Source organism: Chitinophaga skermanii, assembly GCF_003259335.1.
Lineage (GTDB): Bacteria > Bacteroidota > Bacteroidia > Chitinophagales > Chitinophagaceae > Chitinophaga > Chitinophaga skermanii.
Genome location: NZ_QLLL01000008.1, coordinates 1 through 115343, shown reverse-complemented (window position 1 = coordinate 115343; position 115343 = coordinate 1). Strand labels below are relative to the sequence as shown.

The window sequence follows — 115343 nt, the reverse complement described above, 5'->3', positions numbered from 1 at the left end:
GTTAGCGGGTTTTTATCGAGAATGATGAGATCTGCGAGTTTACCGTTTTCTATACTGCCTTTGGTTTTCTCTTCTTTGATTTGATAGGCTGCGTTGATGGTCACTGCTTTTAATGCGTCATTTGTTTTTAAACGTAATTCGGGACCTAATACAAAACCGCTTCTTGTGGCGCGGGTTACAGATGTGGCGAATAATGTAATAATATCTGGCGGTGTAATAGGTGCGTCGTGTGAAAGTGTGAATATAAGGCCCGAATCGAGCGCTTGTTTACAAGGACTGATAATAGCTGCACGATCTTGGCCGAGGGTTACTTTGCGGTGCCAATCGCCCCAGAAATAGGTGTGGCTAACGTAGTAGGATGGGATCAAGCCGGCGGCTTTGATTTTAGCTACGTGATCGGGGCGGGAAACTTGCACGTGAATGAGTGCGCCACGCATACTATCGTTGTATACGCCTTCTTGTTTTAACCGTTGTACCGTGCTAATCATTTGATCGATAGCAGCATCGCCATTGTCGTGGCATTGAAAAGTCATGCCATGTTGTAATACACTTTTTACGTATTTGTAAAGCGAGTCGCTATTGTAAATATTAACGCCTTTGTAGCTTGTATCGTGGCCGGGACCAACATTGTAGTAATGTTGTGTTAGCCATGCAGTTCTGCCTTGCGGAGAACCATCTACTGAGAACTTCATACCGCCAATTCTAAAGCGGTTGTGATAGGCTTTTTGTTTACTGAGGTTTTCAATGTTGACTGCATTAGAATCGTAATCAGGCCAAGCAATTACATCTACTTTCAACAGCTTCATATCTGCTAATGCATGTAGGATTTTTAAATCACTAGGCATAGAACGCCCATCACAAATAGTGGTTTGGCCATATTTGAGATATTCTTTTTGCATCGCCATCATGGAATCGATAAGCGGTTCAATTTTAGGTGGACGTACTAAGGAAGTGAGGGCGTAAATGTTTTCATTCTCTTGTAGCAATCCTGTTGGCGTACCTTCGGGATTTTTAACGATAACGCCACCGGGCTTATTGGGTGTATTTTTATTGATCCCCAATGCTGCCAATGCCTTCGAGTTAGCAACACCCATATGACCGGAAGTATGCCAAATGTAGATCACATGTTTATCCGACACAGAATCTAATGTTTCTTTTGTAGGCTGCAATTGTTCCGTCATAATTGCATCGTCGTATCCATTGCCGATGATGGTATCACCTTCTGGGATGTGGTTTTCATCGATATAATCTCTTAACCGTTTCTTCAAAGAAGCGAAATCGTTTACTGTACCATATGGGCTGGGTTGTAATGGTACGTAAAACTTGGAGGTACCTCCCATTGTAAAATGACTATGTACATCAATCAATCCCGGCATAAGTGTACGCCCATTGAGGTCGACCATTTCGGTTTGATCGCCTTTGAATGTCATCGCTGAATCGATGGTACCGGCGTAGATGATTTTACCATCTTTTACGGCTACTGCATCAACACTGGGTTGGGCATCATTCATTGTTAGGATGGTGCCGTTACTGAATATGGTATCAGCGAATTGGGATTTGGGAGCACAAGCTACGAGGTAGCATGAGATTAACGTCACTAGGATACAGACTTTCATCATTATATTATTTGGTTTTGGCTTGATGGTGAACGTGGTTGGGGGTATTTGCGTAGATAGAAAGGAGGATAACGTTTTTTGGGAGGGAATTGTTTTTGGGAGACATGCATTAGACTTCCGTAGAGGAAAGATCAAACGAATAAGTGTGCAACACTGTTCCATCCACCATTCCAACGTTCAGCCAACTACAAACAAAAAGAGCCGCACATAAGTGCAGCTCTCAAATAATATATCAACTAAATGATTATTTGTATTTCGGATTGTACAAAGTACTTTCTGGGATAGCCACTTCTGGTTTTCCTTTATAACGGTGTTTGTACAAGTTATAGCAACCACCTAAAACGAAGGCGATGATGCAAGTGATTTTCACATAAAACAAAAAGCGGGAAGATGAAACCCTGCTTTGGGCGATGTCTTTCGTATTTTCTACTTGATTCTCCATATGTAATTTTTTCGCATTGCAAACTTACAAAGGAAATTGTAAAATCCCCAATATGCAGAAGATTATTTTTTTGTTCGCTGTGGCGCATGCCCGCCTTTACCCTCCAATAACGAGAATTTCTTCCGTTGTAAAAAGTAATACCGCCAGATCATGATCCCATGAAAAACCCCTTCCAAAGCGAATAAACGTACTTGTGGCAACGTATCCTTCGGTAAGGTATGCCTAATTTTCTTCCACCTAAAATAATCGCGGTACGCTTTAAAAATAGCTACCATATCTTTCGGTTTGCCCGATGCCAGGCTCTTTGCGGCCGCCAACAGGTCTAAAAATACGCGCTGCGAGAACACGATCCATTGCTCAGATGGATGCAAGTTCTTTTTCAGCATGATGAGGTTATTGCGGAAGTTGAGGTACAATTTGCGTGGGTTCCCTTGGGGCAAGCTACCGCCGCCCACATGGTATACTACCGATCCTGGGCAATAAGCTACCCGTAAGCCTTTCCGCTGCAAGCGCCAGCAAAGATCCACTTCTTCCATATGCGCGAAAAAGTAAGGATCGAAGCCATTTACACCATGAAAAGCCTCGGAACGGATGAATAACGCCGCACCTGTAGCCCAAAATATATACTGGGCATCGTTGTACTGGCCGTGATCTACCTCTGTAGTGTGCAAAATGCGGCCACGACAAAAGGTATAGCCCAAAATATCCATCCAGCCACCGGCTGCACCGGCATATTCAAAGCTTTTACGATCGTGGTAAGCGCGGAGTTTGGGCTGACAAGCAGCGATAGATGTATCGGCTGCCATAAGTTCAATAACAGGTTCAATCCACCCCGGTTCTACCTCTACATCTTGGTTGAGCAACACGTAAATATCGGCCTTCACGTGCTGTAGCGCCTCGTTATAACCACCCGCAAAACCATTATTGCTAGGGTTGCGGATAATAGAAATCTGTGGGTAATGAGCTGCAGTATAGGCAACACTATCGTCGGATGACGCGTTATCGGCTAAAATAATTTGTAAATTTTGATAGGTCGACGCACAAACTGAGGGTAAAAAGCGTTCTAAGAACGATTTACCATTCCAATTGAGAATAACTACGGCTACCGATGGCAATTGTGTCAAATGATCCAGTTTTTGCGCTTTACGAATTACTTTTTGCGTTGCAAATATGCAACAAAGCGCGCGAATATTCTCTATCAATACGTAATTTTAGCAATATCTTGAAGCAAGCGAAGGGCAAGGAATCAATAAATAACAATTTGCATGGTTAGGCAATATATCGGCTGGAAGTTTATTTTGATTGCAGTGGCGATTGTCATTGTAGTGATCACTATTTGGTTCGTGAATAACCTTTCTGAGAAGATACAAGCGGAAGAAACGAAGAAGGTGGCCACGTGGGTATCGGCTTATAAAGAGTTGTTACAAACGAATGATGATGTAAATAACCTAGCCGTAGATATTATTACCACGAATACGACGATCCCGATGATTCTTACAGATGAAAGTGGGAATGTAGTGGATCACCGCAACTTAGATACGAATAAGATTGCTCGTAATAAGTTGTATGTAGAAGAACAGCTCGTACGCTTTAAGAAGCAGCACCCGCCTTTCGTGATGAACATCACCCAGAAACCGCGTATCAACAATTACATCTATTACGGCGACTCCCTCATTTTGAAGCAAATTCGATACTACCCATATGTACAATTAATCGTGGTGGCCCTGTTTATATGTATCGTATTATTTGCACTATCGACGACCAACCGTGCCACGCAAAACCAAGTATGGGTGGGCATGGCCAAGGAAACAGCGCACCAATTAGGTACTCCTTTATCGTCGATTGAGGCTTGGTTAGAGATATTGAAAGAGCAGCCTAGTAGCGAAAGCATCGCCTTAGAATTACAGAAAGATGTAGACCGCTTGAAATTGATTACAGATCGATTTTCGAAGATTGGTAGTGTGCCGGTTCTTGAAGAAAAAGAAGTGGTGCAACAAGTGGAAAATATGATTGCCTATATCAGGAAACGAGCGCCACAGAAAGTGGTATTAGGCTTTACGAGTTCCGAACCACATATCAACGCTATGATTTCGGGGCCGCTCTTCGATTGGGTGATTGAGAACCTGTTGAAGAATGCTTTGGATGCCATGGAAGGAAAAGGCGCTATCCAAGTAAAAATAGAGAACCATCCTGCGCATATTACAATCGATATAACCGATACAGGGAAAGGCATACCGAAGCCTTTACACGAGAAAGTTTTCCAACCCGGTTTTAGCACTAAAAAGAGAGGATGGGGCTTGGGACTGAGTTTAGCGAAGCGGATTATAGAGGAATATCACCAAGGAAGATTGTATATAAAATCGTCTGAAATAGGCAAGGGAACTACCTTTAGAATATGGTTAAGAAAATAAATGTCAACATTTTAAAAAAAAATTGCATCAAAATTTTTCTTTTATCAAAAGAATTCTATTTTTGCACTCCCTTAAACACGCGGAGGTGGCGAAATTGGTAGACGCGCTACTTTGAGGTGGTAGTGCCTTCACGGGCTTGGGAGTTCGAATCTCCTCTTCCGCACTTGAATCTGAACCCTGTAAATCGACGATTTACAGGGTTTTTCTTTTTAGCCATCCACGTATCAAAGTACACATTTCATTCACCTTGCACTTGCCTACCCCAGCTATATGTTGTACCTTAAATCATCATGTCACTTTCCGCGTTAACACTTATTATTATAGCTGCCATTGTGCATGCCTTTTGGAATTTTACTACGAAAAAGGTAAACGGTAAACTGCCGTTTTATTGGTGTACTTCTTTGTTTGCTGTAGGGATGTTTGTGCCGTATGTTGTATACCAATTGTTCCAGCACGACTTACCTTTTGATCAAATCACGTTAGGCTTTTCAGCATTGAGTGCTGTATTACATTTACTCTATTTTGTGGCATTGCAAACGGGGTACCGTAAAGCGGATTTATCTGTAGTTTATCCCATTGCTCGGGGTTCCGGCCCCTTGTGTTCTGTTACCGGCGCTATTTTGTTATTCCATGAAAAACCCGGCACGCTGGCTATCCTTGGTATTGTACTGATTATACTGGGCGTGGTAATGATGACACTCACCGGCTGGAAGCATGATAAGAGAATTGTAACAGGATTGGGATACGGCGCATTAACCGGGCTATTTATTGCCAGCTACACCATTGCTGATAAGATCGCTGTAGTGGATTACCATGTATCGGTTGTATTCATCACTTTAGCCTCGATGATCTTGCCTTTTGTATTGCTTTTTCCATACACAGCAGCTAAGCGTAGCGAATATGCGATTGAACTCAAAACCCATTGGAAGCCAGCATTTATTGTGGCTGCTTGCCAGCCGTTATCGTATATTCTTGTGTTAATTGCCATGAAAACAACACCCGTTTCCTATGTGGCCCCGGCGAGGGAATTAAGTATTGTATTTGGTGTATTTTTTGGGGTACATAGCTTAAAAGAAAAGGACCGTGTGAAAAGGATATTGGGAGCGCTTGTGATATTAGCCGGCATCGTGTTATTAGCGATTGATTAGGATGAATTGCCGGATATTACTATTTTCAGCACATGAAAAAATTGGCACTCAAAATATCCTTCCTCATGCTCCCATTTGCAACCATGAGCCAGGCAAAGAATACCATCCCAATGCTCGTAGGATCATATACCGATAATGATTCCCAAGGCATTTCATTATACAACTTCAACACCCAAACCGGCGAAGCCACCCATGTAAAAACATTCCCGGCCTCCAACCCATCGTTCGTTGTTGCCACGAAGAATAAAGCATTCTTCTACGCAGTAAATGAAAATGGCGACGGCAAAGGTGCCGTAAGCGCATTCACCAAAGAAGGTAAACTTATCAATCAACAACCTAGCCACGGCGATCACCCCTGCCATGTAAACATCGATAAAACGCAAAACTGGGTAGTAGTATCCAACTACAGCGGCGGTAACTTCTCCATCTACAAAAGAGAAGCCAACGGTGCCCTCAGCGTAGCCCTACAAACCATTCAACACAATGGTAAAGGCACCAATACCCAACGCCAAGAAAAAGCCCACGTACACAGCACCACCTTCAACGCTGAAAACAATATGCTTTTCGTTGTAGACCTAGGCACCGACCAAATCGTAGCCTACAACTTCGACGAAAAAACCGGCCACGTCACTCAAAACGACAAAGCCTCTATCCAAACTGCCCCCGGCCACGGCCCCCGCATCCTTCAATTCTATAAAAACTTCGCCTACATCATCGAAGAAATGAGCGGCACCGTATCTGTATACGCATTCAACCAACAAACTACCTCGTTCAAACATATTCAAACGATTAGCTCTTTACCCAAAGACTACACCATTCAAAACAACGACGCCGGCAGCGCCCACATCCACATCACCCAAGACGGCAAAAACGTCTACGCCACCAACCGCAGCACCAGCAACACAATTGCCACCTTCAAAAGAAACTCCAGCACCGGCCAACTCACCCTCCTCAACACCCTCCCGGTTGAAGGCAAAGGCCCCCGCCACTTCACCCTCACCCCCAACGAAAAATTCCTACTAGTGGCCAACCAAAACACCAACAACATCACCCTCTTCCAAAGAACTCCCCAAACCGGCCAACTAAAAGCCACAAAGAAAACCATTAACACCCCCAAACCAGTTTGCCTCACCTGGTTCTAAAAAATACTACTACGGCCAGCAAAACTGGCCGTAGCACTTTAATGCCCCCTACCATGTCCTCCCATAAATCTATCCCTCAACGCACCCCAAATTCCCCATCAAAAAAGCCCGCATTGTCCCCTACAGTATCATACTGAGAAAACTTGGTTGTGCGGAACACACGACAACCGAAAGCCCCATCAATGCCCCTCTCCCCTACACGCCCCACCCCTCCAAATAGCAGCAATCCAGCCCGCAGAACCATATTTCGAAGTATGATACGGGGCCCCGTCGCGGCCCTGGAGCGACACGACAAAACACAATCAACCGCAGCAAGCAACACCCCCACAATCAGCAATAGCCAATAACCCGCCGCCAGCAAGCAAGCCCAGCGCAGCGACAATTAACATAAACATAAAATTCCCTTTACAATCCCCTAACACACGCCAACTAAATTGCTATTAAAACCCAACGCAATGCAAAAGATCATTACTGTTACCATCAACTTGGAAAAGTTACAAACCATGAGTCGCAGTGAAAATAATGCCAGCGCGTACTTTGTTAATGAAATTGAAGAAGTTAACCACTTATTACAAGAAGGTTGGGCCATAGAAGAATGGGAAAATATTAATACCGATACTTCTAATGGCGCCACTACCTTGCTTTTCATCCTTACCGACGAACTAGTGGAGTTAACCGATGAATATGTGTACGACGAAGAACACGACGGACATTAAGTCGAAAAGAGCCTTACCATATCAACCCTTCCAGTTGTTTTAGCCCAGGATGATGCGACCGTCATCCTGGAATTTTCTCTTCCTCCAAGGCCAAGATTTTTTGGCTACCTTTACGCTACGCATGTACAATGCGGACTGCCCTTTTATTATTGTCCAGAATAACATTATGTGAATATGGGAACAGCTATAACTTGCCCGAATTGTAAACATCAATTCGTTATGGAAGATGCATTTGCCGCGGATATCGAAAAAGAGATGCGTGGTAAAATGGAAACGGAATGGCGCAAAAGAACGGAGCAATTGGCGAAAGAGAAGAATGAATTATTGCAAGTTCGTTCCCAATTAGAAGGCCAAAAGCAACAAATGGATGCCGAATTGCAAAAGAGGCTAGAGGTAGAGAAAATGCGCCTGCAAGAGATGATGCAAGAAGAAATTCGCAAACGCGTAACCAGCGATTTCGAGCACCAAGTACGATTGTTGAAACAAGCCAATGAAGAAAATGAAGAGAAGCTTAGGCTTGCGAGGGAACAACAAGTAGAATTCATCAAACGCGAACAAGCACTTAAAAATAAGGAACAAGAATTGGAATTATCGTTGCAAAAACGGTTGTTAGAAGAACGCGCTAACATGGTGGAGCAAGTAAGGCAAGAAGAGTTCCAACGCAATAGCTTGAAAGAAACTGAATTTACCTTCAAGATTAAGGAATTAGAGAAGCAGGTTGACGATCAACGTAAGTTGGCCGAGGAAATGAAGCGTAAAGCAGAACAAGGTTCTATGCAGTTGCAAGGCGAAGTGATGGAATTAGCATTGGAAGAATTACTCCGCAGTACTTTCCCCTTCGATTCGGTAGAAGAAGTGGCGAAGGGTATTAAAGGAGCGGATTGTATTCAGTTTGTTCGCAACCAATTTGGGCAAGAGTGTGGTAAAATTATTTATGAAAGTAAACGCACCAAAGAGTTCTCGAGGGAATGGATTGAAAAGCTAAAAACAGACATGCGTTCACAAGGAGCGGATGTTGCGATTTTAGTTACCCAAACTATGCCGAAAGACATGGAACGCTTCGGGGCTAAAGAAGGTATTTATATCTGCACATTTGCAGAAGTAAAAAGCCTTAGCTATGTACTCCGCGAGGCTATAATGAGCGTATACAAAGCCTCAAAAAGCCAAGAGAACCGCGGCGATAAAATGCAGCTACTTTATTCTTACCTCACAGGCAGCGAATTCGCCGAGCAATGGAAAGCTATCCGCGAAGGATTCAGGGACATGAAAATGTCGATCCAAAAAGAGCGTGAAACCATGGAAAAACTATGGAAAGTACGCGAAAAACAATTGGAAAAAGTATTGCTGAACGCCGTGCATATCCAAGGTTCAATTGAAGGCATTGCCGGTAGCGACTCGGTAGATTTACATTTATTAGAGGATGCGGCCGATGCCTATTTATCAGAATAATTGACATATCAATAAAATAATCGAAACCCGGGATGTTAGCATCCCGGGTTTTGTTTTTTATAGGATTAAAAAATTCTAATCTCAACACGTTTACTACTCATCTAAAAGTACCTGTTCAAACTTAGCAAATTACGTTTCGATTGTTCGGCAGCCACCATGCAAACTCTTCCATAAACATCACATACGTCTTCTTCCACATATACCACTTTATACATATACAAACCTACTACCATAGCCAATCTTCTTAACATTTCATTAGAAATACTTTAACAATTTACCAGTAAACGAAAAGTAACATCCATACATCTAACACGTTGAATAAGAAAGGAAGTTCATAACGATCGTTGAATTCTTTAGATTACACGCAACCATATATTGTTTGCGAATTACACACCCGAAATTTTATACACGATGAAAAGATTATGGATATTGATGGGCTTTTCACTGGTTACGGCCGCTTTACTCAGCAGCTGCCGCAAAGAACCGCTCAACAATCTGACACAGGAAGAATCTAGAATTTACATCACGAATTACGACAAGAACGCGAATTTCACTACCTACAAAACATTTAGTATCGTTGATTCGGTGGCAGTTATTACCAACCGCGGCGATCATCAAAAGGCGCTTACGTCGTACGATCAAAAGTTAATCGCCACTGTAACCAAATCTTTCCAAGACAGGGGCTATACGCTGGTGGCCAAAACCGCGTCACCGGATCTTGCGGTAAACCTTAGCAGGATTGATAATACGTATAGTTCCGTGATCATTGGCGGCCCCGGGTATTGGGCTGGTTATCCTGGTTATTGGGACCTTGGCTACTGGGGTTATCCAGGTTGGGGTTACTATTTTCCTCCTTATTATGGCGTATTCTCGTATAACGAGCGCGCTGTTTCTATCGATTTACTCGACTTGAAAAATGCAACGCCGAAAGCCGGTGGTCAAAACCAAATTACCACTATATGGAACGCCATGTTACGTGGCTCGGGCGTATGGACAGGTGCAAACATTGATAGCATGATAGCTGCCGTGTTTACACAATCGCCTTACTTGAGCGCAACGGGAACGAAATAGATTTCTTGGAAGATTAAAATGAATCGAAGATGAAAAGTATTAAAATATATGTATTGTTATTAGCCGGCGTACTGGGTATTACCGGTGCAGCAAAAGCACAAAGTCGCCCGCCCCTTAGCTTACAGTTAAACTATTCCATCGCGCAGCCATTAGGTAGCTTGAAGGATTACGCCAATAAAACAAGTTTCCGCGGTTGGAAAGCGGGCTTCTTGTACAACTTCAACGACCAGTTCAGTGCAGGTTTGAACGTAGGTTATCAAGACTTTTATGAGAAAGTGCCTCGTGCCATTTACCCTGGTAAAGACGGTGCTATTTCGGCTGTACAACAGCGCACCTTGCAAACCATTCCGATTATGTTAGCTGCGCAATACGCTTTCACAAAACCCGAATCAAAAGTGATTCCATATGTAGGTTTGAATGCCGGTATTGCCGCCATGCGATACGAAAAATACTGGGGTGAATTTGTAGAGGGAGATGATAGTTGGCAGTTTATGGCTACGCCGGAATTGGGTATTAACGTACCCTTTGGTAAATACTCACCTGTGATGTTCAACGCAAACGTTCAATATAATTACTCCCCTTATAAAATGGGTGATATCACGAATTTCAACACCGTTCAAGCAAACATCGGTGTGAAAATTCACGTGAGATAAAACGACTTATACGTAACCATGATTTTGTGAGAAAGGAAAAAGCCCCCGTTCTGATAGATGGCGGGGGCTTTTGTTATTTTACGAAGTACTGGGCAAATCCTTCGCTGTACTTTTCTTCAATGTTACCGTCACTGTTTTTATAGATGTAATAGGCATGTAATTGCAAATGGGGATGTTTTTTCACGAAGTCTAATCCCTTCTCTACCCCTAGTAAAATCAATACATTATCATAAGCATCGGCAGTGATACAATCGTTCGCAATAACTGTAACACTTACGATATTATTATGTAAGGCTTCGCCTGTTTTGGGATTGATAGTATGCGCGAACCGCGTATGACCTTCATCAAAAAAACGACGATAGTTTCCACTGGTAGCAATGGCTTTGTTATGGAGTGAAACGAGGGCTGTAGATGGAATAACATCATCGCCATCACTAGTGGGCCGTTCAATGCCTACAGTCCATATTTTGTTTTGGCTATTATTGCCGGCAGCACGTAGTTCACCGCCTACATCTACTAAGTAACGTTCAATATTTTTTGATACTAAATAATCGGCAATAACATCGGTGGTATAACCTTGCGCAATGCCGTTACAATCTATTTCAACATTATTTTTTCGTTTGAAGAGTTGATGTTTTTTGATTGATAAATACTTCGTACTTACCAATGGCAACAGTGCAGCAATGGAGTCTTTAGCAGGCACGCCTTGTTTCCTTTTCACCCCGAAGCCCCATATATCTACTAAAGGTTTTACAGTTATATCGAATAAGCCATTAGTGCGTTGGTAGGTATCCATCGCTTTGCGCACAACTGTTTCCATGTATGCATCCATTTCAACCGATTTGTGTGCATTGAAATAATTGATACGAGAATAACCTTTATACAAGGATAATGATGAATCCATTTTGCTAAAGAGTGCTTCCACTTCCGCTTGTGTAACGCGCTGGCTATCTGCTACGTACTTAACGATGTAATAAGTTCCTTGTGCTTTCCCTTGGAGGGTGAATAATTGTTGCGCATAGGAATTTGTAGCGCATAAGATGCCTACAAAAAGTAAAAAACGTTTCATGCTGTATGTATAGAAATGCGCTTTATTTGAAGGCATTGAATCCTGTGATATCCATGCCGGTAATCAGTAAATGTACTTCGTGGGTGCCTTCGTAAGTAATCACACTTTCGAGGTTCATCATATGTCGCATAATGGAGTAATCGCCGGAAATACCCATCGCGCCGAGTACTTGCCTAGCATCGCGGGCAATTTGCGAGGCTACCGCACAGCTATTGCGCTTGGCCATGGAGATTTGTTCTGGCCGGGCTTTGCCTTCGTTCTTCAGTACGCCTAGTCGCCAGTTCATCAACTGTGCTTTCGTGATTTCTGTAATCATTTCTGCTAGCTTTTTTTGGATGAGTTGGAAACCACCAATCGGGCGATCGAACTGTACGCGTTCTTTGGCGTAGCGGAGGGCTGTATCGTAGCAATCCATGGCGGCGCCTATGGCACCCCAAGCGATGCCGTAACGGGCGGAATCCAGGCAACTAAGTGGCGCTTTCAATCCGAGTGCACCTGGTAAAATATGCGATTTGGGCACTTTCACGTTATCCAATACTAACTCGCCCGTTGCACTGGCTCGTAAACTCCATTTGTGCTTAGTTTCCGGGGTAAAAAATCCTTCCATCCCACGCTCTACGATAACGCCTTGGATTTTATTGTTGGCATTCTTTGCCCATACTACGGCAATATCTGCAAAAGGTGCATTGGAAATCCACATCTTAGCACCGTTCAGGCGGATATAGCCTGCATCGTCTTCATCATCTTCAAAGTAAGTTAACATCCCCGCTGGGTTCGATCCAAAATCGGGTTCGGTAAGTCCGAAACAACCCATCATTTGCCCGGTAGCCAGTTTAGGTAAGTATTTTTGCTTTTGTTCCTCACTGCCGTAAGTAAAGATGGGGTGCATTACCAGCGAACCTTGCACGGATGCCGTAGAACGAACACCGCTATCGCCTCGCTCCAATTCTTGCATCATAAGACCGTAGGAAATATAATCCAAGCCGCCACCACCATAATTAACGGGCAAAGTAGGCCCAAAACATCCTAAGTTGCCAAGCCCTTCAATGATATGTTCCGGGAAGGCAGCACGCTGACAATAGTCGTCGATAACGGGCGAAATACCTGTTTTTACATATTGCCGAACGCTTTCCCTCGTCATTTTATGTTCTTCGGTGAGTAGATCGTCGATGTTGAAATAGTCCGGTGATTGAAATAAGTCCTGGTGCATGGATTAGCGGGTTTTATGTGAATGAAAGTGGAATTTAAACCTTGTATAACCTCTTCATGGCAAGATACTAAATATCATAGCAAGATAAACTGATCTTTGTTACCTTGCATCCCAAACCACCATATAAAAGATGTTCAAACTTATCCCTACTATTGTACTCTTTACTGCCTTGTTGGCAATCATTTCCATCTACCCGCCTATTAAGGCGGTAGCCACTAAGCTGAAGCACAATGCTTGGCTGGATACTTCGGGTAACGACCCAGTGATGAAACAATACTGGTTAGTGCTATTAAAGAAAGGTCCGCACCGCGACCAACCCGATGAAGTTATTGCCGACATTCAAGCTAAGCACTTAGCCAATGTTGATCGCCTGCATGCAGAAGGTAAAATTGTTGTAGCCGGCCCTATGGGCGACAACGGTGATCTCCGTGGTATTTTCATCCTGGATTGTGCCGACAGCCTAGAAGCTGCCACCCTTGTGAAACAAGATGAAGCCGTAAAAACAGGCCGTATCATCTTCGAAATCAAACCGTGGTGGACTGCTAAAAACTGTGTGTTCAAATAAGTTCCTAAGCATACACACAAAAAGCGTGTATTGCTAAGCAATGCACGCTTTTTTAATGAATGTAAATTGACTGGTATTATTTTCAACCTTTATTCACCCTTAGTAAAAATCATCTAAAACAATATCTAAGAAAAAGCCATCAACATCCTTTCGATGTAAGATAAATTTAAGTCCCTTTTTAAGCGCTTTACATGATTATTTCTATTCAACCCACCACTCATATCAACCGATTTAAATTACGCCCCAAACAAGCCTATTTTCAACCAAATCACTTCACATACAACCCCAACGCAGCAAGTAAGCCTAAACTCTCATCCAACAAGGATTTAGAAGGGAAAATAGGGTAACGAAGATTAAAATACATCACAAATACTTGTCAAAAACATCCAAAATATATCTGAACCATTGGGAGAATATTGGAAGAATATTGGAAATACATTGAAACAACATTAAAACATATTACAAACCACACTGCGAAAAATAATCAAAAGGCTCGAAAAATGGGAAAACGACACCCATAACACCCTAATTTGCGACAAAAACGGCGCAAATGCAGTCTTTAAAAAATAGTCAATAAATCCACTGTTTAATCCAGGCTAAAATAACATCACTTCCTATCTAAAAATAGGCATTAAGATTACTTTCTTCAAGTGCTGTGTATACGCTATTGGTTAAATAAAAAAGGGCTCCTTAAAAGGAACCCTTTAAAAAAGTATGTAAAATAGCTTATTGAATAACGCCGTTTAGGTACAATCCCATTTCAGCTTGGTATTGCAAAGCTACTGCCCTAGCATCTTCTGCAAAACGTTCATCGCTCCCGGCAAAAATAATAGCTCGGCTAGCGTTTACTAGTAAGCCGCCATCTTTATTCAAGCCTTTTTCTGAAATCTCTTTTAAGCTACCACCTTGTGCACCCACACCAGGCACTAGGAAGAAGTGGTCTGGCAAGAGTTTGCGGATATTCGCGATTGATTCGCCTTGTGTGGCGCCTACCACAAACATCATATTATCTGGCGTTCCCCAGCTAGCACATTTCTTCATCACTTGTTCGTATAACAAACCGTCGCCGGCTGGTTGCAATTGGAAATCATTGCTGCCTTCGTTCGATGTTAAACCTAGTACGATGGCCCATTTCTCGCTGAAAGCTAAGAATGGTTGTACACTGTCGCTACCCATGTAAGGTGCAACCGTTACAGAGTCGAATGCGTATGTTTCGAAGAAAGTTTTCGCGTAATAGGTGGAAGTGTTCCCGATATCGCCACGTTTTGCATCGGCAATGGTGAATACATTTTTAGGGATGTATTCGATTGTACGTTGCAAGCTTTCCCATCCACGGATACCCAAGCATTCGTAAAACGCAGTGTTGATCTTGTATGCTACGGCAATATCTTTCGTAGCATCGATGATCGCTTTGTTAAACGCAAATACCGGGTCGGCATGCGAAAGCAGGTGCTTCGGAATCTTATTAATATCTGTATCCAATCCAACACAGAGGTAAGATTTCCTTTCTTTGATGAGGTTCACCAGTTCCTGTCTATTCATAATACTCTTATTAGGGGCGCAAATTTACGTAAATCACGGCAAAGCCCACCGTCGAATTACAACGCTGTGCGAATTTCGGGGATTATGCCTGTTTAAAATATTTTTTATTGCGATTTTTTAGTTAACGTCGTACTTCCCTTAATGGGTGGGTTTTTCACGCTTTTCCATCTCGTTGGCTATGAATGCTGCTTGCTCATCGCCCTGTTCTTTTAAATGATCTATCACGTGTTGGTAATCAGCACGATGCCGATTTTGGCTGAGTTTAAAACGGGTATGTACACCGGTGATACTCAATTCAAAGCCTACAATTGCTTTCTTCATCGATGCCATTTCGCCCGCGTCTATGTCTTGCACATGTACCCTATTCGGGCGGCCATGCTCGTACCTGTTGACTAGGTTTTCTAATAACGCATCCATTTCATCATTGTTCAAAACCCGGATTTTCCCGTAAACATGTACCGCCATGTAATTCCAAGTAGGTACACGATCTTCTTCATACCAGGAGCCGGAAATATAGGCATGTGGTGACGTAAAGATCGCTAAAAAAGTTTGATCCGAAGTAAATGATTGCCATTGTAGGTTGGCCTTGGAAATATGTCCTGTTATTACAAACTCACCCGGTGCCTTTTCTTCTAATTCCATGGGAATATGCGTGCCTTCGGGTACGCCATCGCGGGTACTAATTAGCAAACCGAAACTATGTTCACGGATAAAAGCGGCGACGTTTTGCCAGTCTTTCTCTTGGTTGTATTTAGGTGCGTACATGGTTAGGAGCGATTTTAGTTGGCGGATGTTGGGGTGTTCAGATAAAGAAGATCGCCGTACAGGGGCGTACGGCGATCGAATATGCTTTACGCGATAATTTCTACAATTTTAGTCGCCTCGAAGTTGGCGTTACGCATCGCAATACTGCGGGCTGCGTTACCGGCAAATTCTAAGAAAGCGTTTTTCGTAACCGGGTCGTTACCAGTCATAGCCGGTTCGCCGTAGTCACCGCCTTCACGGATACTTTGTACTAAAGGAATTTGACCGAGGAACGGGATATCCAATTCATCAGCCAAGCGTTTACCACCTTCTTTACCGAAGATAAAGTACTTGTTATTAGGCAATTCTGCCGGGGTGAAGTAGGCCATGTTTTCTACCAAGCCAATGATAGGTACTTTGATTTGCGGGTTGGCAAACATCGCGATACCTTTTTTTGCGTCGGCCAAAGCTACTTCTTGTGGTGTAGTAACAATTACAGCACCAGTAACCGGTACTGTTTGCACCAAGGTAATAGGAATATCACCCGTACCTGGCGGCATATCAATCACCAAGTAATCCAATTCGCCCCAATTTACATCAGACACGAACTGGCGTAAGGCGCTGGTAGCCATTGGGCCACGCCAAATAATTGCTTGTTTCTCATCGATTAACAAACCGATAGACATGAACTTGATACCATATTTCTCCATCGGTAAGATCACGTCTTTGCCATTGATGGTTTGCATCATTGGGCGTTCGCCGCGTACACCGAACATGATAGGTACAGAAGGACCGTATATATCCGCATCCAACAAACCTACTTGTGCGCCATCGGCTGCTAAAGCCAAAGCTAAGTTGGCTGCCACGGTAGATTTGCCTACCCCACCTTTACCGGAAGCAACCATGATGATGTTTTTCACACCGGGGAGCATGGACTTTCCATCTTTACGGTTGGTGCTTACGTTGGCAGTCATATTTACTTCAACTTCCGCTTCCTTACTTACAAATATGTGGATCGCATTAATACAGGCGGTTTTAATCATCTCTTTCATCGGGCAAGCCGGGGTAGTTAATACTACTGTAAAAGAGACTTTATTGCCGTCGACAGCTACGTCTTTCACCATGTTCAGCGTCACCAAATCCTTCCCCAAATCTGGTTCTTCTACGTTGCCCAGGGCCTCTAAAATCTGCTCTTTTGTTATCATAAATTACTGTTAAAATTAATCTTAGAGCTACAAAGTTAGCTCAATTGCATTTTAATTTGAACATTGCCTGCTGTTGATAGCAAAACATTTGGCTTTGAAGTATTGACTATCGTAGTAAAGTGCGCATGTATAAAAGATTTTATCATTTGTCATTGCCACGTTAAATCCTTGTATACCTGTTGAATGGCCTCCATTTTCGGCCATATGTACTAAAAAATTTGAAGTAACTTAGGAGCCGAATGAATAAAAGAATCTACATACTGTTCGCTATTTTCTTGTTGCCACTGTTCGCAAAATCGCAAATCACGCAGTTCCAAGATAGTGTCATCCAGATTTCCGGTATTACCATGACTGCCGATAGTTTACGTGCCATCCCGGCCGTGAGCATTATCGTAAAAGGGCAATCTCGTGGTACAATTTCCAACCCGGCAGGTGTTTTCTCCATAGTAGCGTTCAAAGGCGATACGTTAACCTTTTCCGCTGTAGGTTTCCATAAGAAAAGCTATACCATTCCTAAAAGTTTAACCGGAAATAACTTCTCCATGATTCAATTAATGGTGGAGGATACGATGCATTTACCGGTAACCATTATACGTCCTTTCCCAACAAGGCGACAAGTAGAGGCTATTATGACGAGCATGGACATTCCAGACGATGCTTACGAGATTGCCCGTAAAAACACCAACATTGCAAAAATCCGTGCATTAGCACGTTATACCCCTATTGATGGGCGTGAGGGTGTAAATAGTTACATGCAAAAACAAGCACAATCGTTGTATTATGCCGGTCAAGCGCCGCCACAAAACATCTTCAATCCTTTAGCTTGGGCACAATTCATTGATGCTTGGAAGCGGGGCGACTTTAAGCGTCAAGACTAAGCTTTTCCTTTCATAGAAATTCGTGGCATCCTCTTTTGGAGTGGTGAAAAAATGTTATGTTGCATTCCATCATACAACAAAATCATTTCTTAATCATCATTAATAACCATCAAAACAATGCAAAAAGTATCGGTAATTGGTGCAGGCACAATGGGTAATGGTATTGCCCATGTATTTGCCCAAAACGGTTTCCACGTAAATTTAATTGATGTTGCAGCCCCTGCATTAGAGAAAGCATTAGCAACGATCGGTAAAAACCTCGATCGCCAAGTAGCAAAAGAAACGATCACCGAGGCCGACAAAACGGCTACACTTGGAAGGATTACCACCTACACCGATATGGCCAGCGGCGTAAAAGACGCTGAATTAGTGGTAGAAGCCGCTACCGAGAATATCGACCTAAAACTGAACATCTTCAAGCAACTGGATCAACATGCCGCACCCGGCGCGATCCTTGCCACCAATACATCCTCTATATCCATTACAAAAATTGCTGCAGTTACCAAGCGTCCTACACAAGTAATTGGCATGCACTTCATGAACCCGGTACCGGTTATGAAGCTCGTGGAAATTATTAATGGCTATGCGACAGACAAAGAAGTAACGAAGAAAATTGAGGCTTTGTCGGTACAGTTGGGTAAAGTGCCTTGCGTGGTAAACGATTACCCTGGCTTTATTGCGAACCGAATTTTGATGCCGATGATCAACGAAGCCATCTACTCTTTATTTGAAGGCGTAGCCGGTGTGAATGAAATTGATACTGTCATGAAACTAGGCATGGCGCACCCGATGGGACCATTACAATTAGCGGATTTCATTGGATTAGACGTATGTTTATCGATCTTGCATGTATTACACCAAGGCTTCGGTAACCCGAAATATGCCCCTTGTCCATTACTCGTAAACATGGTAACCGCGGGTTACTTGGGTGCGAAAAGTGGCGAAGGATTTTATAAATACACCCCGGGCAGCAAAGAGCTCGTGGTGAGTAGCATTTTTGCCAAATAATTTGCAACATTGCGCAATGTGTACTAGCATATTGCGCAATGCTTATTTTTGTAGCGATTAAATACGATCCTATTGTTACGAAAACTTCTAGCCATATCTTTTTCCACGCTCTTGCTGTATGCCTGCAAGAACGCTCCTTCTTCCCATCAACACCACCATACTACCACCACTAAAGATGCCATCAACGAAGATCAACCGTATAAAGCGGCGATGCAATTCGTGGGTAAATACACGAAAGCTATCCAATTAAAAGATAGTACAAGTCCTGCTGTATTAACGATTACGCCTGCATGGCAAGGCCGCATAATTAGTAGTGCCGTTGAAGTGAATGGTGATAATTTTGGCTGGTTGAATTATGATTTAATAGCTGGGCAAAAATCGGTATCGCAAGTAAATCTCCGCGGTGGAGAAGACCGTATCGATATAGCCCCCGACTCGTTTTACTTTGCCCCACACGATACTATCGACGCTACGCATTGGCACACGCCACCAAGTTTTGATACAGAACCATTCCAGGTTACCTATCAAGGCAGGGGCGTTGTAACTGTAGAGAAAGACATGCACTTATTGCACCACAATGGGCAAACTTTTGATATAAACGTGCAAAGGAAATTAACACTGATAGCCCGGAAAGATATTCCTAATTACCTGGATCAAGATGTACCCCGGGCCATCAAAGCCGTGGCGCATGAGAGTGAGAATGTGTTTGTGAATACCGGTCGTATAAAGTGGGATGGCACTACGGGTCAGCCTGCTATACGGGTAACAGGCATGTTCCCGGCAGGAGAGCAGGTTTGGTTATTGGTACCTTTCAATGAAGAAAAGATGCCCACTTCACAGCTCGATCAATACATGAAAGAAGTTGACTACGATGTGCGCAGTAACACCATTTTAGTAAGATTGAAAGGTGCAAACCCTATAGCAGTAGGAATTCCACAGGCTTTTGGCAAAAACTATATAGGCGTTTACGACGCTGAATCTCAACAACTCACAATTGTGCAATTTACCCTTTCGCGTAGTAAACAATTCTTTAAGAACAACCGCTGGCCTATGCAAAGCCTTTCTGATGGCTTTGCAGCAACGGTTTATTATGCGGGTGAAAAGAATGATACGGCTATTAATAGCGGGTATTATTACAGCATTGCCAGCTATTCCCCTCTTTCGAAAGTAAATACCGGCGGTAGATTACTGCATTACCATCGTACATTCCATTTAGTGGGTACCGATAAGCAATTGTCGGGGATTACGAAAAAGCTCTTCGGTGTAACGGTGCAGGAGATCAAGCAATCTAACTAGTTATTTAGCTGGTCGGATTTCCAAGCCGTGAATATCGTTCAAACGGAGCAAGCATAACTCTTGGTTCGCTTTCGGGATACCGATTTCCATTACGCAGAACAGTTGTAGTTCTTGCGAAATAATGGTGCAGTTATTTTGCTTTACGACGGTCATAATTTCATTTAAAATCGTGTAGTCGAATGTGAGTGTGTAGTTAACTTCTACGTTCTTTTGCACAGCGGGCACTAGTTGTAAAACAAGGGCGGCGCTCATTTTATAGGCATTGATTAAACCGGGTACCCCCAGTAAAGTGCCACCGAAATAACGCACTACGACTACGAGTACATCGGTCAATTGTTTGCTATCAATTTGGCCTAAGATAGGCTTGCCGGCGGTGCCTGAAGGCTCGCCATCGTCGTTTGCGCGGTATTGGGTACCGCTGGTACCGAGGCGATAGGCGTAACAATGGTGCGTTGCTTTGGGGTGTTCCTTTTTCACTTCAGCCAAGCATTCTTTTACTTGTTCCGGTGTTTTCACCGGGTACGTATATGCAATAAACTTGCTGCCTTTATCTTTAAACTCTGCATTTGCTGCTTTCTCGATTGTAAAAAATACTTCCATGATTAAAAATAAGGGGCTAATGTATTAAGTCGATGATAATAAATTGTGTCTGTTGCGAGGTGCGTTATACCTGTTGCAGGGGAGAAATTCCAGCTTGGTGCAGAAACGCCTGTACCTAAAGGTTTTTCATTGACGATGATCCTAGCCTCATCCCAGAGTTCAAGTGCAATAAATTCTTGCAGGGTGAAGGCACCGCCTTCTATTAAGATACTTTGCACATGGTGGATGTGCAAGGCACTAAGCATTTGTTGAAGGACATTTCCATTGCGCTCAACTGTAATAGCAGTAGCACCACATGGCACTGTACCGTGGGTGGTAACGATGAATGTTTTCACCGAGCCATCGTAGATATGGTGCGTAGGGGGAATGCGCAGGTCGAGGTCTATAACAACGCGGGCAGGGTTATTGCCGGGCCATAGTCGTGTATTTAACCTTGGATTATCATTCACGGCGGTATTTGTACCAACGAGAATAGCCGCTTCTTCGCTACGCCATTTGTGCACGAGGCGATCGGTGTATTCGTTTGAAATCTTTACCGGTTGGCGATCGGTGGTACCTATGAAGCCATCTACAGATTGCGACCATTTGAGAACAATGTAGGGTCGTTTCTGCTCGTGGAAGGTAAAGAAGCGTTTATTCAGTTCCCGGCAAGCATTTTCCAGGATACCTGTAGTTACTTGAATACCGGCGTTTTTAAGTATTTCGATGCCTTTGCCACTAACCTTCGAAAAGGTATCTACGCAACCGATAACAACATGCGGGATTTGTTCGCGAACAATGAGATGGGCGCATGGTGGGGTTTTCCCATGATGCGCACATGGCTCGAGGCTTACGTACATGGTAGAAGACTTGATCAATGGGCGATCGATGTCGGCCACGTTATTTACGCAGTTTACTTCTGCATGGGCTTGCCCATATTGTTGGTGATACCCTTCCCCGATGATCCTTCCATTATACACCAACACGGCACCTACCATAGGATTAGGCATCACATGCCCTGCGCCCATGGTGGCCAGTTCAATGCACCGTTGCATAAATATTTCGTGATTCAAAGCCGCTGTCATGCCGAATGTTTATGTTTGCAAAAATATTGTTTCACCAGGAGTTTTCCGTTACCATGACCGTACAAGAAGCTTTTTCTCACAGTATGCACCAAGTGCAGAGTTTATATGATAGCCGCGAAGCCGCTGCCATAGCGAATTTGCTAATTGAACACATTACAGGATTATCTCGCATCGACCGGGTGATTTATAATAATAAACCATTGGAGGCCGACCAACAAGCGCGGTTGGAGAGCTGTATACAACAGTTATTGGCTCACCGTCCTTTACAATACGTAATAGAGGAGAGTTGGTTTTACGGGATGCAATTTTATGTGAATGAGCATGTGTTGATTCCCCGTCCAGAAACGGAGGAATTGGTGCAATGGGTATTAGAAGAGCAACCGGTTACACCTCATGCCACCATCATCGATATTGGTACGGGAAGCGGTTGTATACCTATTTCCATTCAGAAGAACTGGCCAGCGGCCAAGGTATACGCGATTGATGTAAGTGAAGATGCTTTAGCAGTAGCCCAGAGGAACGCCGACAAACTCCAAGCCAGCGTACAATTCATTGGCCAGGATATATTGCAACCGGGTGCCATGGATCAATTACCCCAATTCGACATCATCGTTAGCAATCCCCCCTATATAAAAGAGCAAGAAAGTGCCGACATGCAAGCCCACGTATTGCAGTACGAGCCGGCCCTCGCGTTGTTTGTACCCGATACAGATCCTTTATTATTTTACAGGACCATTGCCGAATTGGGTAAAGAAAAGTTGCAACCCAATGGGAAATTATTCTTTGAAATTAACGAAGCACATGGAGAAGACACCATGCAACTAATGCGTTCGTTAGGATATAAGAACGTGATCTTGCGCCAGGATATATTTGGCAAAGACAGGATGGTTTGTGGTATGTTGTAAGGAAAATTGGCTTGAATTTACTTGCTGCCTGTACCCGGGTTAGCGGTGGCCAATACTACTTTGGCGCCTAGTTCGCGGGCAAGTTCCATTAGGCTTACTACATCTTCAACAGGAACAGATTTTTCGGCATTAATTACGATAGAAGCCTCTACATCGCCAGCTAATTTAGGAGCAAGCGTGGCTTTTAGATCGTTGAAAGGCACTTTGGTGGTACCTACGAAGAATTCGCGTTTAGCATCGATACTTACTACCACCGTTTGTTTAGCCTTGGTGTTACTTTTCGCTTTGGGCAGCGTTAATTTAATAACATTGGGATTGGCCAACGTAGACACAATGAGGAAGAACAACAGCAAGATGAACAAGATATCGTTCAATGCCGAGTTGTGCATTTCCGCACCTGCTTTTTTTCGTCTACGAATATTCATTGAGTAGTAATATTTTATAATTCGAGGAAGAAAACGATGCCGCTGGTTACAACAGCATCGTTTCTATATAGTTGTTTGAAAATCTATCTGAATGATAGGATCAGCTTGGTTCTTGCAAGATATCGATGAATTCAGCAGAAGCACCTTCCATTTTATTCACCACTTTATCGATTTGTGCATTCAAGAAGCTATAACCAATGAAAGCAATGATACCGATAATAAGACCGGTAGCGGAGGTCACCATCTTTACATAAATACCACCTGCGATGGCATTCAATGTAATATCACCTGTAACGGAGATATTGAAGAAAGTTTGGATCATACCGGCGATGGTACCCAAGAAACCGAACATTGGGGCCACACCTGCCACGATAGAGAGGATCACAAGGTTTTTCTCCATTTTGTAGATCTCCAACTTCGCTACGTTCTCCATAGAACGTTCGATGGCTTCGATTTTCTTGCCGATTCTTTGTACACCTTTATCGATCACGCGTGCAATAGGACTGTTGGTATTCTTGGTTAAAGAACGGGCAGCCGTGATATTGCCAGCAGTAATTTGATCGCGCAACATGGCCATGAAATTATCATCGAGCTTGCTGGCTTTCTTAATGTATAAGAATCTTTCAATAAAAACGTACACAGCTACGAGCGACAAAACACCCAAAGGGATCATAATGGGACCACCTTTGTATAACATATCCCACACGTTCATTTGTTGCGATGCGGCCGCGGCCGGTGAAACACCTTGGGCAACCGTGTCGGCCTTCACGCCACGGAGCAAAGAATCTTGTAATAATGTAATGACTCCTAATACCATGTATATTTATTTAACCTTGCAAAAGTATATAATCCACTTGCAATAAGCGATTAAAGTACTACTAAAATAATTAATCTAAAAACGGTAAGGCGCGGAAATTATTTTAACGCGACCCCAACATTCCTACAGGTAAGTTATAAATGCTTGCTAGCAAAGGATTTAGCGAGATTAGCTTCTCTCTTCCCACACCTGTACTAAATGAACAATGGTATCTACTGCTTTCTGCATATCTTGGATACTTACGTATTCGTGTTTGCTATGGAAGCTCATTTCGCCCGTAAAGATATTCGGACAAGGTAAGCCCATAAAGCTTAAACGAGAACCATCGGTACCACCACGGATACTCATTTTCAACGGCTCGATACCTGCTCTTTTAATTGCTTCTTCTGCGAAAGCTACTACTTGCGGATGTTGATCCAATACTTCTTTCATGTTGCGGTATTGTTCCGTTACTTTGAAAGTAGCAGTAGCACCTTCGTGGCGTGACATCACGCTATCCATTACTTTGCGCAAATAGAACTCGTGTGCTTCTAATTCGCGGGTAGTAAAATCGCGGATAATGAAATCTATTTCTGCAGTTTCTACTACACCGTGCATACGTACGGGGTGAATGAAACCTTGACGATCTTCTGTTGTTTCTGGTGAAAGAATATCTTTCGGTAACGCATCAACGATTTCAGACGCAATTTTAATAGCGCTGATTAACTTACCTTTTGCCATACCCGGGTGCGCACTAACACCATTGATAACGATTTTCACAGCATCTGCAGAAAAGGTTTCATCTTCCAATGAGCCTAATTCGCCGCCGTCCATCGTATAACCAAAATCTGCGCCGAGTTTTTGCATATCAACATATTTTACACCTTGACCAATTTCTTCATCGGGTGTAAAAAGGATGCGAATAGCGCCGTGTTTCACATCGGGGTGTTGCATTAAGAAAGCAGCAGCATCCATGATTTCGGCTACACCGGCTTTATTATCGGCGCCCAGTAAAGTAGTACCACTAGCCGTGATAATATCGTCGCCAATTTTTTCTTTTAGGTAAGGGTGATCGGCTGCGCGGATGATTTGCGTGGTATCATCGGGCAATATCATGTCGGCACCTGTATAGGCTTTATGCACAATGGGTTTTACCCCTGTGCCGCTGCTGTCACTTGAAGTATCCATGTGAGAGCAAAGACATATAACAGGCACTTTTTTATCGGTAGTTGCAGGAATGGTAGCGTAAACGTAGCCGTATTCATCCATATGTGCATCGCTAATGCCCATATCTAGTAACTCGCTCACGAGGATGCGTGCGAGATCTTTTTGTTTTTCTGTAGAAGGAAAGGAATCACTTAAGGGATCAGATTGCGTATCCACTTGCACATATTGCATAAAACGGTCGGCCACCGTGTATTTGTAATCTTTCATCATAATAACAAACCTATGTAATTAATATAGAACAGAAAAAAAAAGACCGCATGTTTTAATAACACCCGGTCTTTTTTAAGATCGTATTTGTAAGTCGTGAATTATACAATTTCAACGAGCTCAATGTCGAATACTAAATCTTCACCAGCCAAAGGATGGTTTGCATCAAGTGTGATGAATTCGTCGCTAACAGCAGCAACTTTTACTGGAAACACTTGACCTTGAGGATTGCTCATTTGCAATTCCATACCCACTTCTGGTTTAAGATCTTCCGGCAAATTGCTTTTAGGGAAATCCATGATCATTTCCTCGCTTTTAGGACCGTATGCTTCAGCCACTGGAATATGCACAGTTTTTTTATCGCCCACTTTCATGTCCAAAACACCGTTATCGAAACCTTTGATAACCATGCCGGCACCCACTTTGAATTCGAGTGGTTGTCTGCCTTCTGATGAATCGAAAGTAGTACCATTGGTTAAGCGACCGTGATAATGTACACGTACGGTATCTCCGCCTTTTACTGCTTGCATAAATAGAATTTAAAAAAGTAAATAATACGCAAGGTAAGGAAAAAATATTATCGGCAGCCCCACCCCTATAATTTCCCCTCTTTTTCCGCCATCATGGCTAATTAAGCCCCAATTTGCAGTATTTCATTTTACGCTTCCATATACTTCCTTATTTTTACATGTATCAATCAGTTCTATCCAACATGAAGAAGTTAATTGTTTTATTGGTTTTGATGTCACACATCATGATCGCACAAGCGCAGCCACGTGGTAAACGCAGGGAAGTACAAGTAGGCGCCGCGCGGCTACAAGCGTACCTTCCTTTGTTAAAAGGGAAACGTGTAGCCCTATTGGTGAATTATACCGCCACTGTAGGTGAAACCCACCTTGTAGACACCCTCTTGAAACGCGGTGTGAATATTAAGAAAATCTTCAGTCCCGAGCATGGTTTCCGTGGTACGGCCGATGCAGGCGAAAAGGTAGATAATACAAAGGATGCTGCTACAGGTTTGCCTATTGTAAGTTTATACGGCAAGCACCGCAAGGCCGATGCGAATGATTTGAAAGATGTAGATATCATCATTTTCGATATTCAAGATGTAGGCGTACGCTTCTTCACTTATATCAGCAGCTTGCAAGAGCTCATGGAATCTGCAGCACAATATAAGAAGCAAGTGATTGTGTTGGACCGTCCTAACCCGAACGGTATGATTATCGACGGGCCTATTTTAGATACGGCATTTCGTAGTTTTATTGGTATGCAGCCTATTCCTGTGTCGCACGGTATGACGGTAGGTGAATATGCGCGTATGCTGAATGGTGAGAAGATGTTGGCTAAGAAGGCGAAATGTAAATTAACGGTGATTCCTATGCAGTATTACTCGCACGATTACCCGTATTATTTACCATTGAAACCTTCACCAAACTTGCCGAACCAACGTTCAGTAGAGCTATATGCGTCTATTTGCTTCTTTGAAGGAACAGTGTTTAGCTTAGGTCGTGGTACCGATAAGCCCTTCCAAGTATTCGGCCATCCTGCGTTACCGAAGAATCTCTTCTCCTTTACCCCTCGCAGTGTGCCGGGAGCTAAAAACCCGCCATTGTTAGATCAAACTTGTTATGGATTTGATCTTTCAGCCGATACACTCGACATCCGTAAGGAACTAAATGGTAAATTGCGCCTCGAATGGCTCATCACAGCATATAAAATGTACCCGGAGAAAGACAAATTTTTCATACCGTTTTTCAGCAAGTTAGCCGGTAACAACATTTTACAGCAACAAATTGAAAAGGGTATGACGGAAGATGAGATCCGTGCTACCTGGGAACCGGGCTTGAAGAAGTTTAAAGCGATCCGCAAGAAATACGTGTTGTATGCCGACAATATTCTACCTGCGGGCGCCATTTAAGTTGTATTTATCCTTGGTTGTAACACAATAATGAAGAACATGAGAATAGTTTTTATGGGAACACCGGAATTTTCGGTGGCCTCATTAGATGCCTTGGTAAAAAATGGCTATAACGTAGTGGGAGTAGTAACGGCACCGGATAAGCCGGCTGGTCGTGGTTTACAACTGCAACAAAGCGCGGTAAAGGAATATGCCTTGGCCAATAACCTGCATATATTACAACCCGTAAAGCTGAAAGACCCTGCATTTATTGAAGAATTACAGGCGCTGAAAGCTGATTTACAAGTAGTAGTAGCCTTTAGGATGTTGCCAGAAATGGTGTGGAGTATGCCCCCTTTGGGTACTATTAACGTACATGCTTCCTTGTTACCGAATTACCGGGGTGCTGCGCCTATCAACTGGGCCATTATCAATGGTGAAAAAGAATCGGGTGTTACTACCTTTAAACTGCAACATGCTATCGATACCGGGAATATCTTGTTCTCCGATAAAACCGCTATCCGTGATGATGAAACGGCCGGTGAATTGTACGACGATCTCATGCACCGTGGCGCTCAATTATTAATTAAAACGGTAGCAGCATTAGCAGCTGGCAATGTTGAAGAAACACCCCAGTCGCATATTCCCGAGGATCAAATCAAACATGCACCCAAGTTATCCAAAGAAACCGGTCATATCGACTGGGCACAACCCTTGGACAATGTATATAACTTAGTACGTGGATTGAATCCTTACCCTACAGCTTGGACAACCTTGCAAGGCAAAGGTTTGAAAATTTTCAAAGCCACGAAAGAGTTAGCGCCACCAAGCGTGCAGCCCGGTGAATATGTAACCGATGGAAAAACGTTCTTAAAGATGGCGGCAGCAGATGGCTACCTTGTGTTGCAGGAAATTCAATTAGAAGGTAAAAAGAAAATGGATGTAGAAAGCTTCTTACGCGGTATGCGTTTGGCGTAAACTATATGGCAGATACTTGAAAAGGCCGTTTCTACTAGTAGAGGCGGCCTTTTTTATGCATATGGTATAATGAAAATAGGCTGCTACCAGTAAAGGAAGCAGCCTATTGACAATGATATAAAAAAGAAATTAGTTCTGGTCTTCGTAGCTTAACTCGCAGTAGAAGCGTGTTTCATTAGTACCCAATGCCGACATAGCACCATCACTTAATTTAACGATGAGGTTTGCATTTGGTTTCAAAGAAGGAATAACATCTAATACTTTCGCATAGATAAATTTACCGTTCAATGGGTTCGTTACTTTGATAATGGTACCACGAGGAGCGGAATTATGCAACGCGTAATATTTACCGGAATTAGCAACAGCATTGCTTCTGAACCAAGAGCCAGGGCCTTTTTCAGTAGCAGCATTTTTACCTTTAGCCGTTTGCGTTAAGTAAACTTGTTCGAATGTTTCGTTTTCGCCGAGGGCAGTAGCATTTACTTTTTCTACCGTAGTAGTAACTTCTTTCTTCACCGGTTCAGCAGCTTTCGTAGCATCTGCTTTTACCGCTTCTTCTTTCTTCGCTACTTCAGTTTTTGTTTTCTCAACCGCTTTATCAGTAGTAGTGGTAGCCGCTGTTGTTACCTCTTTGGTGGCTTCTTGTGCCGCTTGCTTCGTATCTTGTACCGCTTGTTTTGCAGCCGCAGGAACAGCACCGCCCGGAACTTTCAACCAACCTACAATAAGATAGCTATCGGATTTTACGCCGTCGCCTGAGAAGTTGTTCCAAGTACGAATATTTTCGATAGGCACTTTGCGGTTGTTCACGCTAATGCGGTATAATGTTTCTTTTTCAGCCACGTGGTGGTATACAGGTTTATAACCCGATGCGGCCGTGGTTTTAGCAGTTTGAAGGAAATTGGTCGTGTTTAACGGGATGTTTACATTTTGACCGAGGTTCAAACCTTTATCTAGGGTGATTTTATTGAACGTAGCAATTTCTTTGGGAGAAATACCATAAGCGCGGCCTAGGCTAGACAAAGATTCTCCTTTTTTCACGGTGTGCACCAAGTGAAGATCAGCAGCACTGCCTTGTACGACCAGCGAGTCTTGTGCGGTCGCGGCTGTTGAAAAACAGGCAAACAAAGCAACAAACATTAATGGTTTAAACATAATTTCTACTTCTTTAAAAGACGAATATATGCGTAAATAATGAATTTTTATTTGAAATGGAAGAGCCGCTGTATGCAACAAGCTTATTGACAACCAGGCTGCGTATTGGTTCGGTTTCCTTTCCACTTAAATATTTTCTTTCAAAATCCGCAATTCCTTCGGGTAATAATTATTGATACGGTTCGGTAAAATTTTTGCCCATCCTAAGTTCAGTTCTTCGTATTGCATAAGCGCCCATCCTTTGAGATTGGATTGTACTTGTAGATCGTCTCTCCGCAAATACTTGAGTGCATCCTCTTTACTCAACTGAACAGATGGAATATTGTTGGCTAAGCAGTTGGCCAACGCTAATTGATGCGATGGGATTAGCTCCTTCGCTGTTAACTGTCCTGCGTTGATCCCTGCTTTTTTCAAATATAGATTTTTCTGGATGATCGCAAACTCGTTTGTTAAACTTTGTGGAAAAATAATTACATCCGATTGGTGTTGAATGAAACTCATTTCCGCCCCAGGTTGTAACCATGCTTCCATGCGAGCTGTATCTTGTTTAGAAACGTATGTAAGCGCCGGTTTATTTTTCGCATAATAATCTCCCCCACTTTTTTTACGCAAGCAAGCCATGAATAAGCCTTCGCCTTTCACTTTACCTGGATAGAAACGGTATGCTGCTGCACCTTGTTTTGGGGTAGATGAATGTACAATTCCCCATGCATCTTCGATGGGCACCGGCAAACTTTCCATGTCGAATTCTTCTATCAACCAATCAACAATCGCTTCATCTTCTGCAAAAGAATAAGAACAGGTAGCATAAATTAATACCCCATTCTCTTTTAATGCAGGCAATGCATCGGCTAAAATCCTCTGCTGGCGTTGACTACATAGTACCACGTTATCTTCACTCCACTCTTGAATAGCATTGGGATCTCTTCTGAATAATCCCGAGCCGCTGCAAGGTGCATCTACGACCATTACATCAAAAAAGCCGTCTAACTTGGCGAAATCGCGCGGATCGTTGTTCGTTACCATGGTATTAGCGGTTCCCCACTTGGTGAGGTTATCGGCTAATAGGGCAGCGCGGGTTTTGATCACCTCGTTGGCGACTAATAAGCTTTCTTTATTGATGCAAGATTGTAGTACAGTAGATTTACCTCCCGGGGCAGCACATAAGTCGAGCACCATCAAGCGTTGACTGGTATCTACGGTATGATTAAATGCATGGGCCAAGAACATAGAAGAGGCTTCTTGTACGTAATAAGCACCTGCGTGAAAGTTAGGATCGAATGTGAAGGAAGGGCGTTCCGACAAGTAAAAGGCACCTGGGCACCAAGGAATTGAAGTAGCCTCAATCGGCGCAAACTGGCCTAATACGCGGTTTTGCGCCGATGAGTTTGATATTTTAAAAGGATTGAGTCGAATGGAAGTCACTCTTTCCGGGGAGTTATGCACCGCTATAAACGAGGTTGCATCGTAGCCGGGAAGATTTTGTAAAGAATCGAGTAAAGCAATTGGTAAATCCGCCACTAGTGTCAAAATTTATGGCAAAGTACGAAAAAACCATTTTTCACCTGGTTAAACTTGCTTAATTTCTGTAGCTAGCTGTTGCAATACTTGCTTTGCATCGCCGAATAACATAGATGTTTTGGGTTGAAAGAAAAGTTCGTTTTCGATACCTGCGTAACCGGGTTTCATGCTTCGCTTATTCACAATTACAGCTTTCGCCTTTTCTACTTCTAAGATGGGCATACCGTAAATGGGGCTGCCTGGATCGGTTTTCGCAGCTGGGTTTACTACGTCGTTGGCCCCGAGAATCAGTACCGCATCTGTTGTAGCGAACTCGCTATTAGCTTGTTCCATCTCTAACAATTTATCGTACGATACATCTGCTTCAGCCAGTAATACGTTCATATGGCCGGGCATACGACCAGCTACTGGGTGAATGGCGTATTTCACTTCTACTCCACGTTCTTCTAATAAGCTTTCTAACTCGTGGCATACGTGTTGTGCTTGCGCTACGGCCAATCCATATCCCGGTACAATCATTACTTTATTAGCGTAAGCTAACAATACAGCAGTGTCGTTAATACTAATTTCTTTGTAATTTCCTTGTTGTTGTGCTCCACCTCCAGCACTGCTTCCACTTCCTCCGCCAAATGAACCGATTAATACGTTCTTCAAAGAACGGTTCATGGCTTTACACATAAGTATAGTAAGAATGGTACCGGCAGAGCCCACAAGTATACCACCGGTAAGCATTACCGGGTTATTGTACAAGAAGCCACCACAAGCCGCCGCCACGCCTGTAAAAGAGTTGAGTAACGAAATCACAACGGGCATATCTGCCCCTCCAATCGGTAATACGAACAATATGCCGTACACCAAGGCTAATGCGGTTAACACGTAGAAAAGCGTTGTTTGCAAATTGGGTACAAACTGCCCTACCAATACCGCCGCTATTACTACAATTACGCCTAGTATGAGTAGGTTAAAAATATGCTGACCACTAAAAGATTTGTCTTTGATTTTACCATTTAGTTTTCCCCAAGCGATTATACTACCGGCAAAGGAAACACTCCCAATGATTAGCCCTAACACAATAGTTAACAACATACCTACGGACGCTGCGCCTCCAGCATGCTGCATATGATTAAACTCGATGATAGAAATTAAGCCTGCACATGCACCACCCATACCGTTGAACATGCTCACCATTTCGGGCATGGCGGTCATCTTTACTTTCTTTGCGGCCAGTACACCTACCACGCTGCCTATCACAAGCGCGCTAAAAATCCAGCCGTAATTGTGCAACCTAGTGTCGCCTTCCCTGTATAAAAAGATCGTTCCGAAAACAGCCAAAGCCATACCAGCTGCGGCAACAAGGTTACCTTTGCGAGCTGTGGTAGGTGCACTAAGCATTTTCAAACCGATAATGAATGTAACGGAACCAACAAGGTAAATGATGGATAAAAGGCTGTCTTGCATAAGTTGATTTTAAGTCTAAAATGAATGCCAAGCGATTTACTTCTTCTTTTGTTTGAACATCTCTAACATCCGGTCGGTTACCACGAAACCTCCTACAACATTCAATGTTCCGAGAATAACAGCGAGGAAACCAAGTATGAGTGCTACATAGTTACCGGGTTCTGCTTTTCCCATAACAATAATAGCCCCGATGATAACCACCCCGTGAATGGCATTGGCACCACTCATTAGTGGCGTATGCAATACCGAAGGCACGCGGGAAATCACTTCAATACCCAAGAAAATGGACAGGATGACGATGTAAAAAATATCAATATGCTGTTGAATGAAGGCCCATATTGCTTCCATATAAGTAGGATTTGGATAGAAAATTTGTTATAACGTAGATGATTACACGCTTTACGCGGTTACACCCAAACTTTGTAAAACCCTTTCGTTGGTAACTTGTCCACCATGTGTAATACAAGCCCCTTTCACGATATCGTCTTCAAAATTGAGGGTAAATTGACCGGTTTTATCGATGAGTAATTGTAAGAAATTGTAGACATTCTTCGCATACACCTTGCTGGCATCGGCAGGCATAGAGGAAGGTAATTCAGAGTTGCCAACAATGGTAACATTATTGTACACCACGCTGGTATTGTTTTTCGTTTGGGAAGTATTGCCCCCGGTTGCAGCGGCCAAGTCTATAATTACACTCCCCGGTTTCATGGCTTCCAGCATGCCCGTTGTTACCAAAATAGGTGCAGGTTTGCCCGGGATTTGGGCCGTGGTAATCACAATATCTGCTTTGGCAATAGCTTGGGTTATTTTTGCTTCTTGTTGTTGCTTGTATTCCGAAGTTTGCTCTACAGCGTAGCCGCCTGCTTTTGATGCATCGGCCGCCCCTTCTACTTCTACGAATTTCGCTCCTAAGCTCAGCACTTCTTCTTTAACAGCCGGCCTTGTGTCGAATACTTCTACTACGGCCCCTAGTCTTCGCGCTGTAGCAATGGCTTGCAAACCCGCTACGCCGGCGCCCAAAATAAGCACTTTGGCAGGAGGAATGCTACCGGCAGCAGTCATAAACATAGGAAAATAGCGACTATACGTGTTGGCGGCTAGTAAAACAGCTTTATAACCCGCTATGTTAGCTTGGGAGCTAAGCACGTCCATACTCTGCGCGCGGGTAGTACGCGGAATGCTATCCAAACTGAACACGGTGAAGTTTTTGGCCGCTAGGTCTTGCATAAGCGCGGCTTTGTATAGGGGTTGATAAACACCGATCCACGTTTTTCCGGCGGTTACTTGTTCCCATTCCGGCTTGTCGGGTTGGTGGATCGACAGGAGGATGTCGGCTTCTTGGAGAATCTTTTCACGTGATTGAATAGTGGCACCTGCTTCGAGGTAGGCTTCATCTGTATACCAGGCTTGTTTTCCAGCACCTGCTTCCACCCATACATTCACCTTCAATTGTGCTAATTGTTTAACAACTTCCGGCACCAGTGAAACCCTGTTTTCGTTCAATTTTTCTTTGAGTACGCCCAGGATCATCTGATGGATTTTTTATAATTGAATTTAATTAAAAAACCGGTACCAGGAAGTCGAGCTATTGAGAAATATTCGTCTTCCCGCTACCGGCGCGGTATCCATCAAAATAATTTTTTATTACATACGCTCGCGGCAGAATTGTGCCACGGTGTCTACCCACTGTGGGTGAACATTCACGCAAGGAATCATGGTAAAGGCTTCGCCCCCACTTTCCATGAACTGGTGCTTACCTTCTACTGCAATTTCTTCCAAGGTTTCCAAGCAATCCGATACGAAAGCAGGACAAGCAACGAGTAATTTCTTCACCCCTTGCTTAGGTAAACGCTCGAATTGTTCGGCTGTATAAGGCTTAATCCATTCTTCTCGACCCAAACGCGACTGGAAGGAAATGCCCCATTTGCCAGTAGGTATGTTCAATTTCTTCGCCACCAACTCACTGGTAACCGTTACTTGGTGCTTATAACAACGTGTATGCGCTACCGATACTACATTACAGCAGTTTTGTACTTGCATACAGTGTTTTTTGGTAATATCACCCTTTCTAATATGCCTTTCAGGCACACCATGATAGCTAAATAACAGGTAATCGTAGTCCGATTCCAAGTACGGGCGCATGCTTTCAGCTAATGCATCGATATATGCGGGGTCTTTGTAATACGGGTCGATAATGGAGAGTTTGAAGTCGTATTTATTCTTTACATGCCAGTATTTAGCATATTCCACGGCGGTTTCGTAGCTCGACATGGCATAATGTGGGTACAGGGGCAGTAAAATAACTTCTTTAATATGGGGATTTGCTTTCAATAAGTTATCGTAAGCAGCTGTTGGCGTAGGATTGCCGTAACGCATGGCAATTTCTACAGGTACGTCGATACGTTGTTTCAACGCTGTTTGCAATTGTTTTGTCAGCTCAATCAAAGGTGAGCCTTCTGGCCACCAGATAGATTGGTAGGCTTCTGCGGATTTCGGTGCGCGGTTCGGCACAATAATCCATCCCACTAAAATTTTACGGAACAAATAAGGATAATCGATTACACGACCGTCCATTAAAAATTCGTTTAAATATCTTTTTACATCGGGCACACTAGTAGAATCAGGGGAACCTAGATTCATGAGAACGATTCCAATATCAGCTTTTGCTTCCATACCAATTTTTGAGTTGCTGCAAAGTTACATGCAAATTTGCCGCAACGGGAGGGCTTTTATGTCATATAATTGTTAGAATGATGAGTTGTACACAGATCGGCTAAAACTGATGAAAATCATTTTTCCTTGTTGCATTTTACCATCTGTAGAAATGACATAGGAATGACAGCCTCCTGCCATGTATATGACCTCTACACCTGTATTTTTGCACCCGGAAGCTTATTAACAATCATGCAGGTCAACCAGCCTAAGAACATATCGAATTTTCATATTGTTGGAATCAACTATAAGAAAACAGATGCCGCTATACGCAGTTCTTTTGCCATTAACCAGGCGCAGTATACTGCCATCCTGGACGAAGGCAAACAAACTCAGTTAGACGATCTGTTTATACTTTCTACTTGTAACAGAACGGAAGTATATGGTTTCGCCGATACACCGGGTCAATTCATTGAATTGATCGACAAGCACACTTGTGGTAATATCGAGTTATTTCAACAACTAGCCTACGTAAAGTCGGGCGAGGAAGCTGTGCGCCACTTATATCATGTGGGTACAGGTCTCGATTCGCAAATACTAGGCGATTATGAAATTGTAGGGCAGATAAAGAATGCTGCCAAATTTGCAAAGTCACAAGGATGCGTAGGCACCTTTACCGAGCGATTAGTGAATAGTGTGTTACAAGTGTCGAAGCTTATTAAGAACGAAACTGCCTTAAGTGCAGGTACCGTTTCCGTGGCTTTTGCAGCTGTTCGACTTTTACAAAGCAAGGTATGTGATATCGCTAATAAGAAAATTGTATTGCTAGGTGTAGGGAAAATTGGACGGAATACTTGTAAGAATATGATGCAGTATCTCGGAACCAAGAACATTACACTTATTAACCGTACAATTAGCGTTGCAGAAGAGTTTGCGAATTGTAACGGTTTACAATGTGCGCCCATCGAAAATTTAGGTCAAACATTACATGATGCCGATATCGTATTGGTAGCGACAAACGCGCCGCATCCAACGATTACCCGCAGTATGTTAGAACATGCAGGACCTAAACTGATTGTGGATCTTTCCATCCCTTTCAACGTGGCCACCGATGTAAAAGAACTGTCTCATATAGAAGTAGTGAACGTGGATGAGCTGTCGAAAGTGCAAGATGAAACCTTGCAAATGCGCCAGCACGAAGTGCCAAAAGCATTGGAAATCATTGGCGAGCATATGGACGAGTTTTTATACTGGAACAAAATGCGCAAACACGCCGTGGTATTGAAAGCTGTAAAAGATAAATTAACAGAAATTCATACCCGCGAAATACTTCAACAAAAGAATGGCGCCGAGTATAAATTAGAAGACATGGAAGCTGTTTCTTCCCGTATCATCCAAAAAATGATCAACCTCATGGCCGGTACCGTGCGGAAAGAAACGGAGAAAAGTGATTTATATATCTCCATGATCAACGACATTTTCGATACCGGCGTTAACCAAGAATAGTCATGCAAAAATTGATTAGAATAGGCACTAGGGAAAGTCAACTTGCCCTTTGGCAAGCTAACACCGTAAAGGATTTGCTCATAGCACAAGGTTATGCAGTTGAATTGGTGCCGATTAAAAGTGATGGTGACATCGACCTGGTGACACCTTTATACGAAATTGGGGTACAAGGTATTTTTACCAAAAGCCTCGACATTGCTCTTTTAGCGGGTAAAATTGACATCGCTGTACATTCCATGAAAGATGTACCTACGCAACTACCCAACGGCATTGTACAAGCTGCCGTATTGGAGCGTGGCCCTGTAAAGGATTTACTCGTTTACAAAAACAACACCGACTTTTTACAAACTCCGCAATATATCGCCAACATTGCCACCAGCAGTATTCGTCGTAAAGCCCAGTGGCTTCGTCGTTTCCCGCTGCACCAAATGCATAATTTGCGTGGCAACGTGAATACACGCCTTCAGAAATTAGCCGATGAAAATTGGGATGCTGCTATCTTCGCTACGGCGGGTTTAGAACGTATTAATGTTCGCCCGGAAAATTCAGTGGAATTGGATTGGATGTTACCGGCCCCTGCGCAAGGAGCGATTGTAGTGGTTTGTATGGATCACGACGATGAAGTAAAACAAGCTTGCACGCCGTTAAACCACCTTGCAACAGCCTTGTGTACACGCATCGAACGCGACTTTTTACGTGCATTAATGGGTGGTTGTACAACCCCCATCAGCGCATATGCACAAATCATCGACGATCAACTCCACTTCGAAGGTAGCCTTTGTAGCCTCGACGGTACTAAATCCCTCGAAGTAGAAAAACGTGTACCATTAGCAGCAGCCGCTTCCGTAGGCATCGATGCAGCACAAGAAATCATCGATATGGGCGGCGACGACATTATCACAGCCATCAAAAATGCAAAGCAATAGTTTCAGCATACTCAGCACAAAACCATTGCCGCTCGCACTGGTTGCGAACGCGGAAGCGGAAGGTATGCATATCGATTGCGTTCCATTTATTGATATAGAAGCCGTTATAGATCCCAAACTGCAAGAACGTATAGCAGTATTGGCGACCGAACCGGCTACCGTAGCTTTTACAAGCGCCAACGCCGTAAAAGCTTTGTATGAAGAATATTTACAGCCTTTGGGCTTATCGCCACGCTGGCAAGTGCATTGCTTGCAAGTAGGCACACAACAAGCTGTAACGGAATTATTGCCGGGTTGTAACATTATCACCACCGCGCCAACAGGCGAAGAACTAGCCAACAACATGTTAACCGTTCCCGGTTTACAACAAGTGGCTTTCTTTTGCGGCAACATTAGGCGGAAAGAGCTTCCCACGATTCTTCGGAGTAACGGGATTGCATTGGAAGAACTGGTGATTTACAATAACAATGCTACACCACAAACAATCGACAGTAGCAAATACCAGGGCATATTATTCTATAGTCCTAGCGCTGTAAAAAGCTTCTTCAGCACAAACAATATCAACAACACAATAGCCTGTGTAGCCATTGGCCACACTACAGCTAACGCCATACAAGAATTTACAACTAACACTGTGCTTATCGCCGAAGAACCTTCGGCCGGTAAGATGATCGAAACTATCTTCAATTTCTTAAAAAACAATAGAGAAGCATGAGCGCACTTAAAAATGATTTATTGCTAAGAGCTTTAACCGGCCAACAAACTGAACGTGTACCGGTATGGATGATGCGACAAGCGGGCCGTTTCTTACCTGATTACATCAAATTGCGCGATAAATACTCCTTCTTCGAACGCTGTCAAACGCCAGCATTGGCAACTGAAATTACAGTAATGCCGGTAGACCAAGTAGGTGTTGATGCTGCTATTATTTTCTCTGACATCTTGGTGGTTCCACAAGCCATGGGCCTCGAAGTACAATTGGTAGAAAAAATCGGTCCTATTCTTCCAGATCCAATTAAAACAATCGAAGACTTAAAACGTGTGAAAGTACCCGATGTAAACGAAACATTACAATATGTATTCGATGCATTGAAACTCACGAAACAAACATTGGATGGCCGCGTTCCATTAATCGGTTTCGCCGGTGCTCCGTGGACTTTACTTTGCTACATGGTACAAGGTAAAGGCTCTAAAACATTTGATGGTGCAAAAGCATTCTGTTTCCAACAACCTGCAGTGGCACACCAATTGTTGCAAATGATTACTGATACCACCATCGCGTACCTCAAAGAACAAATCAAAGCAGGTGCCGATTGCGTTCAAATATTCGATTCTTGGGGTGGTTTATTAAGCCCAGAAGATTTCAAAACATTCTCTCTCCCGTACATCGACCAAATCGTGAAAGCGGTGAAAGAATTTGCACCGGTAATTGTATTTGCAAAAGGAGCTTGGTTTGCTTTACCAGAAATGGCAGCAACAGGCGCTTCAGGTTTGGGTGTAGATTGGTGCTGCACACCACAGTTAGCACGTCAATTTGCAGGTAACAACGTTACATTACAAGGTAACTTCGACCCAGCGAAATTATTATCACCCATTCCTGTTATTAAAGATGCGGTGAAACAAATGATTGATGGCTTCGGCACACAACGTTATATTGCTAACTTGGGTCATGGTATTTTACCAAACGTGCCAGTAGATCATGCGAAAGCGTTCATCGAAACAGTAAAAGAATATTCAGCTAAATAATTTCACCCTTAGCCATGCAAGTAAAAGATCAATTTGTAGCCTTTATTCACCGTTTACAAGACGAAATTTGTGCCGGCCTCGAGCAAATCGATGGCAAGGCTAAGTTCCGTGAAGATAAATGGGAACGTGAAGGCGGCGGGGGCGGAAAAAGCCGTGTCATTAGCGGTGGCAACGTTTTCGAAAAAGGTGGTGTAAATACATCTATCGTGCACGGTAAATTACCGCTAACAATGGCGCAACAATTCGGTGTACAAACTGATGCGAATTTCTTCGCTTGCGGTATTTCACTTGTTATTCACCCGCTGAATCCATTTGTACCTACTGTACATGCTAACTTCCGTTATTTCGAATTATACGATATGGAAGGAAAGCAAGTAGATGCTTGGTTCGGTGGTGGCGCAGATCTTACGCCTTATTACTTAGACGAAGCTGATGGAAAACATTTCCATGCTACTTTTAAAGCAGCATGCGATCAATTTGGCGCGGAATATTATCCCAAGTTCAAGCAACATTGCGATGAGTATTTCGTGAACAAACATAGGAACAACGAGGCGCGAGGTATTGGTGGTATTTTCTACGATTACCAACGCGCTACAGCAACCCGTTCAGCAGAAGATCTCCTCGCCTTCTCTATTGCCAATGGTGAAGCATTTCTCGCTGCTTATTTGCCTATTGTTGAAAAAACAAAAGATAAGGCTTATACCGACAAGCACGTGCAATGGCAGTATTACAGGAGAGGTCGTTACGTTGAGTTCAACTTAATCCACGATCGTGGTACTTTGTTCGGGCTTAAAACTAACGGCAGAACGGAATCAATATTAATGAGTTTACCACCCATGGCACGCTGGGAATATGATTATCATACCATCCCTGGCAGCGCGGAAGCACAATTGGAAGAGTTTTTAAAACCGCGTGATTGGGTGAACGCATAACAATTATTTTATTCATTTTTTAAAATTGATGAGCGATGATGATTAGAAGAAATAGGATTTTAAGAACAACTCCTGCTATTCGAGCAATGGTGGCTGAAACGATTTTAACGCCATCTAACTTTATTGCCCCTCTATTTGTTGTAGAAGGCACACAAGTAAAGGAAGAAATTAGCTCGATGCCTGGTTATTACAGGTATTCGCTCGACCTACTCGTTCCTGAAGCGAAAGAGCTGTGGTCGCTCGGCATTAAAAGCGTGTTGTTGTTCATTAAATGTGAAGACAATTTAAAAGATAATAAAGGAACGGAAGCAGTAAACCCGAACGGCTTAATGCAACGTGCTATTAAAACAATCAAAAACGCCATTCCTGAAATGGTTGTTATGACCGACGTAGCATTAGATCCATTCTCTGAATTTGGTCATGACGGTATCGTAGAAGGCACAGAAATTGTGAATGATGCTACGGTAGAAGTATTGGCAAGAATGAGTTTGAGCCATGCAGAAGCAGGTGCCGATTTTGTGGCGCCGAGCGATATGATGGATGGTAGAATCCTGGCGATCCGCGAAGCATTGGAAGAAAACAACTTCACGAAAGTGGGTATTATGGCATATAGCGCGAAATACGCTTCTTGCTTCTATGGTCCTTTCCGCGATGCATTGGATTCTGCACCAGGCTTTGGTGATAAAAAAACATACCAAATGGATTACGCGAATAGCCTTGAAGCAATCCGCGAAACAATGATGGATATTGAAGAAGGTGCAGATATTGTGATGGTGAAACCGGCGATGGCTTACTTAGATATTATCAAATTGTTGAAAGATAACGTAACCGTTCCTATCAGTGCTTACCACGTAAGCGGTGAATACGCGATGGTGAAAGCTGCCGCTAAAATGGGTTGGTTAAACGAAGAAAAAACAATCATAGAAAGCCTTACAAGTATTCGCCGTGCAGGTGCATCACTCATCGCTACTTACTTTGCGAAAGATGCAGCTAAATTGATCCACGGTTAATCATTCATAAAAAGAAAGAACATGTTCACAAACAGCCAAACACTATTCGACAAGGCCCGCCAGTTTATACCTGGTGGCGTAAACTCCCCCGTGCGCGCATTCAAAAGCGTAGGCGGCACGCCAATTTTCATGCAATCGGCTAAAGGAGCTTATATGTACGATGTGGACGGTAATAGGTATATCGATTACATCAACTCTTGGGGCCCTATGGTGCTCGGCCATGCCTACGAACCAGTAGTAAAAGCCATCCAAGAATACGCTACCTACTCCACTTCTTTCGGTGCGCCGACAGAATTAGAAATCAAAGTAGCAGAATTGATCGTTAGCATGGTGCCTAACATCGAGATGGTGCGCATGGTAAACTCCGGTACCGAAGCATGTATGAGCGCCCTGCGCTTAGCACGTGGCTATACCGGCAGAAATAAATTCATCAAATTCGAAGGTTGTTACCACGGTCATGCCGATTCGTTCTTAGTAAGTGCCGGTAGCGGTGTTGCTACGTTAGGTATTCAAACAGTACCAGGTGTTACGGCATCTGTTGCAGATGATACACTTACAGCGCCTTACAACAACTTGTTGGCTGTAGAGCAATTGGTAGCCGATAATAAAGATCAAATTGCAGCGATTATTATTGAACCCGTAGCGGGCAATATGGGCTGTATTTTACCTCAACCAGGCTTCTTAGAAGGCTTGCGTAAAATCTGTGATGAGAACGGTATTGTTTTCATTTTGGACGAGGTAATGACAGGCTTCCGTTTAGCGAAAGGTGGTGCACAGGAGTTATTGAACATTAAAGCCGACTTGGTTACTTTCGGTAAAATCATTGGTGGCGGTATGCCAGTAGGTGCTTTCGCCGGTAAGAAAGAAATCATGGAGCACATTGCGCCGGCAGGTAAGGTTTACCAAGCTGGTACATTAAGCGGTAACCCTATTGCAATGATCGCCGGTTATACAATGTTAAAAACATTGAACGACCATCCACAGATCTACACCCAATTAGAAGAAAAAACAAACCAACTCGTAACCGGCCTAAAAGAAGCATTAGGCGCAGCCGGCGTTGTACACCGCATCAATCAAATGAGTTCTATGATGAGTGTTCACTTTACTGAATACCCTATCACCGATTTCTCATCTGCTTCTAGCGCTAACAACGAATTGTTCAAACGTTTCTTCCATGCAATGCTAGAACGTGGCGTGTATTTACCACCATCTGCTTTCGAAACTTGGTTCGTAAGCAACGCCATTACAACAGAAGATATTGAAGCCACCATTTCTGCTGCTAAAGCATCGATGGTTGCGATTCAACAATAAAGAAGTTAACATATCAAATCTAGTGCTGATTGGTAAAGGGAAAGTCCTACAAGACTTTCCCTTTTTGTTTGCCATTATTAAAAAAACCATGCAATTCTTGCATGGTTTTTTTAATATCTTTTACTATGCCAATTATGCAAACGCACTAGTAGCAAGTACTTCAATTGGTTTTAATAGTCCCGGCATTTTATTGGTGTATGAAACATAAACCAAGTGTTATGAATATCCATCAAAACAAACGTAAACTTTATAAACATGTACATCAACCAGTGAACCGCCGGGGTAATTACCTTATGTATTACTTGCTGGTAGGTACATTTGTAGCATCGTTGTTGGTGCAAATTGTGGCAAAGTATTGTGCACAATAATTATAGAGCCGTCACATCAATCTCCCATTCGTCGCCGGGTTGCATCACGTGTACTTGTAGACCTTGAATATTTTTCGTGAGTTCGATGAATTTCCCCGGTGTACCTGTAAAGTAAGGCATGGTACCGTAATGGAATGGAATCACATGTTTTACGTTCATAATACGCGTAGCGTGTGCTGCTTCTAGCGGGCCCATGGTAAAGCGGTCGCCTATTGGCAACGCGGCGATTTGGAATTGGTAGATGTCATGAATTAACTTCATATCGCCAAACACGCATGTATCGCCTGCGAAGTAAATACTTACCCCGTCCGAGCATTTTACGATAAACCCTACCGGGTGATGCTCGTACCCAATTTGCTCTTCCGTAATATTAATTTGAGATACGTGGAATGCATTTACCATAGTGATAGTCATTTCCATGTATTCAAATGATCCTCCTAAGTTGAGCATTTCGAATTGCGAAGCCGGTACACCTTCTTCGAGTAGGCGAAAACGTACGATAGGGTGGGCAATAATGGTGCTATTGTACTTTTTTGCAATGGCGGGGAGATTTACATCTTTGTGGTCGCGGTGACCGTGGGTAACAAGAATGAGATCCATTGCTGCCGGGTTCTTGAGCGCTTCCGGTATTACAGGGTTGTTGGTAAACCATGGATCAATATAAACGCTTTTCCCACCTGGTGTGGTGATCTTAAAAGAGGCATGTCCTAGAAATTGTACCTTCGTTTTTTGCATAACGCAGCTGATTTTTATAGTGAAAGAAGGCCATGATAAAGCCCTTCCCTATAAAATTCGGGAAAAATGAGGATACAGGAACTTAAAATTTACAAGTACGATTTTAATTAATATTTGTATCAATATTTGATACATTCACTAACCTAAAAAGTAGGCGGTGGTAACTTCACTGGTCCATTTACCCAGTAATAACCTTTTTGTTGGTTGAAGGTAAGAGAAGTAGAGCCTTTGCTAGTATTGATATAGATAGCGGAGAATTGATTCCGATGACGCCAAGCGAAAAATATACTGCCGAAAGTTACATCGGGTAAATCGATATAATCGAGATGTACATCCCTCATTTTACCAATTTTAAAGCCTTTACAACTGCCTTTGTAGTATTCATTGCTCTTAACCAGCTCATTCCCATGTGCATCGAATTGATAGAAGAATTCCGCCCCGTAAACGGCTAAATCACCGGGCTGTATAGCAGGTAATAACCAAACTGAAATGGTACTATCGGCATTACGGCGAAGGAATTTATTGAAACGAATGTAAGATTTCCCCAGTTGCTTACCGGCATGGTCATAAGCCGCATTAATACTCTTACTGAAAGATACAAGCATAGCTGAATCGGGCGATGCACATACTACATCAATATTCCCATCTTCATCTTGCACATAATGTTGCGCTAAGTTGTATTTCCCTTCTTTAAACCTGCCGAAGGCTGCATGCCACAGGCTGTCGACATCCTTGTAAACAAACCATTCGCGGCCAATTTTCTCGGCCTCCGTATTCGATAACGAGCCTGCTAGGTTTCCCATCTGCCACGCAATATCGTCGTATACACAAAGCCATTGCGCATTATCCACCATTTTATCAAATATGGAAGGCTCGCCCGGTTTAGCACTCATCGAGCGCCGGGTTTGGGCATTCGCTGCACATACGCATAGAATGAACAGGATGGTAAATAGCTGTTTCATAGGCACAAACGGGTTCTAAGCTGGTTTTCAAGGCAAATATATTAAATATTCTAATATTAATATATAATATAATCTGAAACACGATCATAGCCCCACTCCTACAGGTTGGGCAATCAATTCCCCAATGCTCCATCACCTCGTTTTTCCCCATGTACCGATCTAGCAAGGCTTTCCATCGTATGGCACAAAATTTTGAGTGTTCTTAGTAAAAAATCGATACAAATGAAAAAACTATCCATCAACAAGTTCGGCGGCTTGGCTATTATCAGCACTTGTATCGCCCTTTTTACAGCAGCATGTAATAACAACACCAACACTTCTACAACAGATAGCTTGAACAATGTGTCCGACACTGCTACAGCCTTAACGGAAGGTGATGCAAAAGACATTAACAAGGATAAGTTCTCTGGCGACTCGCTTAAACCAGATGCGAAAGCGGTTGTAACTGCTTTTACTAGCGGCATGGAAGAAATTGCTATGTCGGAAGCAGCTACTAGTCGTTCTACAAACGCAGAAGTGAAGAAATTCGCGGAAACAATGATTACCGCGCACAAGAAATTAAATGAAGAAATGGCTGCATTGGCTGCTAGCAAAGGTATTACCTTGCCTGCTGCACTAGATGAAGGTCAACAAAAAGATGTAGCGAATTTAACAGCTGAATCTAATTTCGATAAAGAATATATCGATAAAGCAGTTGCTGCCCATAAAGATGCGGTGAAATTATTCGACGATCAATCGAAAGATGCCAATGATCCGGATATCAAAGCGGCTTTTGCTAAGAATTTGGCAGAAATCCGTCACCATTTAGAAATGGCTGAAAAACTGCAAAAGAAAATTAAATAAACGTCTTTAGACTATATTACTATCTATTGAGAAACCATTCACTATTTATTGCTCCCCAACTGACAGGTAGGGGAGCAATTTTATGTTAGCTATACTATTGATTTAACGAAGACGCTTGTTAACCTAACACCCTGTAATTTCCTGCACACCCATTACACGCAACAAATCATTGCCTTTCGCCTCACTGGACAGATATAATGTAGGTGCACTTAAGTTATAATGATAAGAGGTATTGATGATAAAATCTGGTAACTCATCACCATCTACATCACCGGCGAAAAGAATTTCTATGTGCTGTACATCATCGAAATACGCGAGGGATACCAACAATTGCTTTTCTTGTTTACCATTCTTTTCGTACTCGATCATGAGTTTATAATTCCTTGTTTCGATGTGGTCCTCGACATGTAATTTTTCACCTGTGGCAACGAGCTTATACTTTTTATTGAAGAAGGTGAAGGATTTTGTATAACCAGCTTCGGCAGCCTTTTCTGCTTCTGTCATGGGAATAGAGGCTACTTTGGCAATTGGTTTAACGCTTTTACCAAAAGGCATCAACAAAATGGGTTCATCTGTTTTTGTTACCATTACTTTCCAGCCTGTAGCGGCGGTGGTATCTTCATCTAATACCGCGTCGTATTCACGGCTGGTAGTTACGAAAGTGGTATCTAAGTAGAAATCGTTTTCATCTCTTTTGAACAACCCTACCTGCACAGTATTACTAATTTTCGGATCCACTTCACCATCATGAAATACAGATCCCGCTTGGTGTATACGCCAAGGAAATTTCTCGGGATGGAACCCCGGGTAACTATTCTCATAAGCATTATCAGCAAAAGCGTTCAACGAATCTTCATCCACTTTGGCTTGGGGAACACTAATAGAATCCTTTTGCTTGGTAGTATCTTGCGTGGTAGGTTGGCTCGTATTGTTGCAAGCGATTACACTACCCAACAATGCAAAAAGGCATAGAACTTTTCTCATGGTTTATTTTAGTTAACTGACGATAACAACATGCCCATTACTTTCAGCAAATCCTTGCCCTCGGCGGCGGATGAGAGGTATAATGTAAGCACGGTGGTATTAAAAACATTACTCGTATTAATGAGGAAATCGGGAAGCGCATCATTGTCGATATCTCCTGCGAAATAAATCCTGTTACATTCTTCGTACGTAAAATCGTTAATCAATACTTGCGTATGTTGTTCATCGTCTTTTTCGTAATGAATACTTAACTGGTAATTGGGCTCTGCATGGAGTTGCTTGGCTATCAGCTGCGCTTTTAGGGTGTATTTTTTATCGTGAAACATGAACTGAACACTATCTCCCGGCAGGCATTGGGTTTCTTCCTCTGTTAAATCAACATACTCCATTTCGCCCCGTTTCATAGTGACCGTTACGGGCATTAACACAATGCTAGGCTCCTTCTTCGATGCTGTTACACGCCAAGCCGACTTAATATGTCCATCTCGGAAAAAGTCGCGCAACTCATCGCGTACTGGATGTGCGTAGATGCGTGTTGTATCTAGGTACATCTTCTTCCCTTGTTTATAAATGCCCACGTACGGTGTATCTGCCCACGACGACTCAAATTCATCTTCGTGAAAAGTCCAATCGGCTAAGGTTAACACGTAAGGGTATTGATTTACATCGTAACCGGGAATATTATCGACAATACTCACCGAATCCACGATAACGGTCTGGCGAACGTTCGACGCGGTGTTGCAGGCAAATAATGCGGTTGCACATAGTAGGTATCCTATCCATCTAAACATCATAAATCTGCTTTCACTTCTAAAGTATGCGATGACTAAAATAAAAAAAAGGATGGAATTAGCCCCCATCCTTTTCATATGCGTATGTTTTGCATTAATATTTTAAGGTATAGTGTTGCTTTGCTTTGAAATCGGTTTGTAAGAAAACAAGGCCGATAAAGAACAGGTCTACCGTTACTTGTGTACGCGGATGCGCTTTAATCACCTCCCAAGCTTCTTCCATGCCATCGGTCCAATGAATATCATCGAAGATAAACACGGTGTTATCATGTGCTTTCTCGAGGCATTGTTCATAGTACGCGATGGTAGGTAACTTGCGGTGGTTACCATCGATATACACGAAATCGAGCTGCGGCATTTCCTTTAACACATCGCCTAGTACATCGTCGAAATTCCCCACGAACTGGCGGATATTTTTCAAACCCACCGATTCGAAATTCTCCTTTGCTTTTTGTGCAATGTTCGGGCAACCTTCAATGGTATACACCGTGGTATTGGGATTGGCGCTGGCCATATACGAAGTAGAAATCCCCATAGAAGTACCCAGTTCCAACACGTTACGCACGTTATATTGTTGGATCATACGGAAAAACAATTGGCCAAACTTCGCAGGCTTCGCGGCATTCTTGGTGATTTCGTTGACCTTACGACTTTTACTCGCACCTGTTAACGAACCTGCACCTAAATCGGTTACTTGCAACACCGTATTGTCGTGCAATAAACGATTACGCAGCGCTTCAACCGGGGCATAGGCTGGTTTGGGATGGGTATCCCTAAATACTTCATCTGCTAATTGATAGATAAAAGGAGAATGTACATCATGACGATTTCCTCTTCCAAAAAAGTAACGGACAAATTTCTGCGCTAATGCTACCTGGTTCCCTACGCTCACTATATTATAATATTGATTAGTAAATTTTATTCTTCACGATGCCCCACATGTGCAAACGGTGCTGCATAGATACGCGTAAAACGCCTAATCCATATTTCACACTGCGTTTGAAGTTAATGCTGGAAGCTTCTTCGAAGTATTTTGTTGGGCAAGTTACTTCAGCGATTTCGAAACCGGCCATACAAACTTGGGAGGCCATTTCGTTGTCGAATACGAAGTCATCGTCGTTTGCCATGTATTTAATGCTACGCAAAACATCTGCAGAGAATGCACGGTAACCGGTGTGGTATTCGCTGAGCTTTTGGCCCATTAATACGTTTTGGGTGAAAGTTAACATCCTATTGAATACATACTTATATAAAGGCATGCCACCTTTCAGGGCACCTTTACCCAAAATGCGGGAACCAAAAACAGCAGGATATACATCATTGGCTATGATGCTGCTCATGGCACCAATCAGTTTAGGCGTATATTGGTAATCGGGATGCACCATAATAACGATGTCGGCGCCAAGTTCTAAAGCTTTGTTGTAACAGGATTTTTGGTTGCCGCCGTAGCCTTTATTTTTATCGTGACGAACAATATGGCGAATGCCCAGTTTCTTGCCCGCTTCCACGGTATCATCTTTACTGGCATCGTCCACTAATACCACTTCATCTACGATATCCATAGGGATTTCGCGGTAAGTTTTCTCAAGTGTTAACGCGGCATTGTAGGCAGGTAGTACTACTACTATCTTCTTGTTGTTAAGCATGAAAGGCTTTCATTTTAGAGAAGCAAAGGTAAGATACGATCCCGTATTTCAAAATCCCGGGACGGCGATCTTGCCATTTTGTTGCAAAGCACTAATATACACTATTTACCTCCTTTTCCAAACGCTCTCCCAATCTTCCCACTTCGAAATTAGCCACCAACAAGGATTTCCCCTTTTCATCCCAAATCCCCTATCCCACAATGCAGGCCCAGTAAGGTTATTAGGCTTAGCTACCCCCTATAAAGGGATCAATTTTAAAAGAATGGCCATGGTAGCGTATTAGGAAGGATTTGTGAAAGGAATGTGAATTTTATGTAAACACATGTACCGGGTTGAACAATAAACATGTGTCGAAAGTACGCTGGATACTGGTTTTATATATAGATGGGCAGGAATACGAACCGGGAGAAAACGTGCACCAAGGTGCAAATCTGCGAAATACCATTTCATTGATATGTCAACCATCTACGTTTAGCTATCTATTGCCAGCATAATTAAGCCTCCCCGCTTGCAAAACCCGTATAGCAAATACACCTACATCAATACAATTTACCCGTTTTTCAATACGTTTATAACACAAATTAGTAAAATTTAACATTTCAAAACATAGCACAGTGGCTCATCTTCGTAAATCAAGGCAAATTTCATAGCATTTTACCACTCATCAAGATATTATATACCTTATCTTTGTGGCTTCGTTTTTGGCATCATATTTTCTACGCATATGATTCAGAAACTGAGGTTTTAAAAGCATGTTACACCTGCACCATCCGTATTTTACAAATTAGGAAAGTGGTGCCTATATTTGTAGTACTGGCATCGTTCAGAAAAACCTATGGTAAAAATTAAGCTACACATGAAATTTGTACGTTTAGCGGGATTAATCCTATTGCTAGGCATTGCCAATTTGGCTACAGCGCAAGATCCTGAGATTAAAACGCCACCGGTTAAATCCGCCGATACGACTATCAAACGTATCATGGACGAAATGCAACGCATTGTTGATAACGACAAGCAAAACGCATCCGCCATCCAAGCGCTACTCTCGGGCCGCGATTTTGACAATTCAACCAAGTACGAATTGATCAAAAACAACATTATCAACGCAAGTGAAACCTATTATTTACTCAACAAAAAAATAATAGATCTCAAATCGCGTACAACGACGAATAACCTCGACGTGTTTATCACTTCCCTCAATAACCCGGAAAGTAAAGAACTCGGCTTCTCACTGAGCGACCGCGTTGTAGAACTCGTAGAGAAAATTATCTTAAAAGGTAAAACGGATAAGAACGACCGCGATGGTAAAATCGTAGAGTCAACCAAGTCCATTATTAATAGTCCTATCTTCAAAAGCTTTACTTCCCTTACACCGCCATTGGCCATTGCTAGTTCTGTTATGAACTTCTTGCACAGCGTAAGCGTAAGTAATAAAGCAATTAACCAAAAGTCGTTGCAAGATTTTGAGAAGGAATTGAACAAATACACCATTTATTACACGGCCTTAAACGATGCGAACCAGAAGTTCGAATTCGGCCTTAACTTCAATAAAGACCAATTGGCTTTATTGCAAGATAACATGTACGAATTACTCCAATTCGCAGCCACCGTATTGAAATCGCCTTTACCACCACGTGGTAATAAAACGATTGCCGAAACACTGAACGAATACTTCTTAACGTTTAAAAAGGATAATGTAGTCGACTTCTTCAAGCAATTAGAAGATAAATACATGATCCAAAAAACGAAGAAAATCGATTACGAGAACCTACTCCGCGAAAATCCAAACTTGAAAGAAGTAAATAACCAGCTGGAAGATCTCGTATTGCAAACAAAACGCTTCGAAAACCTCTATAACGAGTATTTTACCCTGCTCGACTCGTACTACGCCAAGGTGAACAACTCGCTTAAATTAGCGATGGATAACGGCCTAGCCGAGAAAAGCATTATCGAAGCTAAACAAGGCGAATTCCGCCAATTGAAAACGGAAGCAGTCAATGAAATCCAAGCTTCTATCAACATCAAAGAATTAACCACGAATGTTGATAAAATCAAGTACCGCTACAGGATTTTCTAATACTTTTTATTACAAGTTATTACTATAACAAAAAAGCGTCTCACACTGTGGAGACGCTTTTTTTATGCTTTATCGGAAGGGTTCTTGCGCCCTGCCAGTAATTTATCTATTGTAGCCAACAGCCTTTGTTCCCGGGTTTCAGCTTTCTTGGCGGAAGTTATCCATACCACGTACTCTTTCTTATTGGTGAACGAAAGCGTGTTGAAGAATTGTTGCGCGGCGGGTTGCTTGGTAAACATTGCTTGCAAATCATTTGGCGGTGTTACCACCCTGTTCTTCATATCTATCCCCTCTACCGGCTGCTCGCTGCTACGGGTGCTGTTTACTTCCCCGGCTGGGCGTATTCTTAAGGCCGTCCATTCGGCATTAATAGCAATGCTGGCAACGGTAGCAAATTCCATTTGTAAAACAATTTGCCAGGACTCCTCACGGGAAAGATCGGTGGGAATGCCAGCCGTCTTTTTCGGGAAGGCGATCCAGCATTTGGCGTTGGGAACCAGTCGGGGTAATACTTTTGGCAATTCCTTCTGTAATTCGGCCGACGTGGTTACGAATAGCATGATATACTCGATAGGCGCCTTTTTACTGGTAGGTAGTACCTCTTCAAGGTTTTCGCCTTGAAATTGATCGTGGAGCGCGGGGGGAAGATGGAGGCAATAATAAGGTGTATTGTCATCCTTCCATAATAATTTACTTTTTAAGGCCTTATCGTGCATCATAAATTTGCAATTCTATATTAAAATAACGAATTAAATAGGTTTTATCAATACCTTTAACGCGGAAAATTTATTGAGGAAAGAATATGACGACGGTACAACTCGAATACATAGTGGCGGTAGATACATACAGAAGTTTTGTAACAGCCGCCGAAAAATGCTTTGTTACGCAGCCTACGCTGAGTATGCAAATTCAGAAACTGGAAGATGAGCTGGGCGCCAAGTTGTTTGATAGGAGCAAATTACCTGTAGTACCAACGGAAATTGGTAGTGCTGTGATTGCACAAGCACGCATCATCATAAAAGAAAACGCAAGAATTAAGGAAATCATTGCCGACCAGAAGAAAGAGGTCCAAGGGAACTTGAAAGTTGGTATTATTCCTACATTAGCGCCCTATCTTTTGCCGCGCATTATTACGGGGTTTATGAAGAAATACCCGCGTGTAAAGCTCGAAATATGGGAATATTCCACCGAGCAAATCATTCAACTGTTACGCCAAGAACAGCTCGATTGCGGCATTTTAGCTACTCCTTTATATAATCAACACTTGGAAGAGCATCCCATGTTCTACGAATCTTTCGTGGTATATGCTGCTAAATCCAATAAACTCCACGATAAAAAGTTCATCCTGCCGGAAGAACTCGATATCAAAGATGTATGGTTATTGAATGAAGGCCATTGCATGCGCAACCAAGTGCTGAACATCTGTAACGATAAGTTTATGATGGGCGAACATAAGAATTTGGAATACAACACCGGCAGCGTGGAAACACTGAAGCGCATGGTAGAACTCAACGAAGGCTACACTATTTTGCCGGAGTTGTCGTTGCAAGATCTCTCTGCTAAACAAATGAACCTCGTTCGCTTCTTTAAATCACCCGAACCTGTACGTGAAATTAGCTTGGTAACACACCGTTATTTCATTAAACAAGCGGTGATTGAAGCGTTCAAAAAGGAGATTTTAATGAATGTGCCAGAGAAGATGAAGGTGAAGAAAACGAAGCGCGTAGTAGATATTGTAATTGATAAGAAATAAGTAATACCTCTTTATTACAAATAGAAAGGGCCGCTACGATGTAGTGGCCCTTTTCTGTTTCGGATCTTGACTAGTTGAATTTAGTTCTTTGTGCTCATCAAGTTGTTGCTTTTCATTTTTGGTAATGAAATGCCGATGAGGTCGTTCATTACATTCACTGCTTCGTTCAAGTAAGGATCTTTTGTCCTTAAGTTTACCCACTCTTTGCTGCGGGCAAGTTTTGAACTGTCGCCTGCGATTCTATCGAGGTCAACTTTCAGTGCGTTCATGTTCAACGGGTTTACTTTATCGTTCGCGTTATCGTATTTCTTTAACGCGGCTGTATTAGATTTTTGTTCTGCTTTGAACGCTGTAATGTTCAGCGGGTAAGTTTTTTGTTCATCTAATTTCTTCAACATCGAAATGTTGTCGTTGATGATTTTGAACGACTCGTTATTGGCCATTCTCTTCTCGCTGTTTTTACGGAGGGTGTTTACGTCTACTGGGTCATTCCAAGTAGTGTAACCTGCTTTAGGAATTTCGTCCCATTTCAAAGCATCTGGATCTTTACGTTCGCCTGTTTCGTAGTATGGATCTGGCAACGTTACATCTGGTGCTACACCTTTTAATTGCGTAGAACCACCATTGATACGGTAGAACTTCTGTACAGTTAATTTCAAGCCGCCTAAGCTACCACCGAAATCACCTTTCACGAAGTTATCCAATTCCAATATTCTTTGAACTGAACCTTTACCGAAGGTATTGCTACCGATGATAACGGCACGTTTGTAATCTTGTAATGCTGCGGCTAAGATTTCAGATGCTGAGGCACTGTATTCGTTCACCATAATAGCTAAAGGACCATCGTACTGCACGTTCTTATCGCGGTCGCGCAATACTTGTACATCGTTACCACGGGCACGTACTTGTACTACAGGGCCTTCTGGTACGAATAAGCCGGCCATTTTCACTACATCTGGTAAAGAACCACCACTATTGAAGCGTAAATCCAAGATGATACCATCTACGTTTTCTGCTTTCAATTTCTTGATTTCTTTTTCGATGTCTTCCGCACAGCTAGCACCGTTTCTATCGTTGAAATCGGCATAGAATTCCGGTAAGTAGATATACCCAATTTTATGCGAACCATTAATAATGGCAGATTTAGCAAACGTTTCGTCGAGCACAATTTCATCACGGATAATGGCTACGGTTTTCACGGTACCATCCGTGCTTTTTACTGTTAAGCGTACTTCTGTACCTTGTGCTCCACGGATTAATTTCACCGCATCTTCACTCGCAAAACCGGTGATATCAACTGGTTCTTTATCGCCTTGCGCCACTTTGAGGATCACATCATCTGCTTTCAATTGGCCTTGTTTCCAGCTAGGAGAACCTGTAACGATGCTTACGATTTTAATACGACCATCTTCTTCTTTCAGTTGCGCACCAATACCGTAGAATTTACCGGCCATTTGCTCTTGGAAGTAGCGTTTATCTGCCGGTGGCATGTAGTCGGTATGCGGGTCCATCGTAGTAGTGATGGCGTTTACGAACATAGAGAAGCGTTCGTCGTCGTTCATTTTATTTTTCAAGCGGTCGAAGTAGCGATCGTATACTTTCAATACTTTTTCGCGTGCTTCTGCTTCAAGTTCTTTATCAGATTTTGCTTTGAAATCGGCTTTACCTTTCGATTTCTCTTGGATGTCTTGTAACTCTGTTAATTTCTCCAGCGTACGATATTTCAACATCTTGCGCCATGCTTCTTTACGATCGGCTTCATCTTTCGGGAAGTTGATCGCATCTACATCCAAGGTAATTTTTTCGTTGGTGTTGAAGTCGAATGGCTTCGCAAGAATCTCTGGGTAGAGGGCACCTGCTTCAGCTATTCTCTTCTTGATGATTTCATTGGTGGTAGCGAAGAACTCCAATGGAGCTGCATCTAACAACTCGTTGTCGATATGCTTATCAACAGCGTTTATTTTTTCAATATCCGATTGTAGGAAGAATTTCTTTTCCACGTCCAAGATCTTCAAATACTTCTTCGCAACGGCTTGCGAGAAAGCATCGTCGATTGGTTTCGGTTGGTAGTGCCCTTCCTTCAAAATCGTCCCCACCAATTGAATGATGGCTTCGTATCGACCGGGCGGGTCAATTTTATATCCAAACCTCGAAAATGCAAACACACCTACTGAAACAGTGAGTAGCAAAATGGGTATGATGGCTTTCAGTTTCATTCTCATATACATCCTTCTTAAGTGCTTTCTCAAAATTAAATTATTCGTCCCGGTCGTACCACGGTCGTTTTGCTTTTAACAAAACATTACCGTCCACCTGTGCCTAGCGTTCAAATTAGACCAGGCATTAAAGATACGTTATATGGGTCCAAAACCAAGCGAAAATCTACCAACGGCAATTATCACGTGGCGGGTACCAATTTATACACGGCACCTTTAAAACCTTTACTATCGGAAGAGCTTGTAAGTACATAAATTTCCCCTTGTTCGTCTTCACCGAAGCTCAATACGGCCAAGTTGGTATTCGGCTTATTTTGGAAGTTGAGGTCATCGCGTGTCCATTTATTGCCGGATTGTGTTAACGTCCATGTTTTACCGTTATAGTCGCCGAAAACGTATTTGCCTGTAAGGGCAGGAATGGCTTTCCCGCGGTAAATATATCCACCGGTGATACTGATCCCTGTTTTGTGATCGTACTCGTGGATCGGCTCGATTAACTTGGATTTATCGGCGCCATTCGGCACGTTAAATTCATGGTAACCTTCCATGATACGCCAGCCGTAGTTACCGCCTTTCGTGATAATGTCTACTTCTTCGTATTGATTTTGACCTACATCGCCCGTAAACAGCCTACCGGTAGGTTTATCGAACGATATACGCCATGGGTTACGTAAACCATAAGCCCAAATTTCGGGCCGTACATTTGCTTGGTTAACAAATGGGTTACTAGATGGAACACTGTAAGGGCTACCACTGTTCACATCAATCCGTAAAATTTTCCCTAATAGGGTATTCATGTTCTGGCCATTACCGATGGAACCGTGCTTATCGCCACCTCCACCGCCATCGCCAGAGGCAATGTACAAGTAGCCATCTTTCCCGAAAATAATATCACCCCCGTTGTGGTTAGATTCCGGCTGCTCGAATGTTAACACTTCACGTTTGGAGGCTTTGTTCGCCACGTTCTTATTGTTCGACACTTTATATTCCGCTACTACGCTACGGTGGTTGCTACCTTTCGTGGTAGATGGTGCACTGTAGTACACGTAGAACTTACCGTTTGATTTGTATTGTGGATGGAAGGCGATTCCCAATAGGCCGCGTTCATCGTATGCTTCATTAATCTTCACCATGTCGGCCGCTACATCCAGGAAAGGAGTAGGTACCAACTTCCCGTTTTCGATGATCCATACTTTACCCTCTTTCTGGCAAATAAATAAACGGTTAGAACCGTCGCCCGGCGTAGCCATGGCTACCGGTGAAATAAAATGGTCGGTTACTAGCTGTAATTTAACGGTTGTTGCTGCTGCCGGAGCTTCAGCAGCCGAGGTTTTCGTACTATCGGCAGGGTTAGATGCAGGCGCGTTATTGCAGCCAGTGTTGCCCATTACCGACAATAAAGACATGCCAATCAATCGGATTAAATACATAAGTGAAAATTTTAATTTTCTAAAAATATAAAACGGGTGGAAACTCCTTAGAAAAAAATGACCTACGGAAAAGAAGCGGGGATTTTTTAACGAAATTATAGTTTGACCTTTTGCGCATCCTGCAATACCTTTGACCCATTACCGAACAACCTACACTATAACGTTGTAATAATAAATAGGTTAATCTTTCTTCTTAACAGGTCTAAATTTTTACAGGTTGGCTAACGAACCTTCACAGGGTACAAATGATCCTTATGCATCGATACGTTACCCAGAATTCAAGTTTTTCTTAATCATACGCTTTGCCGTAGTTTTCGCATTAACCATGCAGTTTGCCATTATTGAATGGCGTATTTATCACCTCACCAACGACCCACTTTCACTAGGCTTAATAGGATTAGCAGAAGTTGTGCCAGCCTTAATAATGGCGCTCTTTGCCGGGCATATTGTCGACAAGCGCGAGAAGCGTGGGGTAATGATGAAATGTATGTTGGCGTACATTGTAGTGGGTATTGGTTTGTTTTTATTAACCTGGGATAGAATTGTTGCCGGCTTTTCGGCGCAAAGCATTGCTTACTCTACCTATGCTTTAGTGTTTGTAGGCGGTATTATCCGCTCGTTTGTGGGGCCTTCTACCTTTACCATGTTATCGTTGTTGGTACCCCGCGAGCTGTATAAGAATGCGGCTACTTGGAGTTCTTCCTCTTGGCAAGTGGGTGGTGTAATGGGGCCTGCTATTGGCGGTTTGTGTATTTATTGGTTTGGTGTGCATTGGAGTATGTTACTGGTGGTGGGAATGATGTGCGTGCCTGTTTGGTGTTTACTGAACATTCAACCGAAACCGATTTATTACAAGGACAAAGGTGAAAGCGTTTTCCAGAGCTTGGGAGCGGGGTTGAAATTTGTGTGGAATACGAAAGTGGTATTGAATGCCATGGCCTTGGATATGTTTGCCGTGTTATTCGGTGGATCGAAAGCGCTATTGGCCATTTTCGCCACTACTATTTTGGGTGTAGGCTCTTTGGGGTATGGCTTCTTGAGTGCTGCCCCGGCGGTAGGTTCCTTGCTAACGATGTTTGTATTGGCGTACCGGCCACTGGTGAAAAAGCCCGGTATCAAGTTATTGGCGGCTGTGTTTGGGTTTGGTTTGTGTATGATTGTATTTGCCATTTCGAAGAGTTATATCCTTTCGCTAACAGCCTTACTCGTAAGCGGTATGTTGGATGGTATTAGCGTAATCGTGCGCCAAACCATTCTCCAGTTAAAAACACCCGACGATATGCGGGGTAGGGTTGCTTCGGTGAGCCAGATGTTCGTGGGATCGTCGAACGAGTTAGGCGCATTTGAAAGTGGATTGGCCGCGAAAATTATGGGCGTTGTGCCGAGCGTGGTATTTGGTGGTTGTATGACTTTGGGCGTGGTGATAACCACCTACATCATCTCCCCTGCTATGCGAAAACTCGATTTAAAACCATAAAACATTCATTTTAAATACTTAAGGCGGTCTTTACTTGGTAGAAACCGCCTTTTTTAGCCCTTATTCCTTACTTCACCTCGACAAAAAGCTTACTTACTATCGGTAAAAACAAGGGTTTCACAAGGTTTTTGTCGACAGAAGCCTTGGAAACAGTCGGATCACCCCTGGCTGGTACAGGGTTTGCGGCGAAAATCTCGGTATATTGTCGGTGAAAAATGTGTAGATGCCCGTTAATATTGGGTTTCAAATGAGCGCTGTACTGCGGTGAATATCGTAAACACTTATCAATCAATCGATAATCTATTTTTAACCTACTGCGGTCAATAACTGTTGACTGCAGGAAATAATATGCCGAGCCTTTGACTTCCCTTTAAATGCCTTTGACTTCCATTTGAAAACAGCTACCTACATATATCCTGAATATTGCCAACATATTGCTGATATATTACCTGGATATATCCAACATATATGTAAAATATATCTCCCCCTAGTAATGGCGCGGATTTGCGGCTAAAACATTATTAGACTAATATTGGAAGAAATGATAAACCCTGTATGGGTGGGCATTGAGCAGGTTATAAACACAAAAGGCATCCACTGCAATGGGATGCCTTTTGCGATTCGTATCTTTGATTTACAGGGCCATCTTCGTACGCAATCTTTCGAGCACGTAGTAAACAGCGGGGCAAATAGTTGAGTTTAAATAAGTTGTGTTGGGGCGCTTATAGAACTCGTCGCTATCGGTGTAGGGGTAGTTCCGGCAATCACCCGGCCGAACATCGTAGATGCCGCAATAGTTATCCTCGCCTAGGAAAGGGCAAGGACTTCTTTTCACCACGTAATCGCCATCGCTATCCAAATTGAGGTACGTTTCAATAAAAACGGACTCTTTGAGACCTAAATATTTGGAAATACGCTTTACATCGGGCGTTTTAAAGCGGGGACTAATGGTTTTACAGCAACCGGCGCATTGTAGGCAGTCGATCTTCTCAAAGGCTTCTTCGTGGAGATCGGGCAATAGGCGTTCTGTACCTTTCCCTTTCTTGGTTTGAAGCTTTTGAAGGAATTGTTTATTGACTTTTTGCTGATCTTTTGCTTTACGCTGCCACTGGTCTAGTATATCGCTCATGAAAATGCGTGTTCGTTTAGCTGCAAAGTTACCCTGCTGGATGGAATGTACAAAAAATGGGGTGCAGGCGACTAAAATATGACAATTGGAACAAACTGGCGCTGCCGATTATCACCACAATTTCCACAGTTGTATAGCAGGTTTGGGCATTGCCTAAAATCAACGTAACTTTGCGCATTCTTAGTAAATACCTGCTTATATCATGAATCTTTTGGATATGCAACAAAACGAGTTCGTTCAACGCCATATTGGGCCGGACGAATCATCCACTCAAGCGATGTTGGAAACGATTGGTATTAATGGGGTAGACGAATTGGTGGGCAAAACCGTACCAGCGTCGATCCGCATGCAACATGCCTTGGCTGTTCCGTCGGCAATGAGTGAAAATGCTTATTTAAGTCATCTCAAAGAGGTGTCTTTAAAAAACAAAGTGTTTAAGAATTACATCGGTCAAGGTTACTACGACACGATTACGCCGAGTGTGATTTTGCGTAACGTTTTCGAAAATCCAGGATGGTATACGCAGTACACGCCTTACCAAGCGGAAATTTCACAAGGTCGTTTAGAAAGCTTGTTGAATTACCAAACGATGGTAAGTGACTTAACAGGTTTACCGATCGCGAATGCGTCGTTATTGGATGAAGCAACAGCAGCAGCGGAAGCGATGGCTATGTTCTTCAGTGCATTGAACAAAGATCACGAGAACCTTTCTCGTCCTAAATTCTTTGTAGACGAACAAACATTCGCACAAACGAAAGACGTAGTGGTAACCCGCGCTACTCCTTTGAACATTGAAGTAGTAGTAGGTAACTATGCTACAGCTAACATCGACGAATCTTACTTTGGTGCTTTGGTACAATATCCAAATGCTTCAGGTAGTGTAGAAGATTACCGCAACTTCATCGAGAAAGTACACGCGGTAGGTGCATTTGTAGCTATGGCAACTGATTTATTGGCTTTAACTTTATTGGTATCGCCCGGTGAATTAGGTGCTGATGTAGCAGTAGGTTCTGCACAACGTTTCGGTGTTCCATTGGGTTATGGTGGTCCTCACGCTGCATTCTTCTCTACAAAAGACGAATTCAAACGTTCTATTCCTGGTCGTATCATTGGTGTTTCTATCGATGCTACCGGCGAACGTGCATTGCGTATGGCGCTTCAAACACGTGAGCAGCATATCAAACGCGAAAAAGCAACTTCCAATATTTGTACAGCGCAAGCTTTGTTAGCCAACATGGCAGCTATGTACGCAGTGTTCCACGGTCCTAAAGGCTTAACGAACATCGCTACTCGCACAGCTAATTTTGCTAGCGCAATCGCTGCACAATTACAAGCTGCAGGTTTCACACTTAGCAACAGCACATCTTTCGATACTATTTCTTTCCAAGTGAAAGATGCAGCAGCCGTTAAAACAGCAGCAGAAGCAGCGGAAATCAACTTCCGTTACAGCGCTAACAACACGGTAGGTATTTCTATCGATGAAACTACTACCCTCGCTGATGCTAACAACATTTTGAAAGTATTTGGTGCAAAAGCTATCACAGCAAACGATTTAACTACAACAGGTATTCCTGCCGAGTTAAAACGTACTTCTACTTTCTTAGAACACCCTAACTTCAACACGCACCACAGTGAAACGCAAATGATGCGCTACTTGAAGTTGTTGGAAAATAAAGATCTTTCTTTAAATACATCCATGATTTCATTGGGCTCTTGTACAATGAAATTGAATGCTGCTACTGAAATGATTCCATTAAGCTGGAGCCACTGGAGCAAAATTCACCCGTTTGCACCGCTAGCACAAGTAGGCGGTTACAAACAAGTATTGGATGAATTAGCAGATTACCTCTGCAAAATCACTGCTTTCGACGCTTGTAGCCTTCAGCCCAACTCTGGTGCACAAGGTGAATACGCCGGTTTATTAACCATCCGTGCTTACCACCAAAGTCGTGGCGACCATCACCGTAATGTTATTTTAATTCCTATCTCTGCGCACGGTACCAACCCTGCATCGGCAGTAATGGTAGGTTTTAAAGTGGTGATCGTTAAAGCATTGGAAAACGGTTATATCGATGTAGATGATTTGAAAGCGAAAGCTGAATTACATGCTGCTAACTTAGCAGGTGTGATGATTACTTATCCTTCTACTTACGGTGTTTACGAAGAAACTGTAAAAGAAATCTGCAATATCATCCACGCTAATGGCGGTCAAGTTTATATGGATGGTGCTAACATGAACGCACAAGTTGGTTTAACCGCTCCTGGTTTAATCGGTGCCGATGTTTGTCACTTGAACTTACACAAAACTTTCGCTATTCCACACGGTGGTGGTGGTCCTGGTATGGGTCCTATCTGTGTTGCAAAACACTTGGCGCCATTCTTACCTTCACACGTTAACTTAACAGAAGGTAACGGTACACATCCTAGCCACGCGGTATCTGCAGCGCCATACGGTTCTGCTAGTATCTTGTTGATTTCTTACGCTTACATCCGTATGCTCGGTTATGATGGCTTGAAGCAAGCAACTGCTTACGCTATCTTGAACGCAAACTACATGAAAGCAAGATTGGAAAAAGATTATACGATCCTTTACACAGGTAGCGCAGGCACTTGTGCACACGAGTTCATCGTTGACTTACGTCCTTTCAAAGCAACAGCAGGTATCGAAGCAGAAGACGTTGCAAAACGTTTGATGGACTACGGTTTCCACGCACCAACTATGAGCTTCCCTGTTCCAGGTACGATCATGATCGAACCAACAGAGAGTGAAGATAAAGCTGAATTAGACCGTTTCTGCGATGCGATGTTATCTATCCGCGAAGAGATTCGTGCGATTGAAGAAGGTACTGCAGATAAAGCGAATAACGTATTGAAAAATGCACCGCATACCCAATTCGTTATTACTGCTGATGAGTGGGATCGCCCGTATAGCCGTCAGCAAGCAGCTTATCCTTTGGCTTATGTTAAAGCGAATAAATTCTGGCCGAGCGTTAGCCGTGTGAATAATACACATGGTGATCGTAACTTGGTGTGTACTTGTGAACCTACGAGTGCATACGCTGAGGCTTAGATGCTTATATCATTTTTTCTTAAAAGGCTTTCTCGAATTGAGGAAGCCTTTTTTGTTGTTATGGGGTATTCTGCCGGAGGCGAGTGATGCCGGAGGCGAGCGATGCCGAAGGCGAGTTGTTGCCGGAGGCGAGTGATGCCGGAGGCGAGTGATAAATTATGTTTATTGTATAAATGATTCATTCATTCTAACTCTTAATAGCATTTATTTCTTTTTATTTCAAATCCCGTTGTTACTTTCTTTGCTTCTCCAAAGAAAGTAACCAAAGAAAGGAGGAAAAACGCCGAAAGACTGCGTCGGCGTTTTATCGGGATGTCGATGGGGCTTGGGTGCTACTGTGGTGAAGGGCATGGATTCATGGTGGTGCCTGTTGTGTTGGGGTGGTTATTTGTTATTGGGATGATGGAGATTGGGGTAAAACTTAATAGGGACGAAAGACCTAATGGGTTTGAAAAGTGGGATTTGGGTACTGATTATTTGTGTAAAATATTCTACAATTATTGGCCACAATTTGCGTAAAATCCTGCTGTGGGCTTGCGCCTTGGATATTTTGAGGGGCGGAGTTTTAGTGTGGATAAGGGTTTTAAGAAATGGGGGTTATGTGGCGTGAGGTTTGATGAGGGGTTTATGATCCATTATTATTCATTTTCTAAAATCTTCGTTATGGCAAAGTATTCAAAGAAGGCAGGTGACAAGGTGGAACGTGCTATGCATGAAATGAAAGAAGGAAAGTTGAAATCTGGAAGGAGTGGTAAGAAGGTAACTAGTAGGAAACAAGCAGTTGCGATAGGTTTATCGGAGGCGAGAGAGGAAGGTGCGAAGGTGCCTAAGAAAAGGGCTGCGCCGGGTTCTACTAAGCGAGCTAGTTCTTCTACTGCTAAAAAGGCTACTAGTTCAAGAAGTACGGCGAAAAAGGCAACAGCCAAAAAGGCTACGGCTAAGAAAGCAACGGCTAAAAGGGCTACTGCTAAGCGTGCTACTGCTAAGAAGGCAGCACCTAAGAAGGCTGCTAGTATTAGGAAAAGTACGGCTAAGAAGGCTACGGCGAAAGCGGGAACACGTAAGGCAGCTACTAAACGTACTACGGCTAAAAAGGCTACTACAAAGAAGTCTTCCAAGTCTATGGCTAAGAGTGGTACGCGTAAACGTGCAATGGCACATGCATAAAATTGTGTGAAACAAATTATTTAAATCGCCTTTTTGTATGCAACCAGCAATTACTGCAAAACAACACCGGGGCGGATTTTCGAATACTACGACAACCCGTCAACTACCTTCAAATGATATAGCGATTAAGTTATACAACAAGGCTATGGAACGTTTACTGCAGGTCAATAATTGGGGACGCATCAGTGGGAAACTATCGGCACGGTTTAAACTTATTGATCGCAATGGGAAACCGGTGCAACGTTTAGCACAAGAAGGCGATTTAATTCGAATAGATTTACCGGCACCCGGTACAATTGCAGGGAAAGGATTCGATTGGGTAGTCATAGAGAAAATTCAATCACAAAGTAAAGGTGGCGTTAATTCTATTGCCATGCGTGTACGACCGGCACCACCAGCGGATGGACATCCACAGCAACATGAACCTGTTGCGCATTTTTTTCAAAAGTATGCAACAAGTACGTTTATGGTGTATCGACAATATAAATCATTAACAGCAGGCGTGTTTGGAAGAAATGAAGTACCCAATGTTACATCACACCGGTTCATCGACCAAGTACGTAATTTTTTTGTTTCAATAACAGCCATCTTGGGATTGTCTAAATTCCAATGGAAAAGTTTGATCAATGGATTTCTGAAGAACTAACGTTTCAATATACCATCAATCACAATTATCAATTTCAATTTAACCATTAACCCGTAAACACAATACAATGCCAAGCACCCACCACCATACCGGTTTGCATGAAGGCGAAGTGCAACAAGTGAAACTACTGTTACAAGAGTTAAAGAGTTTGTATTGGGTCGTGAAGAAAATATCCCGTGTACTCGACCTCTGTGAAAACAATGCACAATCCATTGTGCTTAGCCAAGCATTTGCGAATTTTTCCGGCGAAACCATCTTGCAACGCCAACGAATAGAAGAAGTTTTTGCACAGCTAGCTGTGCAACCCGGCACAATTAAAATGCCCGCTATTGCTCAACTTATCGACGAAGGCATGCAATTGCTGGAAGGCGCTACCGAACATGAAATTTCTGATCCAGCACTTACATTACTAGGTATCAAATTATCTTCAGCTATACAAGCAAATTACTTCGGCGTTTGCTACCTCTGCGATACATTACACTATACAGCGGTAGAAGAATTACTCGAATTATGCTACCATGAAATTAGGGCTACCGCGCAAACATTTGCTACACTAGCCTTTAGTAAAATCGACTTCAACTTTAAAGATCTCGTACTCGAATAATTAAACGCATTTTGTGTTGACAAATACTGGGCGGGTTTGGTGTATACCGAGCCTGCTCATTTTATTTATAGAGAATTTGTTGTATTATGAAGTATGGTTACGAAAGAGACAATTGACATTCCACAAGGTTATTCACAACAACCACATGCGATGGGATGGAGAGGCGAACAGCTCGTATGTTTTGAGAATGGGCAACAGTATTACCCCACCTACGACAATTACCCAACTTGGCGAGGAATGGGTAAAAATATGGCCTATGAATTCGGCCAGTTATTTACAAGGGCTATCACATCTCCTTGTGGTTACTATGCTTTGATTTATACAAACTTTGGCACCAAAGGCTTACTCCTTCAATTGCCCAACAGAATTATTCGTGAAGTAAATAGAAGTTATTATTATGCTGATACTTACGAATACCCAGCCGCCTTTTTTGAGTATGAGGGCAGAACGTATTTAGCACATTGCCCTGTAAACTATAACTGCTTGGAGTTTGAGGATGTTATTACGGGCGAAATTGTTTCTCATCACATAGATAGAGATCCCACCGACTATTTTATTTCAAGGTTAGAGGTGAGTTCTAATGGGCATTATCTTCTTACCAATGGTTGGCACTGGCATCCTGTTGATGTTGCCAGGTATTACGACATTAAGGCTTGCATGGAGAACCCATTATTGCTAGACGATGCGAAATTTATTGAGACTAATACTGATATGGATGAAAATGATGATTCTACTACTGCCAGGGAGAGCGATATAGAGTTTACTTCTGCTGGTTTTATTGACAACAATACTGTTTTAACGTCTGCACCCGGTAAAGAATTATTGTGGTGGGATATGATCAGCACCACCATCACAAGAAGAATACAAACAGATGCTCCTATTGGCAATATCATTCCTATAAACGCGCAATATACTTGGGATGTATACGAATATCCAAAACTTATTGATCTTAGTACAGGAGCCGTTATTTGGCAAGATGAAACGATTGATAGTGGCAAGCAAGACTCTTCCATTGCAAGCAACGCTAATCCCAATATTGTATGGAATAAAGACTTCTTTAAACTTGCTATTGGCGGTGATAAAAAAGTACATGTTTTAACATTAGCATTATAGCACCACCATCAACCTGTTTCATCATCTGGTGCATCTACAGGTTTCGATTCCGGGGAACCATACTGCCTGAGGTAAATCGATAAAAACACGATGGCTGCGACTGATAAGAATTCGCTTTGCCAGTTTTGGAAAGATTCGAACCAGAATTTAGTATTGGTGAAGTATTCGCTAGCCGATTCTAAAGGTGCTCCTTTTCCGGCTTGCTCCGTGTTATACTCCATCATACTGCCTTTGAAATGAAGTATAAATGAGCCTAGAAAAAGTAAGATAAACGCAATAGATAAGGAGTATTTATAGAGGTTCAATATAAATCCTCCTTTTTTTACTGCCCAAGGAGCCTTTGCATGAGGTTGTGGCTCCCTATCTACCTCTTCTTTCTCATCTAGGCTTTTGGATTCTGCAGAGCCTTTCTGGCGCAATTTCACGGTGAGTATTACATATAAGCCCATCTGCAAGAATTCGCTTTCCCAGTTTTCAAAGGTCGCTTCCATGAAATGTGGCGAGCTGAGATATGTCAGCAACGTGATGGTTGATTCGTGATCTTCTTTCAGTTCTTTATTGTATTCTATCCATCCTGTATAGGCTTGCGCCGATAGAAAAACAATAAGTAAAACCATGAAAGTAATGGTTAGTCCATTCCGGTAAAAGAATCCGTGTGGCTGTTTCATACATTTCTTGTTTTTTAAACAACAATAGGCGCCAGAGAAATGAATCTCGACACCTATTGCATCCATACAAGTACAACTTGGCAGATGAGGGTAATTTTAGAACTTGCTAATGCTTAAGACGATTATTCTTCTTCCTCCTCTTCTTCCTCATCCTCTTCGTCCTCCTCAGAAGAAGATTGCATGTTAACATCTTCATCATCCGCCATTGGGTTAACGAATGATTCGGCGATATCGGTTAATAAAAGGTCGGTGTCTTCCTCTTCTTGTAATGTTTTATCGAGTAAACCTGCGGCTTTATCATGCCCAAGGGTTAATGCCACCTGCACTAGGCTACCGTACGTAGCGATTTCGTAGTGTTCTACTTTTTGCGCAGCAATAATAAGTGCCGCATCGCGGGTCATGGTGCCTTCTTTGGTTTCCGACATCATAGCTTTCGCTTCTTTTGTAAGTCCTTCCATGGCATCACATTTCTTCGCTTGTGCTTCTTCGCCAATGAGTTTAAATACTTTTTCTAAGCGCGAAATGTGTTTCGTAGTTTGAATACGGTGATCTTCGAAAGCATCTTTTAGTTCATCTGTTGTTGCATTGTCTTCCATTTCTTTCAATGCTTCCACCAAATGTTTTTCCGCCCAATAAATGTCTTTTAACATGTTCACAAAGAGCTTATCTAATAAAGATTTTTCTTCTTTTTGTTCGCTCTTATTTTGACTTTGTTGCTGGTTCCCCTTCGCATTAGGAGTACTTGTGCGCGTTTGAGAAACGGCGCTTTTATTTGAAGTAGTTACAGGTTGTTTTCTGCTTGTAGCAGTAGTCGTGTTTCTTTTCGACGTTGCATTACGTGATTTAGTTGCTGTTGCCATAATGAATGAATTTTTGAAGGTTAATTTGTCAACAAGTAGCTTCCCTGCTTTCCAATAGGGAAGCTACTTGTTGAAGCCTGTATGTATGATTATCCTCTACGACGGCCCATGTTTGAAGTACGACCTCTATCGGCCGCGGAACGACTCATACGGTTACCTCTGGATGTTTCGTATTGTCCTTGGGAGTTACCACCATATAAGCTATTACCGCCGTAATTACCATAATCGGTATTACCGCTATTGCGAGAAGTGCGGGTGTTATAATTTTCGCCTAAAGCACCGAATCCACGGCGGCTGAAGTTTTGTCCTTCGCTGCCGCTGTATCGATCATAGTTACTACGATCGCGGTTACCATAGTTTTGTTGAGCATTTTGACGGCTGCTTTGTTGTGAATTTTGATCACGGCTATTGCGGCTACCTTGGTTAAAATCTTGGTCGTTATAATTACGCGAAGAACGGCCACGCCCGGAATTAAAGTTGCTGTAACGATCATTATCATATTTCATGGCACCGCCAGCACTACGACCGAGGTTTTGGCCCCTGTTACTTACGTAATTACCATAGCGTTCACCTCTACGACCTTCGTTTTGGTGTTCGCTGAATTGGTCTTCATCATCGTCTTCCTCTTCGTCATAATCATTCTCATAATCATCATATTCATCTTCCATTTCATCGTCGTAATCCTCATACGAATTTCTCATTTGATCATCATCATCATTATCATCATATTCATCATCATCACGCGAGCGATTGCGGGAAGATAAGCTGTTACGATTATAGTCGTTTTCAGCTTCGTTACGATAACGGTTTGCACGTGGTTCGTAATCACGGTTTGTTGTAGTCCTTCTCATAACATTGAATTTTAGTGTGATAAAAGATATGTAATGAAGAGGCGACAAAAATGTGCCAAGGGGATGAATAGTTACTGTGGTGTTTTTTGCACGATCATAAAAAGCTTATGTGTATTGGGTTTTCGATAGATTAGCCAGCAATAATTAATCGTTACAACAGGTATATTCCACGTGTAGGAAAGTACGCAGATTGTTTGTGTAGTGGGCGAATTGTGGGTGAATAAGGGCGGAGTGGGGAAAGGATAGATGATAAAATATGGACATAAAAAAACCGCCTCTATCATGTAGAGACGGTTCAATATAAGAAGTTTATAAAAGCTTATTACTTCACGATTTCCAACAATTCTACGTCGAAGATCAATGTTGCACCTGGTTTTATTTTACCACCTGCACCACGATCGCCATACGCTAAATCTGCTGGGATGAATAATTTCCATTTAGAACCTACCGGCATTAATTGAAGGGCTTCTGTCCAACCTTTAATAACGCCCGTTACTGGGAATGTAACAGGTTCACCACGGTCTACAGAACTATCAAATTTAGTACCATCGAGGAGCATACCTGTATAGTGTGTTTTCACACGGTCGTTTACCGTTGGGCGAGGACCGGTACCTTCAGTGATGATTGTGTATTGTAAGCCGCTAGGTAAAGTTACTACACCTGGTTTTGTTTTATTGGTATTCAAGAAAGCATCAGCTTCTGCTTTAGCTTTCGCTGCTTTTTCTGCTTTTAACTGTTGTAAGTATTGAGTGATCGACATAGCACCTTGTTCTTTAGAGAGTAAAACATTCTTTTTGGACCATGTGTCTTGCATCGCTTGGATAATCATCGCGTTGTTTAGACCGTCCATTCCATTTTCAGCCAAATTACTCGCAATATCTAAGCCAATTGCATAACTGGCAGAATCTACTGCCGATTTTAATGGGGTAGCTGCCACTTTCTTCGCTGGCGCTGCCTTTTTTTGTGCTGTAGCAGGGATGGTGATGGCAGCTAGGGCACCGATAAATAGGAATTTTCCAATCATGGTATGCAAATAATTTATGTTGCAAGATAATTGAATTGTGAATAATTGAGTATCTTTTATTTAACAGGAAACGGATCAGTTATGAAAACATTCTTACTTGCCAAATTCCAGCTATCGAAGGACTATACGCTACAAGTAGCCCATAGTATGCCTGCCCAACATTACGATTACCGGCCCTCTCCTCACCTGTTCACCTTCAAGGAGCAAATGCACCATTTGGCTTATTCGCTGCTTTGGATGGAGGAGAATTACCTCAAGCAAAACCGGGTTCCTTGGCAGGTACCACCACCTGTTAAGGCGGATAAACCTTCTATTATCGCCTATCTTACTACCGCATTTGGTACGTTGATTGCCACGGTAACGGCTGTAGAAGACGATGAAAAGCTGGCGGAACAATGTTTTGCTATATTGGATCATACTACTTACCACCGTGCACAGGGCATATTGTACATGCGGGAATTGCGGTTAGAAGTACCGGCTTACATGTATTGAGCCTTCCTGGGCAATCTCCTATTCAAATCCACCACCAAAAATCTCGTTAATCCTACTTTCTGCCTCTTCTTTGCTGATACCTTCATGAAAATCTACGCTCAGCGGGTGACTTGTTTTTTCCAAGTAGATCATAGGGCGTTGGCCTCCGCCGGTGAAGTGTACATTAGTTTTAATTGACAGGGTGCTATCGTACCCCGGAATTTGCGAGCATAAGAACCCAAAGTAGTTCACATCACAGGTACCTTCTTCACTAGAACGCGTGATGTAATCTTCAATACTGGAATCACTTAATGAAACCCATACACCATACTCCAAAGTATCGCAATGATCTTTCACCTCTATTTCCATCACAGCACGAATGAAATAATCTGTTTGCGTATCGTGTTTTATCACGCAAATATCATCGGTGAGCGTGGCGATATTGGCTTTATCTTCTTCAGACAGGATGTGGTAATGGAAAGGACTGGTAAATCCTATTGCTGGCCATTCATCGTGTAGTTCTCCGCACTGTGCGCACTTGGTCGGCATTGTGTATAATGGTTTTAAAAGTTTATGGTAACGCAACGGCATAGATGTTTCCATCTGTGCTGGTTACGTACATTGTTTTACCATCCACTACGGGCGTAGAAAGGATAGCGCCCAAAGCTAAGATTTTCTGCTCAGCATCGGGTGTATTATCGCTATATAGTTCGAATCCTGGTTTAAAATGATCGTCGGGTCCAAACACGGTGGCATAGTTTGCCTTGCTTCCTTGGGTTTGGAATACGTAGTTCATCTTACCGGTTTGTTGATCGGCCCCGATCAGCTTCCCGTTAAAGCAACCGAAATACACGGTGCCATTTTGTACAACAGCGCTTCCATACACACGCATATTGAGTGGCAATTTCCATTTAAGGCTACCGTCTCCATCTTGTAAAGCATAGAATCGATGGGTATCGGAGGTGCCTACAAACATGGTTTTATCAACGATAGTGGGTGTTGCGATTACCCAGCTACCTAGTTCTTTCATATTCCATATACCTCTACCGGATGAAGCGCTTACGGCATAGATGTTATAATCTCTACTGCCGAAGTATAGAATCCCGTCTTTCAGCAGGGGTGCGCGTTGTATTTCCCCGGCTGGGAAGTGTCGATCGCCAATGGTTTGGAAGGTCCACCCGGGTTTACCGGTATGTGTTTGTATTTGTAATAGCTGCCCTTTGTAGTTGCCTACGTATACGGCGCTATCTTGCACAATTGGGGAGGCATGTATCATGGCTTTTGTATCGTAGGTCCATGCAATTTTTCCAGTTTGCTTTTGGATGGCTTGAACTTTACCGTTGCCTCTTCCAACAATAATGTATTGGGGGTGAATGGCGGGGGATGCAGTGTAGTAATCCCAAGCGTCCATTTCCTTTTCTGCCTCGCCGGGTACTTGCCAGGTAACGTCACCTTTATCGGCTTGAATGGCATACACGGTGCCTTTCGTGGTATAGATGTAGAGTGTTTTCCCTTCACCTACAATATCACTCTTAATAGGCGCTTGCAAGTTCTTTTGCCAACGAACGTGGCCATTGTTTTTATCAAGCGCATAGAGTATACCATCGTTCCCACCGACATAGATGGTTTCACCGATGATGAAAGGTGTTGTTCTAATTTGATCTTTCGTGGAAAACTGCCAACGAGTTTGCAATGTTTGCATGGAATCATTGCGCATAGGTAAGTGTGCCTGTACTTGTGTTAGTAAGGCTAAGAGTAACATTTTCATACGGGGAACAAGATGTGGCGCGGAGCATGGTTTACCCGCGCCGTTGTTATTAGAAATATCTTTGTTCGATAACTTTTTGGTGGTGGATAGCATGGCCTAAGATGAGATATCCTAGTGCTTTCACGCTAACTGGGTGGTTACTGGCTACCCCTCTTCTTTCTAATTCCTCTTCATTTAAACGGGCGAAGAAAGCGATACTGGCATGGCGTACACTTTTAAACTCTTCTACCAAAGATGGCCAATCGGCTACCACTACGCGTGCTGCGTTCGCATAATCATCTTCTTCAAAGCCAGCTAAAGGCGTGGTATCCATTCTTGCGAAGCGTAGTGCCCTGTAACAAAATATTCTTTCTGTATCAATCACATGCTGTAACACCTGCACAATGGTCCATTTACCTGTACCATAAGCATAACCTATTTTCTCAGCCGGGATACTGGCTAGAAAAGCGATATACTCTTCTGTTAATGACTTGAATGCGGGTAATAATTCTTCTCCGGGTACTTTCGATACGTACGCGTCTGCGTATGGAGCATAATCTGTTGCTAATGGACGTGACATGGTTCGATATTTCCTTCAAGTTACAAACTGCCTTTCATATTCTTATGTCCCATTGTCTCTTTTTTAGGTGGATCATTTCAACATCTTATACAACACAATACTGCGGCAAGTTTACGAACGAAAAAATATTTCATTTTTTGATAACGGTTATAATTTGGCGGCGTTTACCGTATATACAAATCACACAAACGTACTGGGTACTTTTATTTATTTTCACGTTGCTAACGTAAAACTTACATGCATATGAAAAAATGGTTTTCGCTGGCGCTTTGCTTATGCTTAGTGATCAGCGTTTTTGCGCAAGACCCGGCACAAATCGACGATGCTTGGTTCCGTGCTAATTACACGAAAAAGGAGATACTTATCCCTATGCGCGATGGTGTAAAGCTATTTACATCTGTTTATCAACCCAAGAACAACAGCGAAAAGCACCCGATTCTTATGACGCGTACGCCCTATTCCTGTGCGCCGTATGGAGAGGACAACTACAGTGCTATTTGGCGCCGTTACCTGAAATACTACCTTCAACAAGGCTATATCATTGTTACCCAAGATGTACGCGGCCGTTGGATGAGTGAAGGTACTTTTGTGGATGTGCGCCCGTTTAACCCGAACAAAAAAGGAAAGCAAGACATTGACGAGGCGAGCGACACGTATGATTCGATTGATTGGTTAGTGAAGAATTTGACGGGGAATAATGGCAGTGTTGGGATTTTCGGTATTTCTTACCCAGGCTTCTACTCTACCATGGCTTCTTTGAGCAACCACCCTGCTTTAAAAGCGGTTAGTCCACAAGCACCTGTAACGGATTGGTTTATGGGGGATGATTTCCACCACAATGGCGCCTTCTTCCAAGTAGATGCCTTTTCTTTTTACACGAGCTTCGGTAAACCACGCCCAGTTCCTACCACGAAAGGTCCAAAAGGTTTCGACTTCACCGTGAAAGACAACTATAAATTCTACTTAGAAGCTGGTTCTCTTAGCGAATTATCACGTAAAATGGGCGATAGCATTCTTTTCTGGAAAGACTTGATGAACCACCCTACTTACGACGAATGGTGGAAAGCCCGCAACGTAACGAACTTCGTGAAAAATGTAAAACCAGCCATGCTTGTAGTAGGTGGTTTATTTGATGCAGAAGATTGCTACGGTGCTTGGCATACTTATAAGTCTATCGAGAAAATGAGCCCTACAACGAACAACCGTGTTGTAATGGGACCATGGTACCATGGTCAATGGGCATCGAACGATGGTACTAAACTTGGTAACGTAAGATTCGGTAGTAATACATCGGAATACTATCAACAAAACATTGAAATTCCATTCTTCGAATACTACTTACGTAACAAAGGAACCGCTCCAAATATTGCAGAAGCGACTATTTTCTTTACCGGTGAAAACAACTGGAAACATTTACCGGCGTGGCCTCCGGCCGATATGCAACCAACGCCATTCTACTTCCAAGAAAACGGTGGTTTAAGCACAAATAAACCAACAGCAGCAAACAGTTCTACTACTTATACCAGCGATCCTAATAAGCCGGTTCCATATACAGAAGACGTACATTTCCAACGTACTATTTCTTACATGACCGACGATCAACGTTTCGCATGGCGCCGTCCAGATGTTATTAGCTTCCAAACAGCAGTATTAACAGATAGCATTACGTTGGCAGGCCCAGTAGTTGCAGATTTAATTACGAGCATTACGGGTACAGATGCTGATTATGTAGTGAAAATTATCGACGTATTCCCAGACGATTTCAGCTATAACGAACCAAACGCACCAACAGAACATGCGCGCCTTGTTTCTGCTACCTATCCTATGAATGGTTACCAAATGTTGGTACGTGGTGAGATTATGCGTGGTAAGTTCCGCGATGGTTTTGAGAAGATGGTACCTTTTGAACCAGGCAAAGCAACAACGGTAAAATTCACCTTACCAGATGTTGCGCATACCTTCAAAAAAGGTCACCGTATTATGATTCAAATCCAAAGCAGCTGGTTCCCATTGGTAGATCGCAATCCACAACAGTTTATGGATATCTACCATGCAGAAGCGAAGGATTTCAAGAAAGCAGATATCACTATTTACCATGATGCTACGCATCTTTCTAGTGTTATTTTGCCGATTGTGAAATAATCTCTTTTCAAGATAAAATGAAAAAGTCCCTCTTTATCGAGGGACTTTTTTTATAGCTATAGCGTCATAAAAAAAAGTCCCTACAATGTAGAGACCCTTCTTTTCTTTTTCCTTCGATATGAACTATTGCCAAACTCTTGGTCGGCGTTGTTCCAACATCATAAAATCGGCCAATACCATGGCCACGATAGATTCTAACACAACAGGTACGCGTAAAGCGATACATAAGTCGTGCCTTCCTTTTACACTGAAAGTTTCAACTTCGCCGCTGGCGATATTGAGTGTTTGTTGATCTTTCGGCGTGCTGGACGTAGGCTTTACAGCTACTCTTACTACTAAAGGATTACCATTTGTGATACCACCCACTACACCACCTGCGTGGTTAGTAGCAGTTTTACCGGTTGTATCAACAATAGGATCATTGTGTTCTACACCTTTCATTTTTGCCGCTGCAAAACCGGTTCCGAACTCGATACCTTTAATAGCTGGGATAGCAAAAGCAGCGTGTGCAATGTTTGATTCTACTGAATCGAAAAACGGTTCTCCTAAACCAATAGGCAAACCAGTAACTACACATTCTACGATACCACCTACAGAATCTTTTGCTGCGATTGCTGCTTCTAAACCTGCTTCTGGATCGGGATTACCACCTACTTCCGTAATGCGTGCTTCTACTTTAATAGCATCACCCAAAATCTTTTTCGCGATAACACCGGCAGCAACAAGGTTTAAAGTTAAACGACCACTAAAATGTCCTCCTCCCCTGTAATCTTCGAAGCCACCGAATTTCTTCGAGGCAACAAAATCGGCATGGCCGGGACGAGGGAATTGACGCAGCTTTTCGTAATCGGTGCTGCGTGTATTATTGTTTTCGAACAAAATAGTAATGGGAGCGCCCGTGGTGAGATCGTTAAATACACCTGATTTTAAATGTGGCAGATCTTCTTCTTTACGTGGCGTTGTACCGCGTGCACCACCTTTTCTTCTTTCAAGATCAGGTAAAAAATCTTCCTGCGTTAAAGGTATACCAGCCGGTATGCCATCAATATTAACGCCCACACTGGCACCATGCGATTCACCGAAAACAGTCACCCTAAAAAACCTTCCGAAACTATTCATATCAATTATTTTATGTCAAACACAAATTGCTTTGTGTATTTATTATGCTGAAGTAAGAAATTAATGCGCTGCTACTTCTCCTGATACAGCTACTTTTGCACCGAGCTTCGCGATGTGATCGAAGAATTCTGGGTACGATTTGTTAATCGCTTCCGCTTCTTCAATTACTACGGGACCATCGGCTGTTAAACCTGCAACAGCACAAGCCATGGCGATGCGGTGATCGAAACGAGAATGTACAGTAGCAGCTTTAATACCTGTGCCGCCATGTACTTTCATAATATCACCTTCTAGGTCGATACGAATACCCATTTTACCGAATTCGTCTTGTAAAGTAAGTCCCCTATCGCTCTCTTTGTGTGCTAACCTGCTTACCCCTTTAATAACTGTTACACCTTCACAATTTGCCGCCAAAGCTACTAATGGCGGGAATAAATCTGGGCAATCGGTGGCATCGAATTCGAAAGCTTTCAATGTATCTTTCGCTGTGATAATCGTGAAAACACCTGGTAATATTTGTGCACCGGCATCTTCTAAAGCTTGTAAGATGGCTTTATCAGATTGAGCAGAATGTGTATTGAGGTGATGTACTTCAGCTTTTCCTGCAACAGCTGCTGCCACTAATAGGAATGCTGCCCCGCTCCAATCGCCTTCTACTGTATATTCAGTGGCTTTGTATTGTTGTTTAGCACCAAATTTGAAATGTTCAAAATTAGCATCTGCTTCTACCTTTACACCAAAATGCGCCATCAATTGCAATGTTAACGCGATGTAGGGTTTGCTTTTTAAATCGTTTACGGTGATGGTTACATTTTCAGCCGTGCTACCGTAGGCCATCAATAAGCCGGTTAAGAACTGGGAGCTTAACGAGCCATCGATGGTAATATCTTTTGCATGCAAAGGACCTTGAATTTGCAAGGGTAATTTGCCGCTTTGGGTAGTGCATTTAACATCCAATTGTGGTAAAACTTCTTCAAAGAAGTTCATAGGACGCGTGGTTAAAGAACCATGACCAGTAATCGTAATTGTATCAGAAGATAAAGAAACAATAGGCGTAAACATGCGGATACCTAATCCCGATTCACCGCAATTTACGGTTGAATTAACGGGTTGTACACCATTGCTATCGATCTGGATATGATCTTGTTTCTTCGTAATGGTAGCACCTAATTTTTGGGCTACATCTAATGCAGCTTTACAATCATTGCTCAAGCCAGGGTTGTAAATAGCGCTTTTACCTTTCGAAAGTAATGCCGCTGCAACAGCTCGTTGCATAGCGCTTTTCGAAGGATTAGCAGTAATATGGCCATTAATAACCGATGGTGTTATGGTAACTTTCATTGATAATATTTTTTTCCGTCCGGCTAGCCGGGCTGTGTGTTTTTTACTATAACTCTTCGAGCATTTGTTTTAAGGTTTCCAAAGGAACAGGATGCGTAACTGCATGGCCAATGCCTTCTAACAATACGAAGTTGATCACGTTCTTTTCGCGCTTTTTATCGAGCTTAAAAATATCGAATACTTCTTCTTTGTTACTAGCGAAAGTAACCGGTAAGCGGTAGTCGTTGATTAATCGAATGAGGCGGTTGGTATCTGCTTGCGGCAAGTTGGTCAGTTTCTCTGAGAACTTTGCTGCTGCTACCATCCCGATTGCTACTGCTTTACCATGCGCGATGGATTCAATTTTCTCAACGGCATGGCCCAAGGTATGGCCGTAGTTCAACCATCTTCTTTTCCCTGTTTCAAATTCGTCTTCTACAACAATATTTGCTTTGATGGTAACTGATTTCTCCACTAAGTATTCCAACACATCCACATCTCTATTCAAAGCGCGGTCTTTATTTTCCTCTAGGTACGTAAAGAGTTCCGCGTCTTGTATACAAGCATACTTAATGATTTCTGCGAAGCCGTTATGCCATTCTTCGGCGGGCATGGTGCTAGGCAAGTTATAATCGAATAAAATGAACGAAGGTTGATTAGTGGTACCTAACATGTTTTTATGCTTCCCGTGGTTAACGCCGTTCTTGCCACCGATGGACGCATCCACTTGCGACAGTAAGGTAGTAGGCACAAAGCCAAACGGGATGCCACGCATATAAACGCTCGCTACAAACCCTGTAATGTCTGATATTACACCACCACCGATGCCTATCAACATTGTTTTACGATCTGCTTCCAACTCGATCAATCCATCGACGATCTGTTCTAAAACGTCCATCGATTTATGTTGTTCACCGTCGGGGATAACGAGTTTACGCCAGCCTTCCAAGAGATGACCGTGGTATTGATCTACATTTTCATCGATAATAATTACGCTACGGTCTTTGTCGACATACTTGCCTAAATTGGCAAGGCTTTCTCCCAAGTAATAAGTACTCTCTGTGTTTTGAAACTGGAATGCTAACGTTTTCATATGGTGTTTAAAAAATGTATAAAGAGAAAAAAGGGCATTGCTGCCCGTTTTCCTTATTGTTCATTCATTACTTTATTCTGACGGTTAATAGATTCTAAGTGAACCGCATCAAAGTATTTCAAGATGAAATCTTTTGACAAACCGAGTTTATCTGCTTTTGCAATCGCGCGGTCCAAGATTTCGTTCCAACGATTGGTTTGCAAGATGGTAATGTTATTATCTTTTTTGTATTGACCGATTTTCTCAGCGATTTTCATACGATTGCCGAGCAACAACATGATTTCGTCGTCGATTTGGTTAATTTGAGCGCGTAATTTTTCGAGTGCTACGTTGAATTCTTTTTGATCAGAATGCTCTCTTCTCCAAACGATACCATCTAATAATTCAGCCAAACGTTCTGGCGTTACTTGTTGTTTCGCATCGCTCCAAGCATTGTCTGGATCGGTGTGCGATTCAAGCATTAAACCATCGTAATCGAGGTCGATCGCTTCTTGCGCAACAGCTTGTAATGTATCTCTTCTACCACAAATGTGAGAAGGATCGCAGATCATTGGTAATTCTGGGTGGCGGCGTTTCAGTTCGATAGCCAAGTGCCACATAGGGGCATTTCTGAACTCGGTATTACCGTAGCTGCTGAAACCGCGGTGAATTAAGCCTACTTCTTTAATGCCTGCTTTTTGGATTCTTTCTACGGCACCGATCCATAATTCTAAATCTGGATTGATAGGGTTCTTGATTAAAACTGTTTTGTCAACACCTTTCAAAGCGTCTGCTACTTCTTGAACAGAGAATGGGTTTACAGTTGTACGCGCACCGATCCAAAGGATATCTACACCGAAATGTAAAGCATCTTCCACTTGTTTTGCTGTAGCCACTTCAACTGCTAAAGGCAAACCGGTTAATTCTTTCGCTTTTTGTAACCAAGGTAAACCTTTCGTTCCGATACCTTCGAAAGAACCAGGGCGTGTACGTGGTTTCCAAATACCTGCGCGGAGGACGTCTACTTTACCCGTTTTTGCGAGTGCCAATGCAGTGGCTAATACTTGTTCTTCTGTTTCAGCGCTACAAGGACCAGAAATGATCAATGGCTTTTTATCAGAAGAAGGATCAGCAAATTTTGTTTGTGTTAATACCTGTTCCATATGATGTAAGTTAAACTGTTTTTAAATGTGATGTTTTATTATGTTGATTGTAAGGTTCTATTTGAGAATGCGTTTGATTTTATTTGAACGCTGGATGAGTTTGTAAAAGGCGTCGTAGTCTTCCTCTTCCAGTAAATCGCGCATTTGTTGTAATTGGTGAATGTGTTCGTCGAGCACGTCGAGCACATTATGCCTGTTGTGTTTGAAAATGGGCACCCACATATCGGGCGAGCTTTTCGCTAAGCGTACGGTAGATTCGAAACCACCGCTTGCCAATTCGAATATTCTCCCTTTTTCTTTCTCTTTTTCGAGTACTGTTAATGCCAGCGCGAAAGATGTGATGTGCGAGATGTGGGAAACGTAGGCCGTGTGTAAATCGTGCTCTTCGGCATTCATATACACGAGCTTCATTTGTAATTTATCAACGATATCTTCTACCATTTCGAGGGCATCATCATCACTGTTTTTCACATCGCACAATACCATTGTTTTTTGTGTAAAAAGATTACGTATAGCAGCTTCAGGACCGCTATACTCGGTGCCGGCCATCGGGTGAGCCGCTACGAAACGACCGCGGTTGGGATGACCGGCAACGAGTTGCAAAATCTTTTCTTTTGTAGAGCCGACGTCCATCAACACTTGCTTCGTTGCTTTATCGAGCAAAGTAGGCAGGATATTGAGTAAACCATCGACCGGTATGGCTAAAATCAACAAGTCGGAGCGATCGAAAGCATCTTGCAACGACGCAGCTTCATCGATGATTTGTAATTCTATTGCTTTTTGTAGGTGCGTTGTATTGTTATCTACCCCGATAATGTGGTCGGTAACGCCTTTCTCCTTTAACGAAAGGGCGATTGATCCACCGATTAAACCCACACCTACGATTGAAACTATCATGGTTTTGTATGTTGCTTGTTTTTAAGATTGAAGCGCAGATTGAATTCTAGCAATGGCTTCAGAAAATACTTTTTCATCTTTACATAAACTTACGCGGATATAGCCTGCGCCGTTTTTGCCAAAGATGCCACCGGGCGTAATGAATACGTTGGCTTTATAGAGCACATCGTCGCTCACTTCGTAACCGTCTTTTTTGCCGGCTGGAATTTTAGCCCATACAAACATGCCCACTTGGTTTTTATCGTAGGTAGCACCTAGGAGATCCAACAATTCGAACACCTTCGTTCTGCGGGCCGAGTAGATCGTATTCAGCTCGTCGTACCATTCTTTTCCAAGCTCTAAAGCTGCTACGGCAGCCATTTGCACAGGTTGGAACATACCAGAATCCATATTGCTCTTGAAACGTAAAACTTCGTTGATCAAATCGGCACGACCAGCTAACATACCTACGCGCCAACCGGCCATGTTACCGGATTTGCTGAGGCTGTTTAATTCCAGCACCACGTCTTTTGCGCCGGGTACGGAAAGTAAGCTGGTTGGGGTTTCGTTTAAGATGAAGCTGTACGGGTTGTCGTGGCAAATCAAGATATTGTTTGCTTTGCCAAATGCGATTAATTCTTCGAAGAATTTGGCATCTGCTTGTGCGCCCGTTGGCATATGGGGATAATTCACCCACATCAATTTCACCTTTGAGAGATCTTGTGCTGCCAATGCTTGTAAGTCGGGTAGCCAATGATTTTCTTCGCTCAAATTATACGTTACCGGTGTAGCACCACTTAGGTTTACAGCCGAGCTGTATGTTGGGTAACCAGGATCTGGGATCAGGGCTTGGTCACCTTCTTCTAAGAAAGTCATACAAATGTGCATGATACCTTCTTTAGAACCGATAAGTGGTAATACTTCTGTATCGGCATCTAATGAAACGTTATAGAAGCGTTGGTACCATTGTGCGATTGCATTACGCAAAGCTGGGATGCCTTTATAGCCTTGATATGCGTGCGTATTAGGTTTCGCTGCATATTCATTCAAAGCCGCTACCACGCTGGCGTGCGGGGGTAAGTCAGGACTCCCGATACCGAGGTTAATAACATCGGCGCCGGCTTTGTTCATGTTTTCGATCTCGCGTAATTTGCGAGAGAAATAGTATTCTTCTGTTTGTTGCAAACGCTTCGCTACTGTGACGTTCATTGGATGCTGATTTAAAATTCGAGCTATTGTTGTAACACGTGATTAAGCGTGTGTTTTTCCTTTTTGGTAAATACCAAGCACTTTTAAGTGTTCGGTTAACGGTGTAATTTTCTTTAAAGCCTTTTCGAAATGAGCCAAATCTTCGAATTCCATATCGGCGTGGAAGTAATATTGCCAAACCTTAGCGGGAATTGGGAAGCTTTGGATTTTAGATAAGTTAATACCTTCTTTAGCTATTTGACTTAATACTTTCACGAGGCTACCACTTTCATTGCTTGTTTCGAAGTATACAGAGGCTTTATTTGCATCAGCTTGAGCTTCTACCCCGTTTTTGCTGATGGCTAAGAAACGCGTGTAATTGTTTTTAGCCGTATGAATATTGGGTGCGATGATATCGAGTTCAAAAATTTCGGAAGCTAATTTTCCCGCGATAGCGGCCGTGCTTTTCAACTTTTTGGTGCGTACGTTTTTTGCACTGAGGGCTGTGTCCTCTGTTTCGACGAGCTTGATGTGCGGGTATTTCTCAAGGAAGTCGATACATTGCAAAAGCGCCATTGGATGGGAGTGAACTTCGCGGATATCTTCGATTTTTTGACCTGGCAACACCATGAGGTGTTGGTTGATCTGCAAGTATACCTCTCCTACAATGTGCAGGTTTGAGTTTTTCAGCAAACTGTAGTTTGGTAAAATTGAACCTGCTATTGAATTTTCGATGGCCATCATCCCGGCGTCAGCTTCTTTTCCGTCTTTTACTTTTTTAACAAGCTCAGCAAACGAGGCGCAAGGAGCGATCTCTATATGCTTTCCGAAATAATTCCGAGCGGCGACCTGGTGAAAACATCCTTCAAATCCTTGGATGGCAATACGCATTTTTAAAAAGTTGTTATTGTTCTAAATGGTTTAAGTAGGCACAAAAAAAGGGACCCGTGGATCGGGACCCTTCATGTAACCTAGTATTGTATGTTCAAGTGTTTACAAAAGAGTCCCTGTCTTCTTCGCATAAAAGAAGTAATAAAAGAAGTAACTAAAATACAGGTGAACTAACTTTTGCATAATGCTTGAAAAATGAATTTGTGTAAAAAAGAAGGGCCTCCGATCAGGAGGCCCTCATTTAGTATTTTATTTTTATACTACATAATGAACCTCCTACCTCTCCTGGTACCAGAAAAAGTAAAAACCATAAAAGTAACCGAAAGTTCTTTGTAGCGTCATTTGTTCTTTTGTTATTGTACAACAAAAATAAGACAGGATTTAAATTCCACAAATAGGCACACCAAAAATTAAATAAATTTTAATAATCGAGGGGTGTAACCATAATATTATCAAAAAAACCAACCAATTAACTCTTAAAAATGATGAAATAAGCTGTTTTTCAATACTTGCTATAGCAAATAACAATACATTGGTTGCTATAGCAATATTTTATTTGATATAAAAACGAGCAATGAAAGGGGAAAATATCGAAAAGTCTTTGCTGCGTTGGGTTTACATGTTTACAAGGAAACTTTAAAGGGTAGGAATGCGAACTTTTAGGGGGGGGGAGCTATATATAATATATATAAAAGAGGTACAATTTTCGCTAGAAGGGGGGCGAGCAAATTAAGGGAATTGTATAAAAAACAAAACCACCGCCGTTGGGCAGTGGTTTATATAAAAGCTAAATGCTTGCTAAAATTATTTTGCAGAATCAGCAGGAGCAGTAGCAGCAGAATCAACTGGAGCAACAGCTGAATCAGCAGGAGCTGGAGTAACAGCAGCTGAATCAACAGCAGGAGCTACAGCTGTAGAATCAGTAGCAGGAGTTGTAGAACCACCGCAAGATGCTGCGAAGAAACCGATAGCTAATGCCAAGAAACCAATTTTCAAAGTGTTTTTCATTGTACAATGATTTAAGTTGTTTGAAATAATTATTTAACCTTTATACGCAAACGAAAGAAAGGTAACCCGCAGTTTGAAAAAAAAATAAAAAAAATATTTTTCGGTACTTTGGGGTTACCAATCGGCTATTAATAGTATTAATTAGTGAATAATCTTTTGAACATAGAAAAGGACCAAGAATTACTGCAAGGACTTGCAGCAAATAACGATAAAGCATTGGAAATCATCTATAAGGAGAATTTTCCAATGGTTTTACGGATGATTTTGCTGAATAATGGCTCTGAAGACGACGCGAAAGATATTTTCCAGGAGGCGATCATTGTATTATATGAAAAGGTGCAGGAAGGCGATTTTATCCTTTCTAGCAAGCTAACAACCTTTCTTTATAGTGTTTGTCGCCGTTTATGGCTAAAGAAACTCCAAGGAGGCTCCCATCTTTACCCCATGAACGATACCTTGGAAGAAATTGTACCCGTTGAAGATACTTTGGACCAGCATGAAGAAAAGGACCAGCAGTTTATAATGATGGAACAAGCGATGCAGCACATCGGTGAACCTTGTAAAACAATTTTGGAAGATTATTACCTGCAAAAGAAAAACATGCAGGAAATCGCCGAAAAGTTTGGGTATACCAATGCTGAAAACGCTAAAAACCAAAAGTATAAATGTTTGGTAAGGCTGAAGAAACTATTTTTTGCTCAATATAAATAAAAGAAAAGGGGTTAGTTAGTGATGAACGAACTGCATCTTATACAAGAAATCGATCGCTATTTAAATGGCGAAATGAGTGCCGCCGAAAGGGCTGCATTCGAATCGTTACGTAGTACCAACCCGGAAATTGATCAGCAAGTGGTATCACACCAAGTGCTGTTACAACAATTTTCCGCGCATGGTAACCGTAAGATGTTGATGCACAAAATGGATAAGATCCATGCCGGTTTGGATGTTACTGCTATGAAAGAAGATATTCAACCCCAAGAAGCAGTTAAAACACCTACAATCTTTTCCATCCGCCGCAAAACGTTACTCAACCTTACCGCGGCTGCTTGTATTGCCTTGTTTACATCGCTGACTACAATTTATTTCATGCAAGATGCCAGTCATAAAAGTACAGTAGCACAATTCGAAGGCGTGAAAAGGGAGTTGACGAACATCCAAAATTCTCAGAAACAACTTATTACCAATATAAACGATCGGAATAAAAAAGGACCTGTGAATCCTGGGCAGTTCGGCGGTACTTGTTTTGCCATTACGCGCAATGGGTATATGATCACGAACTACCACGTAGTAGCTGGTGCAGATTCCATTTATATTCAAAATACAAAAGGCGAAAGCTTCAAAGCAGTTAGCATTTTTGAAGATGTAACGAGCGATTTGGCAATTATTCGCGTGGTAGATTCTAGTTTCAAAAACCATCCATTGCCTTATACCTTAAAGCCAGAAAAAGTGAATGTTGGTGAAGACGTGTTTACCATGGGCTTCCCTAGAGATGAGATTGTATATGGCAAAGGATATATTTCAGCGCAAACGGGTTTCAATGGTGATACTTCTTCTTACCAAGTAAACATTCCAGTTTATCCAGGTAATAGTGGTGCACCATTAATGGACAATAAAGGTAACATCATAGGCATTGTTACAGGCAAGCAAACAGCGTCAGATGGTATTGCCTTCGCTGTGAAATCGATCAATTTGAAACGTGTATTTGACGAATTACCGAAAGATAAATTCTCGAGGAAAGACCTTAAACAAAAGAATACATTGGATGGCTTAGATCGCAAAGATCAAATCAAAAAGCTAGAAGACTTTGTATACATGGTAAAAGTGTACAACCAATAGGCAAACAATGGAAGTTTTTCCATCAAACCAATATTTAACAATAAACGCCGCTTAGTTCTTGCTAAGCGGCGTGTTTTTTATAATAGAGTCATAAAAAACGGCCTACCGTATAAGCAGACCGCCCTTCAATATTTTTATTCCCCTTACGGTTTCTTTCCTCTAAACTTTAACGCTCTTTCAGAAATCCAGAAAACTAGATCTTCGTTCGACATAGCGCGTAGATCTGCGTATTTCGGCATATTGGAGCTCATAAATGTAGTGAGAGAATCGCCTGAAAGCCCTGAAACTTTACCTACATAATCGCGGGAATAACGGAAACCGATATATTCTGATTCTTCATTTTTAGCAAAGTATTCTTGGAATTTACGTTTGTCTTTTTCCTTGCGGCTATAGCGTGTGAAAGGACTAAATACAAGTCCGAAACCTGTATGCGTATTGGTTTCTGCTAATTGCTGTTTAGGTAAATCCAAGAAAGTAGAGAATTCTTCGCGGCGTGCCATTGAATCTAATTGGTAAGCATTATACTTGGAAGAAACTTCTACGGTAGTTAAGAAACGTTCAGATTTGCTAAGCGATACATCATACACGAAATTGCCACCCATTGTTTTCACAACCAGTGTATCCGCCTCGTAACCTAAGAATGAAAATACTAATGTATCGGCTGGGTATGCATTTATACGATAAAAACCTCCTTTATCCGCAAAAGCAGTTAATTTTCTATTCTTGTTCCGAATGGTAGCAGGATATAATGGTTTGCGATTACCGGCGTCTAAAATTTGCCCACGTACGGTGACTTGTGCCTTAGCTTGTTGGGTTCCAAAAGTAATCGCTAGCGTGAACAGGGTAATGAATAGTAAAAAAAGCTTCTTCATACTTAATTAACAATAAGGCCTCAAAATAGTTAATACACGTAGTTTATAGTGAAAATCGTATGTTAAAGCTATTACAAAATTGCTGAATCACCTTAAAAACTCTTGCAAATAAAATAGATAGAGTTATCTATTTTTATATTACTTTTGAAGAAAAAAGCATGGCAAAAGCATCGAGTGTGCAGGAAAGAATTTCAGAAACTGCGGCGCGTTTATTTTATCACCAGGGTTATTACCAAACTGGTATTAACCAAATAATTGCAGAGGCAGATATTGCTATTGGTTCATTATATAAGCATTTCAAATCGAAGCAAGAATTACTTTACCATTATTTAGAGCAACAAGAATTGAACTTCTTTTCAGGTTTAGCCGCTTTTATTGGAGAAGAAACTGATCCCAAAAAAATGTTACTTCTTTTAATTGACTACCGCATCAAACTACAGCAGGATAGTGGATTTTCGGGTTGTCATTTCATTAAAATTAATGCTGAAATTGGGCGTGAAGATTCAGTTGTACAACAGTTCGTTCAGCAACATAAAGAGAAGCATCGACATTTAGTTAAAAACCTCCTCATGCAAATTGGCGAAGGTTCAAAAGCTCAATTGGCTGATGGTATTTTCTTGATGATTGAAGGAGGCATAGTGTCAGCAACGATTTATGGGCATACTAAAGATTTAGAAACAGTAAAAGCAACTGTTAAAGGAATAATATAATTTTTTTACTTGAAAATAGATAGATCGTTCTATTAATCATATATGAAAATTATTCATAGGAAATGGATATCATTGATTGTGTTATTGATGGCACATTTATTAACAATCATTGATATTTTCATCGTGAACGTAGCAATTCCTGCCATTCAGCAAGGATTAGGAGCCAAGCATAGTTCGGTACAACTAGTGGTAGCTATGTATATGGTAGGTTTTGCTTCATTCTTAATTAGCGGGGGAAAACTAGGCGACTATTTCGGTCGTAAACAGTTATTTATAACGGGGTTAGGGTTGTTCATGTTTACGTCGATTGGTTGCGGTCTTGCCATTTCACCTTCTATGCTAATCAGTATGCGTTTTTTCCAAGGAGCAGCTGCTGCCATGTTGTCTCCACAGGTATTATCCTTTATACAAGTTTTATTCCCGGAACACCAAGAACGCACTTATGCACTTGGCTGGTTTGGGATTACAATAGGCATTGGTACAATGCTAGGTCAGTATTTAGGTGGCTATTTTGTAGAATTAGATATGATTACGCAACCATGGCGTTTGATTTTCCTTGTAAATGTGCCTGTATGTGTATTGGCGATATTAATGGCGAAGCATTTTCTTCCTCGCTCGAAAGATGACAAGGCTTTGGAATTAGATTATAAAGGAGCAATGATGTTAAGTGCTTTGTTGGTATTGATTTTTATTGTGCTAACAATGAGCGAAGATTTCCCCATATTGATCTCGATACTAACCGGCATGGCGGCTTTCTTATTAGCCATTTACTTTTACTTTCATCTTCAAAACAGAAAAGATAAAAGTATTCTTAACCCCCAATTATTCAACTATAAAAGCTTTAACACAGCCATTATTGCGGTTGCGTTATTCATGATGATGTTGGATGCCTATTTTTTCATCCTTTCCATCTTTTTACAAGAAGGATTACACTTCTCCCCAAGTCAAGCAAGTCTACTCGTTGTTTGCCAAGGGGCTGGGTTCATAATTGCCTCATTTATGAGTGCGCGATGGGTTTTACGCTTTGGAAAAAGCGTGTTAATATTAGGCACATTCTTAATAATGTCATCCTTATTGCTGCAATTAATGGGCATCTTCACTCAACCCTCATCCATCAACCTCCATACTCTTCTATTTGTACATGGTTTCGGGGTGGCATTGGTATTGCCTTCTTTTGCAAATATTGCTTTGAAAAATTTACCGGCTCACCTCGTGGGGAATGCCTCGGGGGTTTATTCAACTGCACAACAGCTTTTTGGCGCTATGGGCATCGCGTTAACTGGGGGTGTCTTTTATTATATAGTGGGAAAACCGGGTAACATCGCATCTTTTAAGTTGGCTTTTACGGTAGGAACGGCTATTAACATTTTATGTTTGATAGGCGTGTTGATCCTACTTTGTCGTTTACCTCGTACTATTTTGCCTACTAGAAAGAAACTTAAAGAGAAAATCTTGGGCTAACAAGCTATTGATGGTGCTTTTCAGTAGTACGCACCATTTGCAGTAAGATAGAAATAATCGCTAAAACCAGTAAAATGTGTACAATTCCACCTAATGCAAATAAGAATACGCTTAATATCCACCCAATAACGAACATTGCTGCAATGGCATAAAATAAAATATTCATCTTCAAAAATTTAATACTCGATAAATTCGACAACACACAGGAACATAAACATACCGAGGACGCGGTCTTGTCAAGAAAGATATCTTGCATTTTTACCGTGTCGTATAAGAGTAGCCAAACACTATGCCAGAATATGTGAAAACGATGAAAATAGGCGCTGATATTGGGTTTAGTCAATTACAGCGCCTTGAATATGAAGTACAAAACAGCGTACTACTACTTTGATGTGATTTGAATCGTAGTGGTGAAACTTTTACTTTGACCGGGTGCCAATTGGACTAAACCAATACCGTTATTGAACGCATCTGGCGCTCCGCTAAGGTTTTCGATTGCAATGCTATTACGATGCGGAGGTGTATAAACTTGTAAAATAGGGTACGATGGCTGCGGGTAGAAATCGATAGTAATACCTTTTACCGGATCTATAAGGGAAGCCAGTGGTTGCTTTGCTTGTTGATTGAGAATGAATGAATTATCAAGAAACACCCCGTTTAAGCTACCTAGTTGTTCAAATGCTTCGTACGGTAAGGTTTTACCTGTTGGAATGAGTTTATCATTGAATTCCACGATATCGGTGGAGGCCATGCGTAATTGTAGTTGATCCACTGGTGTACCGGTAGTGAAATACGGGTGCCAACCGTCCATGATTGGAATGGTGGCATTATGGGTATTTGTAATGGTAGAAGTTACTTCTAATTGTGTATCTTGTAATAGTCGATACTGAACATGGCATGTGTAAGTAAATGGATAGCCCCCATCAGTAGCTTTGTAAGCATGTTGCATGGTAACGGATGCATAGGCATCTTCAGCCTGTTGTTGCGTAATGGTAAATGCCTGGTCGAACAATAACCCATGGATTGGCGTTTTTTCAACTTTATACTGTTGGCTTTGCCAATTATATGCGCCATCGTTGATTCTACAAGCGAATGGACTTAATTTTACGCTTTTGAAACTGTTGCGCACCTCTTTTTCGTAGTCGTTTTTATCGCGGTAGCCGTCGATACAATTGAGTTGGCTGCCTTTGTGTTGAATTTTGAAGGCGTGCAACATAGCGCCGTAAGCAGGGATGATTTCTACTTGGGTTTGTGATTTTTTATCAACCAGGGCGATGATTTGAAAACCATTTTCTTCAAAGGAGCGAATATCAAATGACATGAAAGTAAATTTGCAGCGTAAAATACAAATAATCGGTCACCATGCAATAGTAAAGCGTGCCTGGTCGTTGTAAGCTTCAAAAAACTAAGAAAACCAAGACAGCACCTATAAAACAATTCAATGCCCCGTAAACTATTTTTATTATTCCTATTGGTTGTAGCGAGCCTATTTCAAGTGAAAGCGCAAACGTGCTCCCCCGGACAGTCACCGGCTTCTGCCCTACCTTTATGTGCAACGAAACCGTTTCAACAGGGAAGTGTGCCTCAATGTGCCGGCCAAGCCATTAGTTTGGGAGGAGCTGCCAATGGCAATAATTGCCAAGCATCTAGTTTCACCCCGGCCAATGCTTTCTGGTACAAAATAATTTGTTACCAAACAGGGCCACTTGGTTTTACGATTACACCGAACCAATTAAGTGAAGACTACGATTGGTTATTATTCGAAGTAAAAGATCCTAACGATTTAAACAAACTATACACTGATCCAAGTTGGATTGTTGCCCATAACCTTTCAACCGTAAGCGGCGCAACGGGTGCAGCAGCGAATACAAATCCATTGAAAATATGTGGAATTGGAGATCCTAGGTTATTCACACAAAAGCCAGTGCTAACACAAGGCAAAACTTACTTGCTTGTTGTAGTAAATTTTCGTGCTACACAGAACGGTTATAGTGTAACATTTAATAATGCTCCCGGTGACGCAAATATTACAGATCCTGTTGCGCTAAATTATACTAAGGCTACATACAATTGTACAGCTCCAACAAAAATTATATTAAAACTTAGTAAAAGCATACAATGTAACTCAATCAACGCTAATGGTGATCAATTCGAACTAAAGAACTCTACTGTACAAATCGTTGCTGCTTCTTCAGTTAACTGTAATAGTAAATTAGAAACGGATGAAATTGAATTAACATTAAATCAAGTTCCAACTTCGGGCGATTATAACGTTGGAGGGAAACCTGGTGCGACATTGCCCAAAGACTTCTGTGATAATGCCATTCCTTTAACAGATGTTGTTCCGGTAAGAATTGATGCTCCATCTCCTCTGGTTGCTCCCACTATTTCTAATACTGCTTGTAATCCAACAAGCCTAACGTTAACATTTGCCAGCAACATCCAAGCTAACAGTATCTCTGCTGATGGTTCTAATTTTACCATTACAGGCGGACCAGCTCCCATTACAGTAACAGCAGCTGTTCCTAATACAGGTGTAACAAATGCAGTAGTATTAACTTTAAGTGCACCATTAGGCACTGGAACTTACACCCTTAGCGCCGTAAAACCCATTGTAGGTGCGAATTGTACCGGTCAATTTAGTGGGACTATTGGGAATGTTGTGATTTCACCCGGTGTTCCAGCTACTATTACAGCGGAAAATCCGCTTAACTGTGGTCCTACGAATATTAAAATCAACTTTAATAAAGCTGTCAACTGTAACTCCATCGCTTCGGATGGATCTGATTTTACGATTGTAAATAGTAGCAACGTGGTAATTCCTATTGCTAGTATAATTAAAAGCAATTGTACAGGCACAAATGGCAATACAGGTACAACATCTACCATTACACTGGTAACAAGTACCCCATTACCTGGTGGTAGTTATACAGTGCGTATCAAACAAGGTACTGATGGAGGTACTATTACTGAACCTTGTGGCGGCACTACCAATACAGGTGTACAAGCAACCTTTACTGCACCAACTTCAACAGCTGCCATTATACAAAGTGTGACCAATACTGGCTGTGCTCCCAATGAATTAACGGTTACATTCGATAAAGGCGTGTTGTGTAATACCATTACAGGTACTGATGGCAACTTTGTATTAACAAGCACAGGCACGCAAGCTACCATTACAAGTTTTGCACCTCTTACTTGTGATGCAAACGGGTTAACTACTTCTGTAACATTACGCTTCAATACACGCTTAGCCGCCAACGGCGATTATACAATTTCAACAAAAACAAATACTATACGCGACGGCTGTGGCAATTTTGTAAATGCTAATGGAACAATTCGCCTAACGAATGGGCCAGGCGCAGGCTTTGCAGGATCTAGTCCAGTTGGATGTGCACCTACTTTCTTCCAAACTACATTCGATAAAGGGGTACAAGCAAGTACTGTTACACAAAACGATTTTACAATTACAGGGCCTACTAGTGCACCTGTTCCATTTAGCTCTATTACTACCACCATAGATCCCGTAACAGGCTTGGTAACTGGTGTACGCTTCAACTTTGCAGCACCATTATCACTCAGTGGAGATTACACGATTGCTATTAAACCTGCTTCGCAATTACTTGATGAGTGCTACCAACCACAAAACAGTGCAAAATCTGAGATCGTTGTAGATGTACCATTAGCAACAGCTCCTGTCATTAGTGTTGTTGCACCAACAACTTGTGCCGCAAGTTCGCTAGTTGTAAACTTTAGCAAACCCGTGCTTGCTAACACGATTCAAAAAGAAGATTTTAACGTGGTAACAGGTAGTGTTGTTCCTGTTAGCAATATTGTTCTAGGCACACAAACAGGTAACGAAGTATCTCAAGTTACCCTTCAATTTGCAAGTGCTTTAACTGGTGCAAACGTAGATGTAAACGTAAAAGCTAACAGTATTAACGATGCCTGTCTGCAATATGTAACGACTATCGTGAGGACTGTTCCTCTTATCACATCAGCTCCGGCTACTATTGATAATCATACTTTGAACGATTGTGCGCCTAATTCCATTAGGATTACACTCAGCAAAGCCATACAATGTAATAGCGTTAGAACAAATGGTGCCGATTTTACTATTATAGGACCACAAACAGTAGTTATTACAGCCGCCACACCTGTATGCAATGGAAGCAATGAAGCAACAGCGATTGATCTCACTTTGCAAAGCCGCATTACATTAGATGGCAATTACAACTTAGCATTAACGCCTAGCGCAAATATCATAGATGCATGTTTAACGAAGATGGATGTAAATGCCGCTCCGCATGTCATCACGCTCAGCCAAGGAACAGCTGCAGCATTATCAGGCACGAACGTGTTTGCATGCGCACCAGTAGAAATTATTGTTTATTTTGATAAAGCGGTTCAAACAAGCACTATTAATGCAAATGGCAGCGACTTTACATTTGCAGGTAGAACTGGTATTACAATCACGAGTGTTGTAAAACCTACAACCACCACGACTAATAGTGTTACACTATTGTTTAGTGGACCAATTATTGGTACAGCACCCGTAAGTGTTGCCGTAAAACCCAATACAATCCTAGATGCTTGCTTCAAACAAGTAAATCCAGCACCGCTGAATATCAATATGCCAGTAACGGCAGATCCAACATTTACAGTAGATCCAGCTGCTACATGTGCGCCAAACCAAATTGTATTGCAGTTTCCACAATTCATACGTGGCACTTCTATTACTGCAAATGGAGCTGACTTCACTATAACCGGGCCACAAGCAGTTACAATAAATAATGCTACTTATACAGTAGATAATCAAGGGTTTGTATCAACAATTACGCTAACCCTGGCAGAGCATTTAGCTGCGCCTGGTAATTACACAGTAGGATTAAAAACTTCAGCGAACATACTCGACCAATGCTACAAACCAATTGCTACGAACTTTACGCAAACCTTAAATATTGCTCCGGTAATAGCTGCTGCGATAAATAGGTTTGATCCATTTGCTTGTGCACCAACTAGAATTACTATTTACTTTAGTGATGATGTTCAAACAAACTCGATCAGTTTAAATGGTAGTGATTTCGATGTAAATCTCCCTCCAGGTGTAAGTATTACAAATGTCGAAGTGCCTAATACAGCAACTACCAGAACGGCTACATTAGTCTTTAATCAACCTATCAAACTGGTTGCGTCGATTACGATTGCTGTTAAGCCAAATACCATTCTTGATAAATGTTACCAACAAGTCAATCCCAATCCATTTATCATCCCGTTCCCTATTACACCAGACCCAACATTTAATGTTAACACAGTGGTTGGTTGCGCACCAAACTCCATTACGCTATCATTTCCATTACCGGTTCGACAAAGCACGATCCGTGCAAATGGTGTAGACTTTAGCATTACAGGGCCATCAACCGTAAACGTAACTGGCATTCAATACACGCCAGATGCAAATGGATTTGTACCACAAATAACCCTGAGTATATCACCTCATATTACAGTACCGGGTACATATGTAGTTCATCTCACCAACGGTACGGATTTACAGGATGTTTGCTATAAACCTATCGATCTCAATTTCACAAACAACTTCAATATTGCAGCTGTTCCACCAACAAGACTGGCGAGCGTGGACGCATTCAATTGTGCGCCAACGCAAATGACGCTTCATTTTGATAAAGACATTCAAGCGTCTACTTTACAAGCAGATGGCTCCGACTTCACAATTAGTGGTGCTGCAGGCATTACTATTACAGGTGCTAGCATGGTAACAGGAAGTACGCAAGATGTGGTAGTTACGTTTAGTCAACGAATCGTTAGTGGTACATCTATTGACATCGGTGTGAAGCCAAACACTATCTTGGATGCATGTTATCAAAACATCGATCCAACTCCTTTGAATATCCCGTTGAACTTTCAACCTGGTGCTACTTTCACTGTATTATCCACAACGACTTGTTCACCCAATCAAATCACCTTACAATTCAATAAAGCTATACAGTGTAATACGCTGCAAGCAAATGGGGCTGATTTTACTATTAGTAATTTGCCGGCAGATATTATCACAAGTGCCACTTGTGGCGCCAATAATACTGTGATTCTAAGTTTGCGCAGCAGAATTCTAACTGGCGGAACTTATAACGTTAGCATTCGTAGCAATACGCTTTTAGACGAATGTTACCAACCAACACCAGCGAATACAAATGGCAACTTCACTGTTACGCAACAACCGAATGTTACTTTATTGAATAACATTGACCCCGGTTGTGCTGCTCCAACAATTAAAATCGATTTCTCAGGTGCAATTCGTTGTAGTAGTTTAGAATTAGATGGTAGTCAATTTTCGTTAACAGGAACAGCTACCACACCAACAATTACCAGTATTCGTACAAATTGCGCGAATGATTTGGTAACGAGTGTAGAACTTGTATTGAGCGCTCCAATTGCTGTAAAAGGAAATTACACAGTAACCATAAAAACAGGAAATTCAGGTAAAACAATAGAAAGCGAATGTTACATTCCTATTGCTGCAGGAGTGAATACTACCTTCTTCACACAAGGCACCGTAAATGCTGATTTCACGTATAATGTAGATCAGTCATGTAGCAGCACCCAAGTACAGTTTAATCACCCTGGTACAAATGATGTAAATAGTTGGCGCTGGACGGTAGATGGACAAGTGGTGAGTACTGAACAAAACCCACTCATTACCTTCAACGCATTAGGCACTTATAATATCCAGTTAGAAGTAAGCAATGGTACTTGTACCGACCAAGCACAAGCCACTATTACCTTAAGAAAGCTGGCCACGGCTTCCTTTACACTTAATAGCACAAATTTCTGTCCACAAGACCAAGTAATCTTTACCAATACTAGTAGCGGCGATATTGCTTCGCAAATGTGGGATTTTGGGGATGGAACTGGCACCAATATTCCAACACCGCCCAATAAGATTTATAAAAATACAGGCAGCGATCAAACTTATTTGATTCGGTTAATCGTTACCACTTCGAATGGTTGTAATGATACGGCTACACAAACCATTAAAGTTTCGGCTACTTGTACAGTAATGGTACCTACTGCATTCACGCCTAATAATGATGGTAAAAACGACTTCCTCTACCCAGTGAATGGCCAAAAAGCGACGTCGTTTAACTTTAAAGTATTTAACCGTTATGGACAATTGATATTCGAGAGCTCTTCTATGTCGAGAAGATGGGACGGCTCCTTAAACGGGCAACCTCAACCAGCTGGAACCTACGTATGGATGCTCGAATATATCGATCGTGATACAAACCAAAAGGTATTCTTAAAAGGACATAGTGTATTGATTCGGTAAATGAAGCCATAGAAAATACATATTTGACCGTTTGGTATAAATATCTACCTTTGATCTACCAAACGGTCAAAATAAAAGCTAACCGAAAGGTTGGCTTTTTTAATACCCTATTTTTGACCAATTGGTTTATTATAAAGTAACTAATTCTTGACATTTCATTCAAAATTCTATTTAACAATGACACATTACCGTAACATCACCATTGACAATCTAAACATATTTTACCGTGAAGCAGGCGACCAGAGTAAGCCAACACTCTTATTATTACACGGCTTTCCAACTTCCTCGTTCATGTTCCGCGACCTTATTACTCGCCTTGAGAACAAGTACCATCTTGTAGCGCCCGATTTCCCAGGCTTCGGTCAAAGCAGTATGCCGCTTGTATCCGAATGGGAGTATAGCTTTGATAACCTAGCCGCCATTACAGAAAAATTTATACTGGCATTGGGTTTAGAAAAGTTCAGCTTGTACATTATGGACTACGGAGCTCCTGTTGGCTTACGATTAGCATTAAAGTACCCTAACCGTATACAAGGTATTATTACCCAAAATGGCAATGCCTACGAAGAAGGATTAACTGACTTCTGGAACCCCATAAAGGCTTACTGGTCCGACCCTACCAACCCAACCAGGATTGAAGAAGTTTCTGGCATGCTAACCCTCGAGAGTACCAAATGGCAATATTTGAATGGTACGAAAGATCCTAGCAAGATTAGTCCAGATACTTGGTTACATGATCAAACGTTGTTAGACCGCCCGGGTAATAAAGAGATTCAGCAAAAGCTCTTTTTATCATATAGCACCAACCCGCCTTTATATGAAAGTTTCCAAGCCTATTTCCGCAAATACCAGCCACCAGTACTCGTTGCATGGGGAAAAAATGATGCTATTTTCCCAGAACCCGGTGCTGAAGCATATAAAAAAGACTTAAAAAACCTCGATTATCATATCTTTGACACCGGGCATTTCGCCTTGGAAGAGTGCGGAGAAGCCATAGCCAACTTAATAGATGGATTCTTAACAAAAAACGTTTCTAAAAATTAATCATCACCATGAGTACAGCCATACAAGCGCCATTTGCGCTGGTTTTAGAGAGGGATATTAACCGTGTGAAGAATGAATTAATGCTGTATAACAATAACGACAATATTTGGATTACGAGCGTAAACATCAATAACCCTGCAGGAAACTTGGCTTTACACATCGCAGGATTGTTACAACAATATGTAGTGGTGCATATCGGTGGCGGTACCTATCAACGCAGCAAAGAAACTGAATGGTCAACAAAAAATCTACCGTTCGAAGAACTGATTGGCATTTTAGATGAAGCAAAAACAGCCGTTGTAAGTACCTTGGAACGCCTTGACGACACCATCTTGCAAGAAGATTACCCGTTACCATTAAACGGCATGACGGTAAGTAAACAGTGGGCATTATTCTACATTATTGCACACTTGAATTACCACCTTGGTCAAATCAACTACCACAGGCGTTTATTAGATGCTTGATACATCAACAATAATATTATCAAATAAATAAAAAGGCTCTCTTCACAATTGTAAAGAGAGCCTTTTTTATATCTTAATTTGAAGAGATTAGATATATTGATTGATGATATTTTCCAACCATTCTTGTTTACCACTGCGTAATTGTGGTTCACCATTCTTCGCAGCAATATCACGTAAAGCATCCAAAGTAAGCTTACCTTCTTCAAACGCTTTACCATCGCCACTATCGAATGAAGCATAACGGTCTTTACGGAACTGCTTGTAAGGTGATTCGCGTAAAACTCTATCAGCAATAATCGCTGCTCTTGCGAAGGTATCGATACCACCAATATGTGCATGGAAAATATCTTCTAAGTCGGTAGAATTTCTACGTGTTTTAGCATCGAAATTCACACCACCACCGGCAAATCCACCCGTTTCTAAGATAACGAGCATTGTTTCGATGAGATCGTTAAGGTTCATCGGGAATTGATCTGTATCCCAGCCGTTCTGTGCATCGCCACGGTTTGCATCGATACTACCGAGCATGTTCGCATTAGCGGCTACTTGTAGTTCGTGTTGGAAAGTATGACCTGCTAATGTAGCATGGTTCACTTCAATATTCAATTTAAAATCTTTATCTAAACCATATTGACGTAAGAACCCAATTACGGTAGCACTATCATAATCGTATTGATGTTTCGTAGGCTCACAAGGTTTAGGCTCGATAAAGAACGTTCCTTTGAATCCTTGTGCACGTGCATAATCGCGGGCACTTGCTAAGAAACGACCAAGATGGTCTAGTTCTCGCTGCATATTCGTGTTTAATAAGGTCATGTAACCTTCACGACCGCCCCAGAACACGTAGTTTTCACCACCTAATGCAATCGTTGCATCGATAGAATTTTTCACTTGCGCTGCTGCATATGCCACTACAGCGAAATCGGGATTGGTAGCCGCACCGTTCATGTAACGAGGGTTACTGAACACGTTAGCGGTTCCCCATAATAACTTCACACCACTAGCAGTTTGTTTTTCCTTTGCATACGCTACAATTTTTTGCATACGGCTTTCGTATTCTGCTACGGTGTTGCCTTCATCTACTAAATCCACATCGTGGAAACAATAGTACGGCACATTCAATTTCGTGATAAACTCGAACGCTGCATCCATTTTATCTTTTGCAGATTGAATTGGATCGCTGGCTACAAGCCAAGGAAATTCTTTGGTACCAGGACCGAACGGGTCGCCGCCAGTGCCACAGAACGTATGCCAGTAACTTACGGCAAACTTGAATAATTCTTTTAACGGCTTACCATTAATCACTAAATTCTCGTCGTACCATTTGTACGCCAAAGGGTTCGTCGATTTCGGGCCTTCATACTTGATTTGGCCAATACCTTTGAAATACTCGGTGTTTCCTAATGTAATACCCATAATGAAAAGTTTTTGCGCACGTGAATGTACCCGTTTGCGCGATGGCTAAATTTTATAAACGTTGGAATTAGTGGGCAGTTCATGCGCTGCCCTATTGTAATGAAAAAACTGCTGATGATTGTAACGAATGATTCTCTGCATGGTTCAATTCGTATAGTATTTTATTCCGCTAACACCTTTGCTAAGCGGCTTGTCCACTGTTCATAAATTGCTTGATATTGTTTTTGTAAGGATGGGTTTGGTAAAATGGTTTCCAACACTTCCATACCGCTGAAGGCTTCTTTTGGATGTGCATAGTACCCTACCCCTACTCCTGCTGCCCTTGCCGCGCCTTGCGCGCCATCGGTATTGTGTAACGTAATGGTTACACCGGCCGTATTGGCAAATGCTTGGCGGAATAAAGGACTGAGGAACATATTTGTTTCACCGGCACGCACGGTATTAATTTGCAAGCCCATACTACGCATTATATCTACGCCGTAAGTCAACGCAAATACAATACCTTCTTGCCCTGCTCTTAGTAAATGTGCTTGTTGATGAATATTGAAGTTGATGTCTTCAAAACGTGCACCCAATTGTTTATTGGCTAGAATTCTTTCTGCACCATTTCCGAATGGAAACACCAATAAGCCATCTGCCCCTACAGGTGCTTTACTAGCCACTTCGTTCATTTGTGCATACGACATTCCTCCACTGATTTGCCGTAACCAACTATTCAAAATACCCGTTCCATTCAAGCACATCAATACACCATTACGCGTATTCCTAGTGCTATGATTTACGTGAATAAACGTGTTTACACGGCTTTGAGGATCGAAGGCTATTTGATCGTGTACAGCGTATACTACGCCCGATGTGCCTGCTGTAGTAGCGGCTTCACCAGGTTCGAGTACGTTTAAAGAGAAAGCGTTATTGGGTTGATCTCCTGCACGGTAGGTAACCGGTACGCCTGCACTAATGCCCAATGCAGCTGCTGCTTCCGGTGTAACTTTACCCTGTATACCAAAGGTAGGTACGATCGTTGCGATCTTATTACGGTCGAGCTCCATTACGTCTAATAAGCGTTCCGAAATACTTTGGGTTGTAAAGTCCCAGAAAATACCTTCAGAAAGACCGCTTTGCGTTGTGCAAGGTTCCCCGGTTAAGCGCATGGCGATGTAATCGCCGGGCAGCATAATCTTATGAATTTTAGCGTATAATTCCGGCTGGTTTTCTTTTACCCAGCGTAGCTTTGCCGCGGTGAAGTTACCAGGGGAGTTTAATAAATGACTTAATGCATAGTCTTCTCCCAGGGTAGCTAATGCATTATTTCCCATGGGAACAGCGCGGGAATCACACCAAATAATTGCAGGGCGAAGTGATTGTAAATTTTCATCTACACACACCAAGCCATGCATTTGATAAGAAATACCAATGGCCAACACATCATTGTTACCAAAAGTATGTATGCTATGTAGTAAAGTGGTGGCATGAACAAGTTCTTGCCACCACCTATTTGGATCTTGTTCTGCCCAGCCTGCTTGTGGAGCATGCATAGGCATCTCGGTTGCTGGGCTCGCAGCCGTGGCAACACATTTGCCAGTGGCCGCATCCAACAACGCAGCTTTTACTGAAGAAGAGCCAATATCGAAACCGAGTAAATACATGAGTTTAAATAGGTCGAATGATTAATAGAAATACGTGTACAATACCAACAGCAATAAACATATCACAACAGCACCAATTGTAAACGCAGTGCTCGTTTTGAACATCGATGCATCGATCTCCAAACCTTGCGGGTTGTTCTTACTTTCTTTGTCGCTTAATGAAATAATGATCATACCAATTACACACGTCAAGAACACAAAGCCCATACGATCAATAAACGCCATCTCCCAAATGCCATCTGCATTCAATGCTGCAAAACCAATGGCGTGTAATGGTTCGAAATTCACTACCAATGGTAAGAACTTCAAAATCACCGATAAGCTTACACCTGCGATTAAGGCAAATAATGCTGCTTTAGACGTTGTACGTTTCCAGAAGAAACCCATAATGAACATGGCAAATACACCCGGCGAAAAGAACCCCGTATACTCTTGGATGAATTGGAAACCACCTTTCTTATCGATACCCAAGAAGTTAGAAATTACAACGGCTACCACCATTGAAATAATCACTACCCAGCGACCCATTTTCACCACCTCTTTATCATCCGCTTCTTTGTTAAATACTTTCTTATAAATATCCAATGAATAAATGGTTGAAATAGAGTTTGCCTTACCTGCCAATGAAGCTACTACCGCTGCTGTAAGGGCTGCAAAAGCCATCCCTTTCCAACCAGGGCCGAGTAAATTCAAGAGTACTGGATAGGCATTATCTGCATTCAAAGATCCATCTTTCAACATCTCTGTTTGGAACATCCCATTTTGATACAATACATACGCCGCAATGCCCGGTAATACAACAATAATCGGCATCAACATTTTCAAGAATGCTGCAAACAATAACCCATTACGAGCAGTTTTCAAATCGGCACCCAAAGCTCGTTGCGTAATGTATTGATTACATCCCCAATAGTTCAAGTTAATAATCCACATACCACCTATCAATACCGACAATCCCGGTAGATCGAGATAATGCGGGTCATCTTTCTTCAATACCATGTGGAAATGATCCGGTGCAACGCTCATCAATTGCTTGAAGCTGGCCATTACACCCGGTGTACCAAACTTATCACCCACTAATTCCAAGGCCAAATAAGTGGTAGCCAAACCACCTAGGATAAGGAAGAATACTTGTATAACATCGGTATACCCAATTACTTTCATACCGCCAAGTGTAATGAAAATAGCGAAGATGGCTAGTAGCGACATACACAAGTAGAAATCGATGCCAGAAATCTTACTCACCGCGAGGGCACCTAAATACAAGATCGAAGTAAGGTTTACAACAACATATAAGAACAACCAGAACACGGCCATGATAATACTTACCAGCTTGTTATACCGCTGTGAAAGAAATTGCGGCATCGTGTAAATCTTGTTCTTCAAGTAAATTGGCAAGAAGAAAATGGCAACTACCAACAAGGTAGCGGCAGCCATCCATTCGTAAGTAGAAATGGCTAAACCGATGTTAAAACCGTTGCCACTCATACCAATGAACTGTTCCGCGGAAATATTAGATGCGATAAGGGAGGCACCAATAGCCCACCATGTAAGGGAACCTTCTGCCAAGAAGAAATCCTTTGAATCGGTCGTCGCTTTTTTCTTTTTATTGTAGATGTATAACCCAAAGCCGGCAACAACAATAAAATAGATAAAGAATACGATGTAATCTTTGAGATGTAATGAACTGGAATGCATAGTTTAAATAACGTGGTTAATTTTCAAGTACTAAGTTTCAATATACTACAGAATTGCTAGATTTCTAACTTCTTCCAGCGGTTTTAATGCACATATAATTTGAACGGCGTACTGGCTTATTTGTAATTTCTAAAATGCTAATTTTTAACGAGTTGGCTATTTAAGGTGATGCTCTCTCCTTTTGCTATGCTCACAGGTACTACCTTACCTTGGTATTGAACCGACCCCTTATTACCCGCTATATTCTTGATGATTGTTTTCTCTAATTGACCATTTTTCCAGTAAATGCTTACCTCGAAGCCTCCACGTGCTTTTAATCCTGTAATAGACCCGTTTTCCCATGATGGTGGCAAAGCCGGTAAAAGGTTGATGTTCCCGGTATGACTTTGCAACAGTGCTTCCGCGATACCTGCGGTTCCACCGAAGTTGCCATCGATTTGGAAAGGTGGGTGGTTGTCGAAAAGATTTGGCAAGGTGGACTTAGCGAACAAGGCTTGCAAGTGCTCCTCTACTTTAGCTGGATTTTTTAAACGAGCATAGAAGTTGATGATCCAAGCACGGCTCCAACCCGTGTGGCCCCCACCATGACTCAACCTATAATCCAATGTTTTGCTCGCTCCTTTGAATAAATCGGGGGTATTTTCGCTGATTTGGGTACCAGGGTACAAACCAAACAAATGTGAAATGTGACGGTGACCAGGTTCTACTTCTTCGTAATCTTTGATCCACTCCATAATTCTACCATCCTTCGTCAATTTCGTAGGAGCCAATTGCGCTACCATTTTTTCCCATTTAGCCACATCATTTGGATCTTTCTGCAACGTTTTCGCAGAAGCAATGAGCGCTTGTAAAAACTCGCGAATAATTTGGTTATCCATAGTTGGGCCATATGTCATACCCGTATTCTTACCCGTTACAGGATGTTTAAACTGGTTCTCTGGCGAGCTGGAAGGTGCCGATACCAGGTAACCTTCCGGGCTTTTTGCCAAGTAATCCTCCAAAAACAAAGCATGTTCCTTCATGATGGGATACGCTTGCTTTAATAAGAAATCCTTATCCTGCGTAAACGTATAATGATCCCAAAAATGCAAACACATCCAGGTAGCACCCATAGGGAATGTACCCCACTCAATAGAAGCTTGAATCCCCGTTTTGCCAAATGCATCGGTACAATGATGAAATACCCAACCGCGCGCATTATACATCTTCTTCGCTGTAATTCTACCTTGTTCGCGGATAGCATACATGAAGTGAAATAATGGCGACGTAGTTTCTGAAATATTCGTCACCTCTGCCGGCCAGTAATTCATTTGCAAGTTGATATTCGTATGGAAATCAGCATTCCAAGGCGCATCTAATTCATAGTTCCATAAACCTTGTAAATTCGCTGGTAGAATACCCGGTTTCATTGAACTACCTATTAACAAATAACGACCGTATTGGAAGTACAATGTGTTTAAGAAATGATCAGTCGCACCTTTCTTCACCTTTTCTAAACGTTCGTCGGTTGGCATATCTGCCGAATTATCTTGTAGAGAAAACTTAACACGGTTCATTAGTTTTGCATGTTCATCTACTGCACGTTTATACACAAGGTTATATTCATTAACAGGAACTGTATTCAGTAATTGCAAACATTTCGCGTAGGCATCGCCTTTAATGCTCATGTTGGCAGCATCGTAGTTAGTAGCGCCTTGAATGTACAAGATTAATTCATCGGCATTCTTCACCACCAACTGTTTACCAACTTCCTCTAAAGTCCCTTTCTTTACAACCGCTTTCACTAAACCCGCAAACTTCATATGCGCACCGGCAGGGCCTTTATTCTCTTTCTCGATTTTATCGATAATTTGACCACTGAGGATTAACATATCCTTTCCACCAGTAACACCACAATCCTTCAACTTCATGGTGCTATCCTTTGGGTCGGGGCGGGTTAACCATACTTTCGTGTTAAGGCCGCCGGTATTTTTTGACTTAATAGATACGAGTAAAATATTGTGCGGAATAGAAGCGAGTACAGTTTGCGTGTATTCGTTGCCATTAGCCGTAAAACTGGTAACAGCTAAACCCTTTTCCAAATCCAAACTACGCTTATAATTCGTGGTGGTTTCGAAACCATAATCCACATTCACATTCATCAACGTTTGATGTGAGCGGAAATTACGGGCCATTTCATTGCTATTTTCAGCATTAACAGCCACCAAATTCTTGCGTGCCAACGATACGGCCTCTTCACTTTTATCAGCAAACAGCAGTGCACGAATATCATTCATCACTTTGCCTGCATTAGGATTGGCGTCATTGAATTTAAGACCGGCCCAAACGCTTTCTTCATTAATTTGAATGATTTCTTGATTGGTTTTACCGAATACCATGGCACCCATACGACCATTACCTACCGGCAAGGCTTCTACCCATTTTTGGGCGGGTTGTTTATACCATAATTCGATAGGCTTATCGCCGGAACTTTGCGCAAAAGAAGCTTGCGCAAGCAATAGGAGCATGAGGATGTTGATATACTTCATAACGTGGAAAAAATTGACTGAATGTATAAAAATCCTCATTCAGATACAAGAAAAGGAGAATATACTATTAGAAATGGGGAGAATCCTAAAGCGAATTATTCGAGCCATGCTGCTAATTGCTCGCCTAAAGCGGAACCGATGGCCACGCCCATTCCTCCTAGCCTAGCGCCAATAACGATTGCAGGAGAATATCTTTGCAGAATAGGCTGCTTATCCTTCCCAAAAGCCATAATACCAGCCCACCGGCGGTCGATTTCATAAGGCGTATTAGGTATAATTACCTGTTGCAGCTTCTCTTCCAAGTTTTGCTGCAAGCGCTCGTTTAAGGCTATTTCCCGGGTTGTTTCCCCTTCGAAATCCAAATTCCGCCCACCACCAAATAATACACGGCCATCCAATTCACGGAAATAATAGTAGCCTTCATCAAAATGAAAAATACCTTTAAATCTTAAACCGGGTATAGGCTTCGTAATCAATACTTGCCCGCGGCCCGGCGCAATATCCAATCCAGGCACTAATAAATTTGCAAATGCATTCGTACAAATCGCCATTTGCTGCGCCCTAAACGTAATAGTTTGCCCATTCAGCGTTTCAACCGTAACCAATACCTGCGAACCCGTTTCTTCGAATTGTGTAACCGTACAACCGGTTTTAATTTCAACACCTTTTTTAATTGCTTCATCTAGCAAACTGCGCATCATTAAACCCGTATTTAACTCGCCTTCAAAGTTGTTTCGGATCAGTGCTTTAGTATATTGTGGATGGAACCCAAATTCGCTTATTTTGCCATTATCTATGGTAAATGCATCACCTGGCAATATGCTTTTTAGGGTTGTATTGATGGAAGATAATTGATCTAGTAAGGATAGCTCTTCTTCGCTAATAAGCTCGTAACTGCCATATTGCAAACACTGCTCCTTTAGTATAGGCAAACGCTTTGTAAGTATGTTCAATCCCTTCAATCGCAACGCTACAATTTTCAACATAGCTTCCTCAGGCATGCTCTTCAAATCGGCTAATATCTCGGTAAAGCTACCAATACAAGCAAAGCCCGCATTTTTAGTACTCGCACCAGTAGGCAGTATACCGCGTTCAATTACAAGTATGCGCATACTAGGATGGCGATCTTTCAAACTAATTGCTGTAGACAACCCAGTGATGCCACTACCAACAATAATTCGATCATAATCCAATAAATACTGTTCTTCCCAATAACTAAGCATACAATCAATTGATATATCAACAATTCAATTCAACTATTATATTCCAACTACGCATCAACAACGAATTTAACGGCTTCTACCCAGTTAACCAAGATTGCAGCCATCAAAAAAGGCAGCTCCGTATAACGAAACTGCCTTCCAAATAAAAACACTAACAATCAGGCTGAAACTTCAATTATTTTACCGCTAATGCCTGTAAAAATGGCTTTCTTGTAACCATATACCACCTTAGCAGCAGGCACAGGTTCAAATCCGGGCATTACGGGACCAAACGAGTGGATACTGTCTTCCAGGAGGCCTGGACTAACTACGTTGATTCTAACGTCGTTTTTAAGCTCTATTGCGGCCGAAACAACGAATGCATTTACGGCTGCATTCACCATGGTGAGGTTATTCGAACCAAATGTGGGTTCTGTAGATAACACGCCCGAAGTAAGTACAAATACGCCACCTGGATTGATATGCTTCTTCCCTTCCAATACCAAGTTCACTTGGCCCATTAGCTTACTTTGGATGCCTTTATATACATCCGCTTCCGTCATGCTATAAAAATCACCCCAATATCCACCACCGGCTGCTACTACGAGTGCATCAAAGGCACCTATTTTCTCGAATAAGCCTGGGATTTGCTCGCTTTTCGTGAAGTCTACTTGGTAATCGCCACTTTTTGAACCTACTATGATTACTTCGTGCTTGTCGGCTTTGAGGGATTGGGCCAAGTGAGCACCAATGGTGCCACTACCGCCTACTATAATTATTTTCATGTAGTTGTATTTTGAATGATACAACAAATTTACCCATGAAAAGGGTGGCTAATCTTGTACTTTTTTGTGGTATTTATGTACTTTTCAAAGTACTTCCTTCCCATCATCCCATAAAAAAACTGCTTTACGCACACGGCATAAAGCAGTTCCCAAATTGTCGAATTAAAAATTACTACACTAAATAACCAAATAGGTTATCATCTTTATTCAACTCAGTATAGTTGAGATTATATTTTTTCATATTGGCAATCAATACGTCGTAATCCTCTTTGTTCTTCAACTCGATACCCACTAATGCAGGCCCTGTTTCTTTGTTGTGCTTCTGTATGAATTCGAAACGGGTAATATCGTCGTTAGGACCTAATACCAAGTTCACAAATTCCTTTAAAGCACCCGGGCGTTGTGCAAACTTGAGGATGAAATAGTGTTTCAATCCTTCGTACAACAACGAACGCTCTTTGATTTCTTGCATGCGATCGATATCGTTGTTACTACCGCTAATCACGCACACCACTTTTTTGCCTTTAATATCGGCAGCAAAATCTTCTAAAGCTGCGATTGATAAAGCGCCTGCGGGCTCTACAACAATCGCATCTTCATTATATAACTTGAGGATAGTTGTACACACGCGGCCTTCAGGCACGGTGTGCATTTTATCTAATACCTCTTTACAAATTTCGAAGTTAAGAGACCCTACTTTTTTCACAGCCGCACCATCTACAAATCGATCTATTTCCGGTAATGCAATAGGTGCACCATTTTCTAAGGCTTTTACCATAGAAGGAGCGCCTTCTGGCTCTACACCAATAATGGTGGTTTTCGGGCTATAGCTTTTAAAATAAGTACCCACACCGCTGGCTAATCCACCACCGCCTACAGGTACAAAAATGTAATCAATGTTCTGTTGATCTTCTAAAATTTCAACCGCCACAGTACCTTGTCCTTCCACAATTTTCGGGTTATCGAAAGGAGGAATGAACACCATATCATTTTCTTGTGTGAAGCGTTGTGCTTCCGCGGAGCAATCATCGAAAGTATCGCCAATTAAACGAATCTCGATATTGTCGCCGCCAAACATTTTTGTTTGGTTAACTTTTTGTTTCGGTGTGATAATAGGCATGAACACAACGCCTATAATATTTAAGGCGCGGCAAGAGTATGCAAAGCCTTGCGCGTGGTTACCTGCACTGGCGCATGTTACGCCCTTATCCAGTTGGTCTTTTGGTAAACTACTAATGAGGTTGTAAGCGCCGCGGAGTTTATAAGAACGTACAATTTGCATGTCTTCTCTTTTGAGGTATACATCGCAATTGTACTTACGCGAAAGCGTAGCAGAATAAGTGAGCGGCGTTCTTGTAACCACTTGTTTCAGCTTAACAGCTGCATGTAGTATGTTGAGCGGGTCTACGCCTGTGATAGTTGTTGATGACATATAAAATCCTCCTCGTCGCTGTAAAGAAAGCGTCCCGGCTATTATACCGGGACAGCTTCCAATTTTATACGATCCAATTAATTATTTGGTCTTAATTTTCTAACGGCTGCACCAGCTTGCCACATTTCGCTTTCGCGTAATTCTCTCAATTCTTCGTTGAGTTTTTCGCGGTAGTCGGTAGTGCTGTTTGAAGCGATAGAACGAGCAGCTTCTTTACCTGCTGCTACGCTAGCGTACAATTCATCGAACACTGGTTGTGTAGCGTCTTTGAATTTCTTCCACCAATCTAATGCACCACGTTGAGCAGTAGTTGAACAGTTTGCGTACATCCAGTCCATACCGTTTTCAGCTACTAATGGCATTAACGATTGTGTTAATTCTTCTACCGTTTCGTTGAATGCTTCTGAAGGAGAGTGGCCGTTGCTACGGAGTGTTTGGTATTGTGCAGCGAAAATACCTTGGATAGCGCCCATTAATGAACCGCGTTCGCCGGTAAGATCAGAGTAAACTTCTTTTCTGAAATCAGTTTCGAACAAGTAGCCAGAGCCTACACCGATACCTAAAGCAATTGCACGTTGACGCGCTTTGCCTGTAGCATCTTGGAATACTGCGAAGCTAGAGTTCAAACCTTGGCCAGCCAAGAACAAGCGACGTAATGAAGTACCAGAGCCTTTAGGAGCTACGAGGATAACATCCACGTCAGCTGGAGGAATGATACCAGTTTGATCTTTGTAAGTGATACCAAAACCGTGAGAGAAGTACAATGCTTTACCCGCAGTTAAATGTGGTTTCAAAGTTGGCCATAAAGAGATTTGACCGGCATCTGAAAGCAAGAATTGAATGATAGTACCTTTAGAAGCAGCTTCTTCAATTTCGAATAAAGATACACCTGGTACCCAACCGTCTGCAACGGCTTTATCCCAAGTAGGCGAGTTTTTACGTTGACCGATAATTACGTTGAAGCCATTATCTTTCAAGTTTAATGCCTGGCCTGGACCTTGTACGCCGTAGCCGATAACTGCGATAACTTCATCTTTAAGGAATTCTCTCGCTTTCTCCATCGGGAATTCTTCCCTGGTTACTACTTCTTCAAGTACACCGCCAAAATTGATGGTTGCCATGTTTGATTTGTTTTTATTTAATAAAGTGGATTTTTCGTATAGTTATTCACGTTCGTGCGTGAAATGTTACACGTTGATTGATTTATATTGATCAGCTTCTTTCTTTGCTAGATCTTTCAGGTGATCGTGGAAGCGGCGGCTCCATTTCACAATAGCTACGCGACCGCTTTTTGTGTATTCGATCATACCGAATGGTTCGAGGTGTTTCAACATATCGAGCAACTCTTGTTGGTGACCGGTTTTTTCGATTACGAAGTACTCTGGATCTACCGTGAGGATACGCGCATTGTTTTCGCGGATCACTTGTTCGATATTGCCTTTGTGGAGGTTTTGTGTTGAAACTTTATAGAGCGCCAATTCTTGGTACACCACGTCTTCTTCCTCGTGCACAAAGGCACGGTGAATTTCAATCAAGCGTTCGATTTGACCTACAACTTTGTCGAGCTTTTCTCTTTCGCTTAATACCGTGATAACGAATTTGTATACACCGGGAATTTCGGTTTCCGCCGTTGTAAGACCGGTGATATTTATTTGGCGACGGGTGAAGATAACCGTGATGCGGTTCGTGATACCGATACGATCCTCCGTATATACCGTGATTGTATATTCTTTTTGCATACTTTAATCTGTTTCGAGTGATCTTTGTTAAGATTGGGCGTGGGATGTTCCTGTAAGGAGATTATTGTAAACGAATGCTTGCAATGGGGGCTCCTGCAGGAATCATAGGAAACACGTTGTCTTCTTTTTCAACGACCACTTCGAGCAAATAAGCGCCATCGTGAGAAATCATTTCATCAACCGCGGCAACGATTTCATCGCGGCTGGTTACTTTTCTACCTGGCACGAAGAATCCTTTCGCGATTTGTACGAAATCGGGATTCGTCATTTCTGTAGAAGAGTATCTTTTATCGAAGAATAGTTGTTGCCATTGGCGTACCATTCCCAAGAAGTTGTTATTTAAGATCACGATCTTCACACCAATTTGTGTTTGATAAATCGTACCCAATTCTTGCAACGTCATTTGGAAACAACCATCACCAATTACGGCTACTACTTCTTTATCCGGCGCACCTACTTTAGCACCCATGGCAGCAGGCAAAGCAAAGCCCATAGTGCCCATACCACCAGATGTAATGTTCGTATTCGGATTCTTAAATTGGTAGTAACGGCTAGCAATCATTTGGTGTTGACCAACATCGGTTACCAAGATAGCTTCACCTTTTGTGCGTTCAGAAATGATGCGTACAACTTCGGCCATTTTCAACTCACCTTCTGTTGGGTGTAATTCGCGTTGTCTTACTACTTTATCTTCCTCTTGATCCAATGTTTTAAATCCATCGATCCATTCTTTACGAACAGCAGGATTTACATGTGGCAACAAGGCTTGTAAAGCTGTTTTAGCATCGGCATGTACACCTACATCAGCTTTAATGATTTTATTGATCTCAGCCGCATCGATTTCGATGTGTACTACTTTCGCTTGCTTAATATATGAAGTAGCATCACCTGTGATACGATCATCGAAACGCATACCTACAGCAATTACCACGTCACATTCATTGGTTTTAATGTTCGGTGCATAGTTACCGTGCATACCTAAGTAACCAACATACAGCGGGTGATCAACCGGTACAGCCGATAAACCCAATAATGTAGACGCTACCGGTATTTGCGCTTTCTCCGCTAATGCAATCAATTCCTTCTCAGCACCCGCGATCAACACACCATGTCCACATAAAATATAAGGACGTTGTGCATTATTGATCAACTCGGCCGCATCTTCAATTGACTTTTGGTTCAATTCAGGAATAGGATGATAGCTGCGGATATATTCGCATTTTTTGTACAAGAATTCCATCATCGCTACTTGTGCGTTCTTAGTGATATCCACTAATACAGGGCCGGGACGACCGCTGCGCGCGATGTAGAAAGCTTTAGCAATCGCACCTGGAATATCCTCGGCACGTGTTACTTGTATATTCCATTTTGTGATAGGCGTTGTAATACCAATAACATCCGTTTCTTGGAATGCATCGGTGCCTAGCAAAGAAGCAGCTACTTGACCGGTGATACAAACCATCGGTGTAGAGTCCATATATGCATCAGCTAAACCTGTAACAAGATTCGTTGCACCAGGACCAGAAGTAGCGAAGACGACCCCAACTTTACCGTTACTGCGCGCGTATCCTTGTGCAGCGTGCGTTGCACCTTGTTCATGTCTTACCAAGATATGGTGTACTTGATCTTGAAAATCGTACAATGCATCATAAATTGGCATGATAGCGCCGCCTGGGTAACCAAAAATGGTTTCCACACCTTCTGCTATCAAAGAACGGATTACTGCAGTAGCGCCCGACATAGTTTCTGGCGTTGCTGTAGTTGCCCGCTTGTCAGACTCATTAGTCTTCATCGGTAACACATCCTTCTGTTGCATCTTTAACTTGTTTTGCGTATTTAAATAAAATTCCGTTCGTAGCTTTTAATGCCGGTTGTTTCCACTGTGCCTTTCTTTGCGCAAGTTCCTCGTCGCTGATTAAAACATTAATCGTATTATTTGCAGCATCGATTTCAATGATATCATCATCTTGCACTAAAGCGATTGTTCCGCCTACTTGTGCTTCTGGTGTAATGTGGCCTACTACGAAACCGTGTGTACCACCCGAGAAACGACCATCTGTAATTAAGGCCACCGTTTTCCCTAAACCAACACCCATAATAGCAGAAGTAGGTTTCAACATTTCTGGCATACCTGGTGCACCTTTCGGGCCAACGTAGCGAATTACCACTACATCACCTTTTTTCACACGACCAGAAGTAATACCTGCAATCAATTCAAACTCACCATCGAACACACGCGCAGGGCCTTTAAATTGTTCGCCTTCCTTACCTGTTATTTTTGCTACAGAACCTCTTTCAGCAAGGTTTCCGTATAATATTTGTATATGTCCTGTTGCTTTGATTGGACGCTCTAAAGGAAGAATGATATCTTGTTGAGTGAAGTCCAACTCAGCAACATTAGCTAAATTCTCTGCAATGGTTTTGCCGGTTACTGTTAAACAATCGCCATGAAGCAAACCCTTGCTGAGTAAGTATTTCATAACTGCCGGCACACCGCCGCGATGGTGCAAATCTTCCATCAAATATTTACCTGATGGCTTCAAATCCGCGATCAACGGGGTTCTGTCACTAATACGTTGGAAATCATCGATTGACAAGTCAACATTTACAGATTTCGCAATCGCGAGGAAATGTAGTACAGCATTGGTACTACCACCCAGTGCCATCACAACTGTTAATGCATTTTCGAATGCTTTAAACGTCATGATATCACGTGGTTTAATATCTTTTTCGAGCAACAAACGAATGGCTTTACCGGCTGCTAAACACTCTGCTTTCTTCTCTTCACTAAGCGCCGGGTTAGATGAGCTGTATGGTAAGCTCATACCCAAAGCTTCAATCGCCGATGACATGGTGTTAGCGGTGTACATACCACCACAAGCACCTGCACCAGGACAAGCATTTTGGATAATACCTTTGAAATCGCCTTCATCGAGTGTACCGGCCATTTTCTGACCTAACGCTTCGAATGCGGAGATGATATTGAGGTCTTGGCCTTTGTATTTACCAGGCGCAATAGAACCGCCGTATACCATAATAGCAGGCCTGTTCATGCGGCCCATGGCCATTAAGGAACCTGGCATGTTTTTATCACAACCAGGCACGGTGATCATAGCGTCGTAATACTGTGCGCCAACAACAGTTTCAATGGAATCAGCAATTAAATCGCGGCTTACTAAAGAATAACGCATCCCTGGTGTACCGTTCGACATACCGTCGCTAACACCAATGGTGTGAAATGTTAAACCCACCAAGTCGTTTTCCCAAACACCTTTCTTAATATCTTGAGCTAACTGGTTGAGGTGCATGTTACAAGGGTTACCATCGTAGCCCATAGAAGCAATGCCGACCTGTGGTTTCTTCAGATCTTCTTCTGTTAACCCAATCGCGTACAACTGCGCTTGCGCGGCTGGTTGCGTAGGGTCTTGCGTAATTGTTTTGCTGTATTTATTCAGTTCCATTTTTAATAGTTATTGCCTGTCACGTTGATTATTTCGGGTTACAAGTTCTTTTCTAATGAGCCAAAGTCCAAAACTTAAAAGGAGGGATTCCCGATTTTCAATCGCTTAAAAAACGCGGAAAACCGCGCTACAAGCCAATTATGAGGTGGTCGATTTTACGATGTTCAAGTGCTGTTTTAAATATTTAATTTGTATATCAAGTATTAAAACAGCACTTGAAAAATTGATTTTATGCTAATTGCGCTTCACGTTTGAATTCTTTTTCAAACACTTTTGCTTTGTATGCTGCTTGTATAACTTTACCGAGAGTATCTGCGAATGGTTTCGCGAATGGTTGGTCGTCTAACGAGCCAATAGCCACGATTTCCGCTGCTGTACCACAGAAGAATGCACCATCTGCTTGTTTTAATTCGTCAGTAGTGAATAATTTCTCTACTAAAGGAATGCCTAATTCTTGGCAGATTTCGATAACTGTAGCACGGGTAATACCTGGCAAGATGTTACCTGGAGGCGGTGTGTAAATAGTACCTTCTTTTTCGAAGAAGAGGTTTGCACCTGGGCCTTCTGCTACGAAACCGTTGATATCCAATAACAAAGCTTCATCGAAACCTTTTTCTTTAGCTTCCTGAGAAGCCAAGATAGAGTTCACGTACAAACCGGCTGATTTGGATTCGATTTTGAATGCTTTAGGGTTTGGACGTTGGTAAGAAGAGGTCATCAAACGCAATTGTTTATCACCCAAGTAAGCACCCCAATCCCACGCACAGATAAGGATTCTCGACTCATGCGCACCTTTTAACGTCATGTTTGGTGGGCAAAACACCAAAGGCCTGATGTAAGCTTCTGTTAAACCATTGTCTTCAATGATTTTATACGTTGCTTTGATTAATTCTTCGTTGTCGAAATTGTACGGGATATGTATCAGCTCGCAAGAACGCTTCAGCCTATCGAAATGTTCTTTTGCCTTAAACATTTTCATAGTTCCATCTGCGAGTTTATACGCGCGGATGCCTTCAAACACGGCGTAGCCGTAGTGTAGCGATTGACCATATAGGTCAATATTTGCTTCTGATGCTTTTAAGTAAGCACCATCTAAGTAAAGAATGGTGTTCTCGTTGTAATAGCTATACATAATTAAAGAATTAGCAGACATAAAAAAAGCCTTCCCGGTGGAGGAAGGCTTGCTATTTTTAGTGATTATTATACACGTCAACCTATCCTCCGATATGGTGGCTAATAATGACAATAATAATCACGACTAGGGTAATTCCCCAGTTGTGCTTAGGCACGATATGATTCATTTTGTTATTGTCTTTATTTAACCACATAGAGGTAGTTGTTCTTTTTTGAACAATACAAATGTATTAGCCGATAAAATAAAAAACAATACCTCCTCAAATATTTCGAGATTTCGCAAGAAAAGCCATCGTTTTTTAAATTATTTAAAAATTATAAGCCTTTCTTAGGAAATATCTAACAATTAAGCCGAATTAATAGCCATTTTCAAATGCCCCAAAACCCGCCACTGTATTGGATTTGGTTGGATTAGGGCCGATTTAGTCGACTAATTCTACCAATTAAGCGGTGGTTGCGTCGCACCCTTCAGCAGTGGGAATGCTATACCAGTGCGTGAAATAGTTGTATATTATGTGTGCGCGGGGGTATAATATTGGGGGAAGAACTGGAAGATAAACGTCTCCTTATTGTGGTATTTGCTGTCTTTCAACTGCTTATCTTATTATATCAATTATTGACATATCAAATCACACCATCATTGCATTATACATGTCAATACAATAGTTGACGTATCAACTAATTACACTCACCTTATTCAATCGTTTTTTTTTCACATAAAAATAGCTTAACACAAGCAGGTAGTTTACCAGCAAACAAAGCGAGTGTACAGCGCTTTCCCAGCTTACATTCAGCAGTATTTTATCTATACAAAAGCAAGTCAGTAACAATATGGTTGGGATTCCAAACAAACAATACCAAGTATATTTATTAGCCATATGAAAAGCCTGCAACACTATCATCACGAAAACGACAGCAAGAAACATCAAAGTAGTAAATTCAATGCTAGTAATAGTGCAATCTACTAAGCATACAATAACGTTTAGCACTGTTATATTTCCCGGTTTATGCCATAACAACGTCCAAGCAAGCCCGCATAACATCAATAAAAGAGTACCCCAAAAGCAATTCCATCCCATTATGCGCACATAAAAATCTATTCTCGGAAGCTTTTTAAACACATATCCCACCCTTTTAAACCTATAATAATGGTAAATATTAGACACTACATATGGCAAGAGGAATACAATAAATCCTCTAAAATCCTCCCCATTAAGCCCATCTTCCCCCACACCACAGCAATAAATAAATAGGAAAACGCCTGGCAACAACCACCAATACACCCAAGCCCACCTCATTTCCTTCTTATTATCAATATCCAATCGGCATATAGGTAAATGAATAATAGCAATAAAAACCATCATGATGGTAGTTCCTACTATGCTTACATTTATATTTTCAACAATATGTTCCCCGTTTTCCCAAGAATTATTCAACAAGGGCATAGCCATCGACAATAATAAAACAATGAAATAGGGAATCCCAATTAACCGGAGGAAGAAATAGCGTTTAGCCATGGCCAAGAAATAGTAATTACCCGGAAAATACGTTTATCCAACATAACACACCATACCGCTTTCATTGTATTTAGGCAGCTTTGCCTATCCTTTAGCCAGCTCTATTTCGCGTAAATGATTAAATATTAACTAGTTACAAGAACCTTACTTAGCACATTTTTACATATCACATTGATTATTAGGCAATTAATTAGGCCGGGGATAGGCTTAGGATAGGGTCGAGATAGGCTTGGGATAGGCTTGGGATAGGGTCGAGATAGGGAATGATAGGCTCTACATAATGTCACGTCCTAAAATAGGTTTACACCCTTGTTAGATAATCCGGATAAAGGTTTACACCTGTAGTTGTTAATCCGTATAATAGTTTACAGTTCCAAAGATTAAAAAAAAGAACCTATTACTACTACTTATTATAGTTTTTCTTTTTTTGCTTCTTTTTTTCTTTTTACAATCCACCTGGATTTGTGGATAACCGGCCTTGGGCACCTGTAGGTGACGCACCCTTTTGCTGCCATCTCATGGCCATTTTACCATGTTGATGATGCGCTTGTGCAGGGGTTAAGTAGTTGCAGCTACTG

The 115343-nt window shown here is 42.1% G+C and carries 101 protein-coding genes and 1 tRNA gene (1 of these 102 running past the window's edge); 41 read left to right on the top strand and 61 right to left on the bottom strand.

Annotation, left to right across the window (positions count from 1 at the left end; all coding sequences use genetic code 11):
• The 3 genes from LX64_RS19960 to LX64_RS19950 all read right to left on the bottom strand — a co-directional run.
• On the bottom strand, positions 1-1619 hold the 5' portion of the coding sequence (locus tag LX64_RS19960) for an amidohydrolase (protein ID WP_158538692.1). It extends 112 nt beyond the left edge of the window; the window shows 1619 of its 1731 coding nt (coding positions 1-1619); it begins with the start codon at positions 1617-1619; its stop codon lies beyond the left edge, outside the window.
• Between the two features lie 241 nt (positions 1620-1860).
• Complete coding sequence (locus LX64_RS19955; protein ID WP_111599469.1) at positions 1861-2058, bottom strand: hypothetical protein; 198 nt, start codon at positions 2056-2058, stop codon at positions 1861-1863.
• Positions 2059-2120: 62 nt separating this feature from the next.
• Positions 2121-3182: a glycosyltransferase family 2 protein gene (locus LX64_RS19950; protein WP_111599628.1), complete on the bottom strand. Its 1062-nt coding sequence runs from the start codon at positions 3180-3182 to the stop codon at positions 2121-2123.
• Between the two features lie 141 nt (positions 3183-3323).
• On the opposite strand from LX64_RS19950, the gene LX64_RS19945 reads away from it, so the two are divergent.
• The 8 genes from LX64_RS19945 to LX64_RS19905 all read left to right on the top strand — a co-directional run bounded on the left by LX64_RS19945 (position 3324) and on the right by LX64_RS19905 (position 10648).
• Positions 3324-4469, top strand: coding sequence for a sensor histidine kinase (locus tag LX64_RS19945; protein ID WP_111599468.1), 1146 nt, complete (start codon positions 3324-3326; stop codon positions 4467-4469).
• A 79-nt stretch (positions 4470-4548) separates the two neighbouring features.
• Positions 4549-4632, top strand: a tRNA-Leu gene (locus LX64_RS19940).
• Positions 4633-4759: 127 nt separating this feature from the next.
• On the top strand, positions 4760-5617 hold the full coding sequence (locus LX64_RS19935; RefSeq protein ID WP_111599467.1) for a DMT family transporter: 858 nt from the start codon (positions 4760-4762) through the stop codon (positions 5615-5617).
• Positions 5618-5682: 65 nt separating this feature from the next.
• Positions 5683-6759: a lactonase family protein gene (locus LX64_RS19930; protein WP_158538691.1), complete on the top strand. Its 1077-nt coding sequence runs from the start codon at positions 5683-5685 to the stop codon at positions 6757-6759.
• A gap of 455 nt (positions 6760-7214) precedes the next feature.
• Positions 7215-7475 (top strand): hypothetical protein, encoded by a 261-nt coding sequence (locus LX64_RS19920; RefSeq protein WP_111599464.1) that lies wholly within the window; start codon positions 7215-7217, stop codon positions 7473-7475.
• A 219-nt stretch (positions 7476-7694) separates the two neighbouring features.
• A complete protein-coding gene (locus tag LX64_RS19915) occupies positions 7695-8924 on the top strand; it encodes a DUF2130 domain-containing protein (RefSeq protein ID WP_245952755.1) in 1230 nt (409 codons plus the stop codon).
• Positions 8925-9335: 411 nt separating this feature from the next.
• On the top strand, positions 9336-9995 hold the full coding sequence (locus LX64_RS19910; protein WP_111599462.1) for a DUF4136 domain-containing protein: 660 nt from the start codon (positions 9336-9338) through the stop codon (positions 9993-9995).
• A gap of 29 nt (positions 9996-10024) precedes the next feature.
• Positions 10025-10648, top strand: a complete 624-nt coding sequence (locus tag LX64_RS19905; protein ID WP_111599461.1) for an outer membrane beta-barrel protein — start codon at positions 10025-10027, stop codon at positions 10646-10648.
• A 73-nt stretch (positions 10649-10721) separates the two neighbouring features.
• Here LX64_RS19905 and LX64_RS19900 read toward each other — a convergent pair whose 3' ends face one another.
• Both LX64_RS19900 and LX64_RS19895 read right to left on the bottom strand, forming a co-directional pair.
• A complete protein-coding gene (locus tag LX64_RS19900) occupies positions 10722-11717 on the bottom strand; it encodes an FAD:protein FMN transferase (RefSeq protein ID WP_158538690.1) in 996 nt (331 codons plus the stop codon).
• Positions 11718-11739: 22 nt separating this feature from the next.
• Entirely contained in the window at positions 11740-12927 is a 1188-nt protein-coding gene (locus tag LX64_RS19895; RefSeq protein WP_111599459.1) for an acyl-CoA dehydrogenase family protein, read from the bottom strand.
• Positions 12928-13057: 130 nt separating this feature from the next.
• Between LX64_RS19895 and LX64_RS19890 the strand changes: the two genes are divergently transcribed.
• Positions 13058-13492 carry a YciI family protein gene (locus LX64_RS19890; RefSeq protein WP_111599458.1) on the top strand — a complete coding sequence of 145 codons (435 nt, stop codon included), beginning with the start codon at positions 13058-13060 and terminating at the stop codon, positions 13490-13492.
• 726 nt (positions 13493-14218) lie between these two features.
• Here LX64_RS19890 and pyrF read toward each other — a convergent pair.
• The 3 genes from pyrF to LX64_RS19875 all read right to left on the bottom strand — a co-directional run bounded on the left by pyrF (position 14219) and on the right by LX64_RS19875 (position 16983).
• Positions 14219-15034 (bottom strand): orotidine-5'-phosphate decarboxylase, encoded by an 816-nt coding sequence (gene pyrF / locus LX64_RS19885; protein ID WP_111599457.1) that lies wholly within the window; start codon positions 15032-15034, stop codon positions 14219-14221.
• 138 nt (positions 15035-15172) lie between these two features.
• A complete protein-coding gene (locus tag LX64_RS19880) occupies positions 15173-15799 on the bottom strand; it encodes an FMN-binding negative transcriptional regulator (RefSeq protein ID WP_111599456.1) in 627 nt (208 codons plus the stop codon).
• A gap of 86 nt (positions 15800-15885) precedes the next feature.
• The gene (locus LX64_RS19875; RefSeq protein ID WP_111599455.1) at positions 15886-16983 is read right to left on the bottom strand and encodes an Mrp/NBP35 family ATP-binding protein; all 1098 of its coding nucleotides are present in this window, start codon (positions 16981-16983) and stop codon (positions 15886-15888) included.
• Between the two features lie 239 nt (positions 16984-17222).
• On the opposite strand from LX64_RS19875, the gene LX64_RS19870 reads away from it, so the two are divergent.
• The 3 genes from LX64_RS19870 (at position 17223) to LX64_RS19860 (ending at position 20165) form a co-directional block, all read left to right on the top strand.
• The gene (locus LX64_RS19870; protein ID WP_111599454.1) at positions 17223-17861 is read left to right on the top strand and encodes a carboxypeptidase-like regulatory domain-containing protein; all 639 of its coding nucleotides are present in this window, start codon (positions 17223-17225) and stop codon (positions 17859-17861) included.
• 117 nt (positions 17862-17978) lie between these two features.
• A complete protein-coding gene (locus LX64_RS19865) occupies positions 17979-18869 on the top strand; it encodes a 3-hydroxybutyryl-CoA dehydrogenase (RefSeq protein WP_111599453.1) in 891 nt (296 codons plus the stop codon).
• Positions 18870-18941: 72 nt separating this feature from the next.
• Positions 18942-20165 (top strand): DUF6786 family protein, encoded by a 1224-nt coding sequence (locus tag LX64_RS19860; RefSeq protein WP_148707400.1) that lies wholly within the window; start codon positions 18942-18944, stop codon positions 20163-20165.
• On the opposite strand, the gene LX64_RS19855 is transcribed toward LX64_RS19860, so the two are convergent.
• On the bottom strand, positions 20166-20765 hold the full coding sequence (locus LX64_RS19855) for a YigZ family protein (RefSeq protein WP_111599451.1): 600 nt from the start codon (positions 20763-20765) through the stop codon (positions 20166-20168).
• Positions 20766-20767: 2 nt separating this feature from the next.
• Complete coding sequence (gene ribD, locus LX64_RS19850) at positions 20768-21829, bottom strand: bifunctional diaminohydroxyphosphoribosylaminopyrimidine deaminase/5-amino-6-(5-phosphoribosylamino)uracil reductase RibD (RefSeq protein WP_111599450.1); 1062 nt, start codon at positions 21827-21829, stop codon at positions 20768-20770.
• A gap of 11 nt (positions 21830-21840) precedes the next feature.
• Between ribD and prmC the strand changes: the two genes are divergently transcribed.
• Positions 21841-22734: a peptide chain release factor N(5)-glutamine methyltransferase gene (gene prmC, locus LX64_RS19845; RefSeq protein ID WP_158538689.1), complete on the top strand. Its 894-nt coding sequence runs from the start codon at positions 21841-21843 to the stop codon at positions 22732-22734.
• 17 nt (positions 22735-22751) lie between these two features.
• Here prmC and LX64_RS19840 read toward each other — a convergent pair whose 3' ends face one another.
• From LX64_RS19840 to LX64_RS19825, 4 genes are all read right to left on the bottom strand, one after another.
• A complete protein-coding gene (locus tag LX64_RS19840; protein WP_111599448.1) occupies positions 22752-23159 on the bottom strand; it encodes an ExbD/TolR family protein in 408 nt (135 codons plus the stop codon).
• Between the two features lie 100 nt (positions 23160-23259).
• The gene (locus LX64_RS19835; RefSeq protein WP_111599447.1) at positions 23260-23976 is read right to left on the bottom strand and encodes a MotA/TolQ/ExbB proton channel family protein; all 717 of its coding nucleotides are present in this window, start codon (positions 23974-23976) and stop codon (positions 23260-23262) included.
• 168 nt (positions 23977-24144) lie between these two features.
• On the bottom strand, positions 24145-25392 hold the full coding sequence (gene pepT / locus LX64_RS19830) for a peptidase T (protein ID WP_111599446.1): 1248 nt from the start codon (positions 25390-25392) through the stop codon (positions 24145-24147).
• Positions 25393-25490: 98 nt separating this feature from the next.
• Positions 25491-25919 carry an FKBP-type peptidyl-prolyl cis-trans isomerase gene (locus LX64_RS19825; protein WP_111599445.1) on the bottom strand — a complete coding sequence of 143 codons (429 nt, stop codon included), beginning with the start codon at positions 25917-25919 and terminating at the stop codon, positions 25491-25493.
• Between the two features lie 182 nt (positions 25920-26101).
• Here LX64_RS19825 and LX64_RS19820 point away from each other — a divergent pair, with 182 nt between their 5' ends.
• Together LX64_RS19820 and fmt are read left to right on the top strand one after the other, a co-directional pair.
• Positions 26102-27307 (top strand): exo-beta-N-acetylmuramidase NamZ family protein, encoded by a 1206-nt coding sequence (locus LX64_RS19820; protein ID WP_111599444.1) that lies wholly within the window; start codon positions 26102-26104, stop codon positions 27305-27307.
• A gap of 39 nt (positions 27308-27346) precedes the next feature.
• Positions 27347-28264, top strand: coding sequence for a methionyl-tRNA formyltransferase (gene fmt, locus LX64_RS19815; protein WP_245952751.1), 918 nt, complete (start codon positions 27347-27349; stop codon positions 28262-28264).
• Positions 28265-28393: 129 nt separating this feature from the next.
• Here fmt and LX64_RS19810 read toward each other — a convergent pair whose 3' ends face one another.
• From LX64_RS19810 to hemH, 6 genes are all read right to left on the bottom strand, one after another.
• Positions 28394-29419, bottom strand: a complete 1026-nt coding sequence (locus LX64_RS19810) for a DPBB and LysM peptidoglycan-binding domain-containing protein (protein WP_148707399.1) — start codon at positions 29417-29419, stop codon at positions 28394-28396.
• A gap of 126 nt (positions 29420-29545) precedes the next feature.
• Positions 29546-30940 carry a methyltransferase RsmF C-terminal domain-like protein gene (locus LX64_RS19805; protein ID WP_111599627.1) on the bottom strand — a complete coding sequence of 465 codons (1395 nt, stop codon included), beginning with the start codon at positions 30938-30940 and terminating at the stop codon, positions 29546-29548.
• A 48-nt stretch (positions 30941-30988) separates the two neighbouring features.
• The gene (locus LX64_RS19800) at positions 30989-32398 is read right to left on the bottom strand and encodes an NAD(P)(+) transhydrogenase (Re/Si-specific) subunit beta (RefSeq protein ID WP_111599441.1); all 1410 of its coding nucleotides are present in this window, start codon (positions 32396-32398) and stop codon (positions 30989-30991) included.
• A gap of 36 nt (positions 32399-32434) precedes the next feature.
• Complete coding sequence (locus LX64_RS19795) at positions 32435-32746, bottom strand: NAD(P) transhydrogenase subunit alpha (protein WP_111599440.1); 312 nt, start codon at positions 32744-32746, stop codon at positions 32435-32437.
• Between the two features lie 51 nt (positions 32747-32797).
• Positions 32798-33931, bottom strand: coding sequence for a Re/Si-specific NAD(P)(+) transhydrogenase subunit alpha (locus tag LX64_RS19790; protein WP_111599439.1), 1134 nt, complete (start codon positions 33929-33931; stop codon positions 32798-32800).
• 114 nt (positions 33932-34045) lie between these two features.
• Positions 34046-35074, bottom strand: a complete 1029-nt coding sequence (gene hemH / locus LX64_RS19785) for a ferrochelatase (protein WP_111599438.1) — start codon at positions 35072-35074, stop codon at positions 34046-34048.
• A gap of 231 nt (positions 35075-35305) precedes the next feature.
• Here hemH and hemA point away from each other — a divergent pair, with 231 nt between their 5' ends.
• The 8 genes from hemA to LX64_RS26085 all read left to right on the top strand — a co-directional run bounded on the left by hemA (position 35306) and on the right by LX64_RS26085 (position 42852).
• Positions 35306-36559 (top strand): glutamyl-tRNA reductase, encoded by a 1254-nt coding sequence (hemA, locus tag LX64_RS19780; protein ID WP_111599437.1) that lies wholly within the window; start codon positions 35306-35308, stop codon positions 36557-36559.
• Positions 36560-36561: 2 nt separating this feature from the next.
• A complete protein-coding gene (gene hemC, locus LX64_RS19775; protein WP_111599436.1) occupies positions 36562-37485 on the top strand; it encodes a hydroxymethylbilane synthase in 924 nt (307 codons plus the stop codon).
• The gene (locus tag LX64_RS19770; RefSeq protein WP_158538688.1) at positions 37472-38200 is read left to right on the top strand and encodes a uroporphyrinogen-III synthase; all 729 of its coding nucleotides are present in this window, start codon (positions 37472-37474) and stop codon (positions 38198-38200) included. The genes hemC and LX64_RS19770 overlap by 14 nt, the downstream gene beginning before the upstream one ends.
• Positions 38197-39231 carry a uroporphyrinogen decarboxylase gene (gene hemE, locus LX64_RS19765; protein WP_111599434.1) on the top strand — a complete coding sequence of 345 codons (1035 nt, stop codon included), beginning with the start codon at positions 38197-38199 and terminating at the stop codon, positions 39229-39231. Before LX64_RS19770 ends, hemE begins: the two co-directional genes overlap by 4 nt.
• Before the next feature lie 14 nt (positions 39232-39245).
• Complete coding sequence (gene hemF, locus LX64_RS19760) at positions 39246-40163, top strand: oxygen-dependent coproporphyrinogen oxidase (protein ID WP_111599433.1); 918 nt, start codon at positions 39246-39248, stop codon at positions 40161-40163.
• A 35-nt stretch (positions 40164-40198) separates the two neighbouring features.
• Positions 40199-41173, top strand: a complete 975-nt coding sequence (hemB, locus tag LX64_RS19755) for a porphobilinogen synthase (protein ID WP_245952749.1) — start codon at positions 40199-40201, stop codon at positions 41171-41173.
• Between the two features lie 21 nt (positions 41174-41194).
• A complete protein-coding gene (hemL, locus tag LX64_RS19750; RefSeq protein ID WP_111599431.1) occupies positions 41195-42484 on the top strand; it encodes a glutamate-1-semialdehyde 2,1-aminomutase in 1290 nt (429 codons plus the stop codon).
• A gap of 218 nt (positions 42485-42702) precedes the next feature.
• Positions 42703-42852 carry a hypothetical protein gene (locus LX64_RS26085; RefSeq protein WP_158538687.1) on the top strand — a complete coding sequence of 50 codons (150 nt, stop codon included), beginning with the start codon at positions 42703-42705 and terminating at the stop codon, positions 42850-42852.
• Here LX64_RS26085 and LX64_RS19740 read toward each other — a convergent pair whose 3' ends face one another.
• Together LX64_RS19740 and LX64_RS19735 are read right to left on the bottom strand one after the other, a co-directional pair.
• Positions 42853-43587, bottom strand: coding sequence for a metal-dependent hydrolase (locus LX64_RS19740; RefSeq protein ID WP_111599429.1), 735 nt, complete (start codon positions 43585-43587; stop codon positions 42853-42855).
• A 143-nt stretch (positions 43588-43730) separates the two neighbouring features.
• Complete coding sequence (locus LX64_RS19735; RefSeq protein WP_111599428.1) at positions 43731-44549, bottom strand: hypothetical protein; 819 nt, start codon at positions 44547-44549, stop codon at positions 43731-43733.
• A gap of 222 nt (positions 44550-44771) precedes the next feature.
• Here LX64_RS19735 and LX64_RS19730 point away from each other — a divergent pair, with 222 nt between their 5' ends.
• Complete coding sequence (locus tag LX64_RS19730; RefSeq protein ID WP_111599427.1) at positions 44772-45392, top strand: DUF4142 domain-containing protein; 621 nt, start codon at positions 44772-44774, stop codon at positions 45390-45392.
• Positions 45393-45515: 123 nt separating this feature from the next.
• Here LX64_RS19730 and LX64_RS19725 read toward each other — a convergent pair whose 3' ends face one another.
• The 4 genes from LX64_RS19725 to LX64_RS19710 all read right to left on the bottom strand — a co-directional run bounded on the left by LX64_RS19725 (position 45516) and on the right by LX64_RS19710 (position 48813).
• Entirely contained in the window at positions 45516-46376 is an 861-nt protein-coding gene (locus LX64_RS19725; RefSeq protein ID WP_148707398.1) for a hypothetical protein, read from the bottom strand.
• A gap of 8 nt (positions 46377-46384) precedes the next feature.
• Positions 46385-47170 (bottom strand): hypothetical protein, encoded by a 786-nt coding sequence (locus tag LX64_RS19720; protein WP_111599425.1) that lies wholly within the window; start codon positions 47168-47170, stop codon positions 46385-46387.
• Between the two features lie 91 nt (positions 47171-47261).
• Positions 47262-48059: an O-methyltransferase gene (locus tag LX64_RS19715; protein ID WP_111599424.1), complete on the bottom strand. Its 798-nt coding sequence runs from the start codon at positions 48057-48059 to the stop codon at positions 47262-47264.
• A gap of 16 nt (positions 48060-48075) precedes the next feature.
• Positions 48076-48813 carry a glycosyltransferase family 2 protein gene (locus LX64_RS19710; RefSeq protein WP_111599423.1) on the bottom strand — a complete coding sequence of 246 codons (738 nt, stop codon included), beginning with the start codon at positions 48811-48813 and terminating at the stop codon, positions 48076-48078.
• 856 nt (positions 48814-49669) lie between these two features.
• Here LX64_RS19710 and LX64_RS19700 point away from each other — a divergent pair.
• On the top strand, positions 49670-50890 hold the full coding sequence (locus tag LX64_RS19700) for a hypothetical protein (RefSeq protein ID WP_148707397.1): 1221 nt from the start codon (positions 49670-49672) through the stop codon (positions 50888-50890).
• A gap of 62 nt (positions 50891-50952) precedes the next feature.
• On the opposite strand, the gene LX64_RS19695 is transcribed toward LX64_RS19700, so the two are convergent.
• Complete coding sequence (locus LX64_RS19695; RefSeq protein ID WP_111599420.1) at positions 50953-51609, bottom strand: YdeI/OmpD-associated family protein; 657 nt, start codon at positions 51607-51609, stop codon at positions 50953-50955.
• An 83-nt stretch (positions 51610-51692) separates the two neighbouring features.
• Between LX64_RS19695 and LX64_RS19690 the strand changes: the two genes are divergently transcribed.
• Positions 51693-52643, top strand: coding sequence for a hydrogen peroxide-inducible genes activator (locus tag LX64_RS19690; protein WP_111599419.1), 951 nt, complete (start codon positions 51693-51695; stop codon positions 52641-52643).
• 80 nt (positions 52644-52723) lie between these two features.
• Here the strand turns inward: LX64_RS19690 and LX64_RS19685 are convergent, their stop codons facing one another.
• Positions 52724-54865: a carboxy terminal-processing peptidase gene (locus LX64_RS19685; protein ID WP_111599626.1), complete on the bottom strand. Its 2142-nt coding sequence runs from the start codon at positions 54863-54865 to the stop codon at positions 52724-52726.
• 176 nt (positions 54866-55041) lie between these two features.
• On the bottom strand, positions 55042-56289 hold the full coding sequence (locus tag LX64_RS19680; protein WP_111599418.1) for a PQQ-dependent sugar dehydrogenase: 1248 nt from the start codon (positions 56287-56289) through the stop codon (positions 55042-55044).
• A gap of 217 nt (positions 56290-56506) precedes the next feature.
• On the opposite strand from LX64_RS19680, the gene LX64_RS19675 reads away from it, so the two are divergent.
• The gene (locus LX64_RS19675; protein WP_111599417.1) at positions 56507-57766 is read left to right on the top strand and encodes an MFS transporter; all 1260 of its coding nucleotides are present in this window, start codon (positions 56507-56509) and stop codon (positions 57764-57766) included.
• Between the two features lie 634 nt (positions 57767-58400).
• Here LX64_RS19675 and LX64_RS19670 read toward each other — a convergent pair.
• Entirely contained in the window at positions 58401-58895 is a 495-nt protein-coding gene (locus LX64_RS19670; protein ID WP_111599416.1) for a YkgJ family cysteine cluster protein, read from the bottom strand.
• A gap of 202 nt (positions 58896-59097) precedes the next feature.
• Here LX64_RS19670 and gcvP point away from each other — a divergent pair, with 202 nt between their 5' ends.
• The 5 genes from gcvP to LX64_RS19640 all read left to right on the top strand — a co-directional run bounded on the left by gcvP (position 59098) and on the right by LX64_RS19640 (position 65495).
• Positions 59098-61965, top strand: coding sequence for an aminomethyl-transferring glycine dehydrogenase (gene gcvP, locus LX64_RS19665; RefSeq protein WP_111599415.1), 2868 nt, complete (start codon positions 59098-59100; stop codon positions 61963-61965).
• A 663-nt stretch (positions 61966-62628) separates the two neighbouring features.
• Positions 62629-63132: a DUF6496 domain-containing protein gene (locus tag LX64_RS19655; RefSeq protein WP_211324863.1), complete on the top strand. Its 504-nt coding sequence runs from the start codon at positions 62629-62631 to the stop codon at positions 63130-63132.
• Between the two features lie 37 nt (positions 63133-63169).
• Complete coding sequence (locus LX64_RS19650; protein ID WP_111599413.1) at positions 63170-63778, top strand: hypothetical protein; 609 nt, start codon at positions 63170-63172, stop codon at positions 63776-63778.
• 67 nt (positions 63779-63845) lie between these two features.
• Positions 63846-64382 (top strand): DUF892 family protein, encoded by a 537-nt coding sequence (locus tag LX64_RS19645; protein WP_111599412.1) that lies wholly within the window; start codon positions 63846-63848, stop codon positions 64380-64382.
• Between the two features lie 93 nt (positions 64383-64475).
• Positions 64476-65495, top strand: coding sequence for a hypothetical protein (locus tag LX64_RS19640; protein ID WP_111599411.1), 1020 nt, complete (start codon positions 64476-64478; stop codon positions 65493-65495).
• A gap of 8 nt (positions 65496-65503) precedes the next feature.
• Here LX64_RS19640 and LX64_RS19635 read toward each other — a convergent pair whose 3' ends face one another.
• The 4 genes from LX64_RS19635 to LX64_RS19620 all read right to left on the bottom strand — a co-directional run bounded on the left by LX64_RS19635 (position 65504) and on the right by LX64_RS19620 (position 68898).
• Positions 65504-66163, bottom strand: coding sequence for a DUF6766 family protein (locus tag LX64_RS19635; protein WP_111599410.1), 660 nt, complete (start codon positions 66161-66163; stop codon positions 65504-65506).
• Between the two features lie 122 nt (positions 66164-66285).
• On the bottom strand, positions 66286-67023 hold the full coding sequence (locus LX64_RS19630) for a YciE/YciF ferroxidase family protein (protein WP_111599409.1): 738 nt from the start codon (positions 67021-67023) through the stop codon (positions 66286-66288).
• Between the two features lie 89 nt (positions 67024-67112).
• The gene (locus LX64_RS19625) at positions 67113-67874 is read right to left on the bottom strand and encodes a hypothetical protein (RefSeq protein ID WP_111599408.1); all 762 of its coding nucleotides are present in this window, start codon (positions 67872-67874) and stop codon (positions 67113-67115) included.
• 322 nt (positions 67875-68196) lie between these two features.
• Entirely contained in the window at positions 68197-68898 is a 702-nt protein-coding gene (locus tag LX64_RS19620; protein WP_111599407.1) for an FKBP-type peptidyl-prolyl cis-trans isomerase, read from the bottom strand.
• A gap of 81 nt (positions 68899-68979) precedes the next feature.
• On the opposite strand from LX64_RS19620, the gene LX64_RS19615 reads away from it, so the two are divergent.
• A complete protein-coding gene (locus LX64_RS19615; protein ID WP_111599406.1) occupies positions 68980-69390 on the top strand; it encodes a DinB family protein in 411 nt (136 codons plus the stop codon).
• Positions 69391-69408: 18 nt separating this feature from the next.
• On the opposite strand, the gene LX64_RS19610 is transcribed toward LX64_RS19615, so the two are convergent.
• From LX64_RS19610 to LX64_RS19600, 3 genes are read right to left on the bottom strand one after another with little or no spacing between them, the layout of a single operon-like run.
• Entirely contained in the window at positions 69409-69918 is a 510-nt protein-coding gene (locus LX64_RS19610; protein ID WP_158538686.1) for a DUF2199 domain-containing protein, read from the bottom strand.
• 22 nt (positions 69919-69940) lie between these two features.
• The gene (locus LX64_RS19605; protein ID WP_158538685.1) at positions 69941-71137 is read right to left on the bottom strand and encodes an outer membrane protein assembly factor BamB family protein; all 1197 of its coding nucleotides are present in this window, start codon (positions 71135-71137) and stop codon (positions 69941-69943) included.
• Between the two features lie 49 nt (positions 71138-71186).
• On the bottom strand, positions 71187-71696 hold the full coding sequence (locus LX64_RS19600; RefSeq protein WP_111599403.1) for a DinB family protein: 510 nt from the start codon (positions 71694-71696) through the stop codon (positions 71187-71189).
• A gap of 243 nt (positions 71697-71939) precedes the next feature.
• Between LX64_RS19600 and LX64_RS19595 the strand changes: the two genes are divergently transcribed.
• A complete protein-coding gene (locus LX64_RS19595) occupies positions 71940-73838 on the top strand; it encodes a CocE/NonD family hydrolase (RefSeq protein ID WP_111599624.1) in 1899 nt (632 codons plus the stop codon).
• A gap of 123 nt (positions 73839-73961) precedes the next feature.
• Here LX64_RS19595 and LX64_RS19590 read toward each other — a convergent pair whose 3' ends face one another.
• The 8 genes from LX64_RS19590 to LX64_RS19555 all read right to left on the bottom strand — a co-directional run bounded on the left by LX64_RS19590 (position 73962) and on the right by LX64_RS19555 (position 82475).
• Positions 73962-74957 (bottom strand): chorismate synthase, encoded by a 996-nt coding sequence (locus LX64_RS19590; protein ID WP_111599402.1) that lies wholly within the window; start codon positions 74955-74957, stop codon positions 73962-73964.
• 60 nt (positions 74958-75017) lie between these two features.
• On the bottom strand, positions 75018-76298 hold the full coding sequence (gene aroA / locus LX64_RS19585; RefSeq protein ID WP_111599401.1) for a 3-phosphoshikimate 1-carboxyvinyltransferase: 1281 nt from the start codon (positions 76296-76298) through the stop codon (positions 75018-75020).
• A gap of 46 nt (positions 76299-76344) precedes the next feature.
• Entirely contained in the window at positions 76345-77370 is a 1026-nt protein-coding gene (gene aroB, locus LX64_RS19580) for a 3-dehydroquinate synthase (RefSeq protein ID WP_111599400.1), read from the bottom strand.
• 53 nt (positions 77371-77423) lie between these two features.
• The gene (locus LX64_RS19575) at positions 77424-78512 is read right to left on the bottom strand and encodes a chorismate mutase (RefSeq protein WP_111599399.1); all 1089 of its coding nucleotides are present in this window, start codon (positions 78510-78512) and stop codon (positions 77424-77426) included.
• A gap of 57 nt (positions 78513-78569) precedes the next feature.
• On the bottom strand, positions 78570-79409 hold the full coding sequence (locus LX64_RS19570) for a prephenate dehydrogenase (protein ID WP_111599398.1): 840 nt from the start codon (positions 79407-79409) through the stop codon (positions 78570-78572).
• Positions 79410-79430: 21 nt separating this feature from the next.
• Entirely contained in the window at positions 79431-80597 is a 1167-nt protein-coding gene (locus LX64_RS19565) for a pyridoxal phosphate-dependent aminotransferase (protein WP_111599397.1), read from the bottom strand.
• A gap of 42 nt (positions 80598-80639) precedes the next feature.
• Positions 80640-81467, bottom strand: a complete 828-nt coding sequence (locus LX64_RS19560) for a prephenate dehydratase (protein WP_111599396.1) — start codon at positions 81465-81467, stop codon at positions 80640-80642.
• Between the two features lie 804 nt (positions 81468-82271).
• Complete coding sequence (locus tag LX64_RS19555; protein WP_111599395.1) at positions 82272-82475, bottom strand: hypothetical protein; 204 nt, start codon at positions 82473-82475, stop codon at positions 82272-82274.
• Positions 82476-82631: 156 nt separating this feature from the next.
• Here LX64_RS19555 and LX64_RS19550 point away from each other — a divergent pair, with 156 nt between their 5' ends.
• Both LX64_RS19550 and LX64_RS19545 read left to right on the top strand, forming a co-directional pair.
• Positions 82632-83186, top strand: a complete 555-nt coding sequence (locus LX64_RS19550) for an RNA polymerase sigma factor (protein ID WP_245952747.1) — start codon at positions 82632-82634, stop codon at positions 83184-83186.
• A 21-nt stretch (positions 83187-83207) separates the two neighbouring features.
• Positions 83208-84311, top strand: a complete 1104-nt coding sequence (locus tag LX64_RS19545; RefSeq protein ID WP_111599393.1) for a trypsin-like peptidase domain-containing protein — start codon at positions 83208-83210, stop codon at positions 84309-84311.
• Between the two features lie 143 nt (positions 84312-84454).
• Here LX64_RS19545 and LX64_RS19540 read toward each other — a convergent pair whose 3' ends face one another.
• Positions 84455-85183 carry a carboxypeptidase-like regulatory domain-containing protein gene (locus tag LX64_RS19540; protein ID WP_111599392.1) on the bottom strand — a complete coding sequence of 243 codons (729 nt, stop codon included), beginning with the start codon at positions 85181-85183 and terminating at the stop codon, positions 84455-84457.
• 158 nt (positions 85184-85341) lie between these two features.
• Here LX64_RS19540 and LX64_RS19535 point away from each other — a divergent pair, with 158 nt between their 5' ends.
• Together LX64_RS19535 and LX64_RS19530 are read left to right on the top strand one after the other, a co-directional pair.
• Positions 85342-85893 carry a TetR/AcrR family transcriptional regulator gene (locus LX64_RS19535; protein ID WP_111599391.1) on the top strand — a complete coding sequence of 184 codons (552 nt, stop codon included), beginning with the start codon at positions 85342-85344 and terminating at the stop codon, positions 85891-85893.
• Between the two features lie 42 nt (positions 85894-85935).
• The gene (locus LX64_RS19530; RefSeq protein WP_111599390.1) at positions 85936-87354 is read left to right on the top strand and encodes an MFS transporter; all 1419 of its coding nucleotides are present in this window, start codon (positions 85936-85938) and stop codon (positions 87352-87354) included.
• Positions 87355-87358: 4 nt separating this feature from the next.
• Here the strand turns inward: LX64_RS19530 and LX64_RS19525 are convergent, their stop codons facing one another.
• Together LX64_RS19525 and LX64_RS19520 are read right to left on the bottom strand one after the other, a co-directional pair.
• Entirely contained in the window at positions 87359-87520 is a 162-nt protein-coding gene (locus tag LX64_RS19525) for a lmo0937 family membrane protein (RefSeq protein ID WP_111599389.1), read from the bottom strand.
• Between the two features lie 216 nt (positions 87521-87736).
• Positions 87737-88675: an aldose 1-epimerase gene (locus LX64_RS19520; RefSeq protein ID WP_111599388.1), complete on the bottom strand. Its 939-nt coding sequence runs from the start codon at positions 88673-88675 to the stop codon at positions 87737-87739.
• Positions 88676-88795: 120 nt separating this feature from the next.
• Here LX64_RS19520 and LX64_RS19515 point away from each other — a divergent pair, with 120 nt between their 5' ends.
• The 3 genes from LX64_RS19515 (at position 88796) to LX64_RS19505 (ending at position 96207) form a co-directional block, all read left to right on the top strand.
• Positions 88796-94699 (top strand): T9SS type B sorting domain-containing protein, encoded by a 5904-nt coding sequence (locus LX64_RS19515; protein ID WP_111599387.1) that lies wholly within the window; start codon positions 88796-88798, stop codon positions 94697-94699.
• 177 nt (positions 94700-94876) lie between these two features.
• The gene (locus LX64_RS19510; protein WP_111599386.1) at positions 94877-95743 is read left to right on the top strand and encodes an alpha/beta fold hydrolase; all 867 of its coding nucleotides are present in this window, start codon (positions 94877-94879) and stop codon (positions 95741-95743) included.
• Positions 95744-95751: 8 nt separating this feature from the next.
• Positions 95752-96207: a DinB family protein gene (locus LX64_RS19505; protein WP_111599385.1), complete on the top strand. Its 456-nt coding sequence runs from the start codon at positions 95752-95754 to the stop codon at positions 96205-96207.
• Between the two features lie 87 nt (positions 96208-96294).
• Here the strand turns inward: LX64_RS19505 and xylA are convergent, their stop codons facing one another.
• The 13 genes from xylA to LX64_RS19440 form a co-directional block, all read right to left on the bottom strand.
• On the bottom strand, positions 96295-97623 hold the full coding sequence (xylA, locus tag LX64_RS19500; RefSeq protein WP_211324854.1) for a xylose isomerase: 1329 nt from the start codon (positions 97621-97623) through the stop codon (positions 96295-96297).
• Positions 97624-97784: 161 nt separating this feature from the next.
• On the bottom strand, positions 97785-99269 hold the full coding sequence (locus tag LX64_RS19495; protein WP_111599383.1) for a xylulokinase: 1485 nt from the start codon (positions 99267-99269) through the stop codon (positions 97785-97787).
• Positions 99270-99290: 21 nt separating this feature from the next.
• Positions 99291-100967, bottom strand: a complete 1677-nt coding sequence (locus tag LX64_RS19490) for a sodium/sugar symporter (protein ID WP_111599382.1) — start codon at positions 100965-100967, stop codon at positions 99291-99293.
• Between the two features lie 137 nt (positions 100968-101104).
• Positions 101105-103495: a glycoside hydrolase family 95 protein gene (locus LX64_RS19485; RefSeq protein ID WP_158538684.1), complete on the bottom strand. Its 2391-nt coding sequence runs from the start codon at positions 103493-103495 to the stop codon at positions 101105-101107.
• A gap of 95 nt (positions 103496-103590) precedes the next feature.
• Positions 103591-104718, bottom strand: coding sequence for an NAD(P)/FAD-dependent oxidoreductase (locus LX64_RS19480; RefSeq protein WP_111599380.1), 1128 nt, complete (start codon positions 104716-104718; stop codon positions 103591-103593).
• A 158-nt stretch (positions 104719-104876) separates the two neighbouring features.
• Positions 104877-105482 (bottom strand): short chain dehydrogenase, encoded by a 606-nt coding sequence (locus tag LX64_RS19475; protein WP_111599379.1) that lies wholly within the window; start codon positions 105480-105482, stop codon positions 104877-104879.
• A gap of 172 nt (positions 105483-105654) precedes the next feature.
• On the bottom strand, positions 105655-106914 hold the full coding sequence (ilvA, locus tag LX64_RS19470; RefSeq protein WP_111599378.1) for a threonine ammonia-lyase: 1260 nt from the start codon (positions 106912-106914) through the stop codon (positions 105655-105657).
• 77 nt (positions 106915-106991) lie between these two features.
• Positions 106992-108035 (bottom strand): ketol-acid reductoisomerase, encoded by a 1044-nt coding sequence (gene ilvC, locus LX64_RS19465; protein WP_111599377.1) that lies wholly within the window; start codon positions 108033-108035, stop codon positions 106992-106994.
• A 66-nt stretch (positions 108036-108101) separates the two neighbouring features.
• Complete coding sequence (ilvN, locus tag LX64_RS19460) at positions 108102-108653, bottom strand: acetolactate synthase small subunit (RefSeq protein ID WP_111599376.1); 552 nt, start codon at positions 108651-108653, stop codon at positions 108102-108104.
• 61 nt (positions 108654-108714) lie between these two features.
• The gene (ilvB, locus tag LX64_RS19455) at positions 108715-110469 is read right to left on the bottom strand and encodes a biosynthetic-type acetolactate synthase large subunit (protein ID WP_170132826.1); all 1755 of its coding nucleotides are present in this window, start codon (positions 110467-110469) and stop codon (positions 108715-108717) included.
• Complete coding sequence (gene ilvD, locus LX64_RS19450; protein ID WP_111599375.1) at positions 110435-112114, bottom strand: dihydroxy-acid dehydratase; 1680 nt, start codon at positions 112112-112114, stop codon at positions 110435-110437. Before ilvD ends, ilvB begins: the two co-directional genes overlap by 35 nt.
• Positions 112115-112343: 229 nt before the next feature.
• Entirely contained in the window at positions 112344-113246 is a 903-nt protein-coding gene (locus LX64_RS19445; protein ID WP_111599374.1) for a branched-chain amino acid transaminase, read from the bottom strand.
• Positions 113247-113922: 676 nt separating this feature from the next.
• Positions 113923-114765, bottom strand: coding sequence for a hypothetical protein (locus LX64_RS19440; RefSeq protein ID WP_148707395.1), 843 nt, complete (start codon positions 114763-114765; stop codon positions 113923-113925).
• Positions 114766-115343: the final 578 nt, after the last annotated feature.

Excerpts from the sequence above, each read along its gene's own strand:
- LX64_RS19955 (WP_111599469.1), bottom strand. The coding sequence starts at position 2,058 with ATGGAGAATCAAGTAGAAAATACGAAAGACATCGCCCAAAGCAGGGTT.
- LX64_RS19510 (WP_111599386.1), top strand. The coding sequence starts at position 94,877 with ATGACACATTACCGTAACATCACCATTGACAATCTAAACATATTTTAC.
- LX64_RS19480 (WP_111599380.1), bottom strand. The coding sequence starts at position 104,718 with ATGCTTAGTTATTGGGAAGAACAGTATTTATTGGATTATGATCGAATT.
- LX64_RS19485 (WP_158538684.1), bottom strand. The coding sequence starts at position 103,495 with ATGAAGTATATCAACATCCTCATGCTCCTATTGCTTGCGCAAGCTTCT.
- LX64_RS19640 (WP_111599411.1), top strand. The coding sequence starts at position 64,476 with ATGGTTACGAAAGAGACAATTGACATTCCACAAGGTTATTCACAACAA.
- pepT (WP_111599446.1), bottom strand. The coding sequence starts at position 25,392 with ATGATGAAAGATTACAAATACACGGTGGCCGACCGTTTTATGCAATAT.
- LX64_RS19905 (WP_111599461.1), top strand. The coding sequence starts at position 10,025 with ATGAAAAGTATTAAAATATATGTATTGTTATTAGCCGGCGTACTGGGT.
- LX64_RS19655 (WP_211324863.1), top strand. The coding sequence starts at position 62,629 with ATGGCAAAGTATTCAAAGAAGGCAGGTGACAAGGTGGAACGTGCTATG.
- LX64_RS19915 (WP_245952755.1), top strand. The coding sequence starts at position 7,695 with ATGGAAGATGCATTTGCCGCGGATATCGAAAAAGAGATGCGTGGTAAA.
- LX64_RS19935 (WP_111599467.1), top strand. The coding sequence starts at position 4,760 with ATGTCACTTTCCGCGTTAACACTTATTATTATAGCTGCCATTGTGCAT.
- LX64_RS19820 (WP_111599444.1), top strand. The coding sequence starts at position 26,102 with ATGAAGAAGTTAATTGTTTTATTGGTTTTGATGTCACACATCATGATC.
- LX64_RS19730 (WP_111599427.1), top strand. The coding sequence starts at position 44,772 with ATGAAAAAACTATCCATCAACAAGTTCGGCGGCTTGGCTATTATCAGC.
- hemB (WP_245952749.1), top strand. The coding sequence starts at position 40,199 with ATGATGATTAGAAGAAATAGGATTTTAAGAACAACTCCTGCTATTCGA.
- LX64_RS19560 (WP_111599396.1), bottom strand. The coding sequence starts at position 81,467 with ATGCGTATTGCCATCCAAGGATTTGAAGGATGTTTTCACCAGGTCGCC.
- LX64_RS19680 (WP_111599418.1), bottom strand. The coding sequence starts at position 56,289 with ATGTATTTAATCCGATTGATTGGCATGTCTTTATTGTCGGTAATGGGC.
- hemH (WP_111599438.1), bottom strand. The coding sequence starts at position 35,074 with ATGGAAGCAAAAGCTGATATTGGAATCGTTCTCATGAATCTAGGTTCC.
- LX64_RS19540 (WP_111599392.1), bottom strand. The coding sequence starts at position 85,183 with ATGAAGAAGCTTTTTTTACTATTCATTACCCTGTTCACGCTAGCGATT.
- LX64_RS19595 (WP_111599624.1), top strand. The coding sequence starts at position 71,940 with ATGAAAAAATGGTTTTCGCTGGCGCTTTGCTTATGCTTAGTGATCAGC.
- hemE (WP_111599434.1), top strand. The coding sequence starts at position 38,197 with ATGAGCGCACTTAAAAATGATTTATTGCTAAGAGCTTTAACCGGCCAA.
- LX64_RS19840 (WP_111599448.1), bottom strand. The coding sequence starts at position 23,159 with ATGAATATTCGTAGACGAAAAAAAGCAGGTGCGGAAATGCACAACTCG.
- ilvC (WP_111599377.1), bottom strand. The coding sequence starts at position 108,035 with ATGGCAACCATCAATTTTGGCGGTGTACTTGAAGAAGTAGTAACCAGG.
- LX64_RS19505 (WP_111599385.1), top strand. The coding sequence starts at position 95,752 with ATGAGTACAGCCATACAAGCGCCATTTGCGCTGGTTTTAGAGAGGGAT.
- LX64_RS19900 (WP_158538690.1), bottom strand. The coding sequence starts at position 11,717 with ATGAAACGTTTTTTACTTTTTGTAGGCATCTTATGCGCTACAAATTCC.
- pyrF (WP_111599457.1), bottom strand. The coding sequence starts at position 15,034 with ATGAATAGACAGGAACTGGTGAACCTCATCAAAGAAAGGAAATCTTAC.
- LX64_RS19525 (WP_111599389.1), bottom strand. The coding sequence starts at position 87,520 with ATGAATATTTTATTTTATGCCATTGCAGCAATGTTCGTTATTGGGTGG.
- LX64_RS19570 (WP_111599398.1), bottom strand. The coding sequence starts at position 79,409 with ATGATAGTTTCAATCGTAGGTGTGGGTTTAATCGGTGGATCAATCGCC.
- LX64_RS19605 (WP_158538685.1), bottom strand. The coding sequence starts at position 71,137 with ATGAAAATGTTACTCTTAGCCTTACTAACACAAGTACAGGCACACTTA.
- LX64_RS19795 (WP_111599440.1), bottom strand. The coding sequence starts at position 32,746 with ATGGAAGCAATATGGGCCTTCATTCAACAGCATATTGATATTTTTTAC.
- LX64_RS19440 (WP_148707395.1), bottom strand. The coding sequence starts at position 114,765 with ATGGCTAAACGCTATTTCTTCCTCCGGTTAATTGGGATTCCCTATTTC.
- LX64_RS19735 (WP_111599428.1), bottom strand. The coding sequence starts at position 44,549 with ATGAAACAGCTATTTACCATCCTGTTCATTCTATGCGTATGTGCAGCG.
- LX64_RS19810 (WP_148707399.1), bottom strand. The coding sequence starts at position 29,419 with ATGTTTAAACCATTAATGTTTGTTGCTTTGTTTGCCTGTTTTTCAACA.
- LX64_RS19920 (WP_111599464.1), top strand. The coding sequence starts at position 7,215 with ATGCAAAAGATCATTACTGTTACCATCAACTTGGAAAAGTTACAAACC.
- ilvB (WP_170132826.1), bottom strand. The coding sequence starts at position 110,469 with ATGCAACAGAAGGATGTGTTACCGATGAAGACTAATGAGTCTGACAAG.
- LX64_RS19610 (WP_158538686.1), bottom strand. The coding sequence starts at position 69,918 with ATGCCGACCAAGTGCGCACAGTGCGGAGAACTACACGATGAATGGCCA.
- LX64_RS19670 (WP_111599416.1), bottom strand. The coding sequence starts at position 58,895 with ATGAGCGATATACTAGACCAGTGGCAGCGTAAAGCAAAAGATCAGCAA.
- LX64_RS19535 (WP_111599391.1), top strand. The coding sequence starts at position 85,342 with ATGGCAAAAGCATCGAGTGTGCAGGAAAGAATTTCAGAAACTGCGGCG.
- LX64_RS19645 (WP_111599412.1), top strand. The coding sequence starts at position 63,846 with ATGCCAAGCACCCACCACCATACCGGTTTGCATGAAGGCGAAGTGCAA.
- LX64_RS19490 (WP_111599382.1), bottom strand. The coding sequence starts at position 100,967 with ATGCATTCCAGTTCATTACATCTCAAAGATTACATCGTATTCTTTATC.
- LX64_RS19865 (WP_111599453.1), top strand. The coding sequence starts at position 17,979 with ATGCAAAAAGTATCGGTAATTGGTGCAGGCACAATGGGTAATGGTATT.
- LX64_RS19945 (WP_111599468.1), top strand. The coding sequence starts at position 3,324 with ATGGTTAGGCAATATATCGGCTGGAAGTTTATTTTGATTGCAGTGGCG.
- LX64_RS19880 (WP_111599456.1), bottom strand. The coding sequence starts at position 15,799 with ATGTACGCACCTAAATACAACCAAGAGAAAGACTGGCAAAACGTCGCC.
- LX64_RS19520 (WP_111599388.1), bottom strand. The coding sequence starts at position 88,675 with ATGTCATTTGATATTCGCTCCTTTGAAGAAAATGGTTTTCAAATCATC.
- LX64_RS19545 (WP_111599393.1), top strand. The coding sequence starts at position 83,208 with ATGAACGAACTGCATCTTATACAAGAAATCGATCGCTATTTAAATGGC.
- LX64_RS19725 (WP_148707398.1), bottom strand. The coding sequence starts at position 46,376 with ATGAGAAAAGTTCTATGCCTTTTTGCATTGTTGGGTAGTGTAATCGCT.
- LX64_RS19800 (WP_111599441.1), bottom strand. The coding sequence starts at position 32,398 with ATGCAAGACAGCCTTTTATCCATCATTTACCTTGTTGGTTCCGTTACA.
- LX64_RS19790 (WP_111599439.1), bottom strand. The coding sequence starts at position 33,931 with ATGATCCTGGGCGTACTCAAAGAAAAATTGAACGAAAACAGGGTTTCA.
- LX64_RS19650 (WP_111599413.1), top strand. The coding sequence starts at position 63,170 with ATGCAACCAGCAATTACTGCAAAACAACACCGGGGCGGATTTTCGAAT.
- hemC (WP_111599436.1), top strand. The coding sequence starts at position 36,562 with ATGCAAAAATTGATTAGAATAGGCACTAGGGAAAGTCAACTTGCCCTT.
- LX64_RS19625 (WP_111599408.1), bottom strand. The coding sequence starts at position 67,874 with ATGAGAAGGACTACAACAAACCGTGATTACGAACCACGTGCAAACCGT.
- LX64_RS19910 (WP_111599462.1), top strand. The coding sequence starts at position 9,336 with ATGAAAAGATTATGGATATTGATGGGCTTTTCACTGGTTACGGCCGCT.
- LX64_RS19710 (WP_111599423.1), bottom strand. The coding sequence starts at position 48,813 with ATGCTTAACAACAAGAAGATAGTAGTAGTACTACCTGCCTACAATGCC.
- LX64_RS19930 (WP_158538691.1), top strand. The coding sequence starts at position 5,683 with ATGCTCCCATTTGCAACCATGAGCCAGGCAAAGAATACCATCCCAATG.
- hemF (WP_111599433.1), top strand. The coding sequence starts at position 39,246 with ATGCAAGTAAAAGATCAATTTGTAGCCTTTATTCACCGTTTACAAGAC.
- ilvA (WP_111599378.1), bottom strand. The coding sequence starts at position 106,914 with ATGTCATCAACAACTATCACAGGCGTAGACCCGCTCAACATACTACAT.
- LX64_RS19825 (WP_111599445.1), bottom strand. The coding sequence starts at position 25,919 with ATGCAAGCAGTAAAAGGCGGAGATACCGTACGTGTACATTATCACGGT.
- LX64_RS19475 (WP_111599379.1), bottom strand. The coding sequence starts at position 105,482 with ATGAAAATAATTATAGTAGGCGGTAGTGGCACCATTGGTGCTCACTTG.
- LX64_RS19895 (WP_111599459.1), bottom strand. The coding sequence starts at position 12,927 with ATGCACCAGGACTTATTTCAATCACCGGACTATTTCAACATCGACGAT.
- LX64_RS19855 (WP_111599451.1), bottom strand. The coding sequence starts at position 20,765 with ATGGAAGTATTTTTTACAATCGAGAAAGCAGCAAATGCAGAGTTTAAA.
- LX64_RS19700 (WP_148707397.1), top strand. The coding sequence starts at position 49,670 with ATGAAATTTGTACGTTTAGCGGGATTAATCCTATTGCTAGGCATTGCC.
- LX64_RS26085 (WP_158538687.1), top strand. The coding sequence starts at position 42,703 with ATGAATATCCATCAAAACAAACGTAAACTTTATAAACATGTACATCAA.
- xylA (WP_211324854.1), bottom strand. The coding sequence starts at position 97,623 with ATGGGTATTACATTAGGAAACACCGAGTATTTCAAAGGTATTGGCCAA.
- LX64_RS19630 (WP_111599409.1), bottom strand. The coding sequence starts at position 67,023 with ATGGCAACAGCAACTAAATCACGTAATGCAACGTCGAAAAGAAACACG.
- LX64_RS19565 (WP_111599397.1), bottom strand. The coding sequence starts at position 80,597 with ATGAACGTCACAGTAGCGAAGCGTTTGCAACAAACAGAAGAATACTAT.
- LX64_RS19635 (WP_111599410.1), bottom strand. The coding sequence starts at position 66,163 with ATGAAACAGCCACACGGATTCTTTTACCGGAATGGACTAACCATTACT.
- LX64_RS19690 (WP_111599419.1), top strand. The coding sequence starts at position 51,693 with ATGACGACGGTACAACTCGAATACATAGTGGCGGTAGATACATACAGA.
- LX64_RS19495 (WP_111599383.1), bottom strand. The coding sequence starts at position 99,269 with ATGTATTTACTCGGTTTCGATATTGGCTCTTCTTCAGTAAAAGCTGCG.
- LX64_RS19770 (WP_158538688.1), top strand. The coding sequence starts at position 37,472 with ATGCAAAGCAATAGTTTCAGCATACTCAGCACAAAACCATTGCCGCTC.
- LX64_RS19445 (WP_111599374.1), bottom strand. The coding sequence starts at position 113,246 with ATGTATAGCTATTACAACGAGAACACCATTCTTTACTTAGATGGTGCT.
- LX64_RS19590 (WP_111599402.1), bottom strand. The coding sequence starts at position 74,957 with ATGAATAGTTTCGGAAGGTTTTTTAGGGTGACTGTTTTCGGTGAATCG.
- LX64_RS19620 (WP_111599407.1), bottom strand. The coding sequence starts at position 68,898 with ATGATTGGAAAATTCCTATTTATCGGTGCCCTAGCTGCCATCACCATC.
- LX64_RS19615 (WP_111599406.1), top strand. The coding sequence starts at position 68,980 with ATGAAAACATTCTTACTTGCCAAATTCCAGCTATCGAAGGACTATACG.
- ribD (WP_111599450.1), bottom strand. The coding sequence starts at position 21,829 with ATGACAGCGGCTTTGAATCACGAAATATTTATGCAACGGTGCATTGAA.
- ilvN (WP_111599376.1), bottom strand. The coding sequence starts at position 108,653 with ATGCAAAAAGAATATACAATCACGGTATATACGGAGGATCGTATCGGT.
- gcvP (WP_111599415.1), top strand. The coding sequence starts at position 59,098 with ATGAATCTTTTGGATATGCAACAAAACGAGTTCGTTCAACGCCATATT.
- fmt (WP_245952751.1), top strand. The coding sequence starts at position 27,347 with ATGAGAATAGTTTTTATGGGAACACCGGAATTTTCGGTGGCCTCATTA.
- LX64_RS19555 (WP_111599395.1), bottom strand. The coding sequence starts at position 82,475 with ATGAAAAACACTTTGAAAATTGGTTTCTTGGCATTAGCTATCGGTTTC.
- aroA (WP_111599401.1), bottom strand. The coding sequence starts at position 76,298 with ATGAAAGTTACCATAACACCATCGGTTATTAATGGCCATATTACTGCT.
- prmC (WP_158538689.1), top strand. The coding sequence starts at position 21,841 with ATGTTTGCAAAAATATTGTTTCACCAGGAGTTTTCCGTTACCATGACC.
- LX64_RS19600 (WP_111599403.1), bottom strand. The coding sequence starts at position 71,696 with ATGTCACGTCCATTAGCAACAGATTATGCTCCATACGCAGACGCGTAC.
- hemA (WP_111599437.1), top strand. The coding sequence starts at position 35,306 with ATGCAGGTCAACCAGCCTAAGAACATATCGAATTTTCATATTGTTGGA.
- LX64_RS19515 (WP_111599387.1), top strand. The coding sequence starts at position 88,796 with ATGCCCCGTAAACTATTTTTATTATTCCTATTGGTTGTAGCGAGCCTA.
- LX64_RS19685 (WP_111599626.1), bottom strand. The coding sequence starts at position 54,865 with ATGAGAATGAAACTGAAAGCCATCATACCCATTTTGCTACTCACTGTT.
- LX64_RS19720 (WP_111599425.1), bottom strand. The coding sequence starts at position 47,170 with ATGATGTTTAGATGGATAGGATACCTACTATGTGCAACCGCATTATTT.
- LX64_RS19890 (WP_111599458.1), top strand. The coding sequence starts at position 13,058 with ATGTTCAAACTTATCCCTACTATTGTACTCTTTACTGCCTTGTTGGCA.
- LX64_RS19875 (WP_111599455.1), bottom strand. The coding sequence starts at position 16,983 with ATGATAACAAAAGAGCAGATTTTAGAGGCCCTGGGCAACGTAGAAGAA.
- LX64_RS19575 (WP_111599399.1), bottom strand. The coding sequence starts at position 78,512 with ATGGAACAGGTATTAACACAAACAAAATTTGCTGATCCTTCTTCTGAT.
- LX64_RS19870 (WP_111599454.1), top strand. The coding sequence starts at position 17,223 with ATGAATAAAAGAATCTACATACTGTTCGCTATTTTCTTGTTGCCACTG.
- aroB (WP_111599400.1), bottom strand. The coding sequence starts at position 77,370 with ATGAAAACGTTAGCATTCCAGTTTCAAAACACAGAGAGTACTTATTAC.
- ilvD (WP_111599375.1), bottom strand. The coding sequence starts at position 112,114 with ATGGAACTGAATAAATACAGCAAAACAATTACGCAAGACCCTACGCAA.
- LX64_RS19530 (WP_111599390.1), top strand. The coding sequence starts at position 85,936 with ATGAAAATTATTCATAGGAAATGGATATCATTGATTGTGTTATTGATG.
- LX64_RS19695 (WP_111599420.1), bottom strand. The coding sequence starts at position 51,609 with ATGATGCACGATAAGGCCTTAAAAAGTAAATTATTATGGAAGGATGAC.
- LX64_RS19835 (WP_111599447.1), bottom strand. The coding sequence starts at position 23,976 with ATGGTATTAGGAGTCATTACATTATTACAAGATTCTTTGCTCCGTGGC.
- hemL (WP_111599431.1), top strand. The coding sequence starts at position 41,195 with ATGTTCACAAACAGCCAAACACTATTCGACAAGGCCCGCCAGTTTATA.
- LX64_RS19740 (WP_111599429.1), bottom strand. The coding sequence starts at position 43,587 with ATGCAAAAAACGAAGGTACAATTTCTAGGACATGCCTCTTTTAAGATC.